This window comes from Comamonas guangdongensis, from assembly GCF_041079535.1.
Lineage (GTDB): Bacteria > Pseudomonadota > Gammaproteobacteria > Burkholderiales > Burkholderiaceae_C > Comamonas > Comamonas guangdongensis.
Window position 1 is genome coordinate 167,777 of record NZ_JBFYGN010000002.1, and the last position, 111,469, is coordinate 279,245.

General features: G+C 65.1%; 106 protein-coding genes, 1 tRNA gene and 1 riboswitch (2 of these 108 cut by a window edge). Of the genes, 51 read left to right on the top strand and 56 right to left on the bottom strand.

The genetic code is table 11. The features are described from left to right. On the bottom strand, nt 1-604 hold the 5' portion of the coding sequence (locus tag AB6724_RS02290) for an alpha-hydroxy acid oxidase (protein ID WP_369336878.1). The gene continues 635 nt to the left of window position 1, outside the view; the window shows 604 of its 1,239 coding nt (coding positions 1-604); its start codon is at nt 602-604; its stop codon lies beyond the left edge, outside the window. 100 nt (nt 605-704) lie between these two features. Next, the gene (glaH, locus tag AB6724_RS02295) at nt 705-1,625 is read right to left on the bottom strand and encodes a glutarate dioxygenase GlaH (RefSeq protein WP_369336879.1); all 921 of its coding nucleotides are present in this window, start codon (nt 1,623-1,625) and stop codon (nt 705-707) included. 99 nt (nt 1,626-1,724) lie between these two features. Between glaH and AB6724_RS02300 the strand changes: the two genes are divergently transcribed. The 3 genes from AB6724_RS02300 to dcd all read left to right on the top strand — a co-directional run bounded on the left by AB6724_RS02300 (nt 1,725) and on the right by dcd (nt 4,755). Further along, nucleotides 1,725-2,621: a LysR family transcriptional regulator gene (locus AB6724_RS02300; RefSeq protein WP_369336880.1), complete on the top strand. Its 897-nt coding sequence runs from the start codon at nt 1,725-1,727 to the stop codon at nt 2,619-2,621. Between the two features lie 211 nt (nt 2,622-2,832). Then, nucleotides 2,833-4,125, top strand: a complete 1,293-nt coding sequence (gene guaD, locus AB6724_RS02305; RefSeq protein WP_369336881.1) for a guanine deaminase — start codon at nt 2,833-2,835, stop codon at nt 4,123-4,125. A gap of 63 nt (nt 4,126-4,188) precedes the next feature. Further along, on the top strand, nt 4,189-4,755 hold the full coding sequence (gene dcd / locus AB6724_RS02310; RefSeq protein WP_369336882.1) for a dCTP deaminase: 567 nt from the start codon (nt 4,189-4,191) through the stop codon (nt 4,753-4,755). 47 nt (nt 4,756-4,802) lie between these two features. Here the strand turns inward: dcd and nadB are convergent, their stop codons facing one another. The 3 genes from nadB to AB6724_RS02325 all read right to left on the bottom strand — a co-directional run bounded on the left by nadB (nt 4,803) and on the right by AB6724_RS02325 (nt 8,615). Next, the gene (nadB, locus tag AB6724_RS02315) at nt 4,803-6,323 is read right to left on the bottom strand and encodes an L-aspartate oxidase (RefSeq protein WP_369336883.1); all 1,521 of its coding nucleotides are present in this window, start codon (nt 6,321-6,323) and stop codon (nt 4,803-4,805) included. A gap of 10 nt (nt 6,324-6,333) precedes the next feature. Next, complete coding sequence (gene nadA / locus AB6724_RS02320) at nt 6,334-7,470, bottom strand: quinolinate synthase NadA (RefSeq protein ID WP_500683332.1); 1,137 nt, start codon at nt 7,468-7,470, stop codon at nt 6,334-6,336. Nucleotides 7,471-7,655: 185 nt separating this feature from the next. Beyond that, on the bottom strand, nt 7,656-8,615 hold the full coding sequence (locus AB6724_RS02325) for a delta(1)-pyrroline-2-carboxylate reductase family protein (RefSeq protein WP_369336885.1): 960 nt from the start codon (nt 8,613-8,615) through the stop codon (nt 7,656-7,658). A gap of 147 nt (nt 8,616-8,762) precedes the next feature. Between AB6724_RS02325 and AB6724_RS02330 the strand changes: the two genes are divergently transcribed. The 3 genes from AB6724_RS02330 (at nt 8,763) to AB6724_RS02340 (ending at nt 11,723) form a co-directional block, all read left to right on the top strand. Next, nucleotides 8,763-9,095, top strand: a complete 333-nt coding sequence (locus AB6724_RS02330; protein WP_369336886.1) for a hypothetical protein — start codon at nt 8,763-8,765, stop codon at nt 9,093-9,095. Between the two features lie 135 nt (nt 9,096-9,230). Further along, nucleotides 9,231-10,103, top strand: coding sequence for a KPN_02809 family neutral zinc metallopeptidase (gene ypfJ / locus AB6724_RS02335; RefSeq protein WP_369336887.1), 873 nt, complete (start codon nt 9,231-9,233; stop codon nt 10,101-10,103). A 198-nt stretch (nt 10,104-10,301) separates the two neighbouring features. Further along, nucleotides 10,302-11,723, top strand: coding sequence for a DEAD/DEAH box helicase (locus tag AB6724_RS02340; RefSeq protein ID WP_369336888.1), 1,422 nt, complete (start codon nt 10,302-10,304; stop codon nt 11,721-11,723). 58 nt (nt 11,724-11,781) lie between these two features. Here AB6724_RS02340 and AB6724_RS02345 read toward each other — a convergent pair whose 3' ends face one another. Next, nucleotides 11,782-12,636, bottom strand: coding sequence for a symmetrical bis(5'-nucleosyl)-tetraphosphatase (locus AB6724_RS02345; RefSeq protein WP_369336889.1), 855 nt, complete (start codon nt 12,634-12,636; stop codon nt 11,782-11,784). 24 nt (nt 12,637-12,660) lie between these two features. On the opposite strand from AB6724_RS02345, the gene AB6724_RS02350 reads away from it, so the two are divergent. The 3 genes from AB6724_RS02350 to AB6724_RS02360 all read left to right on the top strand — a co-directional run bounded on the left by AB6724_RS02350 (nt 12,661) and on the right by AB6724_RS02360 (nt 15,679). Next, the gene (locus AB6724_RS02350; RefSeq protein ID WP_369336890.1) at nt 12,661-13,953 is read left to right on the top strand and encodes a hemolysin family protein; all 1,293 of its coding nucleotides are present in this window, start codon (nt 12,661-12,663) and stop codon (nt 13,951-13,953) included. A 127-nt stretch (nt 13,954-14,080) separates the two neighbouring features. After that, complete coding sequence (locus tag AB6724_RS02355; RefSeq protein WP_369336891.1) at nt 14,081-14,368, top strand: H-NS histone family protein; 288 nt, start codon at nt 14,081-14,083, stop codon at nt 14,366-14,368. Between the two features lie 120 nt (nt 14,369-14,488). Further along, nucleotides 14,489-15,679, top strand: a complete 1,191-nt coding sequence (locus tag AB6724_RS02360) for an FAD-dependent monooxygenase (RefSeq protein WP_369336892.1) — start codon at nt 14,489-14,491, stop codon at nt 15,677-15,679. A 59-nt stretch (nt 15,680-15,738) separates the two neighbouring features. On the opposite strand, the gene AB6724_RS02365 is transcribed toward AB6724_RS02360, so the two are convergent. Both AB6724_RS02365 and kynA (AB6724_RS02370) read right to left on the bottom strand, forming a co-directional pair. Then, nucleotides 15,739-16,995 (bottom strand): MFS transporter, encoded by a 1,257-nt coding sequence (locus AB6724_RS02365; RefSeq protein WP_369336893.1) that lies wholly within the window; start codon nt 16,993-16,995, stop codon nt 15,739-15,741. A 98-nt stretch (nt 16,996-17,093) separates the two neighbouring features. Next, nucleotides 17,094-17,969, bottom strand: a complete 876-nt coding sequence (gene kynA / locus AB6724_RS02370; RefSeq protein WP_369336894.1) for a tryptophan 2,3-dioxygenase — start codon at nt 17,967-17,969, stop codon at nt 17,094-17,096. A 150-nt stretch (nt 17,970-18,119) separates the two neighbouring features. On the opposite strand from kynA (AB6724_RS02370), the gene AB6724_RS02375 reads away from it, so the two are divergent. After that, nucleotides 18,120-18,998, top strand: a complete 879-nt coding sequence (locus AB6724_RS02375; RefSeq protein ID WP_369336895.1) for a methylated-DNA--[protein]-cysteine S-methyltransferase — start codon at nt 18,120-18,122, stop codon at nt 18,996-18,998. Nucleotides 18,999-19,108: 110 nt separating this feature from the next. Further along, entirely contained in the window at nt 19,109-20,068 is a 960-nt protein-coding gene (locus AB6724_RS02380; protein ID WP_369336896.1) for a DNA-3-methyladenine glycosylase family protein, read from the top strand. Here the strand turns inward: AB6724_RS02380 and kynU are convergent, their stop codons facing one another. The 9 genes from kynU to AB6724_RS02425 form a co-directional block, all read right to left on the bottom strand. Beyond that, nucleotides 20,069-21,376, bottom strand: coding sequence for a kynureninase (kynU, locus tag AB6724_RS02385; RefSeq protein WP_369336897.1), 1,308 nt, complete (start codon nt 21,374-21,376; stop codon nt 20,069-20,071). It lies immediately after the preceding gene. Nucleotides 21,377-21,448: 72 nt separating this feature from the next. Beyond that, nucleotides 21,449-22,081, bottom strand: coding sequence for an arylformamidase (gene kynB / locus AB6724_RS02390; protein WP_369336898.1), 633 nt, complete (start codon nt 22,079-22,081; stop codon nt 21,449-21,451). A gap of 140 nt (nt 22,082-22,221) precedes the next feature. After that, the gene (locus tag AB6724_RS02395; protein WP_369336899.1) at nt 22,222-23,598 is read right to left on the bottom strand and encodes an amino acid permease; all 1,377 of its coding nucleotides are present in this window, start codon (nt 23,596-23,598) and stop codon (nt 22,222-22,224) included. Between the two features lie 99 nt (nt 23,599-23,697). Further along, nucleotides 23,698-24,528 carry a helix-turn-helix domain-containing protein gene (locus AB6724_RS02400; RefSeq protein WP_369336900.1) on the bottom strand — a complete coding sequence of 277 codons (831 nt, stop codon included), beginning with the start codon at nt 24,526-24,528 and terminating at the stop codon, nt 23,698-23,700. Nucleotides 24,529-24,555: 27 nt separating this feature from the next. Further along, on the bottom strand, nt 24,556-25,170 hold the full coding sequence (locus AB6724_RS02405) for a LysE family translocator (RefSeq protein WP_369336901.1): 615 nt from the start codon (nt 25,168-25,170) through the stop codon (nt 24,556-24,558). A 134-nt stretch (nt 25,171-25,304) separates the two neighbouring features. Further along, nucleotides 25,305-25,682, bottom strand: a complete 378-nt coding sequence (locus AB6724_RS02410; RefSeq protein ID WP_369336902.1) for a RidA family protein — start codon at nt 25,680-25,682, stop codon at nt 25,305-25,307. Nucleotides 25,683-25,839: 157 nt separating this feature from the next. After that, the gene (gene kynA, locus AB6724_RS02415; RefSeq protein WP_369336903.1) at nt 25,840-26,700 is read right to left on the bottom strand and encodes a tryptophan 2,3-dioxygenase; all 861 of its coding nucleotides are present in this window, start codon (nt 26,698-26,700) and stop codon (nt 25,840-25,842) included. After that, a complete protein-coding gene (locus AB6724_RS02420) occupies nt 26,697-27,902 on the bottom strand; it encodes an amino acid aminotransferase (RefSeq protein ID WP_369337020.1) in 1,206 nt (401 codons plus the stop codon). The genes kynA (AB6724_RS02415) and AB6724_RS02420 overlap by 4 nt, the downstream gene beginning before the upstream one ends. A 75-nt stretch (nt 27,903-27,977) precedes the next feature. Beyond that, nucleotides 27,978-29,393 (bottom strand): amino acid permease, encoded by a 1,416-nt coding sequence (locus AB6724_RS02425; RefSeq protein WP_369336904.1) that lies wholly within the window; start codon nt 29,391-29,393, stop codon nt 27,978-27,980. Nucleotides 29,394-29,528: 135 nt separating this feature from the next. Here AB6724_RS02425 and AB6724_RS02430 point away from each other — a divergent pair, with 135 nt between their 5' ends. Together AB6724_RS02430 and AB6724_RS02435 are read left to right on the top strand one after the other, a co-directional pair. Then, complete coding sequence (locus tag AB6724_RS02430) at nt 29,529-30,002, top strand: Lrp/AsnC family transcriptional regulator (protein WP_369336905.1); 474 nt, start codon at nt 29,529-29,531, stop codon at nt 30,000-30,002. A gap of 191 nt (nt 30,003-30,193) precedes the next feature. Next, a complete protein-coding gene (locus AB6724_RS02435; RefSeq protein WP_369337021.1) occupies nt 30,194-30,949 on the top strand; it encodes a Stp1/IreP family PP2C-type Ser/Thr phosphatase in 756 nt (251 codons plus the stop codon). Between the two features lie 4 nt (nt 30,950-30,953). Here AB6724_RS02435 and AB6724_RS02440 read toward each other — a convergent pair whose 3' ends face one another. Further along, nucleotides 30,954-31,274, bottom strand: a complete 321-nt coding sequence (locus AB6724_RS02440) for a YkgJ family cysteine cluster protein (RefSeq protein ID WP_369336906.1) — start codon at nt 31,272-31,274, stop codon at nt 30,954-30,956. On the opposite strand from AB6724_RS02440, the gene AB6724_RS02445 reads away from it, so the two are divergent. The 4 genes from AB6724_RS02445 to AB6724_RS02460 all read left to right on the top strand — a co-directional run bounded on the left by AB6724_RS02445 (nt 31,273) and on the right by AB6724_RS02460 (nt 34,017). Next, complete coding sequence (locus AB6724_RS02445) at nt 31,273-31,461, top strand: hypothetical protein (RefSeq protein WP_369336907.1); 189 nt, start codon at nt 31,273-31,275, stop codon at nt 31,459-31,461. The two genes, AB6724_RS02440 and AB6724_RS02445, sit on opposite strands and share 2 nt — an antisense overlap. Before the next feature lie 67 nt (nt 31,462-31,528). After that, nucleotides 31,529-31,861, top strand: coding sequence for a FeoA family protein (locus AB6724_RS02450; protein WP_369336908.1), 333 nt, complete (start codon nt 31,529-31,531; stop codon nt 31,859-31,861). Continuing rightward, complete coding sequence (gene feoB, locus AB6724_RS02455) at nt 31,858-33,795, top strand: ferrous iron transporter B (RefSeq protein ID WP_439329818.1); 1,938 nt, start codon at nt 31,858-31,860, stop codon at nt 33,793-33,795. The genes AB6724_RS02450 and feoB overlap by 4 nt, the downstream gene beginning before the upstream one ends. A 27-nt stretch (nt 33,796-33,822) precedes the next feature. Beyond that, a complete protein-coding gene (locus tag AB6724_RS02460) occupies nt 33,823-34,017 on the top strand; it encodes a hypothetical protein (RefSeq protein WP_369336909.1) in 195 nt (64 codons plus the stop codon). Nucleotides 34,018-34,142: 125 nt separating this feature from the next. Here AB6724_RS02460 and AB6724_RS02465 read toward each other — a convergent pair whose 3' ends face one another. The 4 genes from AB6724_RS02465 to AB6724_RS02480 form a co-directional block, all read right to left on the bottom strand. After that, nucleotides 34,143-34,502 (bottom strand): YkgJ family cysteine cluster protein, encoded by a 360-nt coding sequence (locus AB6724_RS02465; RefSeq protein ID WP_369336910.1) that lies wholly within the window; start codon nt 34,500-34,502, stop codon nt 34,143-34,145. A 112-nt stretch (nt 34,503-34,614) separates the two neighbouring features. Next, on the bottom strand, nt 34,615-34,911 hold the full coding sequence (locus AB6724_RS02470; RefSeq protein ID WP_369336911.1) for a hypothetical protein: 297 nt from the start codon (nt 34,909-34,911) through the stop codon (nt 34,615-34,617). Between the two features lie 11 nt (nt 34,912-34,922). Continuing rightward, nucleotides 34,923-35,846, bottom strand: coding sequence for an ornithine carbamoyltransferase (gene argF / locus AB6724_RS02475; protein ID WP_369337023.1), 924 nt, complete (start codon nt 35,844-35,846; stop codon nt 34,923-34,925). Nucleotides 35,847-35,866: 20 nt separating this feature from the next. Continuing rightward, nucleotides 35,867-37,063, bottom strand: coding sequence for an aspartate aminotransferase family protein (locus AB6724_RS02480; protein WP_369336912.1), 1,197 nt, complete (start codon nt 37,061-37,063; stop codon nt 35,867-35,869). Nucleotides 37,064-37,314: 251 nt separating this feature from the next. On the opposite strand from AB6724_RS02480, the gene AB6724_RS02485 reads away from it, so the two are divergent. Beyond that, nucleotides 37,315-37,635 (top strand): DUF3579 domain-containing protein, encoded by a 321-nt coding sequence (locus AB6724_RS02485; protein WP_369336913.1) that lies wholly within the window; start codon nt 37,315-37,317, stop codon nt 37,633-37,635. 12 nt (nt 37,636-37,647) lie between these two features. On the opposite strand, the gene AB6724_RS02490 is transcribed toward AB6724_RS02485, so the two are convergent. Further along, nucleotides 37,648-39,072, bottom strand: a complete 1,425-nt coding sequence (locus tag AB6724_RS02490; RefSeq protein WP_369336914.1) for an aminotransferase-like domain-containing protein — start codon at nt 39,070-39,072, stop codon at nt 37,648-37,650. A gap of 239 nt (nt 39,073-39,311) precedes the next feature. On the opposite strand from AB6724_RS02490, the gene gabT reads away from it, so the two are divergent. The 3 genes from gabT (at nt 39,312) to AB6724_RS02505 (ending at nt 43,697) form a co-directional block, all read left to right on the top strand. Next, a complete protein-coding gene (gene gabT / locus AB6724_RS02495) occupies nt 39,312-40,631 on the top strand; it encodes a 4-aminobutyrate--2-oxoglutarate transaminase (RefSeq protein ID WP_369336915.1) in 1,320 nt (439 codons plus the stop codon). A 104-nt stretch (nt 40,632-40,735) separates the two neighbouring features. Continuing rightward, entirely contained in the window at nt 40,736-42,175 is a 1,440-nt protein-coding gene (locus tag AB6724_RS02500; protein WP_369336916.1) for an amino acid permease, read from the top strand. A gap of 43 nt (nt 42,176-42,218) precedes the next feature. Beyond that, nucleotides 42,219-43,697, top strand: coding sequence for an NAD-dependent succinate-semialdehyde dehydrogenase (locus tag AB6724_RS02505; RefSeq protein WP_369336917.1), 1,479 nt, complete (start codon nt 42,219-42,221; stop codon nt 43,695-43,697). A 90-nt stretch (nt 43,698-43,787) separates the two neighbouring features. On the opposite strand, the gene AB6724_RS02510 is transcribed toward AB6724_RS02505, so the two are convergent. The 3 genes from AB6724_RS02510 to rpsT all read right to left on the bottom strand — a co-directional run bounded on the left by AB6724_RS02510 (nt 43,788) and on the right by rpsT (nt 47,573). Next, nucleotides 43,788-45,167 (bottom strand): MATE family efflux transporter, encoded by a 1,380-nt coding sequence (locus AB6724_RS02510; protein WP_369336918.1) that lies wholly within the window; start codon nt 45,165-45,167, stop codon nt 43,788-43,790. A 78-nt stretch (nt 45,168-45,245) separates the two neighbouring features. After that, a complete protein-coding gene (mqo, locus tag AB6724_RS02515) occupies nt 45,246-46,940 on the bottom strand; it encodes a malate dehydrogenase (quinone) (protein ID WP_369336919.1) in 1,695 nt (564 codons plus the stop codon). A 339-nt stretch (nt 46,941-47,279) separates the two neighbouring features. Next, nucleotides 47,280-47,573 carry a 30S ribosomal protein S20 gene (gene rpsT / locus AB6724_RS02520; RefSeq protein ID WP_003052598.1) on the bottom strand — a complete coding sequence of 98 codons (294 nt, stop codon included), beginning with the start codon at nt 47,571-47,573 and terminating at the stop codon, nt 47,280-47,282. Between the two features lie 241 nt (nt 47,574-47,814). Here rpsT and murJ point away from each other — a divergent pair, with 241 nt between their 5' ends. Together murJ and AB6724_RS02530 are read left to right on the top strand one after the other, a co-directional pair. Beyond that, nucleotides 47,815-49,380, top strand: coding sequence for a murein biosynthesis integral membrane protein MurJ (gene murJ / locus AB6724_RS02525; RefSeq protein WP_369336920.1), 1,566 nt, complete (start codon nt 47,815-47,817; stop codon nt 49,378-49,380). Nucleotides 49,381-49,481: 101 nt separating this feature from the next. Next, nucleotides 49,482-50,330 carry a SirB1 family protein gene (locus AB6724_RS02530; protein ID WP_369336921.1) on the top strand — a complete coding sequence of 283 codons (849 nt, stop codon included), beginning with the start codon at nt 49,482-49,484 and terminating at the stop codon, nt 50,328-50,330. A gap of 25 nt (nt 50,331-50,355) precedes the next feature. Here AB6724_RS02530 and AB6724_RS02535 read toward each other — a convergent pair whose 3' ends face one another. After that, nucleotides 50,356-51,417 carry an AI-2E family transporter gene (locus AB6724_RS02535; RefSeq protein ID WP_369336922.1) on the bottom strand — a complete coding sequence of 354 codons (1,062 nt, stop codon included), beginning with the start codon at nt 51,415-51,417 and terminating at the stop codon, nt 50,356-50,358. Nucleotides 51,418-51,453: 36 nt separating this feature from the next. After that, nucleotides 51,454-52,506 (bottom strand): phosphoribosylformylglycinamidine cyclo-ligase, encoded by a 1,053-nt coding sequence (purM, locus tag AB6724_RS02540; RefSeq protein WP_369336923.1) that lies wholly within the window; start codon nt 52,504-52,506, stop codon nt 51,454-51,456. A gap of 355 nt (nt 52,507-52,861) precedes the next feature. On the opposite strand from purM, the gene hda reads away from it, so the two are divergent. From hda to AB6724_RS02565, 5 genes are all read left to right on the top strand, one after another. After that, the gene (gene hda, locus AB6724_RS02545) at nt 52,862-53,560 is read left to right on the top strand and encodes a DnaA regulatory inactivator Hda (protein ID WP_369336924.1); all 699 of its coding nucleotides are present in this window, start codon (nt 52,862-52,864) and stop codon (nt 53,558-53,560) included. Nucleotides 53,561-53,617: 57 nt separating this feature from the next. Then, nucleotides 53,618-54,322, top strand: coding sequence for an HAD family hydrolase (locus tag AB6724_RS02550; protein ID WP_369336925.1), 705 nt, complete (start codon nt 53,618-53,620; stop codon nt 54,320-54,322). Further along, the gene (gene pcnB, locus AB6724_RS02555) at nt 54,319-55,881 is read left to right on the top strand and encodes a polynucleotide adenylyltransferase PcnB (protein WP_369336926.1); all 1,563 of its coding nucleotides are present in this window, start codon (nt 54,319-54,321) and stop codon (nt 55,879-55,881) included. Before AB6724_RS02550 ends, pcnB begins: the two co-directional genes overlap by 4 nt. Beyond that, nucleotides 55,874-56,371 (top strand): 2-amino-4-hydroxy-6-hydroxymethyldihydropteridine diphosphokinase, encoded by a 498-nt coding sequence (gene folK, locus AB6724_RS02560; RefSeq protein WP_369336927.1) that lies wholly within the window; start codon nt 55,874-55,876, stop codon nt 56,369-56,371. Before pcnB ends, folK begins: the two co-directional genes overlap by 8 nt. Before the next feature lie 408 nt (nt 56,372-56,779). After that, nucleotides 56,780-58,339: a glycosyltransferase family 39 protein gene (locus tag AB6724_RS02565; protein WP_369336928.1), complete on the top strand. Its 1,560-nt coding sequence runs from the start codon at nt 56,780-56,782 to the stop codon at nt 58,337-58,339. A 71-nt stretch (nt 58,340-58,410) separates the two neighbouring features. On the opposite strand, the gene AB6724_RS02570 is transcribed toward AB6724_RS02565, so the two are convergent. Further along, nucleotides 58,411-59,379, bottom strand: coding sequence for a Bug family tripartite tricarboxylate transporter substrate binding protein (locus tag AB6724_RS02570; protein WP_369336929.1), 969 nt, complete (start codon nt 59,377-59,379; stop codon nt 58,411-58,413). 120 nt (nt 59,380-59,499) lie between these two features. Beyond that, complete coding sequence (locus AB6724_RS02575; protein ID WP_369336930.1) at nt 59,500-60,546, bottom strand: CDP-6-deoxy-delta-3,4-glucoseen reductase; 1,047 nt, start codon at nt 60,544-60,546, stop codon at nt 59,500-59,502. Between the two features lie 107 nt (nt 60,547-60,653). Between AB6724_RS02575 and AB6724_RS02580 the strand changes: the two genes are divergently transcribed. Then, nucleotides 60,654-61,592, top strand: a complete 939-nt coding sequence (locus AB6724_RS02580) for an SDR family oxidoreductase (RefSeq protein ID WP_369336931.1) — start codon at nt 60,654-60,656, stop codon at nt 61,590-61,592. 99 nt (nt 61,593-61,691) lie between these two features. On the opposite strand, the gene AB6724_RS02585 is transcribed toward AB6724_RS02580, so the two are convergent. Further along, nucleotides 61,692-62,309 carry a DUF4124 domain-containing protein gene (locus AB6724_RS02585; protein ID WP_369336932.1) on the bottom strand — a complete coding sequence of 206 codons (618 nt, stop codon included), beginning with the start codon at nt 62,307-62,309 and terminating at the stop codon, nt 61,692-61,694. A gap of 165 nt (nt 62,310-62,474) precedes the next feature. Next, on the bottom strand, nt 62,475-62,975 hold the full coding sequence (locus AB6724_RS02590) for a hypothetical protein (protein ID WP_369336933.1): 501 nt from the start codon (nt 62,973-62,975) through the stop codon (nt 62,475-62,477). A 284-nt stretch (nt 62,976-63,259) separates the two neighbouring features. After that, nucleotides 63,260-63,427: riboswitch (FMN riboswitch) on the top strand. Nucleotides 63,428-63,517: 90 nt separating this feature from the next. Here AB6724_RS02590 and AB6724_RS02595 point away from each other — a divergent pair. Together AB6724_RS02595 and AB6724_RS02600 are read left to right on the top strand one after the other, a co-directional pair. Next, entirely contained in the window at nt 63,518-64,060 is a 543-nt protein-coding gene (locus tag AB6724_RS02595) for a 6,7-dimethyl-8-ribityllumazine synthase (protein ID WP_369336934.1), read from the top strand. Nucleotides 64,061-64,300: 240 nt separating this feature from the next. After that, the gene (locus tag AB6724_RS02600; RefSeq protein ID WP_439329819.1) at nt 64,301-65,437 is read left to right on the top strand and encodes a branched-chain amino acid ABC transporter substrate-binding protein; all 1,137 of its coding nucleotides are present in this window, start codon (nt 64,301-64,303) and stop codon (nt 65,435-65,437) included. A 127-nt stretch (nt 65,438-65,564) separates the two neighbouring features. On the opposite strand, the gene AB6724_RS02605 is transcribed toward AB6724_RS02600, so the two are convergent. Beyond that, nucleotides 65,565-66,494 carry a LysR family transcriptional regulator gene (locus AB6724_RS02605; protein WP_369336935.1) on the bottom strand — a complete coding sequence of 310 codons (930 nt, stop codon included), beginning with the start codon at nt 66,492-66,494 and terminating at the stop codon, nt 65,565-65,567. A gap of 108 nt (nt 66,495-66,602) precedes the next feature. On the opposite strand from AB6724_RS02605, the gene AB6724_RS02610 reads away from it, so the two are divergent. From AB6724_RS02610 to AB6724_RS02625, 4 genes are all read left to right on the top strand, one after another. Beyond that, complete coding sequence (locus AB6724_RS02610; protein WP_369336936.1) at nt 66,603-67,262, top strand: NAD(P)-dependent oxidoreductase; 660 nt, start codon at nt 66,603-66,605, stop codon at nt 67,260-67,262. 148 nt (nt 67,263-67,410) lie between these two features. Then, nucleotides 67,411-67,902 carry a DUF2127 domain-containing protein gene (locus AB6724_RS02615; protein WP_369336937.1) on the top strand — a complete coding sequence of 164 codons (492 nt, stop codon included), beginning with the start codon at nt 67,411-67,413 and terminating at the stop codon, nt 67,900-67,902. 77 nt (nt 67,903-67,979) lie between these two features. After that, a complete protein-coding gene (locus tag AB6724_RS02620) occupies nt 67,980-69,200 on the top strand; it encodes a sugar transporter (protein ID WP_369336938.1) in 1,221 nt (406 codons plus the stop codon). A gap of 80 nt (nt 69,201-69,280) precedes the next feature. Beyond that, nucleotides 69,281-70,330 carry a porin gene (locus AB6724_RS02625; protein WP_369336939.1) on the top strand — a complete coding sequence of 350 codons (1,050 nt, stop codon included), beginning with the start codon at nt 69,281-69,283 and terminating at the stop codon, nt 70,328-70,330. A gap of 118 nt (nt 70,331-70,448) precedes the next feature. Here the strand turns inward: AB6724_RS02625 and kdpC are convergent, their stop codons facing one another. The 4 genes from kdpC to AB6724_RS02645 are packed head-to-tail and all read right to left on the bottom strand — an operon-like array spanning nt 70,449 to nt 75,036. Continuing rightward, the gene (gene kdpC / locus AB6724_RS02630) at nt 70,449-71,078 is read right to left on the bottom strand and encodes a potassium-transporting ATPase subunit KdpC (RefSeq protein ID WP_369336940.1); all 630 of its coding nucleotides are present in this window, start codon (nt 71,076-71,078) and stop codon (nt 70,449-70,451) included. A gap of 13 nt (nt 71,079-71,091) precedes the next feature. After that, nucleotides 71,092-73,155 (bottom strand): potassium-transporting ATPase subunit KdpB, encoded by a 2,064-nt coding sequence (kdpB, locus tag AB6724_RS02635; RefSeq protein ID WP_369336941.1) that lies wholly within the window; start codon nt 73,153-73,155, stop codon nt 71,092-71,094. Between the two features lie 22 nt (nt 73,156-73,177). Then, entirely contained in the window at nt 73,178-74,905 is a 1,728-nt protein-coding gene (kdpA, locus tag AB6724_RS02640) for a potassium-transporting ATPase subunit KdpA (protein WP_369336942.1), read from the bottom strand. Between the two features lie 47 nt (nt 74,906-74,952). Continuing rightward, the gene (locus AB6724_RS02645) at nt 74,953-75,036 is read right to left on the bottom strand and encodes a potassium-transporting ATPase subunit F (protein WP_369337025.1); all 84 of its coding nucleotides are present in this window, start codon (nt 75,034-75,036) and stop codon (nt 74,953-74,955) included. A gap of 383 nt (nt 75,037-75,419) precedes the next feature. Between AB6724_RS02645 and AB6724_RS02650 the strand changes: the two genes are divergently transcribed. Both AB6724_RS02650 and AB6724_RS02655 read left to right on the top strand, forming a co-directional pair. After that, nucleotides 75,420-75,989 carry an SLOG cluster 4 domain-containing protein gene (locus AB6724_RS02650; RefSeq protein WP_369336943.1) on the top strand — a complete coding sequence of 190 codons (570 nt, stop codon included), beginning with the start codon at nt 75,420-75,422 and terminating at the stop codon, nt 75,987-75,989. 61 nt (nt 75,990-76,050) lie between these two features. Next, a complete protein-coding gene (locus AB6724_RS02655; protein ID WP_369336944.1) occupies nt 76,051-76,410 on the top strand; it encodes a DUF1304 domain-containing protein in 360 nt (119 codons plus the stop codon). Between the two features lie 245 nt (nt 76,411-76,655). Here AB6724_RS02655 and AB6724_RS02660 read toward each other — a convergent pair whose 3' ends face one another. The 3 genes from AB6724_RS02660 to AB6724_RS02670 form a co-directional block, all read right to left on the bottom strand. Next, on the bottom strand, nt 76,656-77,624 hold the full coding sequence (locus AB6724_RS02660) for a tripartite tricarboxylate transporter substrate binding protein BugE (RefSeq protein WP_369336945.1): 969 nt from the start codon (nt 77,622-77,624) through the stop codon (nt 76,656-76,658). Nucleotides 77,625-77,737: 113 nt separating this feature from the next. Then, on the bottom strand, nt 77,738-79,000 hold the full coding sequence (locus AB6724_RS02665) for a CaiB/BaiF CoA transferase family protein (RefSeq protein WP_369336946.1): 1,263 nt from the start codon (nt 78,998-79,000) through the stop codon (nt 77,738-77,740). Between the two features lie 261 nt (nt 79,001-79,261). Continuing rightward, nucleotides 79,262-80,452, bottom strand: coding sequence for an acyl-CoA dehydrogenase (locus tag AB6724_RS02670; protein ID WP_369336947.1), 1,191 nt, complete (start codon nt 80,450-80,452; stop codon nt 79,262-79,264). A gap of 191 nt (nt 80,453-80,643) precedes the next feature. On the opposite strand from AB6724_RS02670, the gene AB6724_RS02675 reads away from it, so the two are divergent. The 3 genes from AB6724_RS02675 to tenA all read left to right on the top strand — a co-directional run bounded on the left by AB6724_RS02675 (nt 80,644) and on the right by tenA (nt 82,866). Further along, nucleotides 80,644-81,603, top strand: coding sequence for a LysR family transcriptional regulator (locus AB6724_RS02675; RefSeq protein WP_369336948.1), 960 nt, complete (start codon nt 80,644-80,646; stop codon nt 81,601-81,603). A 127-nt stretch (nt 81,604-81,730) separates the two neighbouring features. After that, complete coding sequence (locus AB6724_RS02680; protein WP_369336949.1) at nt 81,731-82,108, top strand: lysozyme inhibitor LprI family protein; 378 nt, start codon at nt 81,731-81,733, stop codon at nt 82,106-82,108. Nucleotides 82,109-82,194: 86 nt separating this feature from the next. Next, nucleotides 82,195-82,866, top strand: a complete 672-nt coding sequence (gene tenA / locus AB6724_RS02685; protein ID WP_369336950.1) for a thiaminase II — start codon at nt 82,195-82,197, stop codon at nt 82,864-82,866. Between the two features lie 350 nt (nt 82,867-83,216). Here the strand turns inward: tenA and AB6724_RS02690 are convergent, their stop codons facing one another. Then, complete coding sequence (locus tag AB6724_RS02690; protein WP_369336951.1) at nt 83,217-84,200, bottom strand: LysR family transcriptional regulator; 984 nt, start codon at nt 84,198-84,200, stop codon at nt 83,217-83,219. A gap of 184 nt (nt 84,201-84,384) precedes the next feature. Here AB6724_RS02690 and AB6724_RS02695 point away from each other — a divergent pair, with 184 nt between their 5' ends. Then, complete coding sequence (locus tag AB6724_RS02695) at nt 84,385-85,266, top strand: DMT family transporter (RefSeq protein ID WP_369336952.1); 882 nt, start codon at nt 84,385-84,387, stop codon at nt 85,264-85,266. On the opposite strand, the gene AB6724_RS02700 is transcribed toward AB6724_RS02695, so the two are convergent. Both AB6724_RS02700 and AB6724_RS02705 read right to left on the bottom strand, forming a co-directional pair. Further along, a complete protein-coding gene (locus tag AB6724_RS02700; protein ID WP_369336953.1) occupies nt 85,247-85,987 on the bottom strand; it encodes an LrgB family protein in 741 nt (246 codons plus the stop codon). The genes AB6724_RS02695 and AB6724_RS02700 overlap by 20 nt on opposite strands. Then, complete coding sequence (locus tag AB6724_RS02705; RefSeq protein WP_369336954.1) at nt 85,984-86,370, bottom strand: CidA/LrgA family protein; 387 nt, start codon at nt 86,368-86,370, stop codon at nt 85,984-85,986. The genes AB6724_RS02700 and AB6724_RS02705 overlap by 4 nt, the downstream gene beginning before the upstream one ends. 196 nt (nt 86,371-86,566) lie before the next feature. Here AB6724_RS02705 and AB6724_RS02710 point away from each other — a divergent pair, with 196 nt between their 5' ends. Continuing rightward, nucleotides 86,567-86,785: a helix-turn-helix domain-containing protein gene (locus AB6724_RS02710; protein WP_369336955.1), complete on the top strand. Its 219-nt coding sequence runs from the start codon at nt 86,567-86,569 to the stop codon at nt 86,783-86,785. 560 nt (nt 86,786-87,345) lie between these two features. Here the strand turns inward: AB6724_RS02710 and AB6724_RS02715 are convergent. Then, nucleotides 87,346-87,430 (bottom strand) — tRNA-Leu (locus AB6724_RS02715). 39 nt (nt 87,431-87,469) lie between these two features. Between AB6724_RS02715 and cysM the strand changes: the two genes are divergently transcribed. The 3 genes from cysM to AB6724_RS02730 all read left to right on the top strand — a co-directional run bounded on the left by cysM (nt 87,470) and on the right by AB6724_RS02730 (nt 89,413). Next, entirely contained in the window at nt 87,470-88,375 is a 906-nt protein-coding gene (gene cysM, locus AB6724_RS02720) for a cysteine synthase CysM (RefSeq protein ID WP_369336956.1), read from the top strand. A 67-nt stretch (nt 88,376-88,442) separates the two neighbouring features. Next, nucleotides 88,443-89,066 (top strand): NUDIX domain-containing protein, encoded by a 624-nt coding sequence (locus AB6724_RS02725; protein WP_369336957.1) that lies wholly within the window; start codon nt 88,443-88,445, stop codon nt 89,064-89,066. Nucleotides 89,067-89,185: 119 nt separating this feature from the next. Continuing rightward, nucleotides 89,186-89,413, top strand: coding sequence for a sulfurtransferase TusA family protein (locus AB6724_RS02730; protein WP_369336958.1), 228 nt, complete (start codon nt 89,186-89,188; stop codon nt 89,411-89,413). Nucleotides 89,414-89,497: 84 nt separating this feature from the next. Here the strand turns inward: AB6724_RS02730 and galU are convergent, their stop codons facing one another. Then, nucleotides 89,498-90,385: a UTP--glucose-1-phosphate uridylyltransferase GalU gene (galU, locus tag AB6724_RS02735; RefSeq protein ID WP_369336959.1), complete on the bottom strand. Its 888-nt coding sequence runs from the start codon at nt 90,383-90,385 to the stop codon at nt 89,498-89,500. Nucleotides 90,386-90,526: 141 nt separating this feature from the next. Then, nucleotides 90,527-93,430: a valine--tRNA ligase gene (locus AB6724_RS02740; RefSeq protein ID WP_369336960.1), complete on the bottom strand. Its 2,904-nt coding sequence runs from the start codon at nt 93,428-93,430 to the stop codon at nt 90,527-90,529. A 279-nt stretch (nt 93,431-93,709) separates the two neighbouring features. On the opposite strand from AB6724_RS02740, the gene AB6724_RS02745 reads away from it, so the two are divergent. After that, on the top strand, nt 93,710-94,051 hold the full coding sequence (locus AB6724_RS02745) for a zinc ribbon domain-containing protein YjdM (RefSeq protein WP_369336961.1): 342 nt from the start codon (nt 93,710-93,712) through the stop codon (nt 94,049-94,051). Between the two features lie 128 nt (nt 94,052-94,179). Here the strand turns inward: AB6724_RS02745 and AB6724_RS02750 are convergent, their stop codons facing one another. The 4 genes from AB6724_RS02750 to AB6724_RS02765 form a co-directional block, all read right to left on the bottom strand. Further along, complete coding sequence (locus tag AB6724_RS02750) at nt 94,180-94,824, bottom strand: VOC family protein (RefSeq protein WP_369336962.1); 645 nt, start codon at nt 94,822-94,824, stop codon at nt 94,180-94,182. Between the two features lie 197 nt (nt 94,825-95,021). After that, nucleotides 95,022-95,597: a YceI family protein gene (locus tag AB6724_RS02755; protein ID WP_369336963.1), complete on the bottom strand. Its 576-nt coding sequence runs from the start codon at nt 95,595-95,597 to the stop codon at nt 95,022-95,024. 83 nt (nt 95,598-95,680) lie between these two features. Beyond that, nucleotides 95,681-96,256, bottom strand: a complete 576-nt coding sequence (locus AB6724_RS02760; RefSeq protein WP_369336964.1) for a YceI family protein — start codon at nt 96,254-96,256, stop codon at nt 95,681-95,683. Nucleotides 96,257-96,302: 46 nt separating this feature from the next. Further along, nucleotides 96,303-96,863, bottom strand: a complete 561-nt coding sequence (locus tag AB6724_RS02765; protein WP_369336965.1) for a cytochrome b — start codon at nt 96,861-96,863, stop codon at nt 96,303-96,305. 529 nt (nt 96,864-97,392) lie between these two features. Between AB6724_RS02765 and AB6724_RS02770 the strand changes: the two genes are divergently transcribed. From AB6724_RS02770 to AB6724_RS02780, 3 genes are read left to right on the top strand one after another with little or no spacing between them, the layout of a single operon-like run. After that, a complete protein-coding gene (locus AB6724_RS02770) occupies nt 97,393-100,200 on the top strand; it encodes a xanthine dehydrogenase family protein molybdopterin-binding subunit (RefSeq protein WP_369336966.1) in 2,808 nt (935 codons plus the stop codon). Further along, complete coding sequence (locus tag AB6724_RS02775) at nt 100,200-100,769, top strand: (2Fe-2S)-binding protein (RefSeq protein ID WP_369336967.1); 570 nt, start codon at nt 100,200-100,202, stop codon at nt 100,767-100,769. Before AB6724_RS02770 ends, AB6724_RS02775 begins: the two co-directional genes overlap by 1 nt. Beyond that, nucleotides 100,762-102,048, top strand: a complete 1,287-nt coding sequence (locus AB6724_RS02780) for a c-type cytochrome (RefSeq protein WP_369336968.1) — start codon at nt 100,762-100,764, stop codon at nt 102,046-102,048. Before AB6724_RS02775 ends, AB6724_RS02780 begins: the two co-directional genes overlap by 8 nt. A 179-nt stretch (nt 102,049-102,227) precedes the next feature. Here AB6724_RS02780 and AB6724_RS02785 read toward each other — a convergent pair whose 3' ends face one another. Genes AB6724_RS02785 through hemC form a run of 4 tightly spaced genes read right to left on the bottom strand, consistent with a single transcriptional unit; the run spans nt 102,228 to nt 106,446 of the window. Then, nucleotides 102,228-103,538, bottom strand: a complete 1,311-nt coding sequence (locus AB6724_RS02785; RefSeq protein ID WP_369336969.1) for a heme biosynthesis protein HemY — start codon at nt 103,536-103,538, stop codon at nt 102,228-102,230. 18 nt (nt 103,539-103,556) lie between these two features. Beyond that, nucleotides 103,557-104,672, bottom strand: coding sequence for a uroporphyrinogen-III C-methyltransferase (locus AB6724_RS02790; protein WP_369336970.1), 1,116 nt, complete (start codon nt 104,670-104,672; stop codon nt 103,557-103,559). Beyond that, complete coding sequence (locus AB6724_RS02795; protein WP_369336971.1) at nt 104,669-105,487, bottom strand: uroporphyrinogen-III synthase; 819 nt, start codon at nt 105,485-105,487, stop codon at nt 104,669-104,671. The genes AB6724_RS02790 and AB6724_RS02795 overlap by 4 nt, the downstream gene beginning before the upstream one ends. A 14-nt stretch (nt 105,488-105,501) precedes the next feature. Further along, on the bottom strand, nt 105,502-106,446 hold the full coding sequence (gene hemC / locus AB6724_RS02800; protein WP_369336972.1) for a hydroxymethylbilane synthase: 945 nt from the start codon (nt 106,444-106,446) through the stop codon (nt 105,502-105,504). Between the two features lie 78 nt (nt 106,447-106,524). On the opposite strand from hemC, the gene ppc reads away from it, so the two are divergent. Beyond that, on the top strand, nt 106,525-109,362 hold the full coding sequence (gene ppc / locus AB6724_RS02805; protein WP_369336973.1) for a phosphoenolpyruvate carboxylase: 2,838 nt from the start codon (nt 106,525-106,527) through the stop codon (nt 109,360-109,362). Nucleotides 109,363-109,597: 235 nt separating this feature from the next. Here ppc and flhC read toward each other — a convergent pair whose 3' ends face one another. Both flhC and flhD read right to left on the bottom strand, forming a co-directional pair. Next, entirely contained in the window at nt 109,598-110,149 is a 552-nt protein-coding gene (flhC, locus tag AB6724_RS02810; RefSeq protein ID WP_369336974.1) for a flagellar transcriptional regulator FlhC, read from the bottom strand. Between the two features lie 37 nt (nt 110,150-110,186). Next, on the bottom strand, nt 110,187-110,513 hold the full coding sequence (gene flhD, locus AB6724_RS02815) for a flagellar transcriptional regulator FlhD (protein ID WP_369336975.1): 327 nt from the start codon (nt 110,511-110,513) through the stop codon (nt 110,187-110,189). Nucleotides 110,514-110,889: 376 nt separating this feature from the next. On the opposite strand from flhD, the gene AB6724_RS02820 reads away from it, so the two are divergent. Then, a protein-coding gene (locus AB6724_RS02820) for a GGDEF domain-containing protein (RefSeq protein ID WP_369336976.1) crosses the window boundary here: on the top strand, nt 110,890-111,469 show its 5' portion. It continues 560 nt past the right edge of the window; 580 of the gene's 1,140 nt are visible here — the first part of the coding sequence; it begins with the start codon at nt 110,890-110,892; the stop codon falls past the right edge of the window.

The following is a 111,469-nucleotide window of genomic DNA, read 5'->3' on the forward strand; positions in this document are numbered from 1 at the left end:
AAAAGCCCGTGCGCACATTGTTTTCGCGGTTGGCCCAGACCGGGATGTCCACGGTGATGACCAGGGTGCCGAAGCCGGCGGCTGCTATGCGCTCGATCAGGCCGTCGATGCGCGTGGTGTCGCCGGGCAGATAGGCCTGGAACCAGGTCGATGGAGCGGCCTTGGCCACTTCTTCCATGGGGATCAGGGAGGTGCCGCTCATGATGGCGGGAATGCGGTTGGCAGCTGCCGTCTGCGCCAGCACCAGATCGCCGCGATAGGCCGAGATGGCGCTGATGCCCACGGGGGCCACGCCGAAGGGCGAGTCCCAGGTCTGGCCGAACAGCTCGACCTTCTGGTTGCGCTGCGACACATCCACCATGACCTTGGAGCTGAAGCCGTATTGCTTGAAGCTGTCACGGTTGGCCTGCAGCGAGACGCAGTCTTCGGCCGCGCCGGAGACATAGCCGTAAAGAGGGCGGGGCAGGTGTTTGCGCGCTGCGGCCTCGAAGTCCTGCAGCGACAAGATGTTCTGCAGATGACGGGGCAGGCCTGCGCGCTGGCCGTAGGCGGCTTGTGCCTTGGGGGCGGAGGCTGGAGCAGAAGGGGCTTGTGACGATGCCATGGTGGAAGCTCCGGGAGCGGGATTCGGGGTCATAACGGGCTACGCCCCCGCACACCTGCGGTGCACGGGGGCGTGACAGACACATTCAAATGTTCAGGTCTTATTGAGCAAATGTGCCACGCTGGCGCATCAGCTCGCGGTGCAGTTGTTCATTGCGCTCGAACGGTGCACGGCCGTGCACGTAGAAGTAGTTGTTCAGCACCACCAGATCGCCGGCGGGCAGGCTGACGGTGCGGGTGCCGGACGAATTTTCCATCGATTCCGATAGGTTCTGCAGATATTCGGCTTCTGCATCGTCGGCCGGTTGCACGAACTGGTCGATGAAGGAGATCGACAGGCCGAATTCGCCGTGGAAGAACACGGGACGCTCGACGCGCTCGCTCACGTTCTTGGAGCCCGGGGCCTTGTAGAGCAGGGGCTTGGCGCCCAGCGGGTCTTGCACAAAGCGGTCCAGCTCGCTCCAGTCGTCGAGGTGCAGAAAGCGCGACTCGCCACCCACGGCGTTCTGCTCGTCGAATTTCATCATCAGCAGCCAGTCGGTGGCCTCGGTCACGAAGGTGCCGTCGGTGTGCATGGTGAACAGGCGATAGGCCTGGCGCAGATAGGAGTCGCTGGAGTCCGTGTGCTTGACCAGAAAGCGCGCGTAGTACTTGTTGGACATGGAGTCATGGTTGGCCGGGCCCAGGATATGGCCGATGGCGGTGCCGAACTTCACGTAGTCGTCGCTGTCCTGGCTCACGCCTTCCAGGCCCAGCACAAAGCCACCATGCCTGCGGTCCTTGATGATGTTCACCAGGGTCTGGCCGAAGTCGGCGCCCAGATGGGCCTTCAGGCGGCGTGCCAGATGAAAGCGCATAAACGGCACGTACTCGAGGTTCTGCACGTCGATATCGCGCACATCGGCCAGGAAGGCGTGCAGTGCATCGGTGCTCAGGCTCAGCTTCAGCAGGCGGGGATGCTCGGGGTGGGCGGCGATCTCGTAGGCGGGCTGTATCAGGTGCTTGGGGGTCGTAGCGTTCATGGCGGGGCTTCAATCAGGAATGGACTGATTTGACGCTTGTTGTTTGATACGATCTACAGGGTTAAATGCATTTTTTGATAAGAATTTCAGATTAAACCCATGCTCAGCTACCGCCAACTCGAGCACTTCGTCACCGTCGCCCAAGAGCTGCATTTCTCTCGCGCCGCCGACAAGCTGGGCGTGGCCCAGTCCGCGGTCAGCGTGCAGGTGCAGCAGCTGGAGCAGCAGCTGGGCGTGCGCCTGCTGCAGCGCAACAAGCGCAAGCCCATCACGCTGACCGATGCGGGCGAGCTGCTTTATGACGAGGCCGTGGCCGTGCTGCGCCATATGGAGCGGGCCCAGCAGATCGGGCAGCTGGCGGCTCAGGGCATGAGCGGCCATGTCAAGCTGGGCTATATCTCCTCGTCCGTGACCTCGGGGGTGCTGGCGCGCATGCTCACGCAGTTCCGCCCCGGCCATGAGCAGGTGCATATGCAGGTGCTGGCCATGGAAACGCCGCGCCAGCTGCAGGCGCTGCAGCAGGGCGAGATCGATGCCGGTCTGCTGCGCCCGCGCCGGCGCTACCCCGAGGGCGTCACCGCGGTCATCGTGCACAGCGAGCCCTTCATGGTGGCGCTGGCCGAGAACCACCCGCTGGCGCGCCATGAATCCATCAGCGTGGCCGATCTGCGCGGCCAGACCTTTATTGCGCCGCAGTTCATCAACGAAAGCGAAGGCTTTGCCGAGGTGCTGACGCGGCTGGCCGAGACGGCCGGTTTTTCGGCACGCGAGGCCTATCGGGTCAACGACTTCGTCACGGCGACCAGCCTGGCCGCCGCGGGCTACGGCATTGTGGTGCTGCCCGAGTCGAACCGCCTGCTCAATCAGCCGGGCGTGGCCTTCAGGCCGCTGCGCGACTTCAAGGAAAACGTGCACATGGCTCTGGCCTACCGCGAGCGCGAGAACTCGCCGGCGGTGCGAGCCTTTCTGGCCGTGGCCAGACGCTGCGTGGATTAGCCGGTGCCACACCGGAATGCTCCTGAAATCGTAGCTTCTGGCGCCTGCCAATTTTCGGATTCATCAAAGAAAACCTATGAAGCCGATGTGCAGTCGGCGCCAGAAGCTCTGTTTTCGATAGCGATTCGGGCCGACGCTTTCATCCAAGCGTATAGGCCCTATAAGCCTGGCCGTGTTCCGCACCAGGTCCGAGGCGCTTAAGCTCTAGTCCATGAAAATCTACCGTAGTGCCCTGCTGCGCTTTGCCGATGACGGCCAAGCCGTGTATGACTCCGATGGCCTGCTGGCCGTGGCTCCCGATGCGCAAGGCCGGCAGCGCGTGGTGGCTGCGGGCAGCTGGCAGTCGCTGGCGCCCCAGTACCTGGACCGCGATGGCGTGGAACGCATCGATCTGCCCGGCCGCCTGCTGGCGCCGGGTTTCGTGGACCTGCACATCCACTATCCGCAGACCGACGTGATAGGCGCTCCCGCGCCCGGCCTGCTGCCCTGGCTGGAGAACTACACCTTCCCGCATGAGTCGCGCTTCTCGGACCGCGCCTACGCGGACGGCGTGGCCGAGTTCTTCATGGATGAGCTGCTGCGCAACGGCGTGACCACGGCTCTGGCCTTTGCCACCTCGCACCCGAGCTCGGTGGATGCCATCATGACGGCCGCGCAAAAGCGCAGCATGCGCATGATCGCCGGCAAGGTGCTGCAGGACCGCAACAGCCCCGACGGCGTGCGCGACGAGACCGAGCAAAGCCTGATCGATACCGAAACCCTGATCCGGCGCTGGCATGGCGTGGACCGCCTGGGCTATGCGATCACGCCGCGCTTTGCGCCGACCAGCACGGATGCGCAGCTGCGCGGCGCCGGCGAACTGGCCGCCAAGTACGGCGATGTCTGGATCCAGTCCCATGTGGCCGAGAACCTGGACGAGATCGCCTGGGTCAAGCAGCTGTTCGCCGAGGCGCGCAGCTATCTGGCCGTCTACGACGACTTCGGCCTGATGCGCGAGCGCGCCGTCTATGCGCACAGCATCTGGCTCGATGAAACCGACCGCCAGCTCATGCACGACACGCGCTCGGCCGCAGCCGTGAGCCCGACCAGCAACCAGTTCCTGGCCAGCGGCTATTTCGACTACCTCAAGGCCGACGCGGCCGGCATGCTCTACGGCCTGGCCAGCGATGTGGGCGGCGGCATGAGCTTCTCGCCGTTCCGCACCATGCAGGCCGCCTATGTGGTGGGCCGCGAAAGCCATTCCAAGCAGGGTCAGAGCCTGTCGCCGCAGAACCTCTGGTGGCAGCACACGGCGGGCGCGGCGCGCGCCCTGGGCCTGGGCGGGACCATCGGCAATCTGCAGCCCGGCTGCGAGGCCGACTTCGTGGTGCTCGATCCCGGCTGCACGCCGCTGCTGGCGCGCAAGACCGGCCAGGCGCGCAATCTGGACGAGTTGCTGTTCGCGATGATCATCCTCGGCGATGACCGCCTGATTGAGCAAACCATTGTTTCTCAAGCAAAATAGGGGTCTTGCGCTGGTTGTATAGCCACTTGGCGCTATGAAAAATCAAGCGATACAGGATTCCCAATGAGCATCAAGAGCGACAAATGGATCCGCCGCATGGCGGAGCAGCACGGCATGATCGAGCCCTTCGAGCCGGGCCAGGTGCGCCAGGCCGACGGCAAGAAGATCATCAGCTACGGCACTTCGAGCTATGGCTACGACATCCGTTGCGCGCGCGAGTTCAAAGTGTTCACCAATATCCACAGCACCGTGGTGGACCCCAAGAATTTCGACGAGAAGAGCTTTGTCGATTTCGAGGGCGACTACTGCATCATCCCGCCCAACAGCTTTGCGCTGGCCCGCACGGTGGAGTACTTCCGCATTCCGCGCGACGTGCTGACCGTGTGCCTGGGCAAGAGCACCTATGCGCGCTGCGGCATCATCGTCAACGTGACGCCGTTCGAGCCCGAATGGGAAGGCTATGTGACGCTGGAGTTCTCCAACACCACGCCGCTGCCCGCCAAGATCTATGCGGGCGAGGGCTGCGCCCAGGTGCTGTTCTTCCAGGGCGACGAGCAGTGCGAGACCAGCTACAAGGACCGCAACGGCAAGTACCAGGGCCAGCATGGCGTGACCCTGCCCAAGACCTGAGCGCCGCGTTTTCCGCACCCAGGCCCGCTGCAGCGGGCCTTTGTTTTTCAGGCTGCCTGCGGCAGAGGGCGGTCGCGATTGCAGTGCGCGCCCACGCTGGTCCTGCGCTGCAGGGCGGCAGCGACCATCAGGCTGCAGACCTCGAGCTGGTTGCGCAGCGCCGGCTCTGCGGGCCGCCACTGGTCGCGCCACAAGGCCAGCTGTTCTGCGGCCTGGGCCAGGCCCTGGTCGCTGCGCACAATGCCCACCTGCTGGTGCATGAGCTGCTGCAGCGCCGCCAGCCTGCCTTCGGTGTTTGCGGCGCCGCAGTCCCGATCGGGATTGCACTGCAAGCGAGCAATCCCGGGCCTGGCAGTGCCGGGCCTGGCCGCGATGCGCTGTGCCGCGGCGCGTCCCATGACCACGCATTCCAGCAGCGAATTGCTGGCCAGGCGGTTGGCGCCATGCAGGCCGGTGCGCGCCACTTCGCCGATCGCATACAGCCCGGCCACGCGGGTTGTGCCGTCCACCTCGGCCTCTATGCCGCCGCAGGCATAGTGGGCGCAGGGCGCGACGGGAATCGGCTGGCGCGCGATGTCGATGCCGTGGGCCGCACACAAGGCCATCACGCCGGGAAAGTGCTGCTCCAGCCAGGCGCGGCTTTGGTGCGTGATGTCCAGCAGCACATGGCTCAGCTTGCGTTCCTGCATCTCGGCATAGATGGCGCGCGCCACGATGTCGCGCGGAGCGAGTTCGGCGCGCGGATCGTGACGCGGCATGAAACGCTCGCCGGGCTGTCCATCGGCAGCGGGCAGGCGCAGCAGCGCGCCTTCGCCGCGCAGGGCTTCGGACACCAGGCCCGCGGCTTTGTCATCCAACTGCAAGGCCGTGGGATGGAACTGCATGAACTCCAGGTCGCGCAGCGCACAGCCCGCGCGCCAGGCCATGGCCAGGCCGTCGCCCGTGGCGCCGGCGGGGTTGGTGGTGAAGGGGTAGATCCGGCCCATGCCTCCGGTGGCCAGAATCGTGTGGCCCGCATAGAGCTGCAGGCGGCTGCCGTCGGCAGCCTGCACCACGGCGCCCACGCATTGCCGGTTCTCGTCCTGCAGCAGCTCCAGCGCGCGGCAATGCTCGAGCAGGCTGATGTTGGAGCGTCGCCTGCAGGCCTGGAGCAGGACCTGGTGCACGGCCAGCCCCGTGCGGTCGGCCGCATGGACTATGCGCCGCGCGCCATGGCCGCCTTCGCGGGTCAGGTGCAGGCTGCCGTCTGCCTGGGTGGTGAAGGGAATTTCGTGGTCCTGCAGCCAGGCAATCGCGGCCGGACCCTGGGCCAGGATGCGGCGCACGGCGGCCTCGTCGCAGAGGCCGGCTCCGGCGGTCAGCGTGTCCTGCACATGGGCCTCCAGGCTGTCGCCGGCATCGAGCACGGCCGCTATGCCGCCCTGGGCCCAGGCGCTCGCGCATTCCTCGGCGCGGCCCTTGCTGAGCAGCGTGATGTGCAGCTGCGGCGGCAGGCTGAGCGCGGCCGTCATGCCGGCCAGCCCGGCGCCGATGATCAGGACATCGGCGCCAGCGATATCGTCATGCATGGTATTCACCTCAGGCCGGACCGAAGTTCTGGAACAGCGCCGTGTCGCGCGCCATATCGCCGCTGGACTGCACGCGCTGGCGCTGGGCGGCCGCGAACTGCAGCATGCGCTCAATGGGCTTGCGTGCGGCAAGGCCCAGCGCCGCATCGAGTTCGATGGCGCCGCTGCCCTGCAGCAGGGCCTGCTCCACGCCTTGCAGGCTGTTCATGGCCATCCAGGGGCAGAAGGCGCAACTCTTGCAGCTGCCGCCGGTGCCGGCCGTGGGGGCGGCCAGAAAGATCCGCTCCGGGTAGCGCTGGCGCATATCGTGAAGAATGCCCTGATCGGTGGCGACGATAAAGGTGTTGGTGGGCAGCTTGCCCACGGCGGCGATCAGCTGGGTGGTCGAGCCCACCACATCGGCCAGTGCCGTGACGGCGGCGGGCGACTCGGGGTGGACCAGGATCGCGGCCTCGGGGTGGGCATCGGCCAGGGCCTGCAGCTCGTCGGCCTTGAACTCGTCATGCACCACGCACGAGCCTTGCCACAGCAGCATGTCGGCGCCGGTCTGGCGCTGGATATGGGCGCCCAGATGGCGGTCGGGAGCCCAGAGGATTTTGTCGCCGCGCGCATGCAGGGCCGCGACGATGTCCTGACCCACGGACGAGGTGACCACCCAGTCCGCGCGCGCCTTGACGGCGGCGCTGGTATTGGCATAGACGACCACGGTACGGTCGGGATGGGCGTCGCAGAAGCGGCCGAACTCCTCGGCCGGGCAACCCAGATCCAGCGAGCAGGTGGCGTCGCCGTCGGGCATGAGCACGGTCTTGTCGGGGCTCAGGATCTTGGCGGTCTCGCCCATGAAGCGCACGCCGGCGACCACCAGGGTAGTGGCCGGATGCTCGGACCCGAAGCGGGCCATTTCGAGGGAGTCGCCGACACAGCCGCCGGTCTCGCGCGCCAGATCCTGCAGCGCGCCGTCCACATAGTAGTGGGCGACCATGACGGCATTGCGCTGGCGCAGCAGCTCCTTGATGCGCCGTGCGCTCTGGCGCTGCTGCTGCGGGCTTTGCTCGGGCGGCAGTCTGGCCCAAGCCTGGCCTGGACTGCACTGGCCGGCTGGCGTGGCTTGGTCGAATGTTACGGTCTTGATCTCCATGGTCTCCATCCAGGTTCTTGTGGTGTGAAATATTTATGCTCTGTTTGAGCATTATTTAACCGCGTTTTGCCGGATTTGTCATCTGTGCTGACAGTTGCAGCGACCGCGACCGGCCCGGTCTCGGCCGGAGAAAAGCGAGGTGCTGCGCTCTATCTCTTGTGGAGAAAGCGCCGTGTGCTTTTAAAACAAGAGCATCAAGGCGCTTGGAGCATCTGGTGCTGGCGCCAGGCCAGGCGCGTGGCGGCCAGGTCCCAGCCGCCCCAGCCGCAGGATTTGAAGAGCACAGCGCCGGCCGGGCGCGGCCAGTCCTGCTGCACCACGGCCGCCAGGGTCGGCAGAGCGCTCACGTCGATGCCGGCCTGCAGCAGGTCGCCGGCCTCATGCACGGCATCTTCGGTGTCGACCACGATCTGCCCCGCGTCCTGCATGCTGCGGCATAGCTGGGGCGCGAGCTCCACCATCTGCGGCGTGAACGCGCCCACGGCGCAGACAAAGGCGTCGGGGCGCGGCGCCTCGGTCAGCACCACGGCCTGGGCCGGGGTGCAGGTCACGATCAGCGGGCAGTGCCGCACGGCCTGGACCAGGTCGTCGGCAATATGGGCCTGCAGACCCAGGGCCTTGGCCTGTTCCAGAAGCTGGGCCGCGCTGGCTGCGCTGCGCGATCGGATCCAGACCTCGCGCGTGCCCAGGCCCTGGGCGAAAGCATGCAGATGGGCGCTGCCCTGAACGCCGGCACCGACGATGAGCAAAGGGCCTTGGGGCCGGGGTGCGAGTCTGCGCGCGGCCAGCAGCGAGACCGCGGCCGTGCGCCGGGCCGTGATCGTGGGGCCGTCCAGAATCAGCTGGCGCTGGCCGGTGGCCACATCGAACACCACGATATCGCCCTGAATCGTGGGGCGCATATGGGTCGCGTTGCCGGGCGTGAAGCTGATGAGCTTGGTCATGGCCAGCTGTCCGTCGGTGGCCGGCATGCAGAACAGGGAGCCGCCCCGGGCTAGCGGCATGACTATGCGTGCGGGCACCGAGATGGATGAACTGTTTTGCAGCTGTTGCAAAAGTGTTTCGATTTCGTCGGCCAGAGCGCTCCAGGGCAGCAGGGCGGCGGTGGCCTGGGCGTCGAGCGCGTCCGTAGGGATCGGGGTGGTATCGGTCATCGTGGATAGAAGCGGGGCAGCTGCGGATGAGCACAGCTTACAAAATTGCAAGCAGCGCGGGTGTTTGACCGACAGTCCTGTGGTTCTTGCGCCGCAGCCGCAGCGCGCACAATAGCGGCTGTCTCATTCATTTATTTTTTGCATCCCATGTTTGGCTTATCTTCCCGTCCGGCACAACGCAAAGAACCTACCTGGACCCAGGCCGCTGCGGCCGGCTCCAAGTCCGAGCCGGTGTGGCGCGATGCCGGCGCCGCCCCGGCCTATGAGCCCAGCCAGGTGCAGGCCGGCGAGCCGCGCAAGACGTCATCGGCCAAGCTGTGGATCTCGGTGCTGCTGGCCGTGGCGGGCCTGCTTGCCGTGGTCTATCTGCTGCTGCGCATGGTCAATGTGGTGGAGGAGCAGATGGCGCGCAGCCAGCCCCAGCGCGCCAGCTCGGTCAGTAGTGTTCCTGCGGCCGTTGTCAACGTCCCGGGACGCTGAAACGTCAAGAATGGTGATGCGGGCAGGCGGCGCGTTGTTACGGAGCCGGAAAACTGAAAACCGGCAGCGGCCCGGGCCGTGGAGCACGTAATATCCGCCTCCCGGTTTCTGCCAACACAGCAAAGGAGTCACACCATGAGATGGGAAGGTAACCGCGAGTCGGACAATGTGGAAGACCGCCGTGGAGAAGGCGGCGGTGGCGGCTTTCCGATCGGTGGACGCGGCATAGGCATAGGCACGGTGGTGCTGGCGCTGATAGGCTGGGGCGTGTTCGGCATCAATCCGCTGACGACCATAGGCGTGCTCTCGGGCGGCGGCGCGCCCCAGGTGCAGCAGCAGGCTCCGGCCCATAGGCCCGCAGCCGACGACCAGGGCGCCAAGTTCGTCTCCACGGTGCTGGCCTCCACGGAGGATGTCTGGGCGCAGATCTTTCGCGATGGCGGCGCCCAGTACCACAACCCCAAGCTGGTTCTGTACACCGGGGTCACGCGCACGGCCTGCGGTGCCGGCCAGGCGGCCATGGGGCCGTTTTACTGCCCGGGCGACCAGAAGGTCTATCTGGACATGGATTTTTTCAACACCATGAGCCGACAGTTGGGCGCTCCTGGTGAATTTGCGCGTGCTTATGTGGTGGCGCACGAGGTGGGCCATCATGTGCAGAATCTGCTGGGCATCTCGGGCAAGGTCGACAGCATGCGCGGCCGCGTGAGCGAGCGCGAGCAGAACGCCATGTCCGTGCGCCTGGAGCTGCAGGCCGACTGTCTGGCCGGCATCTGGGCCAACAAGTCGCAGCAGGCCAAGAACTGGCTGGAGCAGGGCGATATCGAGTCGGCCGTCAACGCGGCCCAGCAGATCGGCGACGACAAGCTGCAGCGCGAAGCCACGGGCACGGTGCGGCCCGACAGCTTCACCCATGGCTCCAGCGCCCAGCGCGTGCGCTGGTTCACCCAGGGCTACAAGACCGGCAGCGTCAAGGCCTGCGATACCTTTGCGGCCCAGTCGCTCTGAGAGCGCGGAGCCCGGAACCCGGCGTGTGCCCAGTCACACGCCTTTTGTTTTACGGTGCTAAATTGGCTGGACTCGGGTTATCCCGATAGATTGCACGGGATATTTCATGGGCTCTGCACCTCTGAAAACAACGGTGCTGCGCCGGAAATGCACATGGACAACGCGAAAAACGCACTCGGTGCGACAATAGCGCCCTCAATGACAAGCTCTTTCTCCAATCTTCACTTGGCTGAGCCCCTGGCACGCGCAGTGGCCGACATGGGCTACGAGTCCATGACTCCGATCCAGGCGCAGGCCATTCCGGTTGTTCTGACCGGCAAGGACGTCATGGGCGCAGCCCAGACCGGCACAGGCAAGACGGCGGCCTTCTCGCTGCCGCTGCTGCAGCGCTTGATGCGCCATGAAAATGCCTCGGCATCGCCGGCACGGCATCCGGTGCGCGCCCTGGTGCTGCTGCCCACGCGGGAGCTCGCCGATCAGGTGGCGCAGCAGATTGCCCTGTACGCCAAGCACACCAAGCTGCGCAGCACCGTGGTGTTTGGCGGCATGGACATGAAGCCCCAGACCATCGAGCTCAAGAAGGGCGTGGAGGTGCTGGTGGCGACGCCGGGCCGTCTGCTGGACCACATCGAAGCCAAGAACGTGGTGCTCAACCAGGTCGAATATGTGGTGCTGGACGAGGCCGACCGCATGCTGGACATCGGCTTTCTGCCGGATCTGCAGCGCATCCTCTCCTATCTGCCCAAGAGCCGCACCACGCTGCTGTTCTCGGCCACGTTCTCGCCCGAGATCAAGCGCCTGGCCGGCAGCTATCTGCAGGACCCCGTGACCATCGAGGTGGCGCGTCCCAACGAGACGGCCTCGACGGTGGAGCAGCGCTTCTACAAGGTCACGGATGACGACAAGCGCTATGCGATCCGCTCCGTGCTCAAGGAGCGCGACATCCGCCAGGCCTTCATCTTCTCCAACAGCAAGCTGGGCTGCGCACGCCTGACGCGTGCGCTGGAGCGCGACGGCCTGCGTGCCGCGGCCCTGCACGGCGACAAGAGCCAGGACGAACGCCTGAAGGCGCTCGAAGCCTTCAAGGCCGGTGAAGTCGACCTGCTGGTCTGCACCGACGTGGCGGCACGCGGCCTGGACATCAAGGACGTGCCCGCGGTCTTCAACTACGACGTGCCGTTCAACGCCGAAGACTATGTGCACCGCATCGGCCGTACGGGCCGTGCCGGAGCCTCGGGTCTGGCCGTGACCCTGGTGACCGACCACGACAGCCGCCTGGTCGCGGATATCGAGAAGCTCACCAAGAAGAAGATCGAGGTCGAGCCCGCTCCCATGTCCGACTTCCGTGCCGCGCGCCAGAGCCGCGGCAGCGACGACTATCGTCCGCGCCGGGAGCGCGAGTACGATGGCGCGGCCCGTGGCGGCCACGCCCACCGTCCGTCGCGCATGGCGCCGCGCGCAGCCAATACCGACCCGTTCTTTGACCGCCCCTATGAGGCCAAGGGCGCTGCCGAGGCTGCGGCCTGGGACAGCCAGCGCGCTGCGCCCGTCAAGACCCCGGGCATCAAGCCCAAGCGCAAGATCGCGGCCCTGTTCAAGGCCCCGGTAGCGGCCTCCTGATCCGGACCGCGCATGACAAAACGCCTGCTTTTGCAGGCGTTTTTGCTTTACGGCCGCTTCAGGCCTTGGCGCCGGGCACCTGGGCCTGCGGGCACTGCAGCTGGATCAGCTCGCGCTCGTGCAGGTGCTCGCCGATGCGCATCATGCTCAGGCATCCGCCCCAGACGCAGCCGGTATCCATGGCCATGAGGTCGGGGCGGTTGACATGGCCCAGTGTGGACCAGTGGCCAAAGGCGATGGGAACACCGGCCGTGGCCCGGCCCGGAACGTCAAACCAGGGCATCAGCCCCGCCGGTGCCTGGGCGGCGGATTCGACGCTGTCGAAGTCCATGATGCCGTCGGCGCTGCAAAAGCGCAGGCGGGTAAAGGCATTGACGATGCAGCGCAGGCGATCGTCGCCCTGCAGATCGGCCGACCAGCGGTCCGGCAGATTGCCGTACATGTGCTGCAGAAAGCGCGCAAAATCCGCGCTCTGCAGCACGGCCTGCACCTGGGTGCTCAATGCCAGGCAGTCCTGCAGATCCCATTGGGGCAGCACGCCCGCATGCACCATGAGCAGATCTTCGCCATGGGCATTCGTATGCAGCCGCGCCAGCGGCTGCTGGCGCAGCCAGTGCAGCAAGGCCTCGCGGTCCGCGGCCTCGAGCACCTGGGCCAGCGTGTCGCGCTTGCTCTGGCGGCGCAGACCTTGGGCCGCGGCCAGCAGGTGCAGATCATGGTTGCCCAGCAGGGCGCGCATGGAGTCGCCAGCGCGCATGCAGCGGCGCAGCACCTCGGCGGACTTGGGGCCGCGGTTGACGAGATCGCCGAGCACATAAAGTGTGTCCCGACTTGCGGAGAAATCCACGGTTTGCAGCAGCCGCTCGAAGGCGTCGTCACAGCCCTGGATATCCCCGATACAGTAAAGTGCCATGGTCTTCTTTCTTATGGACAAGTCATGGATTTTCTGCTGATCGCATTGCTGACGCTGCTCAATGGTGTGTTCGCAATGTCGGAATTGGCATTGGCCTCCAGCCGCCGGGCCCGTTTGCTGGCCTTGGCCGAAACCGGTGACAAGGGGGCCCAGGCGGCTTTGACGCTGCTGGAAAACCCCACCCAATTTCTGTCCTCGGTACAGGTAGGAATTACCTCGATAGGCATGCTCAACGGGATTTTGGGCGAGGCCGCTTTCAGCGACGGGCTGGCCCGCTGGATGATTTCCTTGGGAGTTTCCGAGGGTGTTGCCTCTATTTCTTCCACGGCAGTCGTGGTAACCGCTATCACATTTATAACGATTATCTTCGGCGAGCTGGTGCCGAAGCGCATAGGCCAGCTGTATCCGGAATTGGTGTCCACGGTTATAGCCAGGCCCATGACCTGGGTGGCTTCAATGGCCAAGCCCTTTGTGCGTCTGCTGGCATTTTCCACGCATGCGGTTTTGATTCTGCTGCGGATTAATGAGTCCACGGGCCGCACGGTCACCGAAGAGGAAATCGCTGCCAGTTTGGAAGAGGGGCGCGAAGCGGGTTTGATCGAAGCCAGCGAGCACCAGATGGTGCAGAACGTTTTCCATTTAGACGACAGGCCTTTGACATCTTTGATGGTGCCGCGCGCTGATGTGCATTGGCTGGATGGCGATATGACGATAGCCCAGGCCTTGGCGGCCACGGCGGACGGCAGGGAGATGGGAGGGCACTCGTGGTACCCGGTCTGCCGTGGCTCCCTGGACGAGGTGCTGGGCATCATCAGCGTGGCGCGTTTGCTGGCCATGAGCGAGCAGCAAGAAATCCTGCGAGAGCATGTGCTCGCTCCATCTTTTCTGCCCGAGACCCTGAGCGGCATGGAACTGCTGGATCAGCTGCGTGCCAAGACCGGTCGCATGGTCTTCGTGGTGGACGAATACGGCGTGGTCCAGGGCATCATGACGCCGCGCGATCTGCTGGAGGCGATTACCGGCGAGCTGCGCCCGGTGGAGGATGAGGAGGCCTGGGCCACGAAGCGCGAGGATGGCTCCTGGCTGCTGGACGGGCTGATGCCGATTACCGAATTGAAAGCCCGTCTGGCAATACGCGAGCTGCCCGATGAAGATAAAGGTCGCTATAACACCGTCGCTGGTTTACTCATGGCCGAAAGCGGGCATCTGCCGATTTTGGGCGAACGCGTGCATTGTGCGGACTGGGTATTTGAAGTGATTGATCTGGACGGCAAGCGAATAGACAAGGTATTGGCATTTCAAATTTCTGTAACATGAAGTATTAATGAGGGGTTACATTTTGGGAATGTGGTGCCATTGTGGTTATTGCTTACTAATTACCTCGCCCGTCTGAAATTCATTCATTTACAATGAGCGCACTTTAATCAACTACCAAGCGCATATCATGAGCACTTACAAGGAACTACTGAAGCAAAGAGAAGAGCTGGAGCAGCAGATTAATGAAGCCCGTTCGCGCGAACTGGCCGATGCTGTGACCAAGGTTCGCAATCTGATCGCTGAATACGGCCTGACCGCCGAAGACGTGTTCCCTCCTGCTCGTGCTCGCTCGGCCAATGCCGGTGCCAAGGTAGCTCCCAAGTATCGTGATCCGGCCACGGGTCAGACCTGGACCGGCCGCGGCAAGCCGCCGAAGTGGATTGCAGACCAGGATCGCGAGAAGTTCGCCATCTGAGCCGATCCTGCGCACGTTGAAAGAGCCCGCCTTGGCGGGTTTTTTTCATGTTCAAAGTCTTGCCGCAGCGCAAGCGAAGTTCTTCCGGAGCCCGATATCAAGACGGCACAATAAGAGCCCATGAACAAGCAGGTGTTGATTGCGGGGGGCGGCATAGGAGGTCTGGCGGCGGCCATTGCGGCGGTGCGTGCCGACTGGGATGTGCGCCTTTTCGAGCGTGCCACGCAGTTTTCCGAGGTCGGAGCCGGGATCCAGCTCGGTCCGAATGTGGTGCGCCGACTGCAGGCCTGGGGTTTGCAGCGGCCCTTGCAGAAGGTTGTGGCCTCGCCCACGGCCTTGCGCGCCTGCAGCGCGGTCTCGGGGCGGGAGCTGGGGCGGCTGCCGCTGGGGGCCGATATGGTCCATCGCTATGGTGCGAGCTACGTCACCATACACCGCGCCGATCTGCACCAGCTTTTGCTGCAGGCCCTGCAGGACCTACCCGCGGTGCACCTCAACCTCAGCCAGACCGTGACCAGCTATGCCGAGCAGGACGGCGTCATCACCATACGCACCAGCAGCGACAAGCTGATCGAAGGGGATGCACTGATAGGCGCGGATGGCGTGCGCAGCGCCGTGCGCGCCCAGATGCTGGGCGACGGTCCTCCGCGCGTGACGGGGCATCTGGCCTACCGGGCCATGGTGCACCAGGCGCAGCTGCCCAAGCGCCTGCGCACCAGCGAGGTGACGGCCTGGCTGGGCCCGCAGCTGCACGCGATCCAATACCCGGTACGCCGCGGCGAGCTGCAGAACCTGGTGGTGATCGTGCAGGGCCCGCCTCCGGACGATCTGGACCACTGGGACCATTCGGCGAATCTGCCGGATCTGCTGCAGCACCTGAAAGGCACTTGCAGCTATCTGCAGGATCTGATCCAGCATGTGCCCGATGCGGGCGGGGAGTGGCGCCTGTGGCCGGTGGCGGACCGCGTGCCGGTGTCTTCCTCCGGCCAGATGGCGCAAGGCCTGGTGGCCCTGCTCGGCGATGCGGCCCACCCCATGCGTCCCTATCTGGCCCAGGGCGCGGGCATGGCCATAGAGGATGCGGCGGAGCTGCAAAGCGCGCTGTCCATGCACGATCTGGACGTCAGCCTGCGCCTGCGCCGCTACGCGCTCAACCGCTGGCAGCGCAATGCACGCGTGCAGGAGCGCTCGCTGCGCAACGGCCGCATCTTCCACGCCACGGGCGTGATGCGCTGGGGGCGGGATCTGTCGCTGCGCGCCCTGGGCGGGCGCATCATGGACGTGCCCTGGCTTTACGAAGGCTCTCTCTAGCTGCTATCGAAATAGAGCTGGAGGCGCATACCCGGCATGCGCGGCAGCCGGTTTCCGCTTCAATGCTTGGCCTGGCTCAGCAGGGGCGATGGCGGGATGAGCTTGTAGGCCAGCGTCCCCAGGGCCAGCATGACGGCCACCATCAGCATTACGGCCAGATAGATGTCCGTGCCCTGGCGCTCGGCCACACCGGCCACCACACCGGACAGCCACTGCATGAGCGCGACGCCCAGAAACATGGCCATGGTGAAGATGGACAGCGCGCGTCCCGTGGTCTCGGGCGGGTAGGAGGAGCGCACATCGGCATAGAGCAGGGTGCCGTAGCCCGAAAGCATGCTCATGGCCAGCAGCAGCAGCACGTTCCACAGGGGCTGATGTACCAGGGCCAGCGCCGTAAAAATGCAGCCCATGAGCAGCGCAAAGCGCGCAATGCGCCGGCGGCGCAGCTTGGGGCCGGGATCCAGACGGCCGAACATTGAGGGCGCGAACAGCGAAATGACCGAGGCGGCCAGCGCCACATTGCCCGTGGCCACCAGGGAAAACTGATAGCGGTCCATCAGCATGGGGCTGAGCCAGAGGCCGCGCACGGTCAGGAACGAGGCATAGCCGACCATGCCCAGCAGCACGATGCCCCAGGTATGGCGCAGCAGCAGCAGGCTCGCAAAGCCCTTGAGCGCCACCATGAAGCCGGGCCTGGGCAGGGCGTCGCTGGCCAGAGGGGGCTCGTGCACGCGCAAAAAGATCAGCAGCCAGGACAGGGCGCTGAACACGGCCAGCAGGCCAAAACCGCTGCGCCAGCCCAGGTGCTGCACCAGCCAGGCCAGCGGCGTGCCCGTGAACAGCAGGCCCAGGCCGCCCAGGCCCATGGCGATGCCCGAGATATAGGCAAACCTGTCGGGCGGAAAGTGGCGCGCGATGAACATGGTGCTGGCCAGAAAGGCCGGCGAGCAGCCCACGCCTATGAGCAGCTGGCCCAGCATCAGCCAGGGATAGCTGGGCGCGAGGGCGGACAGCGCGGCCCCGGCAACCGTCAGCGGGGAGGCGAGCAGCACGGTGCGGCGCAGACCATAGATGTCCATGCCTACGCCCATCAGCAGCTGGGCCACGCCGAAGGACAGGCCGAACAGCCCCGCAAACGAGCCCAGCGACTGGGCCGAGAGGCCGAAGTCGGTGCGCAGGCCTTCGGCCATGATGGAGGCCGTGGTGCGGAAGGCCTGGCTCAGCGCAAAGCCGCTGAGCAGGCACAGCAGCATGGCCCAGGGCATGGAGGCTGGAGATTTCACGCCGTCGGGGGCATGGCTGGGGTCGGAAGGCATGGGGCTGGGTGTTGATATATCAATTCTGGTGGCAAGCCTAGGGACTCGGAGCCGGCCGCGCTGTCACCAAGGGAGCAGCGGCGGCGCTCTCCCGGCTCTCACAGCTCGGTGCGCAGGCTCCAGATTTCGGGGAACAGCACCACGTCGAGCATCTTCTTCAGATAGCTGACTCCGCCCGTGCCGCCCGTGCCGCGCTTGAAGCCGATCACGCGCTCCACGGTGGTCAGGTGGCGGAAGCGCCAGAGGCGGAAAGCGTCCTCGATATCGGTGAGCTTTTCGCCGAGCTGGTACAGGTCCCAGTGCTTGTGCGGATCGCGGTACACGGTCAGCCAGGCCTGCTTGACGCCTTCGCTGGCTTCGTAGGGCTGGGTCCAGTCGCGCTGCAGGCGGTCGGCCGGCACCTCGATGCCTTCGCGCGCCAGCAGCTGCAGGGACACGTCGTACAGCGACGGCGATTCGTAGGCGGCCTGCACCTGGGCCAGCAGATCGGGGCGGTGCTCGTGGGGCTTGAGCATGGCCGCGTTCTTGTTGCCCAGCGCGAACTCGATGCAGCGGTACTGGTAGCTCTGGAAGCCGCTGGAATTGGCCAGATAGGGGCGCATGGCCGAATACTCGGGCGGGGTCATGGTGGACAGCACGGTCCAGGCGCTGACCAGCTGCTCCATGATGCGCGAGACGCGTGCCAGCATCTTGAAGGCGTCGGGCTTGGTTTCGCCCGAGGCATTGGCGATCGCCGCCGTGGCCGCGCGCACCTCGTGCAGCATCAGCTTCATCCACAGCTCGCTGGTCTGGTGCTGGACGATGAACAGCATCTCGTCATGCGCGGGCGACAGCGGGTGCTGGGCGGTGAGGATCTGATCCAGGTGCAGATAGTCCCCATAGCTCATGTCGTGGCTGAAGTCGAGCTGGGCTTTCTCGTCGCGGACTATGGCTTCGCCGCCATGCATGGGGCAGCCGGAGGATTCAGTCGTCATGGTGCAATGTCTATAGGTAAAGCGGTGCGCGCAGGGTAACCCAAAGTGCTGCCGCCGTGCGGCAAATCGCCACCCCTGCGCTGCAAGAACGTGGATGCGTGGAGCTGCGGTCTTGCGTACAGTGGAGCCACGATTTTCAAAAGCCCCGCCATGTCACTTGCGAGCAAAAAAACTGTTTCCGACGCCAGCAGTGCGGCGCAGCAGGAGTCCATCACCCGCTGCTGCCGCTGGCTGGAGAGCGAAGAGCCCGTGCCGGCGCTTGAAGAGCTGGCCCGGCGCCTGAACCTCAGCCCCTGGCAGTTGCACCGCAGCTTCAAGCGCGCCACGGGCCTCACGCCCAAGGCCTATGCCAAGGCCAGGCGCGGCCACGCTCTGCGCGCGGCGCTGGCGCCCGCGCAAAGCCGCTCGGTCACCGACGCCGCCTATCTGAGCGGCTACGAGGCCAGCAGCAGCTTCTACAAGGATGCACCGGCCATGCTGGGCATGGCGCCCCAGGCCTACCGCGACCGCGGGCGCCACCAGAGCATACGTTTTGCGCTGGCCGAATGCTCGCTGGGCAGTCTGCTGGTGGCCAGCACCGAGCGCGGCGTGTGCTGCGTGCTGCTCGGCGACGACGCCCAGGCGCTGGTCGAGGATCTGCAGCAGCGCTTTGCCGCGGCCGAGCTGATAGGCGCCGACGCCGGCTACGAGCAGACCGTGGCGCGCGTGGTGGCGCTGATCGAGCAGCCGCGCCTGGGCCTGGCGCTGCCGCTGGACATCCAGGGCACGGCCTTCCAGCAGCGAGTCTGGCAGGCGCTGCAAAGCATTCCTGCGGGGCAGACGGTCAGCTATTCGCAGCTGGCCCAGCGGCTGGGCATGCCCCAGGCCGCGCGTGCCGTGGCCAGCGCCGTGGCGGCCAATCCCATCGCCGTGGCTGTGCCCTGCCACCGTGTGCTGCGCAACGACGGCAGCATCTCGGGCTACCGCTGGGGCGTGGAGCGCAAGCGTGCGCTGCTGCTGCGCGAGGCCCAGCAGGCCGCAAGGGCTTGACGTTGAAAACATAGCTGATAGCGCAGGCCCAGCCTCGAATTTTTATAGATTCAGTTTGAATATCTATGAATACGAAGCGTGGCCTGCTCTTGAAAACATAGAAAGAGTCCATGTGGATCGAATCCCTGCAGCCCCTGCCACAGCCCTATCGCTGGGCGGAATTCCTGGCTTTTCATGGCCGTGACGCCAGTCAGCGCTCGGAGCTGCTGCTGGCGCAGCAGCAGCGCCTGTACAAGGCCTTGATCTGGGATGGCCGGCCCGCGCTGCTGGTGCTGGACTGGGATGCGCAACAGGTGCGGGTGCGGCTGCAGGGGACGGGCCGGGGTGGCGAGGAGCGGCTGCAGGCCATGCTCAAGCGCATGCTGGGCCTGGCCTATCCGCCGGCCGCTCTGGAGCGCAGCCAGGCTGGTCATGCCGAACTCGGGCCTTTGCTGGCCGCTCAGGCCGGACTGCATGTGCCGGCAGCTCCCACGCCGTTCGAGGCCTTGAGCTGGGCCATCATGGGCCAGCAGATCTCGGTGGCCGTGGCCGTGTCGCTGCGCCGCAAGCTGATAGAGGCGGCGGGCGTGCCGCTGGAACCCGCCACGCAAAAGCTGCTGCCCGAGGCCGCAGATCTGCTGGCCTATCCCGACGCCCGGCGGGTGGCGGCGCTGGACCTGGAGACGCTGCGGGCCCTGAGCTTTTCCCAGGCCAAGGCCCAGACCTTGCTGGCCGTGGCGCGCCTGGCGGCCGCCAAGACCTTGCCGCTGGATGAATGGGCGTGGCAGAGCGCTCGGGGCCTGTGGGATGAGGCTGCCGTGGCCGAGGCCGAGCGGCAGCTGCTGGCCATCAAGGGCATAGGCCCGTGGACCGTGAACTACTGCCTGCTGCGCGGCTATGGCTGGCCCGACGGCAGCCTGCATGGCGATGTGGCCGTGCGCCGCGCCATGGGCTTGCTGATGCAAAAAGAAAAGCCAGATGCGGCAAAACCTGACGCTTTGCAGGCGCGCCTCTGGCTGGAGCAGTTCAAGCCCTGGCGCGCACTGGTGGCGGCGCACCTGTGGGCTTCGCTGGCCGATCAGTCGTATTGATCAGGTCACTGCATTGATGGTGTTGAACTCAGGCTTTTTCCACTCGCCCGATTCCAGCACCTGGCGCAGATGCTCGACGGCCTGCCAGACATCGGCGAAGCCCACATACAGCGGCGTGAAGCCGAAACGCAGAATGTCCTTGTGGCGGCCCGTGCCGCCGTCGCCCTTGCGGAAGTCGCCGATCACGCCGCGCGCGATCAGCGCCTGGACGATGGCGTAGGCGCCGCTGCCCTGGCCATCGACGCCCAGGCCTTCCTCGCGCGTGAGGCAGACCTGGGAGCCGCGCGCTGCGTGCTCGCGCGGCGTGGCTAGGCCCAGGCCGTGGCCCTGGCAGCGCTCTTCGACGAGCCGGATGAACAGATCGGTCAGGGCCAGCGATTTGGTGCGCAGCGCGGCCATGCCGCCAAAGGCCTCGGCCTCGGTGTAGATGTCGATGCCGCACTGCAGCACGCTCATGCTGACCATGGGCTGGGTGCCGCAGAGATAGCGCTGTATGCCCTGGGCCGGATGGTAGTCGGGCACGAACTTGAAGGGCTCGGCATGGCCGAACCAGCCCGACAGCGGCTGCCAGAAGCGGTTGATCAGGCGCGGATGGGCCCAGACGAAGGCCGGCGAGCCGGGGCCGCCGTTGAGGTATTTGTAGCTGCAGCCCACGGCGAAGTCGGCATCGGCGCCCTTGAGGTCCACGGGCACGGCGCCCGCGCTATGGCACAGGTCCCAGACGCAGAGAATGCCCTGGGCATGGGCCGCGGCCGTGACGGCGGCCATGTCGTGCATGGCGCCCGTGCGGTAGTTGACATGGGTGAGCATGGAGATCGCCACATCGGGCTGCAGCGCGCCGGCGATTTCCTCGGGCTCCAGCAGCACCAGCTCCAAGCCGTATTCCTGGCACACGGACTGGGCGATATAGAGGTCGGTGGGGAAGTTGCTGCGCTCGCTGATCAGCTTTTTGCGGTCCGGCGCATCCTCGCGCGCGATGCGCGCCGCGGCCGTGAGCACCTTGTAGAGGTTGATGGAGGTGGTGTCGGTGAACACCAGCTCGCCGGCGCCCGCACCTATCCAGGGCGCGAACTGGTTGCCCAGACGCTCGGGCAGGGTGATCCAGCCGGCCTTGTTCCACGAGGTGATGAGGTCCTTGCCCCATTCCTGCGTCACCACCTGCGCGGCGCGGGCCGCGGCCGCCTTGGGCTGGGCGCCCAGGGAATTGCCGTCCAGATAGATCACGCCTTCGGGCAGCGCAAAGCGCTCGCGCAGCGGGCGCAGCCGGTCCTGGGCGTCCAGTGTCAGGCAGTCTTGCAAGGTAGTCATCGGTATCCTCTGTGGTTTTGATAGCGGCAAGCGCATATTCTGATTGGGCTTCCCGTCAATTTTTATGCAAATTCAGCCCAAGGCCCGCAGCACGGCGCGGACCGGCGAAGCATCGGCCTGGGTGAGCTTGAGCGGCAGCGCGATCAGCTCGTAGTCGCCCTCGGCCACCTCGTCGAGCACCAGGTTCTCGAGTACGCGCAGATCGCGCTGGCGTATCACCATATGGCTGGGAAGCTGCTTGCTCGTGGCCGGGTCTATGCTGGCGGTGTCTATGCCTATGAGCTTCACGTCCAGGTCGGCCAGGCGCTGCACGGTCTCGGGCGCGTAGGCGGCAAGATCCGGGTCCCAGGCGGTGGGCGCTTTCTCGTAGGTGCGCACCAGCACGCGCGCGGGCAGGTCGGCGCTGATCGCGTGCGCTATATGCCGCCACTCGATCAGCGGCCCGCAACCCAGGGCATGGATCACGCGGCAGGGGCCGAGAAAGGCGTTCAAGTCCACGGCGCCGATGCTGGCGCCGGCCGCATCGTAGTGCAGCGGTGCGTCCGCATGGGCGCCCACATGGGGCGACAGGGTGATCGCACTCACATTCACCGGGCAGCCCGGGCCTATGGTGGCGCACCACTGCTGCGAATAAGGCGTATCGCCCGGAAAGACCGGGGCCTGGGGGTGAATGGCGGGGGAGATATCCCAGATCTGACGTGGCATGGTACTGAAGACGAATCCTATGTTTTGTGGCGTATCACCGCTCAATCGCACGACTCAAGCCAGAGGTGCCAAGCAAGGGCCGTCCCGCAGCGAGGGTGCCGTCCTCCTCTCGCAGAGAGAGGAGGACGGCGCGTAGCGCCTCAGGAGGTGCTCTTTTTTCTATACCAGAAAGCATAGACAAGCACGAGGACGATGAGGAAGGGCACGCCCACGAGCACCGTGGTGTGGAATTCCTTGGTGAAGTAGGTGGTGACGATCACGCCCAGCATCAGCACTGCGCCCAGCAGCGTGAACAGCGGAAAGCCCCACATGCGGAATTTGAGCTGCTCGCCCGGGTGCTCGCGCAGCCAGCGCGGGCGGAAGAACAGATGGGTGACGAAGACCATGAACCAGGCAAACATGGCGCCGAACATGGCGATCGACATCATCAGCTCCAGCGACTGTTCGGGCTTGAGCACATTGAAGACCATGGCCACGGCCATGCCCAGACAGGAGACGGCGATCGCGCCCAGCGGCACGCCGCTCTTGCTGAGCCGGCTCAGCGAGCGCGGAGCAAAGCCGCCGCGCGAGAGGCTGAACATCATGCGCGAGGTCACATAGAGCTGGCTGTTCATGGCTGACAGCGAGGCCACCAGCACCACGAAGTTGAGCACGCCGGCCGCACCCGGAATGCGCAGGATCTCCATCACCTTCACGAACGGGCTCTTGTCGGTGCCCGCCTGGTTCCAGGGCACGATGGCCAGCATGATGGCCAGCGACAGCAGATAGAACAGCACCAGGCGCAGCACGGTGGAGCGGAAGGCCGTGGTCACGGCCTGCTGCGGGTTCTCGGCCTCGCCGGCGGCAATCGCGATGGCCTCCAGGCTCAGATAGCTGAAGATGGCCACGATCACGCCGACCCAGGTGCCCCACCAGCCGTTGGGGAAGAAGCCGCCGCCCACGGTGTAGTTGGCAAAGCCCACCCCCTCGGGGCGCGCGCCGAACAGCACATAGGCGCCGATCAGGATGAAGGCCACGATGGCCACCACCTTGATCATGGAGAACACATATTCGACCTGGCCGAAGGCCTTGACGCTGGTGGCGTTCACGGCCGCCAGGCCCAGCGAGAACAGCAGCACCCAGACCCATTGCTCCACGTCGGGGAACCAGTAGCGCATGTACAGGCCCACGGCCGTGACCTCCATGCCCACGGCCAGCACCACGGCGGCCCAGTAGGCGTAGCGCACCATGAAGCCGGCCAGTGGGCCTATGTAGTGCTCGGCATAGGCGCCGAACGAGCCCGAGGTCGGATGGGCCACGGTCATCTCGGCCAGGCAGCCCATGAGCAGCAGGCCGATCAGCGCGCCTATGGCGTAGCTGATGAGCACGCTGGGACCGGCCACGCCGATGGCGAAGGCGCTGCCCATGAACAGCCCCGTGCCTATGGCGCCGCCGATGGCGATCATCGCCATCTGGGCGGAACTGAGCTGCTGGCGCAGGCCGGTTTCTCGTTGCTGTATGTCTTGAAAGGCGGCCATGGTGCGCAGGGAATCGGGGTGAAAGCGAAGAACCCAAGTATCGGCGCTTTCGCCGCCATGAACCCGGCGCCGCGCAATTGGCAAGACGCGGGCAAGGGCCTAAGTCGGCCGTATTTCCTGCGCGGCCGGCGGTGTCGCCGCTCGGGGCTGGCCTCCCCTGGCGTAGCAGCCGGGCGTCAGCGCGTGGTGGGCCTTGAAGGCGCGCTGCAGATGCGCCTGGTCGGCAAAGCCCATGGCATAGGCGGCTTCGGACAGCGCAGCGCCCGTGGCCAGCAGGCGGCGCGCGCCGTTGAGGCGCAGATTGAGCCGGTAGCTGCCGGGCGTCATGCCCGTGGCGGCCTTGAAGCGGCGGATGAAGCGCGTGGCGCTCATGCCGCATTCCTGGGCCAGGGACTGCACGGTGAGCCCGGCATCGGGCGCTGCATGCAGGCGCCGCAAAGCGGCCTGGAGTTCGGCGCCATGGTCGTGCAAAGGCGCGGTCGCGGGCTCGGCGCAGCGGGCCATCAGCTGCTCCAGACCCTGGGCCAGCCGCAGCGCCGCGGCCGGGCCGTCGACGGGGCGGCACAGGCCATCCACCTGCCGCGCGATGTCCGCGTCGGCCAGCGCGCGTTGCGCAAAGCGCAGCGCGGCCACGCCCAGCCGTGCATGCAGCCAGTCGGCATCGACGAACAGCATGCGGTAGGACCAGGGGGCGCCGGGCTCGGGGTTGCAGGCATGCCAGGCGCCGGGCTCGATCAGCACCACGCCGCCGGCTGCCACGGGCTGCGGCCCATGGGCGTGGTGGAAGAGGGTGCGGCCCGCATCGACGATGCCTATCGAATACTCGGCATGCATGTGCAGCCGGAAGCAATGCGGCGAGGGCGCGCTGTCGCGCAGCTCGGCCCAGGGGGCGGCCGGGTGGCGATGAAAGCGGTGTGGCGAGTTGGTCATGGCGGCGTCGGCGGGCTCTGTCGGCCATCATGCCAGCATGGCCGCCACGCTGGCCACCAGCAGCAGGGCCAGCAGCCGGTAGAACAGCCGCTGGCGGCGCGGCGTGTGCAGCCAGCCCGACAGCCACTGGCCCAGCAGCGCCCAGCAGCCGACGCCGATCAGGCAGGCCAGCAGCGACATGGTGCAAAACTGCAGCAGCGCCATGGCCGCATCGGCCTGCGGCAGCACGAACAGTCCGACACCGGCCAGCGCCACCAGCCAGGCCTTGGGGTTGAGCGTCTGCACGGCGGCGCCTTGCAGCAAAAGCTGGAGCCTGGGAGCCGGCTCGTTGTGCTCCCGTGCTTCGTCGGATGCTGCCTCCACGGGCGCATGGGCCAGCCGCCAGGCCAGCCACAGCAGATAGGCGGCGCACAGCCACTCGGCTGCCGCCGACAGCCGGGGCAGGGCCTGCATCAGCCATTGGGCGCCCTGGCCCATGGCCCAGACCACGGCCGCATAGCCGGCGCTGGCGCCCAGCACGTAGCAGGCGCAGGCCAGGCGGGACCTGGCGGCGCCATGGCGCAGGGCCAGCACGTTGACGGGGCCGGGCGTGATGGCGCCGACAAGGGTGAAGATGCCCATGGCGAGCAATGAGGAGGACATGAGGATGCGCGCGGACGCGGAACTGCACAAGGTCTGAAGTCTCGCGCCGCGCGCCGGCCCTGTATTGAACGCAATTGCGCGCGGCAGGCCACTGCGCGGCGGACTTTTGCGGGGCTGGCATGTCCGGTGCGCGCTCAGGGCAGCATGGCGTAGGCCACGATCTCGATCTTCATGCCCGGCACCACGAGCGCGGCCACGCCCATGCTGGAGCGGTTGGGATAGGGCGCGTCGAAGAACTCGCGATACACGGCGTCTATGGCCGGCATGTCGGCCACGTCGGTCATGTAGATCAGCACCTGGGTCACATGCGCCAGCGTGCCGCCTGCGGCCCGCAGCGCGTTGCACAGGTTGCTGAAGGTCAGGCGTGCCTGCTGTTCTATGCCGCCGATGTCGATGCTGCCGTCGGGACGCACGGGGCCGTGGGCCGTGAACAGCATCTGGCCGCTGGCCTTGACGGCCCAGGAGAACGGCTGCTTGAGCGGGGGCAGGCCCACGTCGATGATTTGTTTCATGGATTTCCTTGTGTTTTGACCACATGCGAAGGCATGGTGTTCTTGCGTTGGAAACTGGCGCGGCCCATCGGCGGACGCCGATGGGCCGTCCCGCAGCGACGGTGTCGTCCCCCGCCCGCGCAGCGAGAGCGGGGAAGTGGCAAAGCAGCGCAGAGGGTCACAGTTTCGTTCTCACGGACCAGATTTCGGGGAACAGCACCACGTCCAGCATCTTGCGCAGATAGCTGACGCCGCCCGTGCCACCCGTGCCGCGTTTGAAGCCGATGACGCGCTCCACCGTGGTCACATGGCGAAAGCGCCACAGGCGGAAGGCGTCCTCGATGTCGGCGAGTTTTTCGCCGAGTTGATACAGGTCCCAGTGCGACTGCGGGTTGCGGTAGACCTGGGCCCAGGCGGCCTCGACCTCGGGGCTGGCCGTGTAGGGCTGGGTCCAGTCGCGGTCCAGGTGCCCGGTTGGGATGGCCAGGCCCTGGCGTGCCAGCAGACGCAGGGCCTCGTCATACAGAGACGGCGCGCGCCATGCGGCCTCCACCCGGGCCAGCAGGTCGGGGCGGTGGGCGTGGGGCTGGAGCATGGCGGCGTTCTTGTTGCCCAGCGCGAACTCTATGCAGCGGTACTGGTAGCTCTGGAAGCCGCTGGAGCTGGCCAGGTAGGGCCGCATGGCCGTGTACTCGGTGGGCGTCATGGTGGCCAGCACCGACCAGGCGCCGACCAGCTGTTCCATGATTCGGCTCACGCGGGCCAGCATCTTGAAGCAGTCCGCATGGCGGTCGGCCGCCACGGCGGCCGTGGCCGCGTCCAGCTCGTGCAGCATGAGCTTCATCCACAGCTCGCTGGTCTGGTGCTGGATGATGAACAGCATCTCGTCATGCGTGGGCGACAGCAGTTGCTGGGCGCCGAGAATGGCGTCCAGCTGCAGGTAGTCGCCATAGCTCATGGAACGGCTGAAATCCAGTTGTGCCTTTTCCTCGGCGACGATGCGCTCGGTCAGGCCGCCATGGACGGGGCAGCCGCTCATTGCGGCGCCTCCAGCACCTTGGCGATGGCATCCGCCACATACTGCACATTGGCGCCGGACAGGCCTGACATGCACATGCGGCCGGAGCGGATCAGGTATACGCCATGCTCGTCGCGCAGGCGGTGAACCTGGGGCTCGGTGATGCCGGTGTAGCTGAACATGCCGCGCTGGGTCAGCAAAAAGCCGAAGTCGCGTCGCTCGCCAAAGCGTTCATGCAGTGCGCCATGCAATTGGGCGCGCATGTCCTTGATGCGTCCGCGCATCTGCGCCAGCTCCTGCGCCCATTGCGCGCTCAGCTGCGGCGATGCCAGCACCTGCTGCACCAGGCGCGCGCCGTGGGTAGGTGGTGAGGAATAGTTGCTGCGCACCGTGGCCTTGAGCTGGCCCAGAACATTGCCGGCCGTGGCCGCGTCGCTGCAGACCACGCTGAGGCCGCCCACGCGCTCGCCATACAGCGAGAAGTTCTTGGAGAAGGAGTTGGCCACAAAGGTCTGGGCGCCCGCGTCGGCCAACGCGCGCACGGACCATGCGTCTTCATCCAGGCCGTCGCCAAAGCCCTGGTAGGCCATGTCGACAAATGGGATCAGTCCGCGCTCCACGATCACCGGAATCAGCTGCTGCCACTGCGCGCGCGACAGGTCCACGCCCGTGGGGTTGTGGCAGCTGGCGTGCAGCAGCACCACGCTGCCCGAGGGCAGGCTGCGCAGCGTGTCCAGCATGGCATCGAAGCGCAGGCTGCCCGTGGCCGCGTCGTAGTAGGGGTAGCTGTGGGTGCGCAGGCCTGCACCCTGGAAGATGGCCAGATGGTTGTCCCAGGTGGGATCGCTGAGCCAGACCTCGGCATCGGGGAAATAGTGCTTGATGAAGTCCGCGCCCAGCTTGAGCGCGCCCGAACCGCCCAGGGTCTGCACCGTGGCAATGCGCTGCGAGCGCACGGCCTCGTGTTGCGTGCCGAACACCAGGTTCTGCACCAGCTGGCGATAGGGGGCTATGCCTTCAATGGGGAGATAGCCGCTGGGGCTTTGCTCGCGGGCCAGCAGTTCGCCGGCCTGGCGCACGCAGTCCAGCACGGGCAGGCGACCGGCCTCGTCGAAATACAGGCCGATGCTGAGGCTGACCTTGGCGAAGCGCGGATCCTGCTGGAAGGCTTCCATCAAGGACAGGATGGGATCGCCTGGGTAGGGCGGGACATGGCTGAACATCGATGCGCGGGCGGTATTGAGGGGGGAAAGAGTCGTCATGCTTCTAAGGGTTGGAGAAAAACGGGAAACCGGGTGTCACTGAGCCTGGACTGGGCTCTGGTTTTGGGTGGAGGCCGGGGTTTGAGCGGCTGGCTTGCGGTACCAGATGGCGTAGATGGCGCCCAGCAGCAGCAGGAAGGGCAGGCCGGTGAGCACGGTCAGGCGGAACACGTCGGTGAACAGCGTGGACACCAGAGCAGCCAGCATCAGTGCCGCGCCCAGCAGGGTCAGCATCGGAAAGCCCCACATGCGAAAGGCCAGCGGCTTGTTGCCCTGGCGCACCCAGTGGATGCGGAAGAACAGGTGGGTCACGAAAATCATGAACCAGGTGAACATGGCGCCGAACATGGCCACGGCCATCATCAGCATGAAGGATTGCTCGGGGTTGACGATGTTGAAGATGGTTGCCACGGCAATGCCCAGGCAGGACAGCAGCAGCGCGGGCAGCGGCACACCGCGCGAATTCACGCGGCCCAGCACGGCAGGCGCATGGCCGGCGCGCGAGAGGCTGAACATCATGCGTGTGGTGATGTAGAGCTGGCTGTTCATGGCCGAGAGCGCGGCGACTAGCACCACGAAGTTGACCACGCTGGCCGCGCCAGGCAGGCCGATGATCTCCATCACCTTGACGAAGGGGCTGCCGTCCTTGCCGGCCGAGGCCCAGGGCACGATGGCCAGCATCAGCGCAATCGTGGCCAGATAGAACACCACCAGGCGCACCATGGTGGAGCGGAAGGCGCTGGTGACGGCGCGCTGCGGGTCCTTGGCCTCGCCAGCGGCCACGGCAATCATCTCGATGCTCAGGTAGCTGAAGATGGCGATGATCACGCCCACCCAGGTGCCCCACAGGCCGTTGGGAAAGAAGCCGCCGTTGTTGACGTAGTTGGCAAAGCCCACGCCTGCGGGACGGGTGCCAAAGACCACCCAGGCGCCGACCACGATGAAGGCCGCGATGGCGATGATCTTGACCATGGAGAAGCTGTACTCCACGGCGCCGAAGGCCTTGACGCTCATCATGTTCACGCCGATCAGCGCGCCCGAGAAGATCACCACCCAGGCCCAGCGCGGCACCTCGGGGAACCAGTAGCCCATATACAGGCCCACGGCCGTCACCTCGGTGCCCACGGCCAGCACTACGCAGGCCCAGTATGCATAGCGCACCACGAAACCGGCCCAGGGCGCGATGTAGTGCTCGGCATAGGCGCCGAACGAGCCCGAGGTCGGGTGGGCTACGGTCATCTCGGCCAGGCAGCCCATGAGCAGCAGCGAGATCACCGCGCCTATGGCATAGCTGATGAGCACGCTGGGCCCGGCGAAGCCGATGGCGAAGCCGCTGCCCAGAAACAGGCCGGTGCCGACGGCACCGCCGATGGCGATCATGGTCATCTGTCCCGCGGACAGCTGTTGCTTGAGTCCAGACTCTCGCTGGACGATTTCCTCAAAGGCCGGCATGGGGTGTCTCCGTTGTGGTTTTGGCTTTGGAGAGCGCATGCTATTTGCCAGCCTATGGGATGATTTAATGGTTATCCATAAATTGGCTTGAAATTGGATAATTAATCCAAAAATTCAATATAAGCAGGTAGTTTTATGCCAAACGAACTCGACAAAACCGATCGCATGCTGGTCCGCGCGCTGCAGGAGAACGCGCGGCTGACCTCGGGCGAGCTGGCGCAACGGGTCAATCTGTCGCAGTCGCCCTCGTGGCGGCGCATCAAACATCTCGAGGACGAGGGCGTGATCACCGGCTATCACGCGGCGCTGGACCGGCGGGCCGTGGGCTTTGGCGTGCTGGCTTTTGTGATGGTGGCCATAGATCACCAGAACGAGGAGTCGTCGCTGAACTTCGAGGAGGCCGTGTGTGCGATTCCCGAGGTGGTGATGTTCCACGGCATCTCGGGGCCCGAGGACTTTCTGCTGGTCATCGTGGCCCGCGATCTCGACGCCTATTCGGACCTGCTGCAGCGCAAGCTGCACCGCCTGCCGGGCGTGCGCCAGGTGCACACGCATTTCTCGCTGCAGGAGTTCAAGGGGCGGCTGGGCGGCCTGCCGGTGCCGCTCTGAGAGAGGTGACGGGCGAAGGTCTGTCGGACGCGTAGGGCTTCGCGCAGCGCAAAAAATGGCGCTATTCCGACGCTTGAGTTGTAATCGACTGCGTTACGCTTGAAACTCGTTCTTGCATTTGCCCGTTTCTTGCTTCCCAGATGTCTCTAGCCGAACTCCCCGGTGCTTCAGGTGTGTGGCCCGCCGTGCGCATGGTGGCCCGTGCCGATATTGGCCTGCAGCGCAGCAATAACGAGGACGCCGTCGGCATTCACCCCCGGCTCCAGCCCTGGCCCGCGGCCGTGCTGGCCGACGGCATGGGCGGCTACAACGCGGGCGAGGTGGCCAGCGCCATGGCCGTGGACCTGATTGCGGCCGCTGTGCAGCGCGGCCCCGGGGGTGAGGAGTCGCCGGACCTGGCCGCCAAGGAGCTGACCGACGCCCTGCATATGGCCAACACGGCGATTTTTGCGGCCTCCCAGTCCACGCCGGCCTGCCGGGGCATGGGCACCACGGTGGTCGCGGCCCTGGTGCTCAAGGAAGAGATTCTGCTGGCCCATCTGGGGGATTCTCGCGCCTATGCCTGGCGCGAGGGGCGGCTGCTGCGCATCACGCGCGACCATTCGCTGGTGCAGCAGGAGATCGATGCCGGCCTGCTCAGCGAGCAGGAGGCCAAGGCCTCCAGGCTCAGCCATCTGGTGACGCGCGCCCTGGGCGTGATGCCCGAGGTCGAGCCCGAGCTGACCCACTGGCCTTTGCAGGCTGGCGACCGCATCATGCTGTGCTCGGACGGGCTGACCGATATGCTCAGCGACCGATGCCTGCAGACCCTGTTTGCCGAAGTTCCGCCGCTGCCGCTGCTGCTCAACACCTTGATAGCGGCGGCCAATGCGGCCGGCGGCAAGGACAATGTCAGCGTGGTGCTGATGGAGGCCGATATCCAGGATCAGCCTGCGGCAGCAGCCTAGATCTTCATAGCAGGCCGCTCTCCAGCGCGGGCAGGCCATGACGCAGGCGCACGCGGTTGCAGGCGTCCGAGCCCGCGGCAAACTCGCGGCAGGGCGAGGGGCGCCATTCATAGATGCCGCAGCTGGCCTTCTCGCCCACCTTGCCCACCAGGGCCGCGCAGCGCGGCCGCGCCCAGTCCGTGCCGCGCATGCGGCAAGTGTAGTCGGTGACCTCTTCGATCAGGCCCGCGGGCACGCGCCCGCCATGCTCCTCGGACTCATGCACGGAAAAATCCACACGGAACGAGGCGCAGCAGGCGCCGCAGGTAAGGCAGGGGTGAGTCATGGGTGAAGCTGCAAAAGCCGGATCGCCGATTTTCGCCGCTGCACCATCGGCCCTGGGCGGAGCAGGTGCTCTTTTGTCAACCGCCTTGGTCAATACCCGGCAAAAGCCCCTGTTGCTGGTGCTAATTCGGCACAGTTGCCAACTCATCACCTACAGTAAATGGAAAATGAGAATCAAAATCAATTAATAATGCGGGCATGAGCCCTATGCCGTCCGCTGCAGTCCCATCTGCGGCAGTGCCAGTTACATCATCCATGAATGCTTTTTCTGTTCCGGCGTCTGAAACCGGCGTGCCATCTTCTTGTTCCTCCCCGGGTCCGGCTGCGGGACCCGCGGTCGTGGGTCTGCACACCCTGGCGGTGAATCAGCCGGCCCGCGTGGTGGATCTGGCCGCGGCCGAAGACGGGGACGAAAGCCTGCTGCTCAGGCTCATGGAAATCGGCTTTCTGCCCGGCGAGTTGGTGCGCATCGTGGCCACCGGCTTTCCGGGGCCGGACCCGCTGGCCGTGCGCGTGGGGCAGGCAACCTTTGCGCTGCGCCGCCATGAGGCGTCCAGAGTTCTGGTCGAGACCGGAGTCCGCACATGAACGCGCGCGAATCCCAGGTCTCCATGGCCGCGCTGAAGTCCGGTATCGAGCAGGCGCCGCTGCGTGCCGCACTGCTGGGCAATCCCAACTGCGGCAAGACGGCGCTCTTCAATCTGCTGACCGGCGCGCGCCAGAAGGTGGCCAATTACGCGGGCGTGACCGTGGAGCGCAAGGAGGGCTGGCTGACCACGCCGGGCAAGCGCCGCATCCGCGTGCTGGATCTGCCGGGCACTTACAGCCTGGACGCGCACAGCGAGGACGAGCGCATCACGCGCGACATCGTCAAGGGCGAGCACCCGCGCGAGGCCCCGCCCGAGCTGCTGGTCTGCGTAACCGACGCCACCCATCTGCGCCTGAACCTGCGCCTGGTGCTGGAGGCGCGTGCCCTGGGCCTGCCCATGGTGGTGGTGCTCAATATGAGCGATATGGCGCGTCGCCAGGGCCTGGTGATAGACAAGGCCAGGCTGGCCGAGCTGCTGGGCGTGCCCGTGATCGAAAGCGTGGGCGTGCAGCAGTCGGGCGCCAAGGAGCTGCTGGCCTGGCTGGATGGCGAGCAGGCCCGAAACCTGACGCCGCCGGTGCTGGACGGGCAGTTCAAGCCGCTCACCGGCACCAACTCGCGGGCGCAGCTGCTGGCGCTGCACCAGCAGGTGGCCGAGATCATGGGCGCCGCGGTGCAGGAGCCCGCCGCGCCCACGCAGCGCGATGACCGTATCGATGTCGTGGTGCTGCACCCGCTGTGGGGCACGCTGCTGCTGCTAGCGACGCTGTTCCTGATGTTCCAGGCCGTGTTCAGCTGGGCCCAGCCGCTGATGGACGGGCTCGAAGGCCTGGTTGCCGGTTTCGGCCAGTGGGTCAAGGGCGCGATGCCCGATGGCGTGCTGCGCAGCCTGCTGGTCGAGGGCGTGATTGCGGGCACGGGCTCCGTGGTGGTGTTTCTGCCGCAGATCCTGATCCTGTTCTTCTTCATCCTGGTGCTCGAGGACTCGGGCTATCTGCCGCGCGCGGCCTTTTTGCTCGACCGCATCATGGGCGGCGTCGGCCTGTCGGGGCGCTCCTTCATTCCGCTGCTGTCCAGCTTTGCCTGCGCCGTGCCGGGCATCATGGCCACGCGCTCCATCTCCAGCTGGCGCGACCGGCTGCTGACCATCATGATCGCGCCGCTGATGACCTGCTCGGCGCGTCTGCCCGTGTATGCGCTGCTGATCGGCGCCTTCATTCCCGAGAAGACCGTGGCCGGCCTCTTCAATCTGCAGGGGCTGGTGCTGTTTGCGCTGTATGTGGGCGGCATTCTGAGCGCCATGGCCGTGGCCTGGGTGGCCAAGCTGGCCACCAAGGCCAAGACCCGCACCCCGCTGCTGATGGAACTGCCCGCCTACCGCTGGCCCAGCCCGCGCAGCCTGGTGCTGGGCCTGTATGAGCGCGCCGTGATCTTTTTGCGCCGCGTGGGCGGCATCATCCTCACGGTGAGCATCGTGCTGTGGTTCCTCTCCAGCTATCCGTCGGCCCCCGATGGCGTGACCGAAGGCGCAATCCGCTACAGCCTGGCGGGGCATATCGGCCAGGCGCTGGAGCTGGTGCTGGCGCCCATAGGCTTCAACTGGCAGATCGCCATCGCCCTGGTGCCCGGCATGGCCGCGCGCGAGGTGGCGGTGAGCGCGCTGGGCACGGTCTATGCGCTGTCGGCTTCCGGCGACGACGCCATGGCCCAGCAGCTGAGCCCGCTGATCGCCAGCAGCTGGTCCTTCGCCACGGCGCTGTCGCTGCTGGTGTGGTTTGTGTTTGCGCCCCAGTGCATCTCCACGCTGGCCATGGTCAGGCGCGAGACCAACAGCTGGCGCTATCCGCTGATCATGGCCGGCTATCTGTTCGGCCTGGCCTATCTGGCCTGCTTCGTGACCTATCGCATCGCCGTGGCGCTGGGCTGGGGCTGAAGCCGTTGTGAAGAAGGGAAGACTCTCATGTGGCAAGAACTGATCGTGGGCGCCATCGTGCTGGTGGCGGCCTTGTCCCTGGCCTGGCGCTATCTGCCGGCCGGCTGGCGCAGCAAGGCCGCGCGCCTGCATCCGTCGCTGGCACCGGCGGCCCGCGACGCCAGCTGCGGCGGCTGCAGCGCCTGCGGCGGCGACAGCTGCTCGGACACGCGCAAGGCCTAGCCGTACGGTCGCACCTCTGAAAACATAGCTGCCTGCGATGGCAGTTTCTGCACTTCAGGTATGTAAGTACCTGAAATATAGAGACTGCCAGCGCAGGCAGCTTTTTATTGGATAGCGCGGCGGGGCTAGGCCGCTTCCTGCCAGCGCTCCACCTCTGCTTCGCTGAGTGCGGGCAGGCTGAACTTCTCGCGCGTGTCGTGGCAGCCGTAGGAGGCGAACGGGAAGTCGCGGCAGGGGCGCGAGCGCTGCTCGTAAATGCCGCAGCCCACACAGCCTGCGCCGATCTCGGGCAGCTCGCGCAAGGCAACGCAGCGCACCGGGTGGCGTTCCGTGCCGTTCATGCGCGCGCGGTTGCCGTTGACCTCATGGGCCAGGTGGTCGGGGACGGTGCCGCCCATGGACTGCAGCTCGTAAATGGAAAACTCCACGCGGTAGTTCTGGCAGCACACGCCGCAGGTCAGGCAGGGGTGAATGGATTCGGACATCTGGTTTCTTCGTGACTCGGGCATCGATGGCCGGCCACCCTCGTTTGAGAAAGGCGGCTCGGCAGGGGGATGAAGTGGGGGCGCAAAAAGCGCGACCCCGGGATCCGGGCCACTAGGTATGGCCTTGAAGAAACTTCAGATAGAAAGTGTGGATGCGCACATGGAGCGCGCGCACGCGGGCCGCAAAGCGCCTGCGCGGCCCGAAGAAGGAGGGCACGCGCCAGTGGCGTGCGATATGGGGCTGGCGCAGCGCCAGCAGGCCGCCGCACTGCCCGTAGCGGGCATCGCCCCGGCCCACGCCAGGGCGGCGCGGGCAAAAAAACACCGCCAGCTGGCGCAGGGCCTGCAGGCGGCGTGTGGATGGTGTTTGGCTCAGGTGCATGGTCGTGGTGGTATGCAGATGAGCCATGGCGTGCTTGATCAGCCCGGCTGGCGGCCCAGCAGCAGGTATTCCATGAGTGCTTTTTGCACATGCATGCGGTTTTCGGCCTCGTCCCAGACCACGGATTGCGGGCCGTCGATGACTTCGGCTTCCACCTCTTCGCCGCGGTGGGCGGGCAGGCAGTGCATGAACAGGGCCTCGCTCCTGGCGGCGGCCATCATCTCGGCATCCACGCACCAGTCGGCAAAGGCCTTGCGGCGTTCCTCGTTCTCGGCCTCGTAGCCCATGCTGGTCCACACGTCGGTGGTGACCAGGTCGGCGTCCTTGCAGGCCTCGAGCGGATCGGCGAAGACCTTGTAGCAGCCGGCGCGCGGCGTCTTGCCGCCAAAAGCCAGCTTCTCGTCCACCTCATAGCCGCTGGGCGTGGACAGGTGCACGGTGAAGCCCAGCAGATCGGCGGCCTGCAGCCAGGTGTTGGCCATGTTGTTGCCGTCGCCGACCCAGGCCACGACCCTGCCCTTGATCGAGCCGCGGTGCTCGATGAAGGTGAAGATGTCGGCCAGGATCTGGCAGGGGTGGAACTCGTTGGTCAGGCCGTTGATCACGGGCACGCGCGAGTGGGCGGCAAAGCGCTCGATCTTCTCCTGGCCGAAGGTGCGGATCATCACCAGATCGGTCATGCGGCTGATGACGCGTGCGCTGTCCTCGATGGGCTCGGCGCGGCCCAGCTGGCTGTCGCCCGTGGTCAGATGCACCACCGAGCCGCCCAGCTGGTACATGCCGGCCTCGAAGCTCACGCGCGTGCGGGTGCTGGCCTTCTCGAAGATCATGGCCATGGTGCGGTCCGTCAGCGTGTGATGCTTTTCGTAGCCCTTGAACTTCTTCTTGATCAGGGCGGCGCGTTCCAGCAGATAGTCGTATTCGTCGGCCGTGAAATCGGCGAATTGCAGATAGTGTTTGATGGCAGTCATCGGCAAGTCCTTCATTCGGCTAGAAACTGCTGGACCAGGGGCTTGAGCTTGGCCACGACCTCGTCGGCCTCGGCCTCGGTCATGATCAGCGGCGGCACCAGGCGCACCACGGTGTCGGCGGTCACGCTGAACAGTAGGCCGGCAGCGGCGGCACGCTCCAGCAGCACGCCGCAGGACTTGGCCAGTTCGATGCCGATGATCAGGCCCTCGCCGCGCACGTCCACCACGCCGGGGATGGAGCCAAGCTCCTGTTTCAGCTTGGCCTTCAGGTGCGCACCGACCTTGGTCGTGTGCGCCAGCAGGCCATCTTCTTCCATGATGCGGATGGTTTCAATGCCGGCGCGCATGGACAGGGGGTTGCCGCCAAAGGTCGTGCCGTGGTTGCCGGGCTTGAGCACCTCGGCAGCCTTGCCCTTGGCCACGACGGCGCCCACGGGCACGCCCGAACCCAGGCCCTTGGCCAGGGACATCACATCGGGCACGATGCCGGCCCACTGGTGGGCAAACCACTTGCCGGTGCGGCCCATGCCGGACTGCACCTCGTCGAGGATCATCAGCCAGTCGTTGGCGTCGCACAGCGCGCGCACCTGCTGCATGTACTCGGCGCGCATGGGGTGCAGGCCGCCTTCGCCCTGGATGGGCTCCATCATTACGCCCACGATGTTGGGGTTGCCCTCGGTGGCCTTCTTCAGCGCCTCGATGTCGTTGGCCGGAATGCGCAGGAAGCCGTCGAGCAGCGGGCCGAAGCCCTCGCGCACCTTGGGGTTGGCCGTGGCGCTCATGGTGCCCAGCGAGCGGCCGTGGAAGGCATGCTCGTAGACTACGATCACGGGATCGGCGATGCCCTTGTCCACGCCGTATTTGCGCGCCAGCTTGATGGCGGCCTCATTGGCCTCCAGGCCGGTGCTGCAGAAGAAGGCCTTGTCCATCTGGGTGCGCTCGGTCAGCAGCGTGGCCAGCTTTTCCTGGCCGGGCACGTAATAGTAGTTCGAGCAGTGGATCAGCTTGGCGACCTGTTCCTGGATGGCCGGCACGAACTTGGGGTGGTTATGGCCCAGGGTGTTGACCGCAATGCCGCCCAGCGCGTCGAGGTATTCCTTGCCGTTGACGTCCCACAGACGGCAGCCCTGGCCTCGCTCCAGAGCGATGGGTACGCGGCCATAGGTGGTCATCACATGGGGTTCGGCAACCTCAATGAAAGCGGTCATTGCAAGCATCTCCTGAAAAGGACGGTCAGTGGTGCAGGGATGCACCATAAAAATTGCGAGGCCCGATTCTAAAATGCCCGGATAACCCCAACATTGCGCTTTGCGCATCGCAGCCATGCAATGAGCCTACGCCTTGCTTGGGTTGACGGGGTCCGGCGCAGCCCAGCTCTTATACAAGAGCTAAAATGGTTCATTGGGCATGCCGGCGGAGACCCCGCGAGGCGGGCCCGGATCTTTTTGGCGAATATTTGATGGTTACCCCTTCCAGCAAAGAACTGTTCATTCTGGGTATGACCCAGTCCGGCAAAACCTTCCGGCCCAGCGACTGGGCTGAGCGCTTGGCCGGGGTCATGAGCCAGTTTCGTCCTGGAGGCGCCTGCCAGGGCAGCCATCTGAGCTATTCCCCCTGGTGCGTGCCCACGGTGATGAACGGCGTCAAGTGCGTGGTCGTCAACCGCGATCTGCGCGACTACGAGCCCATGGCCTGGGACTTCTGCCTGAATTTCGCCAGGGACAACGATCTGCAGGTGGCCGAGGCCTGCCTGCTGCCCGACGAGCCCAAGAAAGCCTGAGGCCGTCGCGGCTCAGCTGCGGCCGACCGCGGCCCTGGCCTCGGCCAGCCATTCTTCCAGCCACTGCCAGAGCCGGCCTTCCTCGCAGAAGGCGACATTGAAGCGCAGCCATTGCGTGGGCCGGTCATCGACGATGAATAGCCGTCCCAGCCCCAGCAAAATGCCCTGCTGCGCCGCCGCATCCACGGCCACCCTGCTGTCCGCGAGATCGGGGTGCCGGGCCCATAGATACATGCCTTCCCGGGGTTCGCAGTACAGCTCGAAGCCCAGGCTCTGCAGCCGGCGCGCCGCGCTGTCGTGCGCCAGCGCCAGCCGCTCGCGCAGCGATTTCAGATGCTTGCGCCAGCGCCCGTCCGTGACCACGTTGTAGACCAGCTGCTCCGCGACCTCGGAGCTGGTCAGGCCGGACTGCATCTTCAGATGCACCAGCTGCTGCACCACCTGGGGATGGGCGAGCAGATAGCCGACCCGCAGATTGGCCGAGATGATCTTGGAGTAGCTGCCCAGGTAGATCACCCGGTGCAGCTGGTCCAGGCTGGCCAGTGAGGGCTGGTGGCCTGCATCCATGTCCGCATAGATATCGTTTTCCACCAGCATGAAGTCGTGCTGAGCCGCCCATTGCAGAATCTGGTGCAGCTGGGCCAGGCTGGCGCGCGTGCAGGTCGGGCTTTGCAGGCGCGGCTGGGTGAAGAAAGCCTTGGGGCGCACGCTGGCCAGCAGCCGCTCCAGCGCCTGCATGTCATAGCCCTGGGGCGTGCGCGGCACGCCCACCAGGCGCGCGCCCAGTGCGCGCAGCAAGCTCATCAGATTGGGGTAGCCGGGGTCGTCGACCAGCACCACATCGCCGGGCTGCACCAGCGTGCGTGCCGCGAGGTCCAGGCCTTGGCTGGAGCCATGGGTGAGCAGAATCTGGGCGGGCGTGGACTGGATGAGCTGGTCCTGCTCCAGGTGCTGGGCGATCAGCTGGCGCAGCGCCGGTAGGCCCATGGGATCGCCATAGCCGCTCAGGCACAGCCCTTCGGTTGCGAGCTTGCGCAGGCCGCGTCGCACGCCGTCGGCGAACATCCAGTCATCGGGCAGCCAGCCGCAGCCCGGCTTGATGGGCCAGTCCCGATTCTCGAAGATCTGCTTGAGATACCAGGCGCCGTCGAACACCGGCTTGTCGCGCTCGCTGCCTTCGCCTTCCTCCTGCAGCTCCCGCGCCGTGCGGTTGATGAAGAAGCCCGCATGGGCGCGGCTGACCAGCAGCCCTTGCGCCACCAGGCGGTCATAGGCTTCCACCACCGTGAACACGCTGACCGCATGCTGGGCCGCGAAGGCCCGGATGGAGGGCAGCTTGGCGCCAGGCTTGAGCTGCTGGGCGTCTATCAGCGCGTGAATGCCCTCGGTGATCTGCATCACCAGCGGCGTCGGGGAGTCGGGTTGTAGGTTCAGCATCGGAAAAAGAAGAGCGGCGGCCGCGGCGAGCGCCTCCATGGACTCCGAGTATCGCAGCGCTGCGGGCGCTCCCCGCGCCAGCGGCCTAGGGTTAGCCTGTACAGCTATTCCATGCAGCACAGTGATGCTGCCGGCGCCCCCGAACTGTACATGGTGCGCGGCGGGTCGGGTTCATACATTGGAGCCGTCCTGCCGCAGTCCGCTGCGGCGATTTCCAACACCACATCCCTGGAGACTCCATGAATCAGCCGGCCCCCGAATTCATTCAAGCTGCAGCCAAGGCCACCAATGCGGCCCTGATGGCCCGCCGCCAAAGCGCTCTGCCGCGCGGCGTGAGCCAGTCCCACGCGGTATTCATCAGCCACGCCAGCAATGCGGAAATCTGGGATGTGGAAGGACGCCGCCATATCGACTTCGCGGGCGGCATTGCCGTGCTTAACACCGGTCATTCGCATCCCGAGATCACGGCCGCCGTGCAGCGCCAGGTGGAGTGCTTCAGTCACACCTGCTTCCAGGTCGTGGCCTACGAGTCCTATGTGGAGCTGGCCGAAAAGCTCAACGCCCTGGCTCCCGGCGCGGCCGCCAAGAAGACCCTGCTGCTGAGCACGGGGGCCGAAGCCGTGGAGAACGCCGTCAAGATTGCCCGTGCCCATACGCGCCGTCCCGGCATCATCGCCTTCGGCGGCGGCTTCCATGGCCGCACCAACCTCACCATGGGGCTGACCGGCAAGGTGGCGCCCTACAAGCTGGGCTTCGGCCCCTTCCCCGGCGAGATCTACCACGCACGCTATCCGAATGCGCTGCACGGAGTCAGCATCGAGCAGGCGCTGGAGTCGGTGCGCGCGCTGTTCAAGCACGACATCGAGCCCGAGCGCACCGCGGCCTTCATCCTGGAGCCGGTGCAGGGCGAGGGCGGCTTCTATCCGGCGCCTCCGGAATTCGTCGCCGGCCTCAAGGCCATCGCCGATGCCCATGGCATCTTGCTGATCGCCGACGAGGTGCAGACCGGCGCCGGCCGCACCGGCACCTGGTATGCGAGCGAGCAATGGCCGGTGGCCCCCGATCTGATCACCACGGCCAAATCGCTGGCCGGTGGCTATCCGCTGGCCGCCGTCACCGGCCGTGCCGACATCATGGACGCACCGGCTCCGGGCGGGCTTGGCGGCACCTATGCGGGCAATCCCGTGGCCGTTGCCGCAGCCCTGGCCGTGCTGCGGGTGTTCGAGCAGGAGCAGTTGCTCAAGCGCGCCAGCATGATAGGCGAGCGCTTGCGCACCGGCCTGCGCGACATGGCCGCGCGCCATCCGGCCATCGTCGATGTGCGCGGCCCCGGCGCCATGGTGGCTTTCGAGCTGGGGCAGGGCGGCGACGCGAGCCGCCCCGATGCCGAAGCCGCTAGGCGCATCGTGGCCGAGGCCGCCGCGCGGGGGCTGATCCTGCTGTCCTGCGGCAGTTACGGCAATGTGATCCGCATCCTGGTGCCACTGACCGTGACGGCCTCCGTGCTCGACGAGGGCCTGGGCCTGCTGGCGGACAGCGTGGCGGCGGCTCTGGCATAAGCCAGCAACCCTGCACAACACAGGTCAAGACGCCTCACAGATGGGTGTCTGGCCTGGGCCCTGGCTGTGCCAGGGCTTGGTTCAAAACGATGGAGACAAGCCTTATGCAGACCCCTACCAGCTCACGCCCGCCCGATGGAGGCAATGCCCTGAGCAGCGCGCTCAAGACCCGCCATCTGACGATGATGTCCATTGCCGGCGTCATAGGCGCGGCCCTGTTCGTAGGCTCGGGCAGCGTCATCGCCCAGGCCGGCCCGGCCTCGGTGCTGGCCTATCTGGCCGGCGGCATTCTCGTGATCCTCATCATGCGCATGCTGGGGGAGATGGCCACCTCCTGCCCGGACACGGGTTCCTTTTCCACCTATGCCGAAAAAGCCATAGGCCGCTGGGCCGGTTTCACCATAGGCTGGCTGTACTGGTGGTTCTGGACGCTGCTGATGGCCTGGGAGGCCTATGTGGCCGGCCTCATCCTGCACGACTGGTTCCCGGCCATCGGCGTCAACCAGTTCACGGCCATCATGACTGGCCTGCTGATCGTGGTGAACTTTCTGCAGGTGCGCAATTACGGCGAGTTTGAATTCTGGTTCGCGCTGATCAAGGTGATCGCCATCACGGCCTTCATCGCGCTGGGCACGCTGGCCGTGCTCAGGCTCTGGCCGCTGGGCGAATCGCAGGGCCTGGCCGCGCTCACGGTCCATGGCGGCTTCATGCCCAACGGCATGGGCTCGCTGGCCGTGGCTTTGCTGGGCGTGATGTTCGCCTTCCTGGGCGCGGAGATCGTCACCATCGCGGCCTCCGAGGCCCAGAATCCGGCCGAGCAGATCGTGCGCGCCACCAACTCCGTGGTCTGGCGCATCTGCTTGTTCTACATCGGCTCCATCTTTCTGATCGTCTGCCTGGTGCCCTGGAACGACCCGTTGCTGGGCCAGTCCGGCTACGGCTCCTACCGCCGCACGCTGGAGCTGCTGGGTGTGCCCGGCGCCAAGTGGCTGATGAGCTTTGTGGTGCTGACCTCGGTGAGCAGCTGCTTCATCTCGGCGCACTACACCTGCTCGCGCATGCTGTATTCGCTATCCCGCCGCGGCGATGCACCGGCGGTTCTGCAGCGCACGAACGCCAGCGGCACGCCGGTCTATGCGGTGCTGCTCTCCTGCGTGATGGCCGTCGCCGTGGCCGCGCTGAACTTCTTCGAGTCGCTGCGTCCCAGGGACATCCTGGATCTGCTGATGAACAGCACCGGCATGATCGCCATGCTGGTCTATCTGGTGATCGCCTGCTCGCAGCTCAAGATGCGCCGCAAGCTCGAAAACGAGGGCCGCGAGATCCGGCTGAAGATGTGGCTGTTCCCCTGGCTCACCTATTTGGTGATCGTGTTCATCGTCGTCTCGCTGGTGATGATGCTGTTCGTGGACCAGTACCGCCCGCTGGTGCTGTCCACGGGCCTGGCGGCGCTGGTCATCGTGTTCGCAGGCATCTGCGTGCATCTGCGCGCCATGCGCCGCGAAAAGTCTGCCCTCATGCCCATGCCTGTGCCGCAGGCCTGATGGCTGCGGCTTCCCTCATCGTTTCGCACTCATCCCCGCACCCATGACACAGAATCCCAACCCGCTGGCCGCGCTGCGCGATCCCGGCCTGCTGCGCACCGAGGCCTTCATCAACGGCGCCTGGGTCGGCGGCGACAGCCGCTTTCCCGTACACGACCCCGCCACGGGCATGCACCTGGCCGACGTCGCCTGCCTGGGCGCGGCCGAAGCCCGCCGGGCCATAGCGGCTGCTGGTGCCGCCTGGCCGGCCTGGCGCGGCCTGACCGGCAAGGAGCGCCATGCCGTGTTGATGCGCTGGTTCCAGCTGCTGCTCCAGCATCAGGACGACATCGCGCGCATCATGACCGCCGAGCAGGGCAAGCCTTTTTCCGAAGCCAGGGGCGAGGTGGCCTATGGCGCCAGCTTCGTCGAATGGTTTGCCGAGGAGGCCAAGCGCAGCAACGGCGAGACCCTGCCCCAGTTCGACAATAATCGGCGCCTGCTGGTGATCCGTCAGCCCATAGGCGTTTGCGCAGCCATCACGCCCTGGAACTTTCCGCTGGCCATGATCACCCGCAAGGTGGCGCCGGCCCTGGCCGCCGGCTGCACCGTGGTCATCAAGCCCGCCGAGCTGACGCCGCTGACCGCGCTGGCCGTCACCGAGCTGGCGGCGCGCGCAGGCTTTCCGCCGGGGGTGCTCAATGTGCTCACCAGCGATGCGGACGGCAGCATCGCCGTGGGCCAGCAGCTCTGCGAAAGCGATGTGGTGCACCATCTGAGCTTCACGGGCAGCACCGAGGTGGGGCGTCTGCTCATGGCCCAGTGCGCGCCCACGGTCAAGAAGCTGGCGCTGGAGCTGGGCGGCAACGCGCCCTTCATCGTGTTTGACGACGCCGATCTCGATTCGGCCGTCGAGGGCGCGATCGCCAGCAAGTACCGCAATGCGGGCCAGACCTGCGTCTGCGCCAACCGCATCTATGTGCAGGACGGCGTGTACGAGCGCTTCGTGGCGCTGTTCGCGGCCCGCGTCCAGGCGCTGAAGGTGGGCAACGGCTTCGAGGCTGGCGTGGACCAGGGGCCTCTGATAGAGCCTGCGGCGCTGGACAAGGTGCAGCGCCATATCGACGATGCCGTGGCCAGGGGCGGCCGCATCGTGGTCGGCGGCCAGCGGCTGCATGGGCAGTTCTTCGCACCCACGGTGATCGCCGATGCCGGCGCCGACATGCTGGTGGCGCGCGAGGAGACCTTCGGCCCGCTGGCTCCCATCTTCCGCTTCAGCACCGAGCAGGAGGCGGTTGCCGCGGCCAACGCCACCGAATTCGGCCTGGCCAGCTACTTCTACAGCCGCGACATGGGGCGCATCTTCCGCGTGGGAGAGGCACTGGAATACGGCATGGTGGGCGTCAATGCCGGCATCATCGCCACCGAGCACGTGCCTTTCGGTGGCATCAAGCAGTCGGGCCTGGGGCGTGAAGGCTCGCGCCACGGTCTCGATGAATATCTTGAAATCAAGTATCTGTGCCTGGGAGATGTGCTGCGGTGAGCGGCCGGATGCATTGGGCATGAAAACCGCCCGGGGGCGGTTTTCTGTTTTGCTTGCGCTGCACCTGTTGCCGATGGCGGACGAGCGCAGCTATCTTGGCTTGAACGAGGCCGCATCCAGCAACCGGGCCCGGCGCCAAGAGCCCCAGCGGTAGTAGGCCAGGGACAGCAACATGGACACCAGGGCGCTGAGCGGAAAGCTCCACCACAGCGCGTCCAGCCCCCATAGCGGCTGCAGTCCCCAGGCCAGGGGCAGGCGCACGCCCCACAGGGCCAGGGCCAGGATGGCCAGCGGCACCAGCACGGCGCCCGTGGAGCGCACCACGCCGGCCAGCACACCACTCACGCCCAGCAATACGAACGACCCCAGCACGATGTGGTTGAGGTGGCGCGCGGGCCCCAGGGCCGTGCTGCCTTCGGGCAGGAACAGGGCCAGCACGGGCTGATCGAAAGCCAGGACCAGGGCCACACAGGCGCCGGTCAGCAGCAGATGGCAGAGCACTCCGGCGCGGGCCGTGCGGGCCACGCGGGGCCAGTGGCCGGCCCCCACGTTCTGGGCGGCGATGGTGGAGCAGGCCGAGGCCACGGCAATCGCCGGCATCTGCACATAGGTCCACAGCTGCAGGGCTGCGCTGTAGGCGGCTGCGGCCTGGGTACCATGGGCGTTGACCAGGGTCAGCATCAGCGCCAGGCTCAGCGAGACCACCAGCATCTGCAGGCCCATGGGCAGGCCCTTGGCGATCAGGCAGCGCAGCAGCCGGGGCGCGGGGCGCAGATGGCGGCGCTGGCGCCAGCCCAGCCACAGCGGCATGCGCCGCCGGCGCAGCCAGGCCAGCAGGCCGACCAGGCCCAGGCCGTTGGCTACCAGCGTGGCCAGGGCCGAGCCCGCCATGCCCCAGCCGGGCAGGGGGCCTGCGCCGAAGATGAACAAGGGGTTGAGCGCCGCGTCGCCCAGGGCCACGGCTAACAGGGCCACGAAGGGCGTGCGGCTGTCGCCCGTGCCGCGCAGCACGGCAGCCACGAAGATCAGCAGCAGCATGGGCGGCAGCGCCAGGAACAAGACGCGCAGATAGTCCACGGCCAGGGCTGCGGTGGCGGGGGCGGCACCCATGGCGCGCAGCAGGGAGGCGGCCAGCGGCCAGCCCAGGGCGGCCATCAGCAGGGCGGCGCCCAGAAACAGGCCGGCGCCGGTGCCCGTGATGCGGCGCGCCTGCGCCCAGCGGTCCGCGCCCACGGCCTGGGCCACCAGCAGACTGGTGGCCTGGCTGATGCCGAAGACCAGGGCGATCAGCACAAACAGCAGATTGTTGGCATGCACGGCCGCGGACAGCGCAGCCTCGCCCAGGTGGCGTCCTATCCAGAAGGCGTTGACCGAGGTATTGAGCGACTGCAGCACATAGCCGCCCCACAGGGGCAGGGAAAAGTGCAGCAGGGTACGGCCTATGGGCCCGTGGGTCAGGGGGCGGTGCATGAAGGATGGCGGCAAAAGGCACCAAGAAAAAGCCCCGCGCGGCGCGGGCCGGCGGGGTCGGTGCTGGAGGGGCAGGGCTTAGAGCGCCTGCATTTCCTTGTTCAGCTGCTTGGGGTTCTGCGGTGCAGCGGCAGCGGCGGGCGCGGCTTCGGGCTTCTTGCCCAGGTCCAGCGGCACGTCCACATAGGGCAGCTTCAGGGCGGAGCTGGTCATGCGGCGGATCTCGTTGGTGTAGGCGGGATCTTCATTGATCTTGCGGCCGTGCGAGGGCACGATCTGCTGGATATGGGCTTTCCACTCGGCGCTGGCCATCTGCTCGGGGAAGGACTTCTTGAGCAGGTTCAGCATGATGTGCGGCGCGGTCGAGGCGCCGGGCGAAGCGCCCAGCAGGGCGGCGATGCTGCCGTCCTCGGAGCCTACGATCTCGGTGCCGAACTGCAGCACGGCGCCTTTTTCAGGGTCGCGCTTGATGACCTGCACGCGCTGGCCGGCGGTGATCAGCTTCCAGTCCTCGCGCTTGGCCTGAGGGAAGTACTGGGCCAGCACGGCCTGGCGGTCGGCGTCGGTCAGCTCGGCCTGTTGCAGCAGGTACTGGACCAGGTCCAGGTTGTGGATGCCGACGCGCAGCATGGCCATCAGGTTGTCGTGGTTGACCGAGGAGAATAGATCCCACCAGGAGCCATGCTTGAGGAACTTGGTCGTGGCCAGGGCGAACGGGCCAAACAGCAGCACGGGCTTGCCGTCGATGTTGCGCGCGTCCAGATGGGGCACGGACATGGGGGGCGAACCGGTGGAGGCGATGCCGTAGGCCTTGACGTTGTGGCGGGCCGTCAGCTCGGGGCTCTCGATGGCCAGGAACTGGCCGCCCACGGGGAAGCCCGCGTAGTTCTTGGCTTCGGGGATGCCCGAGGCCTGCAGCAGGCTGAGTGCGGCACCGCCGGCACCCACGAACACGAACTTGGTCTTGATCGTCTTTTCCTGGCGGCCGTGGGCCAGGTCGGCCACGGTCACGTTCCAGGTCTTGTCGGCGTTCTGGCGCAGGGCCGTGACTTCGCTTTGCAGGTGCAGCTGGAAGTTGGGGCTCTTCTTGAGCGAGGCCATCAGCTGCTCGGTCCAGGCGCCGTGGTTCACGTCGGTGCCCAGGGGCATATAGGTGGCGGCGATCTTCTGGCTCGGGTCGCGGCCTTCGATCATCAGCGGAGCCCACTTCTTGATCTGTGCCTGGTCTTCGGAATATTCCATGCCGTAGAACAGGGGGTTCTGGATCAGGGCCTGCTGGCGCTTCTTCAGGAAGGCGATGTTGTCGTCACCCCAGACAAAGCTCATATGGGGCGTGGGGTTTACAAAGGTCTCGGGCGACTGCAGATAGCCGCGGCCCACCTGGTGAGCCCAGAACTGGCGCGTGACTTCGAACTGCTCGGCAATGCCCACGGCGCGCTTGGTCTCCACGCTGCCGTCGGGTAGCTGGGGCGTGTAGTTGAGTTCGGCAAAGCCCGAGTGGCCCGTGCCGGCGTTGTTCCAGCCGTTGGAGCTCTCCAGGGCCACGCCGTCCAGGCGCTCGAAGACCTCGATCTTCCAGTCGGGCTGCAGCTCCTGCAGATAGGTGGCCAGCGTGGTGCTCATCACGCCGGCACCGACCATCACCACATCGACGGGCTGTTCGTTCTCGGCCTTGGGGACGGAGCGGGGGAACAGCGGCCAGAATAAAAACAATAGCACGGCCAGGATCAGGGCTCCGACGGCTCCCAGTCCTGCTTTGATCGACTTTTTCATGACTTTTTCTAGACTTGACGACAAAAAAAGCCTGCAGACTGGCAGCAGGCTTTTTGCGGTTGCGTGGAGAGCAAGTCCTTTAGAAGACACAAGACTCCCCGACCTAGGGATTGTCCTAGGTAAGTCGGAGTTTGATGCTAATCAATTCGTACTAGTGCGTAGCGTGCTAGGCGTCGGCGGGGTGTGGGTGGCGTGCATGGCGGGCGGCATGCCCTGGGCCTGCAGAGAAATTTCGGGCAACAAAAAAACCGCCCTGAGGCGGTTTTGATGTTTTGCTGACAGCGCACCCGTTACAAACGGCAGATGACCGAAGTCATCCGTGCTTGAGTGAGGCTGTAATTAAGCAGCCAGAGCCAGGGTCTTGACCTTGGCGGACAGGCGGCTCTTATCGCGAGCAGCCTTGTTCTTGTGGAAAATGCCCTTGTCGGCGATCGCGTCGATCACGGACTGAGCCTTGGCAAACAGTTCAGCTGCCTTGGTCTTGTCGCCGGCCACAACAGCCTTCTCGACATTCTTGACAGCGGTGCGGTACTTGGAACGCAGCGAAGTGTTGGCTGCGTTCAGCTTGACGTTCTGGCGGGCGCGCTTGCGGCCGGATGCCAGGCGGGGGTTCTTCTTGGCCTTAGTTGCCATGGTATTTCTTCCTTGTGTCTGAGGATGATGTCAGCAAACCGGAGATTATAGCACCGCCCTGAGCGGCTTTGCCGCCTCCCTCTCTCGCTTCGCGGGAGGGGCAACACCTTCGCTGCGGGGCGGCTCTTGCTCGGTGTCCCTGGCCTGGGTCGCGCCCAGGGTTGGAGGCCGTGGTTGCTACAGAGTGCAAAGCTTGCAGATCGGCCAGCGGCGCCTGCCGCGAACGCATACACTTCGCTGCGTGTCACTGTTCAAAGCCGCCTCCACCGTATCCCTGCTGACTCTGGCCTCCCGTATTTCGGGGCTGGTACGCGATCTGCTCATGGCCTCCATGTTCGGAGCCAATGCGCTCACCGACGCGTTCAATGTCGCCTTCAGGATTCCCAATCTGTTCCGGCGCCTGTTTGCCGAAGGGGCTTTCAGCCAGGCTTTCGTACCCGTGCTGGCGGCCAGCAAGACCCAGAACGGGGACGAGGCCACCCACCGGCTGATCAGCCATGTGGCCACCATGCTGTTCTGGACGCTGGTGGCGGTCTGCGCGCTGGGCGTGCTCGGCGCTCCGCTGCTGGTCTGGCTGCTGGCCAGCGGCCTGCGCCAGTCGCCCGACGGCTATCACGCGGCCGTGGTCATGACGCGCTGGATGTTTCCCTATATCGGCTTCATGTCACTGGTGGCGCTGTCGGCGGGCATTCTCAACACCTGGAAGAAGTTTGCGGTGCCCGCGGCCACGCCCGTGCTGCTCAATCTCAGCATGATCGCGGCGGCGCTGCTGGGCGCGCCCTGGCTGGAAAAGCATGGCATCGAGCCCATCTATGCGATGGCCGGCGGCGTGATGCTGGGCGGCGTGCTGCAACTGGCCGTGCAGCTGCCGGCGCTGATCTCCATGGACCTGATGCCCCGCATCGGCTTCTCGGTCGCTGCCGTCCGCGAGGCCTGGAGCGAGGCCGGCGTGCGCCGCATCCTGGCGCTGATGGGGCCGGCCCTGCTGGGCGTGGGCGTGGCCCAGATCTCGCTGATGATCAACACCCAGATCGCTTCCTATATGGCGCCGGGCAGCGTGACCTGGCTGTTCTACGCCGACCGCCTGATGGAGTTCCCCACCTCGCTGCTGGGCGTGGCGCTGGGCGTGGTGCTGACGCCGCAGCTGGCATCGGCCAGGGCGGCCGGCGATGCCGAGCGCTATTCGAACATGCTGGACTGGGGGCTGCGCTTGGTGGTGCTGCTGGCCGTGCCCTGCGCCGTGGGCCTGCTGACCTTCGCGACGCCGCTGGTGGCCACGCTGTTCCACCGCGGCGCCCTGCATGACAGTGATGTGGGCAAGATCGCGCTGGCCCTGATGGGCTATGGCGCGGGTCTGCTGGGCCTGGTGGCGATCAAGGTGCTGGCGCCCGGCTATTACGCGAGCCAGGACATACGCACACCCGTGAAGATCGCGATCGTGGTGCTCATCATCACGCAGCTGCTGAACCTGGTACTGGTGCCATGGCTGGCACACACGGGTCTGGCGCTGTCCATAGGGCTGGCGGCCCTGGTCAATGCCACATGGCTGTTGACCGGGCTGCTGCGCCGCGGCGTCTACCGGCCCAAGCCCGGCTGGCTCAAGTTCTGCCTGCAGGTGGTGGCGGCCAGCGCGCTGCTGGCCGTGCTGCTGCTCTGGGGCAGCCAGCATTTCGACTGGGTGGGCTTACGTGCCCATAGTCTGCTGCGCGCGGGCTTGCTGGCGGCCTTGATGACGGCGGCTGCCGTGCTGTACTTCGGCGTGCTCAGGCTGGCAGGGCTGAATCTGCGCCAGCTGCTGCGCCGCTGAGTCTCTTGTGCTCATGAAAAGTGAGCTGCCAGCGCAGGTAGTGCCTGCACATCAGATGGATTTCACTTGCAAGTCGGGCGCGGCCGGCTTACAAAGCGGCTATGAGTTGGACGATTGACGAGCACCCTACGGCCCTGAAGTACTTTGCCTCTCTGGTGCAAAGCGACGAGAACTTTGCGCTGATGGAGGCCGCCATCAGCATCGCGCAGGATGCCGAGCCCGATCTGGACCTGCAGGGCGTGCTGGCCGAACTGGACCGCCTGCAGGTGCGGCTGGTCCAGCGCCTGGCCGGCGAAAGCGACGGGCTGCGCAAGCTCAGCACTCTCAACAAGTTCTTTTACGGCGAGCTGGGCTTCGCGGGCAATCTCAACGATTACTACGACCCGGCCAACAGCCATATCCACCATGTGCTGCAGACACGGCGCGGCATTCCCATCAGCGTGGCGCTGATCTGGCTGGAACTGGCCGCAGGCATAGGCCTGCCGGTGGAGGGCATAGGCTTTCCCGGGCATTTCCTGGTCAAGGTGCTGTTGCCTCAGGGGCAGGTGGTGCTCGATCCCCTGACCGGGGAGTCCTTCTCGGCCGCGGGCCTGGCCGAGCGTCTGCAGCCGTTTCTCGACAGGGCCGGCATAGAGTCCAGCGAGGCTGCGCCTCTGGGGCTGTATCTGCAGGCCGCGCGCCCGCGCGACATCGTGGAGCGCATGCTGCGCAATCTGCAGGAAATCTATCTGTCCCAGCGCGACTGGCCGATGCTGGTGGCCGTCATCAACCGGCTGATGCTCTTGCTGCCCGGTCATATGGAGCTGCTGCGCGATCGCGGCCTGGCCTATGCCGAATGGGGCGTGAGCGAGCGCGCGCTCGCGGATCTGGAGCGCTATGTGCAAGCCGTGCCTGCAGAAGACGCGATTCTGATCGAGGAAGTGATACGCAGGCTGCGCAGCGAGCTGTGAGCACCCTGAGCGCGTCGGCAGGTCCTCAGGCCAGCCTCAGGTTCTCGAGCTCTTTCTTGAGATAGGCGTAGAACAGCGGCGCGGCCACCAGGCCCGCGGGGCCGAAAACGGATTCGGCCACAAACATCACGGCCAGCAGCTCCCACACGCCCATATGGGTGCGGGTGCCCACTACCTTGGCGTTGATCACATATTCGGCCTTGTGAATCAGGATCAGAAACGCCAGGCAGGCCGCGGCGGCCACGGGCGAGACCGACAGGCCCACCACCGTCATCACCGTGTTGCACAGCAGATTGCCGACGATGGGGATCAGGCCCGCAAAAAACGTGAGCGTGATCAGCGCCGGGGTATAGGGCAGCTCCAGCTTCCAGATCGGCAGCACGAAGAGCAGAAAGCTGGCGGTCAGAAAGGTATTGAAGGCCGCGATCCAGAACTGGGCGGCCACGATCTGGCGGAAGGCATCGCCAAAAAACAGAATCCGCTGGTGCAGGGCCGCGATCAGCGGCGGGCGGTGCAGCGCGATGGGGCGCACGGCGGCCAGGGCGCCGATGATGAGGCCCACATAGGCGTAGAGCAGGCCGGTCAGCCAGGCGCGGCCCGCATAGGCCAGCATGCCGGCCTTGGTTGTCAGATAGTGGGACAGAAGGCGCTGGATTTCCTGCGCGCCTTCGGGCAGCTGGGCCGCTATGTCGGCGGGCAGCTTGTCGCGCAGCTCCAGCACCGTGCTGGACAGATAGTCCAGCAGCTCCTTGTACTGCGCCGGTGCCCCGGTGATATAGCTGCGGGTCTGGGACAGCGCGCCGCTCAGCAGCAGCAGCGGCGCCAGAATGACGATGGTCGTGGCCACGACCTGGGCCCAGCGCGGCAGCACGTCCGGCGCGCGGGGGCGCCGGTCGGCCCGCGCCAGCAGCCGGGTCAGCGCCCGCGTGATCAAAAAGCCCACGCAAACGCAGAGCAGGCCGGGCAGCAGGCCCTGGTGCATGACCAGCAGCAGCGCCGCTGCCATCAACAGATAGCTGGCCAGCACAACCTTGCTCAAAGGTGCTGGCTGCTCAAGGACGATGGGAGCGGGCAGGTGCTGCGTCATGCAAGCTGAACAGGGCTGATGCGATAAGTAACGAGATTAACGCACTTCAACCGGCTTGCCGGCGCCGAGTTCGGCAATGGCGCCGATGGTGTAGACCTTCTCTCCCAGTTCGGCCAGGGTCGCTGCCGTGACCGCTGCCTCTTCGGCCGCCACCACCACCACCATGCCGATGCCGTTGTTGAACGTGCGGTTCATCTCGATATCGTCGATGCCGGCGGTCTGCTGCAGCCAGGCGAACAGCTCGGTCTGGGGCCAGCTACCGGCCTTCAGATGGGCTGCCGTGCCCTCGGGCAGCACGCGGGGAATGTTCTCCAGCAGGCCGCCGCCCGTGATGTGGGCCAGGGCCTTGATGGGGTGCTTGGCCAGCGCGGCCAGCACGTTCTTCACGTACAGGCGCGTGGGCTCCATGATCGCGGTCTTGAAGGGCTTGCCGTCCAGGGTCTCGGGCAGGCTGCCCAGGCCTTCAGCGCGCTCTATGCACTTGCGCACCAGCGAGAAGCCGTTGGAGTGCACGCCGTGCGAGGCCAGGCCCAGCACCACGTCACCGGGCTTGACGTCCTGGCCCGTCAGGATCTTGGATTTTTCGACGGCGCCCACGGCAAAGCCCGCGAGGTCGTATTCGCCATCGGGGTACATGCCGGGCATCTCGGCGGTTTCGCCGCCGATCAGCGCGCAGCCGGACAGCTCGCAGCCCTTGGCGATGCCGCCGACCACGGCAGCGGCGGTGTCCACATGCAGCTTGCCGCAGGCGAAGTAGTCGAGGAAGAACAGAGGCTCGGCACCTTGCACCAGCACGTCGTTCACGCTCATGGCCACCAGGTCGATGCCCACGGTGTCATGCATATTCCATTCGAACGCCAGCTTGAGCTTGGTGCCCACGCCGTCGGTGCCGGAAACCAGCACGGGCTCCTTGTAGCGCTTGGGCACTTCGAACAGCGCACCGAAGCCGCCGATACCTGCCATCACGCCTTCGCGCAGGGTTTTCTTGGCCAGGGGCTTGATGCGTTCGACCAGTGCATCGCCAGCGTCGATGTCAACACCAGCGTCTTTGTAGGAAATGGGGGTAGAGGAGGATGCGGAAGAGCTCATCGATGGATCCGGTGCGGGTGCGCCCTGCTGGGCGGGAACCCCGGGATTCTACGGCTCCCCGCCCGGTATGCGGGCGGCCGGGACTCGCGCCAAAGGGTTTTGCTGCAGCATTCATGGCCTGGGCACAACAAAGCCGGTAGGCAAAAACGGCCGCAAGCCGGGCGGGAGCTGCAGACGCAGACTAAAATTGGAGCTTTTGTTACCGTGAGATCATGCCGTGCCCTGGAGCCTGGCCTGATCGGAATGCATTCCGGGCCCTTGCTTCTTCCACATCGATGTTGATGAATCTCCTGCCAGACTTCGCCACATGGGCTTTTGCATGCCCAGGAAAGGGGGCGCTGCGCATATGCCGCAGATGAAGCAGCTGGCTCTGGATATCAGCATGGCGTCCAGCCCGACCTTGTCGCGCTTTTTTGTGGGACCCAATGCGGCGCTGATCGATCATCTGCGCCACTGGGTGGGCGATGGCCAGCTGCGGCAGACCCGGACTCCGGTTCCCACCTATCTGTGGGGCGAGGCGGGATCCGGCAAGACCCATTTGCTCAAGGCCGTGCGCGAGGCGCTGCGCGAGCAAGGGGCCCTGGTGGGCTGGATGGATGCATCCACGCCTTTTCCGCCGGAGTTCGATGAGCGCTGGGCTGCCGTGCTCATGGACGATGTGGACATCTACACGCCGCTGCAGCAGGCCCGGGCCTTCAACTGGTTTGTGAATGCCACCAGCCCCGCGACCGGCCTGCCGCGCTGGGTGCTGGCCGCCGGCCAGCTGCCGGTGGCGGACCTCAAGCTGCGCGAGGATTTGCGCACGCGCCTGGGCTGGGGCCATGTCTACCAGCTGCATCTGCTCGATGAATCCGCGCGCCGTGCCGTGCTGCGTCAGGAGGCCGATGCCCGTGGCGTGTTCTTGAGCGACGAAGTGATGGACTACATGCTCAGGCGCTTTTCGCGCGATCTGGGCTCTTTGATGCAATTGCTGGACATGCTGGACGGCTTTGCATTGCGCAACAAGCGCGCCATCACGATCCCGCTGCTCAAGACCATGCTGGAAACCGAGTGAAGCCGCGCGCCTTGCTCTTTGCTCTGGCCATGCCACAGCACTTTTTGTTGGATTTGCATGTCGACTTCTTCTGAATCGCCGAACAAGCCAAAGCTGGCTCTGTTCGACCTGGACCATACGCTGCTGCCGCTGGACTCCGACCATGGCTGGGGAGAGTTCTCCATTGACATAGGCTGGTGCGACCGCGAGGCGTTTGGCCGCCAGAACGATGCCTTCTTTGCCGACTACCAGGCGGGGCGGCTCAATGTCCCCGACTATGTGCGCTTTGCCACGGCGGCCATGGTCCAGCGCGGCGAGGCCGAAGCGAATGCCGCGCATCGGCGCTTCATGGACGAGGTGATCCGTCCGGCGATGAAGCCTGCAGCCATCGCGCTGGTGCAAGAGCATCTGCAGGCGGGCGATATCGTGGTCATCACCTCGGCGACCAACGAGTTCGTGACCCGTCCCATCGCCCTGGCCTTTGGCGTGCAGCATCTGCTGGCCACCGAGCTCGCACGCGATGCCAGTGGCTGGTTTACCGGCGAGATCGCCGGCATTCCGAATATGCGCGAAGGCAAGGTGGTGCGCATGACCGACTGGCTGGCCGCGCGCGACCTGGCCTGGGAGGATGTGGAGTCCACCTTCTACAGCGATTCCATGAACGATGTGCCCCTGCTTGAAAAAGTGGATCACCCGGTGGCCACCAACCCCGATGCGCGCCTGCGCGCCCTGGCCGAGGAACGCGGCTGGCGCATCGTGGACCTATTTAGCGAAGCACCATGATCAAGACCATTATCGACAAGCTGCTGGGCAAGGCGCCCGCAGCGCCACGTTCGCGCAAGCCCAAGTTCGGCAAGCGTGAGGAAGTGCCGGTGCAAGTGCATGGCATAGATCCCAATCTGGTGGATCACCGCGCGATCGACGTGGTCCAGACCCTGAAGCGCTCGGGCTACGAGGCCTATATCGTGGGCGGCGCCGTGCGCGACCTGCTGCTGGGCCTGCGTCCCAAGGATTTCGACGTGGCGACGAACGCCACGCCCGAGCAGGTCAAGAGCCTGTTCCGGCGCGCCTTCATCATCGGCAAGCGCTTTCGCATCGTGCACGTGGTCTATGGTCGCGGGCGCGAGAACGAGGTCATCGAAGTCTCAACCTTCCGCGCTTTCCTGGACAACAGCCAGGCCGAGCATGTGGATGGCAACGAGCGCACTAGCAAGGCGCAGCTGGCCGGCCTGAAGCACGCGGTGGATGCGAGCGGCCGCGTGCTGCGCGACAACGTCTGGGGTCCGCAGGACCAGGATGCCACGCGCCGAGACTTCACCATCAACGCCATGTATTACGACCCCGAGACGCAGATCGTGGTCGACTATCACGGCGGCATAGCGGACGCCAAGAAGAAGGTGTTGCGCATGATCGGCGACCCGGCCACGCGCTATCGCGAGGACCCGGTGCGCATCATCCGCGCCGTGCGCTTTGCGGCCAAGCTCAACGGCAAGGGCTTCAAGCTCGATGCCAAGACGGCCAAGCCCCTGGTGGAGTGCGAACCGCTGTTGCAGGAGGTGCCGCAAAGCCGTCTGTTCGACGAGATGCTCAAGCTGCTGCAGACCGGCCATGCGCTGGCCTCGGTGGCTCAGCTCAAGGAGCTGGGCCTGTCGCGCGGCATCTATCCGCTGCTGGACGTGGTGGTGGAGCGCGCCGATCATCCGTTCGTGCAGGCGGCTCTGGTCGACACCGATCGCCGCGTGAGCGAAGGCAAGCCCGTGGCGCCCAGCTTTTTGCTGGCCTGCGTGCTGTGGCAGGACGTCAAGGGCGGCTGGGAAAAGCGCCAGGCCAAGGGCTTCCACCCCTTCCCCGCGCTGCAGGAGTCTATCGACGAGGTGTTCGAGCAGCGCATAGGCGATGTCTCGGGCCGTGGCAAGTTGGCCGCCGACATGCGCGAGATCTGGGTCATGCAGCCGCGCTTCGACAAGCGCACCGGCTCCACGCCTTACTCCATGGTGGCTCAGCCGCGTTTCCGCGCCGGCTTCGACTTCATGCGCCTGCGTGCCGACATCGGCGAGGTGGAGGAAAGCCTGGGTAGCTGGTGGCAGGAATTCCAGCAGGCCGACGATACGCGCCGTGACGACCTGGTAGCCCAGGCCCGCGACGAGCAGCGTGCCCGCCAGCGTGCCCAGCAGCAGACGGCGCCCAAGGTGCATCGTGTCGCCAAGAAGAAGGCCGAGGGCGAGGCGGACGCCAGCCCGCTGGACCAGGTGGCCGGCGAAGGCGAGGGCGCTGCGCCCAAGAAGCGCCGCCGCCGTCGCCGCAAGCCCGCGGGCGGCTCTCCCGCCGGCGGCGATGAGTAATTCCGCACTGGCTGCCGACATGGTGGCCATCGGCCTGGGGGCCAATCTGGGCGATGCGCGGCAGACGCTGAGCTGGGCCGTCCAGGCCATTGCCCAGCTGCCGCAGACCCAGCTGCAGGCGGTCTCTTCGCTCTACGCCAGCAAGCCCATGGATTCCTCGGGCCCGGACTATCTGAATGCCGTGGCCCTGGTGACCACGCAGCTGGTGCCGCGGGACCTGCTGCATGCGCTGCAGGCGATCGAGCTGGCCGCAGGCCGTGAACGCCCCTACCGCAATGCGCCGCGCACGCTGGATCTGGATATAGAGCTTTGGGGCGAGCTGCAGTCCGACGATGCCGAACTCACGATTCCCCACCCGCGCATGCTGGAGCGGGCCTTTGTGCTGCTGCCTCTGGCCGAAATCGCTCCGCAATGCGTGAGTGCGGCGCAGCTGCAGGCGGTGCAGGGGCAGGGGATAGCACTGAGCCAGGGCTCGGGCTGGTGGCGGTGACCGATTGCAGTCGATGATGCAGCATCTTCATATGGACAGGCGGATCGAGCTGCGGCCCATGTCTGTTCCGGAAAACCCAGAGCCCGTGGCTCTGGGTTTTTTGCATGGGCCGGAGAGTTTGGTGGAGCGGGCGCGAGTGTTCCGTGCTCGCTCCTTCGGTCTTCAGCTTGTCTTCAGGAGGCGGATCAATACTTGCGCCCATAAGGGTGTACTGTCGAGGGAACTTGTGAATCAAGCATGGACTATAAAAACGGCCCGCTTGCGGGCCACGGCGCGGCTTGGGGCCGTCCCGGGAACTGGCGGTCTGCGTGGACCGTCATCGGCAACAGGCCGGGCAGAGCCCATGGCGAGGCGTCTGCCGCTGCCGGCATCCCAGCCTGGGTTTGAGCCTGCAGCAGGGGGCAGTGCATGAACGCCCTCATGTCCAAGATGCGCCCTGGCAGCGCTAAGGTCCTGTTGCTGATTGTGCTGTGGCTGAGCTGCGCGGCATGGTTGAGGCCGCTCATGCTGCCCGACGAGGGGCGTTACGCCTCGGTGGCCTGGGAGATGCTGCGTTCCGGCGACTGGCTGACGCCGACCTTGAACGGCCTGCCTTTTTTTCATAAGCCGCCGCTGTTCTACTGGATCTCCGGTGCTGCGCTGGCCTTGACGGGACACACCGAGATCGCCGGGCGAGCGGGCTCCCTGGTCGGTGCGACCCTGGGGGCGTTCTCGCTCTATCTCTTCACGCTGCGCTGGTGCGGCGCCGCGCTGGCGCGCCGTGTGCTCGTGGTGCTGCTGGTCCAGCCCCTGTTCTTCCTGGGAGCCCAGTTTGCCAACCTCGACATGCTGGTGGCGGGCTGCATCACGGCGACGGTGCTCTGCCTGGCCCATGCGGCCCTGTGCTTCGAGTCGGGGCAGCGCTATCGCGCCGCACTCATGTTGGCCTATGTGCTGGCGGCCCTAGGCGTGCTGGCCAAGGGGCTCATCGGCTTTGTGCTGCCCGCCATGGTCATCGGCCTGTGGCTGATGGCGCGCCGGCGCTGGCGCAGCCTGCTGGCCCTGCTGTCGTTGCCGGGCCTGCTCCTGTTCCTGCTGGTTGCCGCACCCTGGTTTGTGCTGATGCAGCAGAAATTCGAGGGCTTTCTTCACTACTTTTTCGTGGTGCAGCATTTCCAGCGCTTTGCGGCCGGCGGCTTCAACAATGTGGCGCCATTTTGGTTCTACCCCGCGGCGCTGGCCGCATGCAGTCTGCCCTGCATTCTCTGGTCGCGTCTGGCCGTGGCCCGCAGCTACTGGGGAACACCGGAGCGGACGCTGTTCGACGTGCGCCTGCTGATGGCTTTCAGCGTGGTCTGCATCACCGTGTTCTTCTCGCTGCCGCAATCCAAGCTGATCGGCTACATCATGCCCGCCGTACCCGGTCTGGCATGGTTGATGGCGGATGCGAGCCGCCAGCTGGAATCCACTCCCAGGCGCCGCTTCTGGTGGCGGGTCTCGCTGGCGATCAGCGCGCTGATCGGCCTGGGCATAGTGATCGCCCTGACCGTGAACCAGAACTATTCGGCACGCCATATGGGGCTGGCGCTGAAGCAGCATGTCAAGGCCGACGAGCCCGTGTACATGCTCAAGGGCTATGTGTACGACCTGCCGTTCTATGCCGAGCTCAAGCGGCTGGTGGTCGTGGTGGAGGAGTGGGACAACCCCGAACTCCTGCGGGGAGACAACTGGCGCCGCGAACTGCTGGACGCAGGGGTCTTCAGGCCCGAGCTTTCCAAGCAGGTGCTGATGCCTCAGTCATCGTTGCCTGCCGCCCTGTGCCGCGGTGGCGTGGCATGGCTGGTGGGACAAGCCAGCGTGCAGAAGGATTTGCCCTTCCTGGCGGGAGCCGAGGCCGTCTTCAGCGAGCATGGCAAGGTGCTTTGGCGCATTGATGCGAGCCGGCGTGCCGCGCTTCATTGCGAGGGCCAGCCCGGCAGCGGCTCCTGAAGCCCAAACCCATGGCCGGCCACTAGCCGGCCATGGGCCGAGTGAGTCATGCACCGGCTAGGCTCGGCAGCTCAGTCCACCTTGGCGCCGGAGGCCTTGACTATGGGCTGGTACTTGGTGCGCTCCGCAGCCATGAACTTGTCGAACTCGGCGGGCGCGGAGCCCACGGGCTCGGCCATCAAAGCGGCAAAGCGGGTCTTGGTCTCGGGGGTGTGCAGGGCATCGTTGAAGGCCTTGCTCAGCTTGTCCAGCACGGGCTTGGGTGTGCCCGCAGGAGCCACCAGGCCCCACCAGGTGTCGATGGAGAAACCGGGGTAGGTCTTGGACAGCGGCTGCACGCCGGGCAGCAGCGGCGTGGCATTGAGCGAGGTCACGGCCAGGGCCACCAGCTTGCCGCTCTTGATGTTGGGTGCAGCGGCAGCCAGATTGTCGATATTGAAATCCACCTCGCCGGACAGCAGGGCCAGCTGGGCCGGGTTGGCACCGCGGTAGGGAACATGCAGCGCGTAGATGCCGGCACGCTGCTTGAGCATTTCACCGGCCAGGTGGCCGGCCGAGCCATTGCCGCCGCTGCCGTAATTGAGCTTGCCGGGATGGCTCTTGGCATAGGCAACCAGATCGGCAACGCTGTGGATCTTGAGCTGCTCGGCCTTGGCGGCATTCATCACCAGCACATTGGGCACGCGGACCATCTGGGTGATGCCGGCAAAGTCCTTGCCTGCGTCATAGGGCATCTTGGCGTAGAGCCAGGGGTTGACGGCGTGGGTGGCCGTGGCCGCCAGGCCTATGGTCATGCCGTCGGGCGCGGCCTTGGCGATGGCATCGGCGCCGATATTGCCGCCGGCACCCGCCTTGTTGTCGATGATGACCACGCCCAGGGAGTCGCGCACTCGCTCGGCCAGGGCGCGCGAGGTGATGTCCAGCGGACCACCGGGCGCATAGGGCACGATCAGACGGATGGGTTCTTGGGCCTGCGAGAGGGGAGAGGCCAAGGCAGCAACGGCCGCCATGACCGAGAGAAGGCTGTTTCTACGGTTCATGGCTGGCTATTGTGCAAAAAAATGCAACCCTTCCTGATTCATCAGTTATAGAAGCAGGAATATTGCGCGTAAACCCTAGGTAATGAGGTATTTCACCGGGCTGCGCGGGAGCAGGGCTTGCTACTTGTCTGCCTCGGAGGTGAAAGCGTCGGCGTAGAACTCTTCGGCAGGCAGGCCACGCTCGCTGGTATAGGCGGCGCAGGCAGAGTCCACGACGATGGGGGCGCCGCAAGCATAGACCTGGTGGCCGGAAAGGTCGGCGAAGTCATCGAGCACGGCCTGGTGCACAAAGCCCGTACGGCCGGTCCAGCCGTCCTCGGGCAGGGCATCCGAGACCACGGGCACATATTTGAAGCCGGCCATGTCGGCGGTGTGCTCGGCAATCCAGTCGGCGCAGTACAGATCCGCGGGACGGCGGCCGCCCCAGTACAGGGTGACGGGGCGGTCTATGCCTTTGTGGCGCATATGCTCGATCAGCGCCTTGACGGGGGCAAAACCCGTGCCGGAGGCCAGCATGATCATGGGCTTGTCCGAGTCCTCGCGCAGGAAGAAGCTGCCGAACGGGCCTTCGATGCGCAGGATTTCCTTTTCCTTCATGGCGCCGAACACATGGTCGGTGAACTTGCCGCCGGGCATGTGGCGGATATGCAGCTCCAGGCCCGGTGCGGTTTCCTGCAGATGGGGAGCGGTGGCCATGGAATAGGCGCGGCGCGAGCCGTCGCGCAGTATGAATTCCACATACTGGCCGGCGTGGTACTGGAATTTTTCGCTGGCCGGCAGCTGCAGGCGCACCTGCATTACGTCATGCGACTTCTTTTCGAGCGCGGCCACGCGCACCGGCATTTTCTTGATGGGGAAGGAGCTGGCATCGGTCACCTGGCGCGATTCCAGCACCACATCGCTATGGGGCGTGGCGCAGCAGGTCAGCACATAGCCGCTGGCTTCCTCTTCCGCGGTTAGCGCCTTGTCCGAGTGGGTGCCATGGCTTACGTCGCCGCTGAGCTTTTTGCACTTGCAGGAGCCGCAGGCTCCGTCCTTGCAGCCATAGGGCAGACCGACGCCGGTACGTATGGCTGCGGCCAGAATGGTTTCGGCGCCCTGAGTGGCAAAAGCACGGCCGCTGGGCTGGACGGTAATTTCAAACGAAGCGTTGGCAATCTCGGTCATGACGTTTTGGGTATCCTAGAACGCGTAACTGGCAGTCATTGCCCGGCGCTGCTGCAGGTGCAGCAGCATGGATGACCCTCTATCCGTTTACGCAGCAGGCTCCGATTTTGCCCTCAAACCAAAACCCACTGGGCGCGCTGCCGGCGCGCTTTCGTCGTGAACGTATCCTGATCGTCGGCTATGGCGATGTCGGCCGGCGCGTCGCCGGCCTGCTTCCCAAGGCTGGCTCGGGCCGGCGCGCAGTCCAGATACTGGCGCTGAGCCGCAATGCCGACCGCGTGGAGCTGTTGCGCGCCCAGGGCGTAGTGCCCCTGGGCGGCGATCTCGACCGGCCGGCCAGCCTGCGGCGCCTGGCGGGCATTGCCACGCGCGTGCTGCATCTGGCGCCGCCGCCTGCACTGTCGCCCGACGATGCCAGCGATGGTCGCACCACGACGCTGCTGCGCTCGCTGCTGCGCCGCAGCCTGCCGCGCAGCATGGTCTACGCCTCCACCTCCGGCGTGTATGGCGACTGCCAGGGGCAGTGGGTTGCCGAGACCCGGCCCGTGGCACCGGCCACGGCCAGGGCCCAGCGCCGCGTCGATGCCGAGCGCGCCATCCGCGGCGCCGGCCGCCGCGGTCTGCATGCCAGCATTCTGCGCATACCCGGGATTTATGCGCCGGACCGCGAGGGCGGAACACCGCGTGCGCGTCTGCTGCGCGGCACGCCGGTGCTGCAGGCGGGTGACGATGTCTATACCAACCATATCCATGCCGATGATCTGGTCCGGGCCTGTCTGCGTGCCCTGTGGCGCGGCGGGCCGCAGCGCATCTATCACGCGAGCGACGATACCGAGCTGAAGATGGGCGATTACTTCGATCTGGCGGCCGATCTCTACGGCCTGCCGAGGCCGCCGCGCATAGGCCGCGAGCAGGCGTGGACCGAGCTGCCCGCAAGCCTGCTGAGCTTTATGAGCGAGTCGCGGCGTCTGTCGAACCAAAGGCTCAAGCAGGAATTGAAGCTGAAGCTGCGCTATCCCACGGTGGTCCAGGGTTTGCGCGGCTGAAAAGACAGACCATGCTCCCCAAAACTGGCGCTCCCCAAGTGAGGGGCAGCGAGCAAGAGCCGCCTCGCGGCGCAGGCGCTCAGGGGGCGAAGTCGGTGGTTAGGGTATCGGGTGCACGCCGCCGCGATTGTCGTAGCAGCGAAAGACATTGCAGTTGACGATTTTTGCGGGGGGCTGGGGGATGGGGCGAAGCGGCGGCAGAGGCCGCGTATAGCCCCATTGCGGGCGGTTGATGGCATTGGGCTGCAGTGCGCGGGCTTGCTGCAGCTGCTGGTAGGCCGCGGGGCCCAGGCAGTTCATTTCCATCTGGTTCTGGGCCACGGTGCTGCGCTCTCCCCAGGTCGAGAGGTCGGGGTCGGGCTCGACCAGGATGCTGTTGTAGCGCTCACGGGCCTGACGGCAGGCAAGGGAGTTTTCCGGGTTGGCATTGGCCCGGGCCAGAGCCGCCTGCTCCTTGCGTTCCTGCTCCTCGCGCTGGCGGCGCTGGGCATCGTCGCGCGCCATCTGGGCCTTGCTGCGCTCCAGGGCCTTGGCGGCCTCGGTCCGTTCCTGGGCAATTTCCGCAGGGCTCTGGGCCGCTTGCACCTGGGTCGCGGTTTCGCCCGAAATGCAGTGGCCGTTGGTATAGGTCACCTCATGGGTCTTGGAGTCTATGCAGCGCATGACCTGGGCATGGATGCTTGTCCATGGCAGCAGGGCAAGAGATATGGCGAGCATCTGCAGTCCATATGTACGAAAGGAATAGTTTGACTTGGTCAAGAGTTGAGCAGGCGTTGCGCATAGGCGAATGGCAGGCATCTATACCCTCCCCATATAAAGACCTCGATCAGGATTGCTTCGTAGTATCAGTTCAGATTGGGGACTTTGTAAATTCAAGCTTGTTTACCGTCCCATCGGACGCCAGGCGTCTGGGTCAGATTGGGGTTGAATGGGGCGCAGATTCTCACGTTGCTGATCGCGCTGTCTTTGCTGCTGGTCGCGACGATTCTGAGCCTGCTGGCGCTCCCATTCGCGACGCTGCTGGTCCTGCATGAATTGCTGCTCACGCATCTGCTGATTGCGCTCGCGTTCCAGCTGGCGCTGCCATTGATCGCGCTCGCGTACCTGATGTTCGCGTTCCCGCATCTGCTGCTCATATTCGCGCTCGCGCTGCATGCGTTCGCGGGCGATCCAGTCGCCGCGGTCCTGGAGATAGACCGGGTAGGCGGGTTGGGCGCCATAGACCGTGGTGGTGCTCATAGAGCCGTTGTAGCCTGCGCCATAGCCGCCGTATGTGGCAGGATATTCGGGCGGAGCCACGCAGGCGGTGCAGAGCACAGCCAGTGCGCCGGTGCCGGCCCAGCGGGCCGAAGAGCTGATGAATGCCTGCAATACCTGGTTCATGTCTTGCCTTGAGGATGCAGCTGCAGATTGGCAGCCTGGGTAGAGAGCGCCGTCTGATGGTGCTTGTCAGTTCCAACGCGCAAGTCTGGTGCGTGGTTGACCTGCTGGGGCGCCGCAACTCATAAATCAATAGCGGAAGCCGCAATCCCGGTATTGGCTTGCTGTTGGATTCGTGGGCGGGCCTGCCAGAGGTGCTGGATGATGCGCGGGTGACCCTTTTCCCAAAAGCAATGCTCTGGCATCGCTAAAATGGTTCCCGTTTTGCGATGAATTTCATCGCCAAGCAGCGTTCTCAGGGCGGGGTGAAATTCCCCACCGGCGGTATCTGCGGCATGCCTGACATTGACTGCAGCAGCCCGCGAGCGCCTGCGTTCTCTTCCGAGACCGCAGGGTCAGCAGATCTGGTGAGATGCCAGAGCCGACGGTCATAGTCCGGATGAAAGAGATCGCGCAGCATTTGCCTGTGGTGCAGCTCTCGCCGCCGCATGGGTTGGTGTTTTTGCGCACGCCCTGATTCATTGGAATTTTCTGGAAATACCGCCATGAATCAGACCCCCATCTCCATGAATTTTGCCACTCACGCGACTTCCGAAGGAACCCCCTGGAAGGCTGTGGCCGGCCGTAGCTGCATTGCCATCATCAGCGCCAGCTGGCACACCGAAGTGGTGTACCAAGCCCGCGATGCGGCTCAGGCCGAACTGCAGGCGCAAGGTGTGCAGGCAGGCAACATCACGCATTTCAGCGTGCCCGGTGCCTTTGAAATCCCTCTGCTGGCCAAGAAGCTGGCGCAAAGCGGCCGCTTCGATGCGGTGATCGCCACGGCGCTGATCGTCAACGGTGGCATCTATCGCCACGAGTTCGTGACCACGGCCGTGATCGACGGTCTGATGCGCGTGCAGCTGGACAGCGAAGTGCCCGTGTTCTCGGCCGTGCTGACCCCGCGCGACTTCCACGAGCATGGCGATCATGTGGAGTTCTTCCGTCAGCACTTTGTGAAGAAGGGCGTGGAAGTGGCGCACGCCTGCCTAGCCACGCTGGACCAGCATGCCAAGGTGGATGCCCTGTTGCAGGCCAAGGCTGCCTGAGCGGCATACTTTGGTGAAAAAACGCCCCAGCCTGGGGCGTTTTTCTTTGGGGCTGTTGCAATTTCGCGAGCAATGGCTTTCGGCAGTTTTTTCCAGCACAGCCCGGCAGACTTGCCGATCCCTGAAAACACTGATTGTTGTGTCGGTGTAGCACTCGCCGTACCTATGTGATTGCCTCATTGCCAATTGCCTGTCGCGGGGCATAAGGTTGCGTCTTGTCTCAACCGAGTGGAGTGCGCAATGAATAATTTCGGCAAATTGTGTATCGCGACCGTGGTGGCAGGTATGGGCACGGCAGTCATGGCCCAGGAGCAGATCATCAAGATCGGCCATATCGGCCCGGTCTCGGGCCCCCAGGCCAACTTCGGCAAGGACAATGAAAATGGCGTGCGCATGGCCATTGATGACCTGAACGCCAAGGGCATGGAAATCGGCGGCAAGAAGGTCAAGTTCGTGCTCGTGGCCGAGGACGACGTGGCCGATCCCAAGCAGGGCACGGCCGCTTCGCAGAAGCTGTGCGACGAAAAGATCGCCGGCGCCGTCACCTTCCTGAACTCCGGCGTGGCCATCCCCTCGTCCAAGGTGTTCCATGACTGCGGCATTCCCATGATCACGGGCGCGGCCACCAACCCCGAGCTGACCAAGCCGGGCTGGGACACCACCTACCGCGTGATCGCCAACGACAACGCCCTGGGCGCCGCGTTGGCCGGCTATGCGGCCAAGACGCTCAAGCTCAAGAACGTGGCCGTGATCGACGACCGCACGGCTTACGGCCAGGGCCTGGCCAATGTGTTCAAGAAGGATGCGGAAAAGCAGGGCGTGAAGATCGTCGCCAGCGAGTTCACCAACGACAAGGCCACGGACTTCATGGCCATCCTGACCTCGATCAAGGCCAAGAAGCCCGATGCCATCTTCTACGGCGGCATGTACGGCCAGGCCGGTCCCATGCTGCGCCAGATGGCCCAGCTGGGCATGAACGACGTCAAGCTGTTCGGCGGCGACGGCATCTGCGTGACCGAGCTGGCCAAGGTGGCGGCCGGCGCCAAGCCGCTGGAGAACGTGGTCTGTGCCGATGGCGGCGCCTCGCTGGCCAAGATGCCCGGCGGCATGGAGTGGAAGAAGCGCTACGACGCCAAGTATCCGGGCCAGTTCCAGGTCTACAGCCCCTACTTCTATGACGCGACCATGCTGCTGGCCGACGCCATGAAGCGTGCCAACTCCTGGGACCCCAAGGTCTATATCCCCTTCCTGCAAAAGACCGACTACTCGGGCGTGACCTCCAAGATCGCCTTCGAGAAAAACGGCGAGATGAAGAACCCCAGCTATACGCTGAGCCGCTATGTGAACGGCAACAAGACACCCATCGATCTGAACTGATGACCTACGCTTGAGTGCCGCCGGGCCGGGCCCGGTGTTTCCGAAAGCCTGTCCATGCCCTGCATGGCCAGGCTTTTTTGCATGTCATGCAAATATGACGGGCGCCAATGCCTGCGAAACCATGGCGTTACAGGGCTTGGGCCCCCTCGGCCTGCATGCCGTCCAGCCTGACAAAGTAATCGCGCAGCACCTCGATGGCCTGGCGGACCTTGGCCGGCAGGGCATTGCGCTGGGGAGTGACGGCCCAGATGTCGATGGTGCCCATGTCCCAGTCGGGCAGCAGCCGCACCAGCCGGCCCTGCTTCAGGCTGCCCGTCACATCGTGAGCGGACAGCAGGGCCAGGCCCAGACCCGCTTCGCAGAACTGCTGCACGGCTGCACGGTGGTTGCTGGTCATGCGCGGCAGCACCTGCAGCTGGAACTCTTCGGCCGTCTGCGGCCGGCGCCAGTGCATGTCGATCTGTGCCGATTCGCCGCGGCTCAGGTCCAGCCAGGGCAGCTGCATCAGATCGCGGGGATGGCCGGGGAGCTGGCCATGGGCCTGCAGCCATTGCGGTGCCGCGCACAGGATCGTGGGGCTGCGGCCCAGGCGGCGGGCCACCCAGCTGGAGTCGGGCAGATTGCCAAAGCGCAGGGCCAGATCGACCCGCGCCTGGATCAGATCGATGGGGGCGTCGTCCATCAGCAGACGCAGCCGCAGGCTGGGGTGCTGTGCCAGCCATGCGCCCAGGGCCGGTACCGCATGGGTGGTAAAGCCGGCCGGCGCAGACAGACGCAGCTCTCCGCTGGGCTGCTGGCGCTCGGCCGCCAGTTCGGCCCGCGCCCGCGCTGCAGCCTCGCACATGGTGGCGCACTGTGTATAAAAGCGTTGGCCCGCATCGGTCAGGGTCAGCTGGCGCGTGGAGCGGTGCAGCAGGGTCAGGCCCGCGGCCTGTTCCAGCTGGCGCATATGCTGGCTGACGGCGGAGGGCGTCATGTCGAGCAGGCGGGCGGCGGCGCTCATGCTGCCGCATTCGACGACGGCGGCAAAGATGGCCATGCGTTTGAAGTCTTCCATAAGGCCTATTTTGAAGCTGTACTTCAAGGTCTTCGTGAGCGAAAGGGGTTTTTCCGCGAGATCAAGCGGATTAATCTTTAGTCCTGTTGAAACGCAAGGAGTTCTGAAATGAAAGTGGCATTGATTGGCGCGACGGGTTTTGTGGGGGCGGGCGTGCTGGAGGAGCTGCTGCGCCGCGGACATGAGGTGGTGGCTCTGGTGCGCCAGCCGGAAAAGTTTGCCCGGCGCGAGCATGTGCAGGTCGTCAAGGCCGATGTGCTGCAGGCCGGCGAGGTGCAGCAGGCCGTCACCGGGGCGGATGCCGTGATCAGCGCCTATAACGCGGGCTGGAGCAATCCCAATATCTACGCCGACTTCATGCAGGGTTCGCGCGCGATTGCGGCAGGCATCAAGGCCGCGGGCATCAAGCGCTATCTGGCCGTGGGCGGCGCGGGCAGCCTGTATGTGAACGGCCGGCAACTGGTGGATTCCCCCGATTTCCCGGCTGCGATCAAGCCCGGTGCCACGGCTGCGCGCGATATGTATACCGAGCTGCAGAAGGAAGACGGGCTGGACTGGACCATGCTCAGCCCGGCCGTTGGCTTTCATGGCGGCTCGCCCGCACAGGCCAAGGGCCGCACCGGCCAGTACCGAACCGGCAAGGACGAGCCTCTGATGCAAGCCGATGGCCAGCCCGGCGACATCTCGGTCCAGGATCTGGCCGTGGCGCTGGTCGATGCGCTGGAGCAGGGCCGCCATGTGCGCGAGCGCTTCACGGTGGCCTATTGAGCCAGCCGCTGTCCGGGCTTGAGCCCTACCTTGGGCGCAAGCGCCTGCGGGTGCTTGGCCAGCCGCGAATAGCGGTGCGCGGCTGCATAGGTGCGAGCGTTCTTCGGCAGTTGTTTCTATAGTGGTGTTTTCAGCGATGGAAGCGCCCATGAATTCACAGTCGTCACTACGCACCGCGGTCAAGGCCATGGCCATGTTCGAGGCCACCAAGGGCGTGGCGGCGCTATTGGGGCTGTGGGGCGTGCTGAGTCTGCTGCACCACGATATTCACCGACTGGCGCTGGAGCTGATCGGCCATGTGGGCCTGTCGCCGCATCAGCGCTATCCGGCCCTGCTGCTGCAGGCCGCGGATGCGCTCAATGTCACGCCGATCCGCACGCTGGTGCTGCTGGGCTGCCTCTATGCGGCCGTGCGTTTCATCGAGGCCTGGGGTCTGTGGCGGGACAAGGCCTGGGGCGAGTGGTTCGGCGTGCTGGCCAGTACCGTGTACATACCGTTTGAGCTGCGCCATCTGCTGCATCGCAGCAGCTGGCAGGCGATTCTGGTGCTGGTCTTCAATATTGCACTGGTCCTGGTGCTGCTGGCCCGGCTCATACAGAAGCGCAGGCAGGCCCTCATCCCTGCAATGGCTGCGGAATAAGCGGGCCGCGCCCCTTGTTCGGCGCACGGGCGCGCACAATCCAGGGTTTGTGCTGCGTTACAGCTGCCTGCAAATTCATGACAGAGCCCTTAGCCTCTACGACCTCCACCGCGACATCCTCCACCCGAACCGATAGCCAGGCCTGGCTGAGCGTGATCGCGCTGGCGCTGGGCGCGTTTGTCTTCAATACCAGCGAATTCGTGCCCGTAGGCCTGCTCAGCGGCATAGGCTCCAGCTTCGGGATGCCGGTGGAGCAGATCGGGCTGATGCTCACCATCTATGCCTGGGTGGTGGCGCTGGCATCGCTGCCCTTCATGCTGATGACGCGCAAGATCGAGCGGCGCAGGCTGCTGATGGGCGTGTTTGCCGTGTTCGTGCTCAGCCATCTGCTCTCGGGCGTCGCCTGGAGCTTTGCCTCGCTGGTCGTCAGCCGCATCGGCATTGCGCTGTCGCATGCGGTGTTCTGGTCCATCACGGCGTCGCTGGCCGTGCGCGTGGCGCCGCCGGGCAAGAAGGCCGTGGCGCTGAGCCTGCTGGCCACGGGCACCTCGGTGGCCATGGTGCTGGGCATTCCGCTGGGGCGGGTCGTGGGCGAGTGGCTGGGCTGGCGCATGACTTTCCTGGCCATAGGCGCCGTGGCGGCCGTGGTGATGCTGGTGCTGGCCAAGCTGCTGCCCCTGCTGCCCAGCGAGAACGCAGGCTCGCTGCAAAGCGTGCCCATGCTGCTGCGACGCCCGGCGCTGGTCGGCATCTATGCGCTGCTGGTGCTGGTGATCACCGGCCAGTTCACCGCATACAGCTATATCGAACCTTTTGTGCAGGAAGTAGCGGGACTGGCGCCCGGGGTGACCACGGCCGTGCTGCTGCTGTACGGCGGTATGGGGGTGGTGGGCAGCGTGCTGTTCAGCTGGCTGGGCATGCGGTATCCGCGCGGTTTTCTGCTGGCCTCCATTGCAGTGCTGGCGCTGAGCCTGCTGCTGTTGGTGGCGAGCAGCGCCCAGGACTGGAGCCTTTATCTGCAAAGCTCGATCTGGGGTATCGCGATGATCTGCTTTGCGCTGTCCATGCAGTCCAAGGTGCTCAGGCTGGCCCCCGATGCCACGGATGTGGCCATGTCCATGTTCTCGGGCATCTTCAATATCGGCATCGGTGGCGGCGCCTTGCTGGGCAGCGTGGTCAGCACGCACTGGGGCATGGTCCAGATTGGTGCCGTGGGCGGCACCTTGATCGCGGTTGGTGCCGCGGGCTGCGCCTTCATGATGCTGAGGCTGGCCGACAGCTTCCGGCTGCCGCACTAGCTGAATCGGTTTTGTATACAAAGCTGGCCTGACTCTTGCTTTGGGTTGTAAGTCCTAAATTTTTAGAGAGGAAACAACCCATGAATGCGATCCCATCCGGTTTGTGTGCCGTCGCTCTGGCGGCGTTAGGCGCCTCAGCCATGGCCCAAAGCAGTGTTCAGCTGACCGGTCTGGTCGATGCCTATGCGGGCTCCATGAAGCTCGCAGGCCAGCAGAGAGTGGCCTCGGTCGGCTCCGGCGGCATGACCACTTCGTGGTGGGGCCTGAAGGGCGTGGAAGACCTGGGCGGCGGTTTGAAGGCCGATTTCAACATCACCGCCTTCATGCGCGTCGATACGGGATCGCCAGGCCGCTACGACGCCGATCCTTTTTTCTCGCGTGATGCGAATGTGGGCCTGAGCGGCGGCTTCGGCCGGCTGGGCCTGGGGCGCGGCATGGCGCCCAATTTTCTGCCCACCATCCTGACCAACCCCTTTGGAGACTCGTTCACCGTATCGCCTCTGGTGCTGCACGCGAACATGAGCACGGCGGGCTGGGCCGGCAGCAATCAGACGACCTCCTCGGACACGGGGTGGAGCAACCAGATCGTCTATTCCACTCCCAGCTTCGGCGGCCTCAAGGGCAATGTCCATTACCAGTTCGGAGAGAAGGCCACGGACGGGGACAAGAGCAAGAAGAACGTGGGTCTGAACCTCATGTACTTCAGCGGTCCCTTGAGCCTGACCGCGTTTTATGAGCGCGCGCAGATCAGCAACCCCGTCTCGCTGGCCGTGATGCCGACCAAGTCCGACTGGATGGTGGGCGGCAGCTATGACTTCAGTTTGGCCAAGCTTTATGCGACCTACGGCCAGGCCAGGGTCGGCGACCAGGACCGCAAGAACACCACGTATTCCCTGGGGCTGGATCTGCCGGTGCCCGGGACTACGGGTTCCTTCAAGGCGGCGGCGGCCCGCACCAAGGCCGAGCAGGGCGATGCCAGCGGCACCCGTACCTCGGTCAGCCTGGGTTATGACCATTTCTTGTCCAAGCGTACCGATGTCTATGCGGTGGCCATGTATGACCGCGTGAGCATGGACATCCCCGACAAGTCGGGCACCAGCTTGCTGCTTGGCATTCGGCACCGTTTCTGAGCACGGGCATGCAGCCATGACAAGTCAGGGAATCGACGCCAATACCTGTCGATTCCCTGCAAATGCCATGGATGCCGGCGCACAGGGCTCGACGCAGCAGAGCGTTCGCTGGCGAGACTTATCTGCCGTGAGCCGGATAGGTTTTTTGCAGCGTCTGGTTCAGCTCCAGCACATTGACCCTGGGTTCGCCAAAAATGCCCAGGGACGGCTCCTGCGTGTTTTGCGCAATCAAGGCGCGGAGGCTGTCCTGCGCCACGCCTCGGGCCTTGGCCACGCGGGCCGCTTGAAGCAAGGCATTGGCCGGACTGATGTCGGGGTCCAGACCGGACGCCGAGGTGGTCAGCATATCGGCGGGCAAGGGTTTGCCTGCCAGCTCAGGCTGGACTTTTTCCAGCTCCCGGCGGTCCGCTTGCAGGCGCTCGCTCAAGGCTTTGCTGGTCGGCCCCAGATTGGATCCGTTGGAGCTGGCAGCGTTATATGGCGCCGCAATGGTTTTGCTCGGATCCTGGGGATCGGTGTCGGTGGTGCCGGACGGGCGGCCATGGAACCACTGGGCCCCGCTCCAATCCTGGCCAATTAGGCTGGAGCCCAGGGGCTTGCCGTCGTCGTCGCTTAGCAGGCTGCCGTTGGCCTGGCCGGGGAACAGCATCTGGGACAGTCCGTTGACGGCCAGCGGGTAGGCTAGTCCGCACAAGGCCCAGGTGACAGCTGTGATCCGCAGAGCGCTTCCCAATACATTTTTCAGCATGATGCGGCCCTCCTCACAGGAACAGAGACAGGATCAGGTCTATGAGCTTGATGCCGACGAACGGTGCGACCAGTCCGCCGACTCCATACACCAGCAGATTGCGGTAGAACATCGCTTCGGCGCTTCTGGGCTGGAAGCGCACGCCGCGCAAGGCCAGCGGGATCAGGGCCGGAATGATCAGCGCGTTGAAGATCAGCGCCGACAGAATGGCGCTCTGTGGCGTGGCCAGGCCCATCACGTTGAGGTGCGACAGACCCGGCAGCGCCACGATGAACAGTGCCGGCAGGATGGCGAAATACTTGGCCACGTCGTTGGCGATGCTGAAGGTGGTCAGTGCGCCGCGCGTCATCAGCATCTGCTTGCCGATGCTGACCAGGTCGAGCAGCTTGGTCGGGTCGGAATCCAGATCGATGATGTTGGACGCTTCCTTGGCCGGCATGGTGCCGGTATACATTGCCAGGCCCACGTCGGCCTGGGCCAGGGCCGGTGCGTCGTTGGTGCCGTCGCCGGTCATGGCCACCAGACGGCCCTGAGCCTGTTCGGCGCGAATCAGCTTGAGCTTTTCCTCGGGGTCGGCTTCGGAGACAAAGTCGTCCACACCGGCCTCGGCGGCGATGACGCGCGCGGTCACCGGGTTGTCGCCGGTCACCATCACGGTGCGAATCCCCATGGTGCGCAGCTGTGCGGCACGGTCATGGATGCCGGGCTTGAGCACGTCGGACAGAGCGACGATGCCCAGAATATCGCCGTTGACGGCCACGGCCAGCGGAGTGGCTCCCTTCAGCGCGACCTTTTCGGCCAGGGCCTGCAGATCGGCAGGAGGGCTGACGCCATAGGTCCGGCCCACATAGTTCGCAACCGCGCCCACGGCCCCCTTGCGGATGACGCGGCCGTCCACCAGATCGGTGCCGCTCATGCGCGTTTCGGCCGAGAAATCGGTGCCCACGGCCTTGTCTCGCTCGGGCCCGTCCTTGGCGCCCTGCGCCAGCGCAAAGGCGCTGGTCGAGCGCCCCTCGGGGGTCGAGTCGAACAGGGATGCAAGATACGCGGCCTGCACCAGTGCCGCCCGCGTTCGCCCTGAGACCGGATGGAGCTCGGTGGCCTGCCGGTTGCCCATGGTGATGGTGCCGGTCTTGTCCAGGATCAAGGTGTTGACGTCCCCGGCCGCCTCCACGGCCTTGCCCGATGCGGCCAGCATATTGAAGCGCATGGTGCGGTCTATGCCCGCGATGCCGATGGCTGAGAGCAGGGCGCCGATGGTGGTCGGGATCAAGGCCACGATCAGGGCGATGAGGTCGGCCACGTTGATCTGCGCGTGCAGATAGCGGGCCACCGGGGCGACTGCCGCGACGACGATCACGAAGATCAGGGTGAGCACGGACAGCAGCACGGTCAGTGCGATCTCGTTGGGCGTTTTCTGGCGCTTGGCGCCTTCGACCAGACCTATCATCCGGTCGAGAAAGGTCTCACCCGGCGCCGCCGTCACCTCGATCACCAGGGCGTCCGACAGCACCAGCGTGCCGCCGGTGACAGAGGACGCGATGTCCGAGCCGGTGGCCTTGATCACCGGGGCCGATTCGCCGGTGATCATCGATTCATCGACATAGGCCGTACCCTCGATCACCGTGCCGTCGATCGGAATGTGTTCGCCCTTGAGGACGCGCACCGTGTCACCCTTGCGCAATTTTCCGGCCTGGACGGTCTCGACCTGACCCGTAGGCAGGATGCGGCTGGCCGTCAGCTCGACGGCCGTGTGCCGCAGCGAAGCCGCCTTGGCCTTGCCGCGTCCTTCTGCCAATGCTTCGGCGAAGTTGGCGAACCAGACGGTGATCACCAGGATGACGGTCACCACCCCGTTGTACCGGGCGCTTGCATGCGAGGGCCCGAACAGGTCGGGGTCGATGGTCAGCGCCAGGGTGATCCAGGCGCCTACCCAGACCACGAACATCACGGGGTTGCGTATCTGCAGGACGGGGTCGAACTTCCTCAACGAGTCGATGAAGGCCTGCCCCAGCAGCTCGGCGCCATAGCCGGTGCCGCCAGGATTCCGCGACCGCTGTGCTTGAGCTTTTTTCATATCAAGCTCCCGTGAACAATGCCTAGAACAATTGCCGGCCGAGCATGGCGAAGTACTCGGCGACCGGCCCCAGCACCAGTGCCGGCAGAAAGGTCAGCGCACCGACGATCAGGATGGTGGCCAGCCACCACAGGCCGAACATCGGAGTGTCGGTGCGCAGCGTGCCGACACTGGGTGTCAGCGTTGGCTTGGCCGCCAGTGAACCGGCCACGGCCATCAGAAAGATGATCGGCGGGTAGCGTCCGATCAGGATCACCGCAGCAATGGCGAGGTTGTACCAGGGCGTGTTGGCGTTGAGGCCGGCAAACGCCGAGCCGTTGTTGGCCGCGGCCGACGAGAAGGCGTAGAGCACCTCCGAATAGCCGTGCATGGAAGCGTTGTTGAGCGAGGCAAGGCCCAGCGGAGACACCATGCTCCATGCCGTGGGCGCCAGGATCACCAGCGGGTGTATCAGCAGGGCCAGCGACACCAGAATGATCTCGCGCTTGTCGATTTTCTTGCCCATGAATTCCGGTGTGCGCCCTACCATCAGGCCGGCCACGAACACGCCGATCAGGCCGTACACCAGGAAGTTGAGAAAGCCGACGCCCTTGCCGCCGAAAATGCACTGCAGCATCATCTGCATCAGCGTCGACATTCCGCCCAAGGGCGTGAAGCTGTCGTGCATGGAGTTGACGCTGCCGGTGGTGAAGGCCGTGGTGTAGGCCGCGTACAGAGCGCTTTGTGCGATGCCGAAGCGTACCTCCTTGCCCTCCATATTGCCCCCCGGCTGGCCGGGACTGGCCTGCAGCGCTATGCCAGCCTGCTGAAGCAGGGGCGTGCCGCTCTGCTCCGGCATCACCGTCAGGGCCAGGAAGGCCAGCAGCAACGTGGCCATGACGCCGTAGATCACCCAGCTTTGCCTGCGGTTGCCTATCATGCTGCCGAACATCACGACCAGCGCTGCGGGCAGGCTGGCCATCAGCAGCAGCAGTACCAGGTTGGTCAGCCCGTTCGGGTTCTGGTAGGGGTGTGCGGCGTTGACGTTGAAGAAGCCGCCGCCATTGGTGCCGAAGTTTTCTATGGATTCCTGGGTTGCAACCGGGCCGAGGCTAAGCGTCTGCTGCCCTCCCAGCAGGGTGTGCACCGTGGTGCCGGCATCCAGCGTTTGCGGCACGCCTTGCCAGACCAGAAACAGCGCGGCCAGAAACGCCACGGGCAGCAACACGCGGGTCGTGAAACGCGTCAGATCGCGATAGAAATTGCCCAGATTGCTGCCGCCATCCTTGGCCAGAAATGCTCTGATGAAAGCAATCGCCACCACAAAACCGGTGGCCGCCGAAGTGAACATCGGGAAGGTGATGGCCGCCATCTGGCTGAAGTTGGACAGGGTGGTTTCGCCGCCATAGCTTTGCCAGTTGGTGTTGGTGATAAAGCTGATGGCGGTATTGAAAGCCTGTACGGGCTCCATGCCGGCAAACTTCAAGGGATTGAGCGGCAAGCGGTCCTGAAAAATCAGTATCAGGTAGATCAGCACCGCCATCGCCATATTCGTCACCAGCATGTGAACCGTGTAGCTCTTCCAGTTCATGGGCTGGCTGCATGCCTTGCGGCCTACCAGGTAGTAAATGCATTTGTCGATAGGATCAAACAGCGGATCGAGCAGGGTTTTCTGTTCGCTGACGACCTTGGCCAGATACCGGCCCGCCACGATGCTGAGCAAGAACGTGGCAAGCAGGGTCAGAGCTATTGGCAACCATAGGCGCGACATCTTCCAGCTCCTCATGGTGGGGGAGATGGCCTCCCCGCACAGGACGGTCAGAATTTTTCGGGGTGGATCACCGCATAGAACAGGTAGGCGACCACTCCGACCAGGATGGCGAACAACAGATCGATAGCCATGCACAACCTCCTGCAGCGCGGCCTAGCCGCCCCCGTTCTGCTGATGAATCACGCGGTCGGAAAACCGGATCAGCAAGCCGAACAGCAGGTAGAACACCGCGATCGCGATCAGCATCAAACCGGCCAGCATGACGGGCTCCTTCACGTATCGCCCCGGCGTCCCTTGGAAGGGGCTCCGGTGACGATCCGAGTAAAGCAAACAGCAGGTCAAGATCTCATATAGTTTTTGGGCCGCGGTGTAAAAAGCGCGTATGTGCGCTGCTGCCGGCCAGGCTGCCGATAGGGTGCTGCGAGGCGCAGATGGCGCATGCCGGCCCCGAATCCGGGCAGGGCCTGGATCTCATCGACAATCGTGCGAGCCAGGACATAGGGAGGGAAGCGCGGTGGCAATCATTGGGGTAATGGGTTCGGGTCAGGTCGAATGGCCGGCCCTGTCGGAGCCGCTGGGACGGTGGCTCGCCGAAAACGGCTTTGATCTGCTGACCGGCGCGGGCCGTGGCGTCATGCTCGCGACGGCGCGCGCATTCTCGAGCAGCCAAGGCCGCAGGGGCCGCTCCATCGGGGTCGTGCCCAGCGAGGCTCACCCCGTCCACGGCTTTGTCCCCAGCCCCGGCTACCCCAATCCCTATATAGACCTGCCCATCATGACCCCGTTGCCGCGCAAGCTGGCCGCAGCGCCCGAAGATGCCCTGAACCGCAACTATGTGAACGTGCTCACCAGCGATGTGGTGGTAGCACTTCCCGGAAGCCGGGGGACCCTGGACGAAATCTGCCTGGCGACGCGCTTTGCCAAGCCGCTGATCTGTCTCGGCCCGGTCGAGGCATTTGCCGGCGTGCCGGCGGGGACCCGGATTGCTGCCGAGCTCGCGCAGGTTTACGAGTTCGTGCTGGCGGCCGCAGGAGCGAGCGCCAAGGCCGGAGAGGAAGCTCCGGACTGCCGGGGCCAAGGGTAAGCACCTCGGCGCAAAACCGGGGTCCATGCATGTAATGGTGCTCCCATATCGAAAGGCCGCTATGTCGCTTGTTTCCAGCATTGCCGTCGCTGCGGTGGCCCTGATCCATCTCTACATCCTGGTGCTGGAAATGTTTCTCTGGACCCGGCCGGCCGGTCGCAAAGCCTTTGGCCTGACGCCGGAGTTTGCCGAGCAAACCAGGGTTCTGGGCGCAAACCAGGGCCTCTACAACGGGTTTCTGGCGGCGGGATTGATCTACGGCCTGGTCCAGGGCGCAAGCGGTCTGGCGTTCCAGGCCTTTTTTCTGATCTGCGTGCTGGTGGCCGGAGTCTTTGGTGCCGTCACGGCCAGCAGGAAGATTCTGGTCGTGCAGGCCATTCCGGCGGCGTTTGCGCTGGTTCTGCTCTGGCTGGCGTCATAGCCGGCCCGACGCCGGGCGCCCGAGTGCTACGGCCCGGCAAAAAACCGGAGCTTTACCAGCGCTCTGTTCTTGGACAGGCTCAAGGCCGGAGCTGATCCGCGAGGCATCCTTGGCGAGATAGATCCCGGCGCCGGATGTGAAAACACCGCCTGGCGGCGGTGTCGGGGTGTCGCGGCGGCCTTCCCCTGCGACCAGGTCTCCGGCCTGGGGGATGGCTGCGGCGCGGCTTGCGAAGCCGGGCGGGCTTACTCGTCCATCTTCAGATTCTGCTTCTGCACCACATTCTTGTAGACCGCCAGTTCCTCGGCCATCTGCTTGGCAAAGGCTTCTGGCGTGTCGGCCATGATGATGGAGCCGCTTTCCTCGATGCGCTTCTTCACCGCGGGGTCCTGCACCGCCTTGCGGACCGCGGCGTTGACCTTGGTCACCACATCCTTGGGCAGGTTCTTGGGGCCGATGATGCCGTAGTAGGCCATGCGGTTCACCTGGGGCAGGCCGACTTCCTTGAAGGTCGGCACATCGGGCAGGGCGGCCACGCGCTGGGGCGCTGCCACCACGATGGGCACCAGGCGCTTTTCCTTGGCAAACGGCAGGGTGGAGGGCAGGTTGTCGAAAATCAGCGGCACCTGGCCCGCGACCGTGTCGTTGAGCGCCGGACCCGAACCGCGGTAGGGCACGTGGGTCATCTCGGTCTTGGTCTCCAGCTTGAACATTTCCATCATCAGATGGGTGATCGAGCCCTGGCCCGGCGAAGCGTAGGAGTATTTGCCGGGATTCTTCTTGACGTCGGCCAGAAACTCCTGGTAGTTCTTGCCCGCGAACTTGGGGTTGGCCGCAATGATGTTGGGCGTGGCGGCGATGTTCACGATGGGCGTGAAGTCCGTGGCCACGTTGTAGGGGATCTTGGGGTTGATGGCCGGGTTGGTGGCCGTGGTGGACACGGTGGCAATGCCCAGGTTGTAGCCGTCGGGCTGGGCGCGTGCGGTTTCGGCCGCGCCTATGCTGCCGCCGCCGCCGCCCTTGTTTTCCACGACCACGGGCTGGCCCAGTTCCTTGCTCAGGGGCTCGGCGATGATGCGCGCAATCAGATCGGTGGTGCCGCCGGCCGCGAAGGGCACGAGCAGGCGAATCGGCTTGTTCGGATAGTTGGCCTGTGCCTGGGCTGCGCCGCAGAAAGCCATTGCCGCCAGAACGGTGGCCGTGAACTTGAACATAGATGTCTCCTTGGTAGTGTGGAATGCAGTGCGCTTTTCATGAAAGCTGGCTGCAGTTTTTGGGGCTTGAGCCCTCTTTTTTGGGGGGAAGCGGTTCCGGCCTGGGTAGAGCCTCAGACAACCCCTTGTTGGTGCAACGCGGCAATAGCGTGTTCATCGAGCCCGAATTCGCGCAGCACCTCGTCGGTGTGCTGGCCAAGCGCGGGCGGGGCGCGGCGGTAGCTCACGGGCGTGGCCGACAGCCGCATGGGGCTGGCCACCGTGGCCACGCTGGCTATGCCGTCACCGGCGCTGCGCGGCAATGTTCGGCGAATGCCGCGCGCCATGACTTGCGGATCGTCAAAAGCCTGGGCGATCGTGTTGATCGGGCCGCAGGGCACGGCCTTGTCCTCGAGCAGTGCAATCCAGTCCGCGGTGCTGCGGGTGCGCATCAGCGGTCGCAGCAGATCGAGCAGCGCGGCGCGGTTGCGCACGCGGGCCGTGTTGCTGGCAAAGCGCGCATCCATGGCCCAGCCGTCCCGGTCGACGGCCGCGCAAAAGCGCGCGAACTGGCCGTCATTGCCTATGGCCAGCAGCACATTGCCGTCGGCCGTGGGAAAGTCCTGGTAGGGCGCAAGACTGGGATGGATGTTGCCGGCGCGGCCCGGAGCCTTGTCGGTGGCCAGAAAGCCCGCGGCCTGGTTGGCCAGCACGGCCATGCCCACATCCAGCAGCGCCATGTCTATGTACTGGCCCAGTCCCGTGCCATTGCGCGTGTTGTCGCGGGCATTGAGCGCCGCGAGGATCGCATTGCTGGCGTAGAGGCCGGTGAACACATCGATCACGGCCACGCCGACCTTGAGCGGCCCGCCGCCGGGCTCGCCATCGGCATGGCCGGTGATGCTCATCAGCCCGCACATGGCCTGGACCATCAGGTCGTAGCCCGCGCGCTCGGCGTACGGCCCGTCCTGGCCGAAGCCGGTGATGGAGCAATAAACCAGACGCGGGTTCAGTGCCTTGAGGCTTTCATAGTCCAGACCGTATTGCGCCAGGCCCCCGGTCTTGAAGTTCTCCACCACCACATCGGCCTCTTGCGCCATGCGGCGCAGCAGGGCCTGGCCTTCGGGCAGGGCCATGTCCACGGTGATGCTGCGCTTGTTGCGGTTGCAGGCCGTGAAATAGCTGGCCTCGCGCGTGTCGTTGCCGGCCTCGTCCCGGAGGAACGGAGGGCCCCAGTGGCGCGTGTCGTCGCCGGCGACCGGGCGTTCGACCTTGATCACATCGGCGCCCAGATCGGCCAGCATCTGCGTGGCCCAGGGGCCGGCCAGCACGCGCGACAGGTCCAGCACCTTGATGCCTGCGAGTGCGCCGGTGGGAGTGGAGGCGGATGCGTTCATGTGGGGAATCTAAGAACTATGAAAAAGGAAGCTGCTGGCGCTGTATTTGTATGGGTTCTGAAGCAGAAACTATTCAAAATCAATGCAAATCAAACGGTGCCAGCTCATCAATGCATAGCAAGAGCGACGAGGCAGTGTGGGCAGCAATCCTTGCCATCGCTCCGAGGTGAGGACAGCAAGCAAGGGCCGCCCCGCAGCAAGGTTGCCGTCCCCCTCCCGCGAAGCGAGAGAGGGGGAAGCCGCAAAGCGGCTCAGGGGGTGTCAGTTAAAAGCCGCGATGCCGGTCTGGGCGCGGCCCAGGATCAGCGCATGCACATCGTGCGTGCCTTCATAGGTGTTCACCACCTCCAGGTTCACCAGATGGCGGGCCACGCCGAACTCGTCGCTGATGCCGTTGCCGCCCAGCATGTCGCGCGCCATGCGGGCAATGTCCAGGGACTTGCCGCAGTTGTTGCGCTTGATCAGCGAGGTGATCTCGATCACGTTCTGGTGCTCGTCCTTCATGCGGCCCACGCGCAGCGCGGCCTGCAGGCCCAGGGTGATCTCGGTCTGCATATCGGCCAGCTTCTTCTGGATCAGCTGGTTGGCGGCCAGGGGGCGGCCGAACTGCTTGCGGTCCAGCGTGTACTGGCGGGCCATGTGCCAGCAGAACTCGGCGGCACCCAGCGCGCCCCAGGCAATGCCGAAGCGCGCGCTGTTCAGGCAGGTGAACGGGCCCTTGAGGCCGCGCACCTCGGGGAAGGCGTTTTCCTCGGGAACGAACACGTCTTCCATCACGATCTCGCCGGTGACGGAGGCGCGCAGGCCCACCTTGCCGTGGATGGCGGGCGCGCTCAGGCCCTTCATGCCCTTGTCCAGGATAAAGCCGCGGATCTCGCCCACATTGCCGTCTTCGGTGACTTCCTTGGCCCAGACCACGAACACGTCGGCCACGGGGCTGTTGGTGATCCACATCTTGTTGCCCTTGAGGCGGTAGCCGCCATCGACCTTGTAGGCGCGGCTGGACATGGAGCCGGGGTCGGAGCCATGGTCGGGCTCGGTCAGGCCGAAGCAGCCGATGAACTCGCCCGAGGCCAGCTTGGGCAGATACTTCTGCTTCTGGGCTTCGGTGCCGAATTCGTTGATCGGCACCATCACCAGAGACGACTGCACCGAGGCCATGGAGCGGTAGCCCGAGTCCACGCGCTCGATCTCGCGCGCCACCAGGCCGTAGCTCACATAGTTGAGGCCCGCGCCGCCGTACTGCGTGGGGATGGTGGGGCCGAGCAGGCCCAGCTCGCCCATCTCGCGGAAGATGCTGGTGTCCACGGATTCGTTGCGGAACATGGACTGCACGCGGGGCATGAGCTTGTCCTGGCAATAGTCACGCGCCGCGTCGCGGATCATGCGTTCGTCTTCGGTCAGTTGCTGGTCGAGCTGGAAGCAATCGTCCCATTGGTAGCCACGTGCCATGTTCGTCTCCTGAATGCAAGGTGTTGGGTTGCAGGCGCTTGCCTGAATGCTGGGGCAATCTTAGGTAGGCCAGACCGGCGGGGCAAACGATGATTAATCATCCATGAATGAGAAAATTGCATGTATAAAGCAATGAACAAGGGGTTATCCCTTGTTTTTGCGTTCATTAATGCGCTACGGGCACAGGAGATATGCGAAGAGTCCTCCCCTCCACCCAGGCCCTGGCCTGTTTCGAATCGGCGGCCCGCCATGTGAGCTATACCAAGGCGGCCCAGGAGCTGTCGCTGACCCAGAGCGCGGTGTCGCGCCAGATCATTGCGCTCGAAGAATTCGTGGGCGTGGCCCTGTTCAAGCGCACGCGCCACGGCGTGCTGCTCACCGATGCCGGCCATCACTATGCCAAGCAGGTGGGGCGCTGGCTGCAGGGCCTGGAGCGCGACACCCTGGATCTGATGAGCCACCAGGGCGAGGGTGGCCCCATCAATCTGGCGGCCGTGCCCACCTTTGCCACGCGCTGGCTGCTGCCGCGCCTGCCGCAGCTGGCCAGGGCCCATCCCGAGATCACCGTGCACATCGATGTGCAGACGCGCCCGTTTCTGTTTGCCGACACGGTGTTCGACGCCGCGCTCTGGGCCGGCACGCGCGAGCAGGTCATGCGCTGGCCCGGCGTCCGGGCCCTGTGGCTGATGGACGAGGAGGTGGTGCCGGTCTGCAGCCCGCAGCTGCTGGCCACGGCCCAGCAGCGCGACCTGGGCCGCGCCTGGCTGCCCGTGGGACCCGAGATCATCGCCCAGCTGCCGCTGCTGCAGCAGAGCACGCGGCCCCAGGGCTGGCGCCAGTGGTTCGACGCCATGGCCGTGGATGCGCCGCGCGCGCTCGACGGCATGCGGCTGGAGCTGTTTTCCATGCTGGCCGTGGCGGCCAGCCAGGGCCTGGGCGTGGCGCTGATGCCGCCCATGCTGATCGAGCAGGAGCTGGCGCGCGGCGACCTCATCATCGCCTGCCCCGAGGCCCTGCGCGGCAACCGCTCCTACTATCTGGTCACGCCCGAGCTGGCGGCCGATGCCCAGCCGTCGCCGGCGCTGCGGGTGTTCAGCAGCTGGCTGCAGGGCAAGGCCCGGGATTCGGCCGCGCATCAGCGGGCCGGCTAAATTCAGGCTTTTGCGGCTTGAGCGGCGATCCGGTCTGCGCTGGCAGCTATCAAAATCGTGGACATCCATTCTTTGGCGCCGGCTCTCGTGCACACTGGGGGCATCGACTTCCAAGGAGTATTCCCCGATGAAAAAACTGTGCCTGCTGTTGTCCTTGCTTGCGCCTCTGGCCGCCCTGGCCAATTCCAATTGCGACAAGCCCGTCAACGATTTCGATGGTCTGTACTGCCTGAACAAGGTCTATACCGAGGCCGACAAGGAGCTCAACCAGAAATACGGTGAGCTGGCATCGAAGCTCGACGTTCAGGGCAAGGCCGCGCTCAAGCAGGGGCAGCTGGCCTGGATCCGGGAGCGCAACTCCCAGTGCTCCAGGCGCGACGACTCGGGCTTTCTGGTCAACCTGGACTGCGCCACGAAGAAGACCGTGGCCCGTGTGGACTTTCTGCAAAGCCGCATTCGCGAGTGCAAGAGCTCGGGCTGCCTGAACAGCAAGCTGGCGGAGTGAAGAATGCAGGCCGCGGGCCGGCCCCGATTCAGCAGGCCGGCTGGCGCTCCCGCCCCGGTTGTCGCCCAAAGCCGCAAGAGGTGTTTATGTCGTTCAGTCAAAGCCTGTGGCAGGCCAATCTGCCCCTGTTTCAAAGCACGCTGGAGCTGCCTTTCAATCAGGAGCTGGCCGCGGGCAGCCTGAACCGGGAGCGCTTTTGCCACTACATGATCCAGGATGCGCATTACCTGGTTGCCTATGGCCGGGCGCTGGCGGTGACGGCCGCCAAGTCCGACAACGCCGAGGGCGTGGTGCAGTTCGCCAATGCGGCCAATGAGGCCGTGGTGGTGGAGCGCAGCCTGCACGATGGCTTTATGCGCGACTATGGCATCACGCCCGACCGGTTTGCCGCCACGCCGCTGACTCCGGCCTGTCACCACTACTGCAGCTATCTGCTGGCCACGGCTTGGAGTGCAGCCTATCCCGTGGCCGTTGCGGCGCTGCTGCCCTGCTTCTGGATTTATGCCGAGGTGGGGCGCGCCATCCACGCGCGCTCTGCCGCTGGCAACCCTTACCAGCCCTGGGTGGACACCTATGCGAGCGAGGAATTCCACGCGGTGGTGCGCGGCGTCTGTGCGACCGTGGACCGTTTGGCGGCCGAAGCCACCGAGTCCACTCGCGCCGCCATGCATGCGGCCTACCGCGATGCCGCAAGGCTGGAGTGGATGTTCTGGGACAGCGCCTATCGCCTTGCGGATTGGCAGGGCCCGCTCCGCTGAGGACTGGCTCTGCGTCGGCCGCCGGGCCGTATCAAGCCGGGTGTGCTTAAAAATTCATCGCACCTTGCTTTTTCCTGGTGCGACAGCCACTTAGCTGGCTTATCCAGTGGCTGGGTGGTGCTTGTCCACAAGCTTGTAGCGATTCTGTGGGGAGAACTGCCTTGCCGCCCCAAGCAGCCCTGCGTCGGTTGCTATGAATTGTGAGGTTTCGGTGGCCGCGGCGGCATTTGGGATGATTTGCCTAAAAATTAGGCTTGATTTGAAAATTTCTTTTTAAACAATGGCTTGACTGGCTTATCCAGATGCCCGCTAGGCCTTGTCCACAAGCTTGTAGAGCTTCTGTGGGGAAATCATCGGGCCTTGCCGGCCGCCACCAGATGGTCGATCAAGGTCCTGACCTTGAGCGGTACATGGCGCGAAGGCATGTGCAGCGCATAGGCTATGCGCTGGCCGTAGCTGCCCGTCAGACGCCAGTCCGGCAGGAGCTGCACCAGTGCGCCGCCGGCCAGCGCCGCTGCCGCCGCAAAATCCGCGACCAGGCCTATGCCCTGGTGCTGCAGGGTCAGGCTCAGGATTCCATTGCTGCTGTCCAGCGTGACCGGCGCCGGCAGCTCGACCTCAATCGGCTCGGTCGCTGCGGCCCCGCGGTCGGCAGGGGAGGCTTCGGCACTCTGCCACAGCATGCGGTTCTGAAAGCCGCCATAGCCCAGGGCCACGCATTGCACCTGGCCCGCGCGGGCCAGAGCCAGCAACTGGGCTGGGTGTTGCAGCGGCGCGCCCAGATGCATTTCGAGATCGTGCAGATACTGAGGCGTGGCCACGGCGATATAGCCCACGGGCCGCAGTGCCCTGGCCACCATATTCGGCGGCAGCTGCGCGGGCGTGGCTATGCGTATCGCCAGGTCCAGACCCTGCTCGCTCAGGTCCTGTGCGTGGTCGCTGAGGCTGATGCTCAGCTGTACCTCGGGCCAGCGCCGGCGAAAGCTCGGCAGCTGGGCCGCAAGCCAGCTGTCGCCAAACACCGCGGGCGCCGTGATGCGCACCGTGCCGCGCGGGGTGTCGGCATAGTGGCCCGCTGCGGCGTGGACGTCGCGCGCGGTATGGGCGAGCTGGGCGCAGCCCGCATAGACCTCGGCTCCGAGCTCGGTCAGGGACAGGGAGCGCGTGGTGCGGTTCAGCAGCCGCACGCCCCAATAGGCCTCCAGCCGGCCCACGCTGCGGCTGATGGCCGAGGTGGTCAGATCCAGTTGGCGCGCCGCCGCCGCAAAGCTGTGCAGCTCCACGACCTTGGCGAAGACCAGCATTTCGGCAACCAGCAGAGATTCGGTGTTCATGAGGTCGTCTTGATTGTTGAATGTAGTGCAATAGTAAATGGCTTGAAGATGGATTGATGCGCGGAGTGGCTTGGCGGAGCATGACAGCATGCAAAAAAATCTTTCAATGCCAGCGGCTCACGCCGCTGCCGAGGCGGGCTCCGGCGCCGCTCTGAACAGCGGGGCCGGTTCGCCGGCGCCGGCCATGCAGCTTCGCAACGCGGGCGGCAGCTGGCGCATGGTTCTGGCCATGGGCTTGTCGGGAACCATAGGCCTGCTGGTGGTGGAAAGCGGCCTGCCGGTGCTGCTGGTGGTCTGGCTGCGCTGCCTGCTGGGCGGTCTGGGTCTGGCCGCCTGGGTGATGTATTCGCGTCAGTGGCAAAAGCCCGATCGATCCGAAACCATATGGCTTGCCGTGGGCGGGCTGGCGCTGGTGCTCAACTGGCTCTGCCTGTTCTCGGCCTACCGCTACAGCTCGATTGCCGTGGCCACCGTGGTCTATCACGTTCAGCCTTTCATCCTGCTGCTGCTTGCGGCCGTGCTGCAGGCAGAAGCCCTGCCCCTGCGCAAGCTGCCCTGGCTGCTGCTGGCCCTGCTGGGCGTGGCTCTGAGCAGCGGACTGACCGAGGCGCGCGGGGCCTCGTCCTGGACGGGCATTTTGCTGGCCTTGGGCGCTGCCACTCTCTACGCCGTGGCCACGCTGGCGGCGCAGCGCCTGCAGCGTCTGGCCCCCGCGCAGATTGCCATGCTGCAGATGCTGATCGGCGTGCTGGCGCTGGCTGTCCCCGCTTGGCCGTTGGCGGCATCCGCGCAGTTCTCTGCGCATGCCTGGCTGGCGGTGGGCGTGCTCGGACTGGTGCATACGGCCTGGATGTACACGCTGATGTATTCGGCATTCCAGCGGCTCAGCGCCCAGGCCGTGGCGGGCCTGTCGTTCATCTACCCGGTGGTGGCTTTGCTGGTGGACTGGCTGTGGTTCGAGCGCCGGCCCCAGCCCCTGTCGGCCCTGGGCATGGTGCTGATCCTGGGAGCGGTCTGGGCCTATAGGCGCCAAGGCGCCGCGGCCGTTAGATCCAGGGCACGATAGCCAGCACCAGCGGCATCAGCACGGCAGTCGCCACACCGTTCAGGCCCATGGCCAGAGCCGCGAAAGCGCCCATGGTGGGGTTGATCTGCAGAGCGCGCGCCGTGCCGATGGCATGGGCGGTCAGGCCTATGGCAAAACCCTGGACGGCCGGATCTCTGAGCCGCAGCAGCCGGATCAGCAGCGGTGCCAGCATGGTGCCGCTGATGCCGGTGATGGCCACGGCCACGGCCGCCAGCGAGGGTTGGCCGCCAAAGCGCTCGGCCATGGGCAGGGCGATGGGAATGGTGGCGGACTTTGGGGCGACGGCGATCAGCGTGGCCGCCGAGCCGCCGAAGAGCCAGGCAATGCCCAGGGCGGAAAACAGGGCGACCAGGCAGCCCACCAGCAAGGCGGCGGTGATGGGCAGCCACAGCTGACGGATGCGCTCGCGCTGCGCATACAGCGGTATGGCCAGCGCCACCGTGGCCGGGCCTATCATCAGGCCCAGCAGCGAGACGCCGCTGCGATAGGTTGTATAGGGTGTGCCGGTGACCAGCAGCAGGCCGACAATCACCACCACACCGGTGAACACCGGAATCAGCATGGGCCGGTTGCCGCTTTTCTTGTAGACCGCCATGGCGCCCAGATAGACGGCCATGGTCAGCACCAGCCATGGCAGCGGCGACGCCGTAGACAGGCTGATCCAGGCGCTGGAGAGGCGTTCCGTCAGCTGCGTGCTCATGCGGCCTCCTGTCCGGTCTCGGAGGCGTGCTCATTCTCCTTGGCGCGCTGACGCTGCAAGAAGAAGCGGAAGGTCAGGGCCGTGGCGATAAAGGTGATCACGGCCCCGGCCACGCAGGCCAGCACAAAAGGCAGCCATTCGCGGCGCAGGTGGTCGAACTCCAGCATCACGCCCGCGATGATGGGGATGAACAGCAGCATCATGTTCTGCAGCAGCACGCTGGCCGTGTCTTCCAGCTGCCGGGGCAGGCGCCGGTAAAACAGCAATCCCAGCAGCAGAAGCAGGGTGCCGATCAGTGCGCCGGGCAGGGGCAGGCCCGTGGCGCGAACCAGAAACTCGCCCAGCAGCTGGAAGGCAAAAAGAGTGGCAAGCGCATGCAGCATGAGGGCGGTTAGCTCCAATAAAGAGTGCGGCAGGCCATGGCGTGCACCTGGCCTGCTCGGTTTGAGAGGGGCGGATGAATTTAAGTAAATCCCGTCGCCGGCTATTGCGCGGCGCAGATGACAGGTCTATCTTAGGTTGCAGGCGCTCCGGGGCCGGGGCCGCCGCAGTCATTGCACGAGCTTAGGAGAAATCACCATGCAAACCACAGTCTACCGTGCACCTGTATATGAACCTACAGTCGATGAATTGGAGACGCTCAAGAAGCTGGAGATGGGGGAGGACGTTTCCTTGTGGTCCGCTGCCAAGGAATATCTGTCCAAGCGCCTGGTGGAGCGCGGCCTGGTTCAGCAGGATGAGGAAAGGCATTGGCACATCACCGAATCCGGGCGGCAGCTGATTCGCCGCACGTACTGATGAGTCGGGGTTAACCCTTGATCGTCATCTGCATGAATTGAAGGCAACCTACCTTTGCATCAGCCCGTGCAAGGGCTTGGCAACCTTATTCACAAATACATCACCGGTTATTCACAGACTTGAGCACATGATCTGTGGAAAAAAGCGCTGTCGACTTCAGCGCTTTTTTTTTGTGCATCCGCACAAAAAAATGCTTCGCTTCGGTCGCGACCAATCACGTGCAGGGAGCGCTCCGGAGCGGTAGCTTTCAGAGGGGAGAAGCGCTATTTCTTTGGCGCGGCGGGCTCTGATTTCGGTCCATATGCAGGAATGATGAACACTATTTTTTCAATAGCTTCATTCAATGAGTATGGATTTTGTGCGCCAGATTGAAGCAATCACCCCGAGTTATGCACAGTTTGTGTGCTGTTTCTCGGAAATGAACGGGCGCGCGGAATCCTGCCGCTGCGCGGCGGCCAGGAAATATGTGCGATGGAGGCGGTGTACCCGGTCCGCGCTTCCCTGTAGAAGGGAAATAGAAAAGCCGAGAAAGTGAAAAACACCTTCTCGGCTTGGGCATGTGGTGCCCGGGGCCGGAATCGAACCGGCACGCCTTGCGGCGGGGGATTTTGAGTCCCCTGCGTCTACCAATTTCACCACCCGGGCTGGCTTAGAGCAGACGCGAATTATGGCACAGTATTGGTCATGAAATCTTATCTGACCATCGAACATGCTATCGGTCACACGCCGCTGGTGGCATTGCAACGCATTGGCGCGGATGCCAATCGTGAGCGCGGCAACGTGGTGCTGGGCAAGCTCGAGGGCAACAACCCGGCCGGCTCCGTCAAGGACCGGCCTGCGCTGTCCATGATCCAGCGCGCCGAGGAGCGCGGCGAGATCAAACCGGGTGACGCACTGATCGAGGCCACGTCGGGCAATACCGGCATTGCCTTGGCCATGGCTGCTGCCATCAAGGGCTACCGCATGATTCTGATCATGCCCGAGGACCTGTCCATAGAGCGCGCCCAGACCATGAAGGCCTATGGCGCCGAGTTGATCCTCACGCCCAAGAGCGGCGGCATGGAATATGCGCGCGACCTGGCCGACCAGATGGTGGCCCAGGGCAAGGGCGTGGTGCTGGACCAGTTCGCCAACCCCGACAATCCGCGCGCCCACTACGAGACCACGGGCCCCGAGCTGTGGGAGCAGACCGGCGGCGAGATCACGCACTTTGTGAGTGCCATGGGCACCACGGGCACGATCACCGGCGTGGCGAAGTTCCTCAAGGAAAAAAATCCCAACATCAAGATCATCGGTGCCCAGCCCGCCGAAGGCTCGCGCATTCCCGGCATCCGCAAGTGGCCCGAGGAATACATGCCCAAGATCTACGACGCGAGTCTGGTCGACGAGCAGGTTTCGGTGACTCAGGATGATGCCGAGGACATGGCCCGCCGCATGGCGCGCGAGGAAGGCATTTTTGCCGGGATTTCGGCGGCCGGCGCGCTGTGGGTGGCTCAAGAGATTGCCAAGCGTGAGCGGAATGCGACCATCGTGTTCGTGGTCTGCGATCGCGGCGACCGCTATCTGTCCACGGGAGTGTTCCCCGCCTGAAACAGGACCGCAGGCCGGTGCCCCACGGGCAAGCCGGTCTCGACCAAGAGCTTCATGGAGAGCTGCAATGGCCTTCGAAATCCGCTACTGCACCAATTGTTCAACCGAGCTGCAGTGGATCACCGTCACCGAAGATAGCGGCGAGGTGGCGCGGCTGCGCTGCCCGGCCTGCGGCTGGACCCACTGGGGCAATCCCACGCCCGTGCTGGCAGCCGTGGTCGAAGGCGACGACGGCCGCGTGCTGCTGGCGCGCAATGCGCTGTGGCAGGAGGGGGTGTTCGGCCTGATCACCGGCTTTATGGAAGCCGGCGAGTCGCCCGAGTCCGGCATCTGCCGCGAGGTGCTCGAGGAGACCGGGCTCAGGGTCAAGGCCCTGCGCCTGCTGTCCTGCTCGGAGTTCCTGCGCATGAATCAGGTGCTGATTGCCTACCATGTGCGCGTGGAAGGCCGGCCCGAGGACGTGCGGCTCTCGCCCGAGTTGGTGGAATACCGCTGGCAGACGGCGCCGGAGTCGCTGTGCTGGCCCGCGGGAACCGGCTATGCGCTGGCCGAGTGGATCAAGCAAAAAGGCTTCGAGCCGCGTTTCGGGGCCTTTCGCCCCGGGCAAAGCCCCGAGCCCGATCCGGCGCGCTGGCCCGTCAGATACTGGGCCGATGACGGCCGCTTTGCCGTGGCGCCTCTGCTGGACTGAGTGCGGTTGCGGCAAAGACCGCATCGCCATCGTCGGGGCGCGGCTTTCCTAAAATCCTGTGCGATGCGGCAAGGCGCTCTGGCAGGCCAGGGACCGCGGCCGAGACAGGAGTTTTCAAGATGCATATAGACCAAGAAATCGATACCCGCGGCCTGAATTGCCCGCTGCCCATTCTCAAGGCCAAGAAGGCGCTGGCCGCCATGCAAAGCGGCCAGCTGCTCAAGGTGGTGGCCACCGATACCGGCTCCATCCGGGACTTTCAGGCCTTTGCCAAGCAGACCGGCAACGAGCTGGTGGAGCAGCAGACCGTGGGCGCCGAGTTCATTCATATCCTGCGCCGACGCTGACCTGCTATTGATCAATGAGCTGTTGACGTACAAAGGGCCTGCATCAGCAGGCCCTTTGTATTGAAAAATTGCACTGGGTGCACGTCAGATGCTCAGATTTTTGAGGTAATCGCGGAAACTGCCGCCGACCTCGGGGTGCTGCAATGCCAGTTCCACCGTGGCCTGCAGAAAGCCTTCCTTGCTGCCGCAGTCGTAGCGCTTGCCCTGGTATTGGAAGGCATAGACGGCCTCGTGCGTCATCAGGCGCTCGATGGCGTCGGTCAGCTGGATCTCGCCGCCCACGCCCTTGGGCTGGTTGCGGATTTCGTCGAAGATCGCGGGCGTGAGCACATAGCGGCCGGCCACGCCCATGCGCGAAGGCGCCTTCTCGGGGGCGGGCTTTTCCACGATCTCGTCGATGCGCATCAGCGCGCCTCCCGCAGGCTCGCCCTTGACGATGCCATAGCGCCTGGTCTGCTCCAGAGGCACTTCCTGTACGGCCAGCAGGGAGCGGCCTTGTTTCTGGAAGGCGGCCGTCATCTGTGCCATCACGCCGGGGCCATCGTTCTCGCCCACCATCAGGTCGTCGGCCAGGATCACGGCAAAAGGCTCGTTGCCCACCAGGGGTTCGGCGCAGAGCACCGCATGGCCCAGGCCCAGCGAGCGTGGCTGGCGCACGAAGAGGCAGTTCATGTCGGCGGGGCTGATGCTGCGCACCAGCTCCAGCATGGCCTGTTTGCCGGCCTGCTTCAGCTCGTTTTCCAGCTCGTAGGCGGTATCGAAATGGTCTTCGATGGCCCGCTTGCTGCGGCCGGTGACGAAGACCATGTCGCGGATGCCGGCTTCGTAGGCTTCTTCGACCGCATACTGGATCAACGGCTTGTCCACCACGGGCAGCATTTCCTTGGGCGATGCCTTGGTGGCGGGCAGAAAGCGGGTGCCCAGGCCGGCGACGGGAAACACGGCCTTGCGGACGCGGGTTTGGTTGCTCATAGAAACTCTCTTTCTATTCCATTTCCTGAGGCTTGCATCTGGTGCAGTCCAAGCCGGGGGCTCCGAGCCAGGGCCGCCCCGCCGCGAGGGTGCTGTCCCCCTTCAGGGGGAAGCCGCAAAGCGGCTCAGGGGGATTTCATTTCAGCCCAGGCGAGCCAGCTGCTCGTTGATGCGGGCCAAAGTGGCGCCAAAGTCGGCGAGACGCTTGCGCTCCTGCTCCAGCACGGCGGCGGGGGCCTTGGCGCAGAAAGCCTCGTTGCCCAGCTTGCCGTTGGCCTTGGCGATTTCGCCTTCCAGGCGTTTGGCCTCCTTGGACAGGCGGGCCTTCTCGGCTGCCACGTCGATCTCCACGAACAAAGCCATGCGGATGTCGCCGATGACATTGACCGGCGCGGTCTGTGCGGTGGCTGCCCAGGCGGCCTCGTCGTCGAAGACCTTGACTTCGCTGAGCTTGGCCAGGTTCTTGAGCACGTCGGCATTGGCACGCAGAAAGGCCGAATCCTCGGCATTGCCGGCCACGGCCAGCAGCGGCAGGCGCTGGGCGGGCGAGACGCCCATCTCGCCGCGCAGCGCACGGCAGGCATCCACCATCTGCTTGATGCGGCCCACGTAGGCGATAGCGGTTTCGTCGATCTTGGCGGGCTGGGCTTCGGGGTAGCGGGCCACGGCGATGGAGTCGCCCTTGAGGCCGGCCACGGGAGCCACCTGCTGCCACAGCTCTTCGGTCACGAACGGGATGATGGGGTGGGCGAGGCGCAGAATGGCTTCCAGCGTGCGGATCAGCGTGCGGCGCGTGGCGCGCTGCTGGGCCTCGTTGCCGGTCTGGATCTGCACCTTGGCGATTTCCAGGTACCAGTCGCAGAACTCGTTCCAGACGAAGTCATAGATGGCGTTGGCCACATTGTCCAGGCGGAACTCGGCAAAGCCCTTGGCCACTTCGGCCTCGACCTTCTGCAGCTGCGAGGCGATCCAGCGGTCGGGCTGGCTGAAGTGCATATAGCCGGCGAACTCGCCACCGGGCTGGCACTGTTCCTTGGTATGTTCCTTGAGGCCGCAATCGAAGCCTTCGCAGTTCATCAGCACGAAGCGCGAGGCATTCCACAGCTTGTTGCAGAAGTTGCGGTAGCCCTCGCAGCGCTTGCTGTCGAAGTTGATGCTGCGGCCCAGCGAGGCCAGTGCCGCAAAGGTGAAGCGCAGTGCATCGGCGCCGTAGGCGGGAATGCCTTCGGGGAATTCCTTTTGCGTGTTCTTGCGCACCTGGGGTGCGGTTTCGGGCTTGCGCAGACCCACGGTGCGCTTGTCGAGCAGGGGCTCGAGCGCGATGCCGTCGATCAGGTCCACGGGGTCCAGCACATTGCCTTCGGACTTGGACATCTTCTTGCCCTGGGCGTCGCGCACCAGGCCGTGGATGTAGACATGCTTGAACGGCACGCGGCCCGTGAAGTGCGTGGTCATCATGATCATCCGGGCGACCCAGAAGAAGATGATGTCGTAGCCCGTCACCAGCACCGAGGAGGGCAGGTAGAGGTTGAAGTCGTCGTCGGCCGCATCGGTCTGCTCGGGCCAGCCCATGGTCGAGAACGGCACCATGGCCGACGAGTACCAGGTGTCCAGCACGTCGGCGTCGCGGGTCAGCTTCTTGCCGGGGGAAACCTTGTCAGCTTGTGCCTGGGCTTCGGCTTCGTTCTTGGCAACATAGATATTGCCTTCTTCGTCATACCAGGCCGGAATCTGGTGACCCCACCAGAGCTGGCGCGAGATGCACCAGTCCTGGATGTTGTTCATCCACTGGTTGTAGGTGTTGACCCAGTTTTCGGGCACGAACTGCACTTCGCCGGACGCCACGGCGTCTATGGCTTTCTGGGCGATGGACTTGCCGCTCGGGTCCTGGTCGCTGACCTTGCTCATGGCGATGAACCATTGATCGGTGAGCATGGGTTCGATCACCTGGCCGGTACGGTCGCAGATCGGCACCATCAGCTTGTGCTTTTTGATCTCGACCATCAGGCCCAGCTCTTCCAGGTCGGCCACGATGGCCTTGCGGGCCACGAAGCGATCCATGCCGCGGTATTTCTCGGGCGCCTCGTCGTTGATCTTGGCCTGCAGGGTCAGCACGCAGATCATGGGCAGCTTGTGGCGCTGGCCCACCTGATAGTCGTTGTTGTCGTGCGCGGGCGTGACCTTGACCACGCCGGTGCCGAACTCGCGGTCCACATATTCGTCGGCAATGATGGGGATCTGGCGGCCCACCAGGGGCAGGGTCACGGTCTGGCCGATCAGGTGCTTGTAACGCTCGTCTTCGGGGTGAACCATCACGGCCACGTCGCCGAGCATGGTTTCGGGGCGGGTGGTGGCCACCACCAGCTGGCCCTCGCCACTGGTCAGCGGGTAGGCGATATGCCAAAGGCTACCGTCCTTTTCCTGGTTTTCCACTTCCAGATCGGACACGGCCGATTGCAGCACCGGATCCCAGTTCACCAGGCGCTTGCCGCGGTAGATCAGGCCCTGCTGGTACAGCTTCACGAAGGTGTCGGTCACGACCTTGGACAGCTTGTCGTCCATGGTGAAGTACTCGCGGCTCCAGTCCACGGTATCGCCCATGCGGCGCATCTGCGTGGTGATGGTGTTGCCGGACTGCTCCTTCCATTCCCAGACCTTGGAGACGAAGTTCTCGCGGCCCAGGTCGTAGCGGCTCTGGCCGGCAGCCTGCAGCTGGCGCTCCACCACGATCTGGGTGGCGATGCCGGCATGGTCGGTGCCGGGAATCCAGGCCGTGTTGTAGCCCTTCATGCGGTGGTAGCGCGTCAGCGAGTCCATGATGGTCTGGTTGAACGCATGGCCCATGTGCAGCGTGCCGGTCACATTGGGCGGGGGCAGCTGGATGGCGAACGAGGGCTGGGCCGCATCGGGCTTGCCCGTGCCGCGCACGCCGGCGTGACCGTAGCCGCGCTTTTCCCACTCGGGGCCCCAGTGGGCTTCGATGGCTGCGGGTTCGAAGGATTTGGACAGGCTCTCCAGGCCGGGTTGTGCAGGGGTGTCGCTCATGGTGTTGTTGTCAAGGAAAACGGCATCCCGCGGGATGCCGTCAAAGGTTCGAGACGGATGGTCTGATTCTAGCGATCTGCTACATGTGAGCGGCGCGGGTGGGTACTGGCTGCGGCAGGGGCGGCAGCCGCCGCCGATCGGCCGGGTACACTGAGTCCACAGCCTTGGCCTGCCGCCTCATTGCCTGGATATATGAGGATGGCCGGGCCTGTCGTGGCGCAGAGGCGGCCGGCCCGGGTATTTCCGCGGTCCGGCCGCGCAATGAAAAGGATTACCCCCATGAGCACACTTCCCCCCTGTCCCCAATGCCATTCCGAGTTCACTTACGAGGATGGCGGCCTGTTTGTCTGCCCCGAATGCGCCCATGAATGGTCCGCCGAGGCCGCCGCATCGGGCGAACCCGAGCTCAGGGTCTACCGCGACAGCGTAGGCAATGTGCTGCAGGACGGAGATACCGTCACCGTCATCAAGGATCTGAAGCTCAAGGGCTCGGCGGGCGTGGTCAAGGTGGGAACCAAGGTGAAGAACATTCGCCTGGTCGACCGCGATCACGATATCGATTGCAAGATCGACGGCTTTGGCGCCATGAGCCTGAAGACCGAGTTTGTGAAAAAGGTCTGAGCGGGCGGCTGCCCGGCCATGAGCAAAAAAGGCATCCCCAAGGGATGCCTTTTTTATTGCCGGGCCGCTCCCGGGATGAAAAGCCTCTTACGGAGGGGCGGCGGCCAAGGAGGCGCGGGGCGCGTTTTTTAAACCGTGCCGGGAGGCACGAACTCGGGACGGTCGTTGGTCTGGGGCTTGAGCGGCGCGCTGGACTTGCCTTCGGCACGTTCCTGGCGCCACTGCTGCTTGCGTGCCGTCCACTCCTGAAGGCGGGCGTGGGCGGTCTTGCTTTCCTGGAGCATCTGCATTTCGTCAGCCAGCTGGGCCGTGAGCTCCAGGCGGATGCCGTTGGGGTCGAAGAAGTAGATGCTCTTGAAGATATGGTGGTCGGTCACGCCCAGCACTTCCACGCCGCAGGCCTGCAGGCGGGCCTTGGTGTTCTCCAGCTCCTGCACGGTGTCCACGCGGAACGAGATGTGGTTGATCCACAGCGGCGTGTTGGGCGAGGGGGCAGCGGCCTTGTCGTCGCCGATGTCGAAGAAGGCGATGAACGAGCCGTCCTTGAGGCGGAAGAAGAAATGGGTGTAGGGGCAGTACTCGCCCGTGGAGGGAACGTAGTCGCTCTGGATGATGTGGAACAGCGGCAGACCCAGAATGTCTTCGTAGAAGTGGCGCGTTTCCTCGGCATCCTTGGCCTTGTAGGCGTAGTGGTGCAGCTGGCGCCAGGCGGCCGGGGCGGGCAGCTGGGACAGGTCGGGATAGGCCGGTGTGGTTGCGACAGAGGCGTTCATCGTTGTCTCCTTGGTGAGGGTGTGAGGAAGATTCTACTATCCGTAATTGATTAACCTAAATGAAATTCATGTGACCGCCCGACATGTGTGGTATTTCGGGACGCAGACGCAAAAAAGCCCGGGTCGAATTCACGGCCCGGGCCAAGACAAGGCCGTTCAAGACCTCGCATGAAGAAAAGTAATGCGGAAAAGCGCGCTTATTGCTTCACGGCTTCGATCTGCATGACCAGGCGCACTTGCTTGGAGAAGCCATAGGGGATGCCGTAGTCCACGCCCCACTGGGTGCGGTCGATGGTGGCTTCAAAGTCGCCGCCGCAGACCTCGCGCTTTTGCAGCATGGGGCTTTCGTAGCAGGTGAACTTGTTGGCCTTGAGGGTCACGGGGGCGGTCTTGCCCTTGAGCGTCAGATGGCCGGTCACTTCCTTGAGCTTGTCGCCGTCGAACACGAATTTGTCGGAAACAAACTTGGCGTTGGGGAATTTCTCGGCGTCAAAGATGTCGGCGCTCTGCAGGTGCTTGTTGAAGGCCGGGGTGCCGGAGTTCACCGAAGTCATGTCCAGCTCGACATCGACCTTGCCGGTCTTGCCGGCCTTGTCAAACTCCACGTTGCCGCTCTTCTTGTCAAAGCGGGCGCGATTGGTGGAGGCGCCGAAGTGGTCGATCTCGAAGGTCGCGAACGTGTGGGTCGGGTCGATGGCGTAGGTGGACGGCGCAGCGTGCACGGCGGAGGCGAACAAGGAGGCAGCGGCCAGGGCGAGCAGGGTGAAACGCATGGGAAGAATCTCCTTCAGAGTGTTGGGAAGTAAAAAAGTGAGCGGCTGGCGATTGCTGGTCAAGCGTCAGAGGTGAAAAAGGCTTAGAGCTTGCCGACGCCGGTCAAGGCCAGCTTGAACTGCACGTTGACCTCATCGGCCACCATGGAGGTGTCCTTCCAGTCGCCATCGCCGATCTTGAAGGTCAGGCGTTTGAGCGGCAGCGTGCCGGTGGCCGTGGTCGTGGCGCCGGCCTGGGTCAGCTGCACGGGCAGGCTGACCTTTTGCGCATTGCCCTTGATGGTCAGAGTGCCGTCCACCTGGTACTTGCCGCTGCCCAGGGCCTTGACGGCGCTGGAGTCGAAGCTGGCCTGGGGAAACTTGGCGACGTTGAACCAGTCTGCCTTGGGCAGCTCGGCATCGGTTTCCTTGGCGCCCATGGTGGCGCTGCCGGTATCCACCGTGAAGTGGATCTTGCTGGTCTCGGGCTTGGCCGTGTCGAAGCTGATCTTGGCGTCGAACTTCTTGAACTGGCCCTTGATGGGCACGCCCATCTGCTTGGCTTCGAAGTGGACGGCGCTTTGTGTGGGCACCAGAGCCTGGTCGGCCAGCGCCAGGTTGGAGATGGCGGCCGCGCCCAGGGCTGCGACGACGACAGAGGTCTTGAACAGGGTTCGCATGGAAGTCAACTCCTTGGAGTGCAACAAAATTCGGTATCGGGGCGGCTCAGCGGCCGCCGGGCAGCATGCGCGACAGCAGACCGTCGCGGTCTATGAGCTGGTGCTTGACGACGGCGGCCACATGCAGCAGCACCAGGGCGGCCAGCGCATAGGCCAGATAGGCATGCCAGGGCTTGAGGGCCTCGGCCAGCTCGGGGCTCTTGCCGACCAGGTCGGGCAGGGGCAGCAGGCCGAACAGCACGATGGGGAAGCCGGCGGCCGAGCTGTACATCCAACCCATCAGCGGAATGGCGAAGAACAGCAGATACATCAGGTGGTGCACGCCATGGTGGGCCGCGCGCTGCCAGGCCGGCATGGTCCGGACCATGGCCTCGGGCAGGGCCGGCGGGCGATGCGTGATGCGCCACAGCAGGCGCAGCGCCGACAGGATCAGAATCGTCATGCCCGCCCATTTATGCCAGTTGAAGTACTTGAGGCGGGCCGGCGAAAACGGCAGGTCCGTCATATACAGACCGAAAAAGAAAATGCCGATCAGCGCAGCGGCAAGCAGCCAGTGCAGCGCAATGGCCGTTCCGGTATAGCGGTGTGGTGACGCAGAGTTGTTCATGAAGGCTGCTAAGGATTTGTGAGCAGCGGGGCCTGAGCGTCCGCTGCGATTGACATGCAGTGTATGAAACCGGAAATGCGGAAAGGTTCAGCCGGATTGAGGTCTCGATTCAAAAAAGCTGAATGCTCGGGCGAAAAAACCTCGGCTTCCATGGAGGGGCGGAGCATTTCAGCCTCGAGCGAGGGGCGGATCTGTGCCGGGTCGATCGATTTGCCTGCAAGCATCAATGCCGTAGGTCTGTGTTGATTGACGTCAATTTTCCGAGTAATTAACTTGTGATTTGGCGTAACAAAAAGTGATGAGAGACGCTGTTTCTATACTCCGCGCCTCTTAGTCTTGTAAAAGACCAAAGCGTGGCGGACGGCCGAGGCTGGCTATCTGTGGGCAAATGCCGACAGCAACAGCAGCCGTTATCACCTGCTTTTTGACTCCTGAGTGCGTACAACCTCAGGAATACATAGTCATCTAGCGATGTGTCCACGCCAGCCCCTGCTGTTGCATGTGCGCATTGCAGCAAGGAGTTGGAACAGTGTCCAAACTGGACTTGAATCGGCGTAGTTTTCTCAAGGCTGCCGCCGCCATGGGCGTGATTGCAAGTGTGCGCCCGGTCAAAGACGCACTTGCGGAATTGCTGACGCCCGCCAGCGGCCAGGAGAGCCACTGGATCAGCGGCAACAGGCTCAACTACCGTCGCGACGGCCTGGCCAAGGTCACGGGGCAGAAGGTCTTTGCCATAGACCTGCGCGCCAAGGACATGCAGGGCTGGCCCGAGCAGCAGTCGCATGCGCTGACCATTCACATTCCCCGCGCGGACCGCATCTACGAAGGTCTGGACCTGTCCGTGCTGGGCAGCGACTACCAGCCCGACGTGCTGATCGATGCGGAGTCGATTGCCGCCGACGGACTGCGCATGCCCGACCCCGGCTTCTACGGCGAGTTCTTCGTCAAGAAGGGCCAGCTTTCCCCCATGCTGGGCCATCCCGTGGCCGTGGCCATCTGGCATGACTACGAAAAATTCCGCGTGGCCAACCAGCGCCTGCGCTTCAACGACGCCATCTTCCGCTTTGGCGCCGAGGCCGCGCAGCCGGCGCGCACGCCCTATGTGGCCGCGCGCTATGTGCGCGTGCAGGGCGAGGATGCCTACGGCGAGGACAAGTTCTCGCCGATGAAGAACACGGTGATCTGGCCGCAGCTCGACGAGAAGGGCGTGCACTGGCCTGACCAGAGCCACCCGGCTTTTGGCGCGCTGATGGGCGAGTCGGCCCGCATCCAGGCCGAGATGAAGCAGCCCAAGGAAGGTTTGCGTGCTTTTGCGCGCAAGTACTACAGCCAGTCCATCGAGCATGTGGCCATGGAAATGGAAAACGGCCTGGCCTGGTATGACCGGGACAGCGGCGCGCTGCGCATGGTGGCCGCGAGCCAGGCCCCCTATGGCACGGCCGAGCATGTGATGCACATGGTCAAGGACAGCAAGCTGCCGCTGGGCAAGCTCGACTACATCAGCGCCTATACCGTGGGCTATGGCCAGAAGGAGCACCATCCCTTCCCGTTCTATGTGGCGCTGGCGTCGCTCTATGCCCAGGGCCGCCCCGTGCGGCTGGCGCTGGACCGCTGGAAGCATTTCCAGTTCGCGCTCAAGCGCCATCCCTTCGAGGTGGAAACCGCGATCTCGGTGGACAAGGACGGCAAATTCCAGGCGCTGACCTGCAGCATGGTGGGCGACGGCGGCGGCGTGATGAATTTCAGCCCCTCCGTGGGCACGGTGGCCGTGACCGCGGCGCAGTCGATCTACTACTTCCCCGAGAGCGACCTATCGACCCAGGTGAATCCGTCCATCGGCGTGACCGCGGGCTCCATGCGCGGCTATGGCACGGTGCAGTCCATGGCCTATACCGAGATGCTGGTGGACGAGATCGCCCAGGAAATCGGCCTCGACGCCATCGAGCTGCGCAAGCGCAATGTGCTCAAGAGCAGCATGAAGAACACCCAGGGCGCATCGCCCTCGGGCCAGCTGCGCATAGGCGAGATTCTGGATCTGGCCGCCAAGGATGCGATGTGGGCCGAGCGCGCCAAGCGCAAGGCGGCCTACGAGGCGGCTAACCCCGGCATGCGCTACGGCATAGGCTTCGGTGCCGTGCAAAAGGACTTCGGCACGGGGGCTGAAGCCTCCATCGCCCAGCTCGAGATCACGCCCGAGGGGCGCATCAGGATGCGCCATATCGCCGGCGAGATCGGTACCGGCAGCACCACGGCCCAGCTGATGGCCGTCGAGCCTTTCTTGGGCCGCCCGGCCGACGATGTGGATTTCGCGGTCAATCACTGGGACAACCTGCCCCTGCATACCCAGGACGAGCCCTATACCACGCCCCAGGCCAAGGAGGACGAGCTGGCCAAGGATCCGACCTGGGTGCCGCGCCTGGTGTCGCCGGTGTCGGCATCGAATTCGGCCTATTACTTCCGCCATGCGACCCAGCAGGCCGCGCGGCTGCTGCTCAAGCTCTGCCTGTGGCCGGCAGCCCAGTCCATCTGGTCCGGCAAGGCCGGCGGCGGACAGCTGCTGCCCAGTGCCGTCACCGAAGACATGCTCGAGTGGCGCGACCGCATGCTGGTGGCCGAAGGCCTGGAGCCGCTGAGCCTGGAGCGGTTGGCGGCCCGCGCGCACGAGCTGGGCATGGTCACCGGCGTCTGCGTGCACGCTTTCAACCGCTGGGCCTGGGCCAAGGCGGACTTCACCGTGGAGGGCACCAAGTTCCAGGCGCTGGTGGACGCGCTCTCGGTCCAGTACGGCCAGGGGGCCGGCGACGCCAAGAAGGCCGCCATGAAGTACGGCGGCTATGCCTTCGTCGCGCGCGACAAGGTCTATTACCCGCCGGTGCAGCGCAACAACGCGGGCACCGTGTATTACGCGCCCTGCGCCACGATGGTGGAGCTGGCCGTGTCCACCGGCACCGGCAAGGTGCAGATACTCTCGCACAAGACCTGGCTGGAATGCGGGACACAGATCGTGCCCGAGCTGGTGTCCGGCCAGGTGCAGGGCGGGGTGGTCATGGGCATAGGCCATGCGCTCTACGAGGACCTGCCGCCGCATGAGGCCGGCCCGGGCAATGGGCAGTGGGGTCTGAGCCGCTACCACGTGCCGCGCGCCAGCGAAGTGGCCGTGTGGACGGCCGAAGGCCATGTGCTGCCGCCGCTGTCGCGCACCGATCCGCCCAAAGGCATGGCCGAGGTGGTGATGATTCCCGTGGTCGCCGCCTGCGTCAACGCCATCGCCAATGCCACCGGCAAGCGTTTCTATGCCACCCCCGTGACCCCCGAAAAAATCAAAGAGGTACTGTGATGCAGGACCGTATTCAATTCTCTGCCACGATCAACCGCAAAAAAATAGGCCCCGTCGAGGTTCCCAAGGACTTGATGATGATCGAGTTCCTGCAGGAGTATGTGGGCATGAACGGCACGCGCCTGGGCTGCGGCCAGGGCGTGTGTCGCGCCTGCACCATCATCGTCGACGACCCCGAAAAAGGCTCGATCACCGTGCCCGCCTGCGTGACCGGCGTGACCTGGCTCAATGGCAAGAGCATCCGCACCGTGGAGGGCATTGCGTCGGTGGACGACAAGGGCGTGGTCCATCCCTCGCCGGTGCAAAAAGCCTTTCTCGAGCACTACTCCTTCCAGTGCGGCTACTGCACGCCGGGCTTTGTGAACTCGGCCACGGTGCTGATGGAAAAGCTGGAGAAGCATCCCGTGCCCGCCGACGAGGTGGAAAAAGCCATCGAGGAGCAGCTCGAGCCCCATATCTGCCGCTGCACCGGCTATGTGCGCTACTACCACGCCGTGCGCGACGTGATCCTGAAGACGCCGGGCCTGACCACGGGCAAGCGCACCAAGGAGGTCGTGAACAATGGCTAAGACCTGGATCAAGGGCCTGGGTGCGGTCGCCGTGCTGGGCGTGCTCGTGGCCGGCGGCATGTATCTGTACGGCAGCTCCAGCGGCGACATTCCTGCGGCCACGGTGGACTTTGCCAAGTTGGGGCCGCAGGAGTACGACGTGCTCTACAAGCGCGGCGAGCAGGTGTTCCGTGCCGGCGACTGCGCGGCCTGCCATAGCTCGCCGCAGACCGGCGCCGAGCTGGCCGGCGGCGTGCCCATGGTCACGCCCATGGGCACGCTCTACGGCAGCAATATCTCGCCCTCCAAGGAGCATGGTATAGGCAACTGGACGGCCGACGACCTGTACCGCGCGGTGGCTGCGGGCATAGCCCCGGGCCGCAAGCTGCTGTATCCGGCCATGCCATATGCGAGCTATCACCAGATCACCCGCGGCGATGTCGATGCGCTGTGGGTGTGGCTGATGAAGCAGCCCGCGGTGGAAGTCGGCAACAAGCCCGGCGAGATGTCCTTCCCCTTCAATATCCGTCCGGCGGTGGCGATGTGGAATGCGCTCAACCGTCCCGCGGCCAAGCAGTTCGATATCTCGGTGGACGAGCTGGCCCGTGGCAAGTACCTGGTGGATGTGCTGGGCCACTGCGCCGAATGCCATAGCCCGCGCACCAAGCTCACCTTTGCCATGGACAAGTCGCGCTATCTGGAAGGCAATACCATCGAGGGCTCATACGCCCCGGCACTGACGCCCGATGCGCTGAGCGAGCGCGGCTGGACCAAGGACGATCTGGTCAAGTTCTTCCGCACCGGCCTGTCGCCGCAGGGCGTGATGACCTTCCGCATGTCCTCGGTGCTCGAGCACTCCACATCGCGCATGCCGGAAGCCGATGTGCGCGCCATGGCGGCCTATCTGACCCAGAACCGCGCGATGTCAGGCCCCAAGGTCAAGGCCGCGGAAGGGCAGACCAACATCAAGGGCGAGAACCTGTACCTGGGCCTGTGCGCGGGCTGCCACGGCGCGCAGGGCGATGGCCAGCCGCATTCGTCGGTGCCCATGAGCACCAACACCACGGCCATGTACCCCACGCCGATCAATCTGATCCGCGTGATCCGCGAAGGCGTGCATGAGCGTGACCTGGCCCATGGCGAACGCATGCAGACCATGCCTGCCTATGCCGACAAGCTCAGCAACGAGGAAATGGCCGATCTGGTCAACTATATGCGCCAGACCTGGGGCGGCCAGCCCGGCAATGTGACGGCCGCGCAGGTGGCGGATCAGGTGCAGACCATAGAGCACAGCAAGTAACTCCGGGCTGCATCAAGGCCGCAGTCGTTCGCGCTTCGCCGCGGCGGCTGAGGCCTTTGTTTTTGGGCCCAGCGCCGGAGTGACGGGGCCGGGCCCGCCGGGCCGTACATGAGTGGGCCGGTTCCGTGCCGGAGCGCAAAAGTGCTCGGGTGCTCCGAAAGGCCGAGCGGCGCCGGCGCCTATTCGTCCTGCGCGGGATTGTCGGGCAGCACCACCATGGCCTGGGCCGCCAGCTTCCAGGCGATGGCCGAGGCCTCCATGTCGCCGCGGTGCTCGGCCATCAGGGCCAGGCGCTGCCAGGCGCGGGTGCGCAGCAAGGGTTCCTCCAGCTGCGGGGCCGCGCGGGTCAGCAGCTGCTGGGCCTTGCCCCAGAGCTGGCGCTGCACGCAGGCCATGCCCGCCAGGTACTGCAGGCGCGGCTCGCGCGGGTTGGCATTGGCCGCGGCTTCCATGCGGGCCAGCCAGGCGCCGTCGAGCTTGCCCAGGCAGGACTGCAGCACCTGCACCAGCTTGGGCAGATGGGCTTCGGTGCGCGGGCTGGGCCGGGCCAGCAAATGCTCCCATACGGGCAGCAGCCAGGCGCGGGCCTGAGGCGCTTCGCCGCCCAGCTCCACCAGGCGTTCGGTGGCGGGAATCGCAATCTCGGGCATGGCGCGCTCGTCCTCGTCCAGCGACAGCCAGAACTGCTGCAGCGAGGAGGTATCGCGCGCGTCGCGAATGCTGGCCAGCAGCAGGCCGCGCACCACGCTGGCCGAGGCCGCGGGCGAGAACGCGCGGTGCTTGGCCAGCAGGCGGGCCGTGTCCAGAGCGATGCGCGTATCGCCGGCCAGGCGCGCGGCCTTGAGCTTGATGCGCAGCGCTATGGTGCGCCGCCCCGCGCCCTGGGGCAGCTCGCCGAGGCGGCGCATGGAGTCGGTGGCGTCGCGGTCATCGAGAGCCCAGCGCGCGGAGCGCATCTGCGCGCCCTCGCGGATTTCCGTGTCCTGGGTGTTGCCCGGAGACGGCAGCACCTCCATGGCCTGCTGCCAGTGCTTGTCGCGCAGAGCGCCGTCCTGCAGCGCGTGCGAGGCATCGGCGGCCAGCAGATTGGCCGTGGCGTTGAGGCGCTCGCCATAGGGAATCGCGGCCTTGGCGTCGCGCAGCGATTGCTCGGTGGACAGCGCGGCCAGCGCCGCCTTGCGCGCGCGCAGAAAACGGCCGGCCTGCAGATGCGACAGCGCCTCCAGCAGGCTCTGGTTCATGCCGCGCTCTTTCTGCTGCATGCGCCAGCGGCGCGCCTGGTGCGGCATCTGCAGCAGCGTGGCCAGCGCGCGCAGGGCCGCATAGAGCAGCACAAAGGCCAGCAGGATCAGGACAATGGCCAGATTCAGCGACATGTCCACGCGGTACGGCGACCAGAACCAGGTCACGGTGCTCTGGTTGTTGCCGGCAAACAAGGCCGCGGCCACGGCCACGGCAAACAGACCCATCAACCACAAGGCGGCACGCATCTCTGTGTTCTCCCTGTGTTAGCGGCCGGCGGCCGCAGTGGCCAGCGCGGTCAGAGTGTCGTCCAGCTGCAGGCGTTCGTTGGAATGCAGATTGGCTTGGATCTGCTGCAGCTGCGCCTGCGCGATCTGGGTGCGGCGCGCGCGGGTGTCAAAGTATTTGTTGAGCATGGCCCCGGCCGAACTCAGGTCCACACGTGCCGATTCCCACTGGCGCGAGAGCAGGGCCAGGCGCGCATTGAGCAGCTTGAGCTTGAGGTTCTCGCGCAGGAAATAGCCTTGCTCCGGAGCCAGCAGGGCGGCCTCGGGGTGGTCGACGCGGCGCACGCGCACCAGGTCGGCGGCACCGTCCTTGACCGACTGCCAGACGCGTTCGCTCTGCGCCTGCCACCAGGCCCACTGGGTCGGAGAAAGGCCGGTGTCGGGCGCCGCCGGCGTGGCCGCGCCGCCGTGCTCCTGCAGCGCATTGCGCCCGCGCAGGCGGCCCACGTCGTTGATCAGCGGCAGTTCGTCCACCTGGCGTGTCAGGTCTTCGATGCGCGCCAGCACGCCGCTGGTGTCGGTCACGCTCATGCGCGAGAGCTTGTCCAGATCCAGGTCTATGGCTCGCACCACGGGCGCCAGGCGCGGCTGGGCCGTGCTTTCCACGCGCTTCTTGGCAGATTTGAGGGTGGCGACCAGAGGCTGCAGGCTGCCCGAAAGCTCGGCCTCTTGCTGGGCCAGGCGCACCGAGGATTCGATATCGGCCACGAGGTTTTCATCGCGCGAGCGCGACATGCTCTGCATCAGCTCCTCGAGCTGGTTGCGCTGCAGGCTGAGCTCGCCGACGCGTGCCTCCATGACCGAGACCCTGGCCGCGCTGTCGCGGGCCAGATCCTGCGCATCCTTGGCCAGGGTGCGGGCCTCGACGGACTGAGCGCCGGACTGGGCCGACTGGCGCGCCAGCTGCTCCTGCATATTGCCCACGCGCTGCCACAGCATGCCGCAGGCCACCAGGGCGGCTGCGGCCACGGCTCCCAGGGTCAGCACCAGCGCCATGGGCGCGGCGCGGCCCGAGTTGGGCGGGGTTGCGTGGCCCTGGCCGGGCGGGGTATCCGTATGCTGTTGATCGGTGGTGGGGATGGCGTCAGGGCTCATAGAGCCGATTCTATAGACGCGAGCACCTCATCCTGCAGAGGGCGGCTTTGCAAAACCGTGCCAAAACCCGCGGCCAGCGCTTTGCCGGCAATGCGTTCATGGGTGGTGAGCGCTCGCCCATGCCGCCAATCCTGCGTGGGCAAGATCTGTTGCAGGTTGGCAACAGCCTCGGAGCTGCTGAACAGCCACAGGCTGCCGTCGCTGGCGGCCTGCCGCGCGAGCTCCAGCTGTTGCGGCGTCCATTGGGGCAGCTGGCGCTCGTAGACGGCCAGCAGCTCGACCTCGGCTCCGGCCTCGCGCAGGCGCGCCGCCAGCCAGTCGCGGCCGGCGCCCTGGGTCGAAATCGTCGGTGCGACCGAAGCGGGCGCGGGGCTGGCGCCGCGCACAATCAGCACGCGGTCGCCGGGGTGTATCTGTGCATGCACGTTCTGCCATAGCGACTCGGACTCAAACTGCGCAGCGTCCGGCGCCGGTCCGTCGATCTGGGCCTGCGGCACGCCTGCCGCGAGCAGGGTGCGCTCGGTGCCCGGGCCCGGCGTCCAGGCCCTGGTGCCGGCAGCCAGCAGTGCGCAAGCATCAAACGCGGCGGCAAAGAAATGCTGTACCGCATTGCCGCTCACAAACATCACGGCCCGGTAGTGTGCGGGGGTCTGCGCGTTGCGGCGCGCCGCGGCCAGGGCCCGCTGCGAGGCTGCGTCCGTACACGGGCCTATCGCCAGCAGGGGCAGGGCCTGGGCCGCAATGCCCCGGGCCTGCAGCGCCTGCACCCAGGGCTGGGCGTCGTGCAGCGGGCGGGTGACCAGTACGCGGCGCATGTGGCAGGGGGCGCTCAGTCCGGCTTGGTGCTGGCGGGCACGGCTCCCGCGGCCTGCAGCTTCGCGGCAAGGCTCTCGCCCAGAGCATTGGCGGCCGCGAAATCCTTGACCACGGCGCTGGCCTGCACGCGCACCATGGCCTGGCTGCCTTCCATATCGCCCCAGGCGGCATCCATGTGCAAGGTATCGCCCTCGAAACGGCCGAAAGCGGCCAGCGGCATGGAGCAGCTGCCGCCCATGCAGCGGCTCACGGCGCGCTCGGCGGTCACGGTCAGCCAGGTGCTCTGGTCGGCCAGCGGCGCCAGGGCGTCGATGATGTCCTGGCGATCGGCGCGCACCTCAATGCCTAAAGCACCCTGGCCGGCGGCTGGCAGCATCTGCGCGGGGTCGAACTTGGTGCGGATGCGGTCGCTCAGCCCCAGCCGCATCAGGCCGGCGGCGGCGAGCACGATAGCGTCGTACAGGCCCTCGTCGAGCTTGCGCAGCCGGGTGTTGACGTTGCCGCGCAGGGCTTCGATCTTGAGGTCGGGGCGCAGGGCCTGCAGCAGAGCCTGGCGGCGCAGGCTGGAGGTGCCGACCACGGCGCCCTGGGGCAGCTCGTCCAGCGATGCATATTTGTTGGAGACAAAGGCATCGCGCGGGTCTTCGCGCGTCATCACGCAGGCCAGAACAAAGCCTTTGGGCAGCTCCATGGGCACGTCCTTGAGCGAATGCACGGCCATGTCGGCGCGGCCTTCCTCGAGCGCCACTTCCAGCTCCTTGACGAACAGGCCCTTGCCGCCCACCTTGGACAGCGCGCGGTCCAGGATCTGGTCGCCCTTGGTGGTCATGCCCAGCAGCTCGACGCTATGGCCGCGGCCGCGCAGTATCGCCTGTACATGCTCGGCCTGCCACAGCGCCAGCTGGCTTTCCCGTGTGGCAATGACGATGGATGCGGGTGTGGACGATTCGGAATTCATAACGGACGCTGTATAGGACAGGGAACAGGGGATGCTAGCATGCGTGTCGACCTATATAGTGCCCAAGGAGAATAGTTCATGCCTTCCGCCCGCCCCAAGAGCGCCGAGTCCGCAGACAGACCTGTGCGCAAGACGGACAAGGATTTGCCGCTGATCGAAGACATCCGCCTGCTGGGGCGAATTCTGGGGGATGTGATTCGCGAGCAGGAGGGCGAGCAGGCGTTTGCGCTGGTCGAGCAGGTGCGCCAGCTGTCGGTGGCGTTTCGCCGCGATGCCGATGAGGCCGCCGACAAGGCGCTCAAGAAGCTGCTCAAGGGCCTGTCCAGCGATCAGACCGTGAGCGTGATCCGCGCCTTCACCTATTTCTCGCACCTGGCCAATCTGGCCGAGGACCGCCACCATATCCGCCGCCGCGCCGTGCACGAGCGCGCGGGCAACACCCAGGAAGGCAGCATCGAGGTAGCCCTGGCGCGCCTGCGCTGGGCCGGCATTTCCTCGGGCAGCGTGGTCAAGACCCTGACCCGAAGCTTTATCTCGCCCGTGCTCACGGCCCACCCCACCGAGGTGCAGCGCCAGAGCATTCTGACGGCCGAGCGCCGCATCGCCCAGCTGCTGGCCGAGCGCGACGACATACTCATGCGCGCCCAGCTCTACAACAGCGCCAAGGATGCGCTCACGCCGCGCGAGCTCGCGCGCGTCGATGCGCAGCTGCGCGCCTGCGTGGCCCAGCTGTGGCAGACGCGGCTGCTGCGCCACTCCAAGCTCACGGTGGCCGACGAAATCGAGAACGCGCTGTCCTATTACGAGGCGACGTTTCTGCAGGAGATTCCCAAGATCTATGCGCAGCTGGAGCAGGAGCTCGGCGAGAAGCTGCCCGAGCAGAGTTTTTTGCGCATGGGTCAGTGGATTGGCGGCGACCGCGACGGCAACCCCTTTGTGACGGCCGAAAGCCTGGAGCAGGCGCTGTCGCGCCAGGCCGATGTGGCGCTGCGCCACTATCTGCGCGAGGTCCACTATCTGGGCGGCGAGCTGTCGCTGTCCGATCGCCTGGTCGATGTCACGCCCGAGATGCAGGCGCTGGCCGAAGCCTCGCCCGACCACAATGTGCACCGCAGCGACGAGCCCTACCGGCGTGCGCTCACCGGTATCTACGCGCGCCTGGCGGCCACGCTGAAGCTGCTGACCGGCGGCGAGGCCGCACGCCATGCGGTGGCGCCGCAGAACGCCTATGCCTCGGCCGCCGAGCTGCTGGCCGATCTGAGGATCATCGATGACTCGCTGTCGCGCTTTCACGGCGATGCGCTGGCGCCGCAGCGCCTGCGCCCGCTGATGCGCGCGGTGCAGGTCTTCGGCTTCCATCTGGCCACCGTCGATCTGCGCCAGAGCTCCGACAAGCACGAGGAGGTGGTGCGCGAGCTGCTGGCCACGGCCAAGGTGGAGGCCGACTACAGCGCTCTCGAGGAAGATGCCAAATGCGCGCTGCTGGTGCGCCTGCTCGAGGACGCTCGCCCCCTACGCGTGATGGGCGCCGATTATTCAGAGCACGCGCGCAGCGAACTGGCGATCTTCGAGGCCGCCAAGCGCCTGCGCGAGCGCCAGGGGGGCGAGGCGATTCGCCACTGCATCATCAGCCACACCGAGACCGTCAGCGATCTGTTGGAAGTGCTGCTGCTGCAAAAGGAAGTGGGGCTGATGCACGGCACGCTGCAGGACGGTGCGCTGTGCGATCTGATCGTGGTGCCGCTGTTCGAGACCATCGAGGACCTGCGCAATGCCGAGCCCATCATGCGCCGCTATTACCAGCTGCCCGGCATCGCCGAGATGGCCAAGCGCAGCGGCGGCGAGCAGGACATCATGCTCGGCTACAGCGACAGCAACAAGGACGGCGGCATCTTCACCAGCAACTGGGAGCTGTACCGCGCCGAGATTGCGCTGGTGGACCTGTTCGACGATCTGGCCGACCATTTCGGCATCCAGCTGCGCATGTTCCACGGCCGCGGCGGCACCGTGGGCCGCGGCGGCGGTCCCAGCTACCAGGCCATTCTGGCCCAGCCGCCGGGCACGGTGCGCGGCCAGATCCGCCTGACCGAGCAGGGCGAGGTCATCGCCTCCAAATATGCCAACCCCGAGATCGGGCGCCGCAATCTCGAAACCCTGGTCGCCGCCACGCTGGAGGCAACCCTGCTGCAGCCGACCAAGCCCGCGACCAAGGCTTTTCTGGAGGCCGCGGCCTTTCTGTCCGAGGCCAGCATGGGGGCCTACCGTGCGCTGGTGTACGAGACACCGGGTTTCACCAATTACTTCTTCAGCAGCACGCCCATCCGCGAGATTGCCGAGCTCAACATCGGCTCGCGCCCCGCGTCGCGCAAGGCCACGCAGGCGATCGAGGACCTGCGCGCCATTCCCTGGGGCTTCAGCTGGGGCCAGTGTCGCCTGACCCTGCCCGGCTGGTATGGTTTTGGCTCGGCCATCCAGGCCTTCATCCATCGTCCCGGCAAGGATGCCAAGGCCCAGCTGGCCCTGCTGCAGAAGATGTACCGCCAGTGGCCGTTCTTCCGCGCGCTGCTGTCGAATATGGACATGGTGCTGGCCAAGAGCGATCTGAACCTGGCCTCGCGCTACAGCGAGCTGGTCACGGATACGCGTCTGCGCCGCCGCATCTTCGGCGCCATCGAGGCCGAATGGCAGAGCACGGCGCAGGCGCTGACGCAGATCACCGGCGATAAGGAACGCCTGGCGCACAACACGGCCCTGGCCCGCTCCATCCGCCACCGCTTTCCCTATATCGATCCGTTGCACCATCTGCAGGTGGAGCTGGTGCGCCGCTGGCGCGCGGGCCAGACCGACGACCGCGTGAAAAGCGGTATCCATCTGTCCATCAACGGCATCGCGGCCGGCGTGCGCAACACGGGTTGAGGCAGAGGGTGAAAGCTCTCGAATCGGGAGCTGCTTACGTCAATACATAAAGGGTTTGAGGCACTTAAGTGCTTCAAACCCTTTGTCGTATGGTGTTCCCAGCTATGAAAATGATGACTGGAGTGAAAAATTGGCGCACTCCGAGTGAGAGACATCGAGCAAGGGCCGCCCCGCAGCGAGGATGTCGTCCCCCTCGGGGGGAAGCCGCAAAGCGGCTCAGGGGGGATTCAATCCCTCAATGCAACATGAGGGATCCCGCGGCCTTGCTTTTGCCGGCACGCGCGGGAGGGTTGCACAGGCCGCACTGGTAGTGGCGCGCGTTCTCGTATGGCTCGGTCACGAACTGGCCCTTGCAGATCGAGCACTGGGTGCGGGTCAGCATCTGTGCGTCGACAAATTTCACCAGGCGCCAGGCGCGCGTGAAGGACAGCAGCACTTCCAGCTCGGCGGTCTGGATCTGCTCCATATAGAGGCGGTAGGCCTTGGTCAGCTGCTCGGCGGAATCCAGCTCCACGCCCTTGGACAGGTACTCGTAGATATTGAGGAACAGGGAGCTGTGGATGTTTTCCTGCCAGGTCAGAAACCAGTCCGTGGAAAACGGCAACTGGCCTTTGGACGGAGACTTGCCCGAAATTTCCTTGTACAGCCGGATCAGGCGTTCATAGGACAGCGTGGTCTCGGACTCCAGCACCTGCATGCGGGCGCCCATCTCGATGAGCATGGCGGCGCGCTCGATTTGCTTGGATTCGTTCAGAACGCTTTTGACGGCTGGCTTGGCTGCGGGCATGGGTGTCTCCTTGAAACCGGGTTGTTGCTGCAAGTGCTTAGAGCACTTCGGAGACACGGCTGGCCATCAGGATGTTGGCGTGCAAGGTGTTGGTGGCGGCGTTGGCTATCTTGTTGCTGCTGTGGTTGGTCAGCAGGCTCCAGACCATTTCGTCGTCGACGCGGAAGCTGGCCAGCAGCGTGTTGCGCGAGGCCAGCTTGAGCACCTGTGCCGAGGACAGGGTAGCCAGCAGATCGCAGGCCTCCTCGTTCAGACCCAGACGGAACACGGCTTCGGCCTTGTCCTGACGGATCAGGGTCTGGGCCAGCATCAGATAAGTGAGGTTGGCCTCGCGAATCTCGGCGAGCATTTGTTCGTTGTTCATGGGTCCTGTCCTTTCAATCTCTGCAGATCGGAACGGCTTGCGAGAACAAGAAGTTAAAAATGTTTCGATCTGTTGAAATGGATTGTGTTCCAGGGCTTGATCGAACTGAAGTCGGGGTGTGTCGGTGCCGTGCGTCTGTTTGTGGGAGGGGGTGTGTAAGATTTACCTTACATCCATGTCTTCCTGCTGGATGACGTGGCAGCGGTATGCGAGGCGCTTGACCTGGCCCGCGGGGAATGGCTGCGTGATAGCTATTGTGGGCCCGTACGCTCCGGCCTATGTCGTGAATTGAGGGACTTTTGCTATGTATCTGAGAGCATTTGCAGGGGTTGGATCGGATGGCTGATGTGCTAGCCAAGAGCGCGGGGAAGCCCGCATGAGCCTGGACGCGATCGTGGCCCGCCCGCGCCTGCAGCGCTGGCTGGACCTTGTGCTCACGACCGAGCCGCGCCAGCGGGCGTCGCTGGTGACCACGGGCTGGGCCTGCCTGCTGATGGTGTGCTGCGTCTTTTCGCTGGAGCTCGGCGCAGTCGCGGGTCTGGCCGACCCGCAGCTGGTGCGCTGGTGGTCGCTGGGCAGCGGTGCCTGCGTGCTGATCAGTTTTGCGCTGATCCGCAGCGGCGCCAGCATGGGCTGGCGCGACCCGGCTTTCACCCATGTGCAGATCGCTTATGCGATCACCAGCAATGCCGTGGCCTATGCGATTGCCGACCAGGCGCGCGGCATCACGCCGCCGGTGCTGGCGGTGATCATGATGTTCGGGGTCTTCGGCCTGCGGCCGGCCCAGATCAAGGTGCTGATGGTCTATGGCCTGATCGCCTATGGCGTGGCCGCGGCCCTGGTGCAGTGCTGGGAGCCGCTGGGCGCCATGCCCGTGGAGCTGGCGGCGATGTATCTGCTGATCGTGGCGGTGGTGTTGTTCACCAGCACGGCCCTGACCTTGCGCGCCCATGCCA

Coding starts and splice junctions, on each gene's coding strand:
- AB6724_RS02300 (WP_369336880.1), top strand. CDS start 1,725: ATGCTCAGCTACCGCCAACTCGAGCACTTCGTCACCGTCGCCCAAGAG.
- galU (WP_369336959.1), bottom strand. CDS start 90,385: ATGAGCAACCAAACCCGCGTCCGCAAGGCCGTGTTTCCCGTCGCCGGC.
- gabT (WP_369336915.1), top strand. CDS start 39,312: ATGAATCAGCCGGCCCCCGAATTCATTCAAGCTGCAGCCAAGGCCACC.
- nadA (WP_500683332.1), bottom strand. CDS start 7,470: ATGGAGACCATGGAGATCAAGACCGTAACATTCGACCAAGCCACGCCA.
- AB6724_RS02745 (WP_369336961.1), top strand. CDS start 93,710: ATGAGCACACTTCCCCCCTGTCCCCAATGCCATTCCGAGTTCACTTAC.
- AB6724_RS02450 (WP_369336908.1), top strand. CDS start 31,529: ATGAATGCTTTTTCTGTTCCGGCGTCTGAAACCGGCGTGCCATCTTCT.
- AB6724_RS02355 (WP_369336891.1), top strand. CDS start 14,081: ATGAGCACTTACAAGGAACTACTGAAGCAAAGAGAAGAGCTGGAGCAG.
- cysM (WP_369336956.1), top strand. CDS start 87,470: ATGAAATCTTATCTGACCATCGAACATGCTATCGGTCACACGCCGCTG.
- AB6724_RS02375 (WP_369336895.1), top strand. CDS start 18,120: ATGTCACTTGCGAGCAAAAAAACTGTTTCCGACGCCAGCAGTGCGGCG.
- AB6724_RS02795 (WP_369336971.1), bottom strand. CDS start 105,487: ATGCGCCGCGTACTGGTCACCCGCCCGCTGCACGACGCCCAGCCCTGG.
- AB6724_RS02565 (WP_369336928.1), top strand. CDS start 56,780: ATGAACGCCCTCATGTCCAAGATGCGCCCTGGCAGCGCTAAGGTCCTG.
- AB6724_RS02585 (WP_369336932.1), bottom strand. CDS start 62,309: ATGCTCGCCATATCTCTTGCCCTGCTGCCATGGACAAGCATCCATGCC.
- folK (WP_369336927.1), top strand. CDS start 55,874: ATGAGTAATTCCGCACTGGCTGCCGACATGGTGGCCATCGGCCTGGGG.
- ppc (WP_369336973.1), top strand. CDS start 106,525: ATGCCTTCCGCCCGCCCCAAGAGCGCCGAGTCCGCAGACAGACCTGTG.
- kdpC (WP_369336940.1), bottom strand. CDS start 71,078: ATGCTGAAAAATGTATTGGGAAGCGCTCTGCGGATCACAGCTGTCACC.
- AB6724_RS02765 (WP_369336965.1), bottom strand. CDS start 96,863: ATGAACAACTCTGCGTCACCACACCGCTATACCGGAACGGCCATTGCG.
- AB6724_RS02530 (WP_369336921.1), top strand. CDS start 49,482: ATGAGTTGGACGATTGACGAGCACCCTACGGCCCTGAAGTACTTTGCC.
- AB6724_RS02755 (WP_369336963.1), bottom strand. CDS start 95,597: ATGCGTTTCACCCTGCTCGCCCTGGCCGCTGCCTCCTTGTTCGCCTCC.
- AB6724_RS02775 (WP_369336967.1), top strand. CDS start 100,200: ATGCAGGACCGTATTCAATTCTCTGCCACGATCAACCGCAAAAAAATA.
- AB6724_RS02440 (WP_369336906.1), bottom strand. CDS start 31,274: ATGACTCACCCCTGCCTTACCTGCGGCGCCTGCTGCGCCTCGTTCCGT.
- feoB (WP_439329818.1), top strand. CDS start 31,858: ATGAACGCGCGCGAATCCCAGGTCTCCATGGCCGCGCTGAAGTCCGGT.
- AB6724_RS02360 (WP_369336892.1), top strand. CDS start 14,489: ATGAACAAGCAGGTGTTGATTGCGGGGGGCGGCATAGGAGGTCTGGCG.
- AB6724_RS02690 (WP_369336951.1), bottom strand. CDS start 84,200: ATGAACACCGAATCTCTGCTGGTTGCCGAAATGCTGGTCTTCGCCAAG.
- flhC (WP_369336974.1), bottom strand. CDS start 110,149: ATGCCCGCAGCCAAGCCAGCCGTCAAAAGCGTTCTGAACGAATCCAAG.
- pcnB (WP_369336926.1), top strand. CDS start 54,319: ATGATCAAGACCATTATCGACAAGCTGCTGGGCAAGGCGCCCGCAGCG.
- kynA (WP_369336894.1), bottom strand. CDS start 17,969: ATGACGACTGAATCCTCCGGCTGCCCCATGCATGGCGGCGAAGCCATA.
- AB6724_RS02600 (WP_439329819.1), top strand. CDS start 64,301: ATGAATAATTTCGGCAAATTGTGTATCGCGACCGTGGTGGCAGGTATG.
- AB6724_RS02595 (WP_369336934.1), top strand. CDS start 63,518: ATGAATCAGACCCCCATCTCCATGAATTTTGCCACTCACGCGACTTCC.
- AB6724_RS02550 (WP_369336925.1), top strand. CDS start 53,618: ATGTCGACTTCTTCTGAATCGCCGAACAAGCCAAAGCTGGCTCTGTTC.
- AB6724_RS02725 (WP_369336957.1), top strand. CDS start 88,443: ATGGCCTTCGAAATCCGCTACTGCACCAATTGTTCAACCGAGCTGCAG.
- AB6724_RS02395 (WP_369336899.1), bottom strand. CDS start 23,598: ATGGCCGCCTTTCAAGACATACAGCAACGAGAAACCGGCCTGCGCCAG.
- AB6724_RS02325 (WP_369336885.1), bottom strand. CDS start 8,615: ATGACCGATACCACCCCGATCCCTACGGACGCGCTCGACGCCCAGGCC.
- AB6724_RS02350 (WP_369336890.1), top strand. CDS start 12,661: ATGGATTTTCTGCTGATCGCATTGCTGACGCTGCTCAATGGTGTGTTC.
- kynU (WP_369336897.1), bottom strand. CDS start 21,376: ATGACTACCTTGCAAGACTGCCTGACACTGGACGCCCAGGACCGGCTG.
- AB6724_RS02405 (WP_369336901.1), bottom strand. CDS start 25,170: ATGTCCTCCTCATTGCTCGCCATGGGCATCTTCACCCTTGTCGGCGCC.
- kynA (WP_369336903.1), bottom strand. CDS start 26,700: ATGAGCGGCTGCCCCGTCCATGGCGGCCTGACCGAGCGCATCGTCGCC.
- AB6724_RS02345 (WP_369336889.1), bottom strand. CDS start 12,636: ATGGCACTTTACTGTATCGGGGATATCCAGGGCTGTGACGACGCCTTC.
- AB6724_RS02470 (WP_369336911.1), bottom strand. CDS start 34,911: ATGGCTCATCTGCATACCACCACGACCATGCACCTGAGCCAAACACCA.
- AB6724_RS02605 (WP_369336935.1), bottom strand. CDS start 66,494: ATGGAAGACTTCAAACGCATGGCCATCTTTGCCGCCGTCGTCGAATGC.
- AB6724_RS02380 (WP_369336896.1), top strand. CDS start 19,109: ATGTGGATCGAATCCCTGCAGCCCCTGCCACAGCCCTATCGCTGGGCG.
- AB6724_RS02570 (WP_369336929.1), bottom strand. CDS start 59,379: ATGAACCGTAGAAACAGCCTTCTCTCGGTCATGGCGGCCGTTGCTGCC.
- AB6724_RS02750 (WP_369336962.1), bottom strand. CDS start 94,824: ATGAACGCCTCTGTCGCAACCACACCGGCCTATCCCGACCTGTCCCAG.
- AB6724_RS02410 (WP_369336902.1), bottom strand. CDS start 25,682: ATGAAACAAATCATCGACGTGGGCCTGCCCCCGCTCAAGCAGCCGTTC.
- nadB (WP_369336883.1), bottom strand. CDS start 6,323: ATGCATGACGATATCGCTGGCGCCGATGTCCTGATCATCGGCGCCGGG.
- AB6724_RS02680 (WP_369336949.1), top strand. CDS start 81,731: ATGAAAAAACTGTGCCTGCTGTTGTCCTTGCTTGCGCCTCTGGCCGCC.
- AB6724_RS02610 (WP_369336936.1), top strand. CDS start 66,603: ATGAAAGTGGCATTGATTGGCGCGACGGGTTTTGTGGGGGCGGGCGTG.
- AB6724_RS02625 (WP_369336939.1), top strand. CDS start 69,281: ATGAATGCGATCCCATCCGGTTTGTGTGCCGTCGCTCTGGCGGCGTTA.
- rpsT (WP_003052598.1), bottom strand. CDS start 47,573: ATGGCAACTAAGGCCAAGAAGAACCCCCGCCTGGCATCCGGCCGCAAG.
- AB6724_RS02740 (WP_369336960.1), bottom strand. CDS start 93,430: ATGAGCGACACCCCTGCACAACCCGGCCTGGAGAGCCTGTCCAAATCC.
- AB6724_RS02535 (WP_369336922.1), bottom strand. CDS start 51,417: ATGACGCAGCACCTGCCCGCTCCCATCGTCCTTGAGCAGCCAGCACCT.
- AB6724_RS02490 (WP_369336914.1), bottom strand. CDS start 39,072: ATGCTGAACCTACAACCCGACTCCCCGACGCCGCTGGTGATGCAGATC.
- ypfJ (WP_369336887.1), top strand. CDS start 9,231: ATGAGATGGGAAGGTAACCGCGAGTCGGACAATGTGGAAGACCGCCGT.
- kdpB (WP_369336941.1), bottom strand. CDS start 73,155: ATGAAAAAAGCTCAAGCACAGCGGTCGCGGAATCCTGGCGGCACCGGC.
- AB6724_RS02660 (WP_369336945.1), bottom strand. CDS start 77,624: ATGTTCAAGTTCACGGCCACCGTTCTGGCGGCAATGGCTTTCTGCGGC.
- AB6724_RS02645 (WP_369337025.1), bottom strand. CDS start 75,036: ATGGCTATCGATCTGTTGTTCGCCATCCTGGTCGGAGTGGTCGCCTAC.
- AB6724_RS02675 (WP_369336948.1), top strand. CDS start 80,644: ATGCGAAGAGTCCTCCCCTCCACCCAGGCCCTGGCCTGTTTCGAATCG.
- guaD (WP_369336881.1), top strand. CDS start 2,833: ATGAAAATCTACCGTAGTGCCCTGCTGCGCTTTGCCGATGACGGCCAA.
- AB6724_RS02365 (WP_369336893.1), bottom strand. CDS start 16,995: ATGCCTTCCGACCCCAGCCATGCCCCCGACGGCGTGAAATCTCCAGCC.
- AB6724_RS02445 (WP_369336907.1), top strand. CDS start 31,273: ATGGGTGAAGCTGCAAAAGCCGGATCGCCGATTTTCGCCGCTGCACCA.
- AB6724_RS02760 (WP_369336964.1), bottom strand. CDS start 96,256: ATGCGAACCCTGTTCAAGACCTCTGTCGTCGTCGCAGCCCTGGGCGCG.
- AB6724_RS02780 (WP_369336968.1), top strand. CDS start 100,762: ATGGCTAAGACCTGGATCAAGGGCCTGGGTGCGGTCGCCGTGCTGGGC.
- glaH (WP_369336879.1), bottom strand. CDS start 1,625: ATGAACGCTACGACCCCCAAGCACCTGATACAGCCCGCCTACGAGATC.
- AB6724_RS02485 (WP_369336913.1), top strand. CDS start 37,315: ATGGTTACCCCTTCCAGCAAAGAACTGTTCATTCTGGGTATGACCCAG.
- hemC (WP_369336972.1), bottom strand. CDS start 106,446: ATGAATTCCGAATCGTCCACACCCGCATCCATCGTCATTGCCACACGG.
- tenA (WP_369336950.1), top strand. CDS start 82,195: ATGTCGTTCAGTCAAAGCCTGTGGCAGGCCAATCTGCCCCTGTTTCAA.
- AB6724_RS02510 (WP_369336918.1), bottom strand. CDS start 45,167: ATGCACCGCCCCCTGACCCACGGGCCCATAGGCCGTACCCTGCTGCAC.
- AB6724_RS02420 (WP_369337020.1), bottom strand. CDS start 27,902: ATGTTCAGCCATGTCCCGCCCTACCCAGGCGATCCCATCCTGTCCTTG.
- AB6724_RS02785 (WP_369336969.1), bottom strand. CDS start 103,538: ATGCGTGCCGCCTTGTGGTTGATGGGTCTGTTTGCCGTGGCCGTGGCC.
- AB6724_RS02700 (WP_369336953.1), bottom strand. CDS start 85,987: ATGAGCACGCAGCTGACGGAACGCCTCTCCAGCGCCTGGATCAGCCTG.
- AB6724_RS02425 (WP_369336904.1), bottom strand. CDS start 29,393: ATGCCGGCCTTTGAGGAAATCGTCCAGCGAGAGTCTGGACTCAAGCAA.
- AB6724_RS02430 (WP_369336905.1), top strand. CDS start 29,529: ATGCCAAACGAACTCGACAAAACCGATCGCATGCTGGTCCGCGCGCTG.
- AB6724_RS02705 (WP_369336954.1), bottom strand. CDS start 86,370: ATGCTGCATGCGCTTGCCACTCTTTTTGCCTTCCAGCTGCTGGGCGAG.
- AB6724_RS02480 (WP_369336912.1), bottom strand. CDS start 37,063: ATGACCGCTTTCATTGAGGTTGCCGAACCCCATGTGATGACCACCTAT.
- dcd (WP_369336882.1), top strand. CDS start 4,189: ATGAGCATCAAGAGCGACAAATGGATCCGCCGCATGGCGGAGCAGCAC.
- flhD (WP_369336975.1), bottom strand. CDS start 110,513: ATGAACAACGAACAAATGCTCGCCGAGATTCGCGAGGCCAACCTCACT.
- hda (WP_369336924.1), top strand. CDS start 52,862: ATGAAGCAGCTGGCTCTGGATATCAGCATGGCGTCCAGCCCGACCTTG.
- AB6724_RS02790 (WP_369336970.1), bottom strand. CDS start 104,672: ATGAGCCCTGACGCCATCCCCACCACCGATCAACAGCATACGGATACC.
- AB6724_RS02710 (WP_369336955.1), top strand. CDS start 86,567: ATGCAAACCACAGTCTACCGTGCACCTGTATATGAACCTACAGTCGAT.
- AB6724_RS02655 (WP_369336944.1), top strand. CDS start 76,051: ATGTCGCTTGTTTCCAGCATTGCCGTCGCTGCGGTGGCCCTGATCCAT.
- AB6724_RS02340 (WP_369336888.1), top strand. CDS start 10,302: ATGACAAGCTCTTTCTCCAATCTTCACTTGGCTGAGCCCCTGGCACGC.
- kynB (WP_369336898.1), bottom strand. CDS start 22,081: ATGCCACGTCAGATCTGGGATATCTCCCCCGCCATTCACCCCCAGGCC.
- AB6724_RS02500 (WP_369336916.1), top strand. CDS start 40,736: ATGCAGACCCCTACCAGCTCACGCCCGCCCGATGGAGGCAATGCCCTG.
- AB6724_RS02695 (WP_369336952.1), top strand. CDS start 84,385: ATGCAGCTTCGCAACGCGGGCGGCAGCTGGCGCATGGTTCTGGCCATG.
- kdpA (WP_369336942.1), bottom strand. CDS start 74,905: ATGTCGCGCCTATGGTTGCCAATAGCTCTGACCCTGCTTGCCACGTTC.
- mqo (WP_369336919.1), bottom strand. CDS start 46,940: ATGAAAAAGTCGATCAAAGCAGGACTGGGAGCCGTCGGAGCCCTGATC.
- AB6724_RS02590 (WP_369336933.1), bottom strand. CDS start 62,975: ATGAACCAGGTATTGCAGGCATTCATCAGCTCTTCGGCCCGCTGGGCC.
- AB6724_RS02575 (WP_369336930.1), bottom strand. CDS start 60,546: ATGACCGAGATTGCCAACGCTTCGTTTGAAATTACCGTCCAGCCCAGC.
- AB6724_RS02435 (WP_369337021.1), top strand. CDS start 30,194: ATGGTGGCCCGTGCCGATATTGGCCTGCAGCGCAGCAATAACGAGGAC.
- AB6724_RS02615 (WP_369336937.1), top strand. CDS start 67,411: ATGAATTCACAGTCGTCACTACGCACCGCGGTCAAGGCCATGGCCATG.
- AB6724_RS02465 (WP_369336910.1), bottom strand. CDS start 34,502: ATGTCCGAATCCATTCACCCCTGCCTGACCTGCGGCGTGTGCTGCCAG.
- AB6724_RS02505 (WP_369336917.1), top strand. CDS start 42,219: ATGACACAGAATCCCAACCCGCTGGCCGCGCTGCGCGATCCCGGCCTG.
- AB6724_RS02670 (WP_369336947.1), bottom strand. CDS start 80,452: ATGGCACGTGGCTACCAATGGGACGATTGCTTCCAGCTCGACCAGCAA.
- AB6724_RS02665 (WP_369336946.1), bottom strand. CDS start 79,000: ATGAACGCATCCGCCTCCACTCCCACCGGCGCACTCGCAGGCATCAAG.
- AB6724_RS02400 (WP_369336900.1), bottom strand. CDS start 24,528: ATGACCAACTCGCCACACCGCTTTCATCGCCACCCGGCCGCCCCCTGG.
- AB6724_RS02330 (WP_369336886.1), top strand. CDS start 8,763: ATGTTTGGCTTATCTTCCCGTCCGGCACAACGCAAAGAACCTACCTGG.
- AB6724_RS02460 (WP_369336909.1), top strand. CDS start 33,823: ATGTGGCAAGAACTGATCGTGGGCGCCATCGTGCTGGTGGCGGCCTTG.
- AB6724_RS02730 (WP_369336958.1), top strand. CDS start 89,186: ATGCATATAGACCAAGAAATCGATACCCGCGGCCTGAATTGCCCGCTG.
- purM (WP_369336923.1), bottom strand. CDS start 52,506: ATGAGCTCTTCCGCATCCTCCTCTACCCCCATTTCCTACAAAGACGCT.
- AB6724_RS02620 (WP_369336938.1), top strand. CDS start 67,980: ATGACAGAGCCCTTAGCCTCTACGACCTCCACCGCGACATCCTCCACC.